At 66.2% G+C, this 111599-nt stretch carries 108 protein-coding genes (2 of these 108 only partly in view); 63 read left to right on the top strand and 45 right to left on the bottom strand.

What is annotated here, in order from left to right; all coding sequences use genetic code 11:
* From DACI_RS26805 to pbpC, 4 genes are all read left to right on the top strand, one after another.
* Positions 1-235 carry the 3' portion of a VOC family protein gene (locus DACI_RS26805; RefSeq protein ID WP_012207101.1) on the top strand. The gene continues 155 nt to the left of window position 1, outside the view, so 235 of the gene's 390 nt are visible here — the last part of the coding sequence; its start codon lies off the left edge, out of view; it ends in the stop codon at positions 233-235.
* Positions 232-1101, top strand: coding sequence for an endonuclease/exonuclease/phosphatase family protein (locus DACI_RS26800; protein WP_012207100.1), 870 nt, complete (start codon positions 232-234; stop codon positions 1099-1101). Before DACI_RS26805 ends, DACI_RS26800 begins: the two co-directional genes overlap by 4 nt.
* 94 nt (positions 1102-1195) lie before the next feature.
* Entirely contained in the window at positions 1196-1756 is a 561-nt protein-coding gene (locus DACI_RS26795) for an HdeD family acid-resistance protein (RefSeq protein WP_012207099.1), read from the top strand.
* A gap of 33 nt (positions 1757-1789) precedes the next feature.
* Positions 1790-4114, top strand: a complete 2325-nt coding sequence (gene pbpC / locus DACI_RS26790; RefSeq protein WP_012207098.1) for a penicillin-binding protein 1C — start codon at positions 1790-1792, stop codon at positions 4112-4114.
* A 17-nt stretch (positions 4115-4131) separates the two neighbouring features.
* Here pbpC and DACI_RS26785 read toward each other — a convergent pair whose 3' ends face one another.
* Positions 4132-4815: a TetR/AcrR family transcriptional regulator gene (locus tag DACI_RS26785; RefSeq protein ID WP_012207097.1), complete on the bottom strand. Its 684-nt coding sequence runs from the start codon at positions 4813-4815 to the stop codon at positions 4132-4134.
* Positions 4816-4943: 128 nt separating this feature from the next.
* Between DACI_RS26785 and DACI_RS26780 the strand changes: the two genes are divergently transcribed.
* Both DACI_RS26780 and DACI_RS26775 read left to right on the top strand, forming a co-directional pair.
* Positions 4944-5888 carry a tripartite tricarboxylate transporter substrate binding protein gene (locus DACI_RS26780; RefSeq protein ID WP_012207096.1) on the top strand — a complete coding sequence of 315 codons (945 nt, stop codon included), beginning with the start codon at positions 4944-4946 and terminating at the stop codon, positions 5886-5888.
* A 25-nt stretch (positions 5889-5913) separates the two neighbouring features.
* The gene (locus tag DACI_RS26775; protein ID WP_012207095.1) at positions 5914-6465 is read left to right on the top strand and encodes a cupin domain-containing protein; all 552 of its coding nucleotides are present in this window, start codon (positions 5914-5916) and stop codon (positions 6463-6465) included.
* A gap of 1 nt (position 6466) precedes the next feature.
* On the opposite strand, the gene DACI_RS26770 is transcribed toward DACI_RS26775, so the two are convergent.
* Entirely contained in the window at positions 6467-7480 is a 1014-nt protein-coding gene (locus DACI_RS26770; RefSeq protein ID WP_012207094.1) for a bifunctional helix-turn-helix transcriptional regulator/GNAT family N-acetyltransferase, read from the bottom strand.
* Positions 7481-7635: 155 nt separating this feature from the next.
* Positions 7636-9294: an L-lactate permease gene (locus DACI_RS26765; RefSeq protein WP_012207093.1), complete on the bottom strand. Its 1659-nt coding sequence runs from the start codon at positions 9292-9294 to the stop codon at positions 7636-7638.
* Between the two features lie 219 nt (positions 9295-9513).
* Between DACI_RS26765 and DACI_RS26760 the strand changes: the two genes are divergently transcribed.
* Positions 9514-10689 (top strand): alpha-hydroxy acid oxidase, encoded by a 1176-nt coding sequence (locus DACI_RS26760; protein WP_012207092.1) that lies wholly within the window; start codon positions 9514-9516, stop codon positions 10687-10689.
* 63 nt (positions 10690-10752) lie between these two features.
* Here the strand turns inward: DACI_RS26760 and DACI_RS26755 are convergent, their stop codons facing one another.
* Complete coding sequence (locus tag DACI_RS26755) at positions 10753-12453, bottom strand: 2-isopropylmalate synthase (RefSeq protein ID WP_012207091.1); 1701 nt, start codon at positions 12451-12453, stop codon at positions 10753-10755.
* A 296-nt stretch (positions 12454-12749) separates the two neighbouring features.
* On the opposite strand from DACI_RS26755, the gene DACI_RS26750 reads away from it, so the two are divergent.
* Positions 12750-13619, top strand: coding sequence for an AraC family transcriptional regulator (locus DACI_RS26750; RefSeq protein WP_043783679.1), 870 nt, complete (start codon positions 12750-12752; stop codon positions 13617-13619).
* Positions 13620-13634: 15 nt separating this feature from the next.
* Here DACI_RS26750 and DACI_RS26745 read toward each other — a convergent pair whose 3' ends face one another.
* Entirely contained in the window at positions 13635-14183 is a 549-nt protein-coding gene (locus DACI_RS26745) for a DUF3455 domain-containing protein (RefSeq protein WP_043782731.1), read from the bottom strand.
* A gap of 312 nt (positions 14184-14495) precedes the next feature.
* Here DACI_RS26745 and DACI_RS26740 point away from each other — a divergent pair, with 312 nt between their 5' ends.
* The 5 genes from DACI_RS26740 to DACI_RS26720 all read left to right on the top strand — a co-directional run bounded on the left by DACI_RS26740 (position 14496) and on the right by DACI_RS26720 (position 20223).
* On the top strand, positions 14496-15080 hold the full coding sequence (locus DACI_RS26740; protein ID WP_012207088.1) for an RNA polymerase sigma factor: 585 nt from the start codon (positions 14496-14498) through the stop codon (positions 15078-15080).
* Positions 15081-15117: 37 nt separating this feature from the next.
* Positions 15118-15945: an anti-sigma factor gene (locus DACI_RS26735; protein WP_012207087.1), complete on the top strand. Its 828-nt coding sequence runs from the start codon at positions 15118-15120 to the stop codon at positions 15943-15945.
* 232 nt (positions 15946-16177) lie between these two features.
* Complete coding sequence (locus tag DACI_RS26730; RefSeq protein ID WP_043782726.1) at positions 16178-17116, top strand: DMT family transporter; 939 nt, start codon at positions 16178-16180, stop codon at positions 17114-17116.
* 42 nt (positions 17117-17158) lie between these two features.
* The gene (gene dinB, locus DACI_RS26725; RefSeq protein ID WP_012207085.1) at positions 17159-18472 is read left to right on the top strand and encodes a DNA polymerase IV; all 1314 of its coding nucleotides are present in this window, start codon (positions 17159-17161) and stop codon (positions 18470-18472) included.
* Between the two features lie 191 nt (positions 18473-18663).
* Positions 18664-20223: a methyl-accepting chemotaxis protein gene (locus DACI_RS26720; protein ID WP_012207084.1), complete on the top strand. Its 1560-nt coding sequence runs from the start codon at positions 18664-18666 to the stop codon at positions 20221-20223.
* Between the two features lie 23 nt (positions 20224-20246).
* Here the strand turns inward: DACI_RS26720 and queF are convergent, their stop codons facing one another.
* The 4 genes from queF to DACI_RS26700 form a co-directional block, all read right to left on the bottom strand.
* On the bottom strand, positions 20247-21095 hold the full coding sequence (queF, locus tag DACI_RS26715) for an NADPH-dependent 7-cyano-7-deazaguanine reductase QueF (protein WP_012207083.1): 849 nt from the start codon (positions 21093-21095) through the stop codon (positions 20247-20249).
* Between the two features lie 155 nt (positions 21096-21250).
* On the bottom strand, positions 21251-22135 hold the full coding sequence (locus DACI_RS26710; protein ID WP_012207082.1) for a 2OG-Fe(II) oxygenase: 885 nt from the start codon (positions 22133-22135) through the stop codon (positions 21251-21253).
* An 80-nt stretch (positions 22136-22215) separates the two neighbouring features.
* A complete protein-coding gene (yaaA, locus tag DACI_RS26705) occupies positions 22216-23001 on the bottom strand; it encodes a peroxide stress protein YaaA (RefSeq protein ID WP_012207081.1) in 786 nt (261 codons plus the stop codon).
* Between the two features lie 118 nt (positions 23002-23119).
* Positions 23120-26254 (bottom strand): Rne/Rng family ribonuclease, encoded by a 3135-nt coding sequence (locus DACI_RS26700; protein WP_012207080.1) that lies wholly within the window; start codon positions 26252-26254, stop codon positions 23120-23122.
* Between the two features lie 535 nt (positions 26255-26789).
* On the opposite strand from DACI_RS26700, the gene DACI_RS26690 reads away from it, so the two are divergent.
* Genes DACI_RS26690 through DACI_RS26675 form a run of 4 tightly spaced genes read left to right on the top strand, consistent with a single transcriptional unit; the run spans position 26790 to position 30028 of the window.
* The gene (locus DACI_RS26690) at positions 26790-27851 is read left to right on the top strand and encodes an RluA family pseudouridine synthase (protein WP_034396692.1); all 1062 of its coding nucleotides are present in this window, start codon (positions 26790-26792) and stop codon (positions 27849-27851) included.
* A gap of 24 nt (positions 27852-27875) precedes the next feature.
* Entirely contained in the window at positions 27876-28562 is a 687-nt protein-coding gene (locus tag DACI_RS26685) for an HAD family hydrolase (protein WP_012207078.1), read from the top strand.
* 49 nt (positions 28563-28611) lie between these two features.
* Positions 28612-28980, top strand: coding sequence for a Rieske (2Fe-2S) protein (locus tag DACI_RS26680; protein WP_043782717.1), 369 nt, complete (start codon positions 28612-28614; stop codon positions 28978-28980).
* 1 nt (position 28981) lies between these two features.
* Positions 28982-30028 carry a S49 family peptidase gene (locus DACI_RS26675; RefSeq protein ID WP_012207076.1) on the top strand — a complete coding sequence of 349 codons (1047 nt, stop codon included), beginning with the start codon at positions 28982-28984 and terminating at the stop codon, positions 30026-30028.
* Positions 30029-30114: 86 nt separating this feature from the next.
* Here the strand turns inward: DACI_RS26675 and DACI_RS26670 are convergent, their stop codons facing one another.
* Together DACI_RS26670 and DACI_RS26665 are read right to left on the bottom strand one after the other, a co-directional pair.
* Positions 30115-30906 carry an SAM-dependent methyltransferase gene (locus DACI_RS26670; protein WP_012207075.1) on the bottom strand — a complete coding sequence of 264 codons (792 nt, stop codon included), beginning with the start codon at positions 30904-30906 and terminating at the stop codon, positions 30115-30117.
* On the bottom strand, positions 30903-31523 hold the full coding sequence (locus DACI_RS26665; protein WP_012207074.1) for a Maf family nucleotide pyrophosphatase: 621 nt from the start codon (positions 31521-31523) through the stop codon (positions 30903-30905). Before DACI_RS26665 ends, DACI_RS26670 begins: the two co-directional genes overlap by 4 nt.
* A gap of 25 nt (positions 31524-31548) precedes the next feature.
* Between DACI_RS26665 and DACI_RS26660 the strand changes: the two genes are divergently transcribed.
* The 24 genes from DACI_RS26660 to purT all read left to right on the top strand — a co-directional run bounded on the left by DACI_RS26660 (position 31549) and on the right by purT (position 54218).
* Positions 31549-32106: a YceD family protein gene (locus DACI_RS26660; protein ID WP_012207073.1), complete on the top strand. Its 558-nt coding sequence runs from the start codon at positions 31549-31551 to the stop codon at positions 32104-32106.
* A gap of 137 nt (positions 32107-32243) precedes the next feature.
* Positions 32244-32426 carry a 50S ribosomal protein L32 gene (rpmF, locus tag DACI_RS26655; RefSeq protein WP_012207072.1) on the top strand — a complete coding sequence of 61 codons (183 nt, stop codon included), beginning with the start codon at positions 32244-32246 and terminating at the stop codon, positions 32424-32426.
* Between the two features lie 113 nt (positions 32427-32539).
* Positions 32540-33580, top strand: a complete 1041-nt coding sequence (gene plsX / locus DACI_RS26650) for a phosphate acyltransferase PlsX (protein ID WP_012207071.1) — start codon at positions 32540-32542, stop codon at positions 33578-33580.
* Between the two features lie 5 nt (positions 33581-33585).
* The gene (locus DACI_RS26645) at positions 33586-34563 is read left to right on the top strand and encodes a beta-ketoacyl-ACP synthase III (protein WP_012207070.1); all 978 of its coding nucleotides are present in this window, start codon (positions 33586-33588) and stop codon (positions 34561-34563) included.
* A gap of 56 nt (positions 34564-34619) precedes the next feature.
* Entirely contained in the window at positions 34620-35564 is a 945-nt protein-coding gene (fabD, locus tag DACI_RS26640) for an ACP S-malonyltransferase (protein WP_043782712.1), read from the top strand.
* Entirely contained in the window at positions 35561-36307 is a 747-nt protein-coding gene (gene fabG, locus DACI_RS26635; protein WP_012207068.1) for a 3-oxoacyl-ACP reductase FabG, read from the top strand. The genes fabD and fabG overlap by 4 nt, the downstream gene beginning before the upstream one ends.
* 149 nt (positions 36308-36456) lie before the next feature.
* Entirely contained in the window at positions 36457-36696 is a 240-nt protein-coding gene (acpP, locus tag DACI_RS26630) for an acyl carrier protein (protein WP_003058049.1), read from the top strand.
* Positions 36697-36735: 39 nt separating this feature from the next.
* The gene (gene fabF / locus DACI_RS26625) at positions 36736-37980 is read left to right on the top strand and encodes a beta-ketoacyl-ACP synthase II (RefSeq protein ID WP_012207067.1); all 1245 of its coding nucleotides are present in this window, start codon (positions 36736-36738) and stop codon (positions 37978-37980) included.
* Positions 37981-38625: 645 nt separating this feature from the next.
* Entirely contained in the window at positions 38626-39255 is a 630-nt protein-coding gene (gene rpoE, locus DACI_RS26620; RefSeq protein ID WP_043783676.1) for an RNA polymerase sigma factor RpoE, read from the top strand.
* Between the two features lie 77 nt (positions 39256-39332).
* On the top strand, positions 39333-40049 hold the full coding sequence (locus tag DACI_RS26615; protein ID WP_012207065.1) for a sigma-E factor negative regulatory protein: 717 nt from the start codon (positions 39333-39335) through the stop codon (positions 40047-40049).
* Positions 40050-40353: 304 nt separating this feature from the next.
* Positions 40354-41826: a DegQ family serine endoprotease gene (locus DACI_RS26610; protein WP_043783674.1), complete on the top strand. Its 1473-nt coding sequence runs from the start codon at positions 40354-40356 to the stop codon at positions 41824-41826.
* A gap of 428 nt (positions 41827-42254) precedes the next feature.
* The gene (gene lepA / locus DACI_RS26605) at positions 42255-44063 is read left to right on the top strand and encodes a translation elongation factor 4 (protein ID WP_012207063.1); all 1809 of its coding nucleotides are present in this window, start codon (positions 42255-42257) and stop codon (positions 44061-44063) included.
* Positions 44063-45040 carry a signal peptidase I gene (lepB, locus tag DACI_RS26600; protein WP_012207062.1) on the top strand — a complete coding sequence of 326 codons (978 nt, stop codon included), beginning with the start codon at positions 44063-44065 and terminating at the stop codon, positions 45038-45040. Before lepA ends, lepB begins: the two co-directional genes overlap by 1 nt.
* Before the next feature lie 80 nt (positions 45041-45120).
* Entirely contained in the window at positions 45121-45483 is a 363-nt protein-coding gene (locus DACI_RS26595; protein ID WP_012207061.1) for a DUF4845 domain-containing protein, read from the top strand.
* Entirely contained in the window at positions 45484-46167 is a 684-nt protein-coding gene (rnc, locus tag DACI_RS26590) for a ribonuclease III (protein ID WP_012207060.1), read from the top strand.
* Positions 46164-47198, top strand: coding sequence for a GTPase Era (gene era, locus DACI_RS26585; protein WP_012207059.1), 1035 nt, complete (start codon positions 46164-46166; stop codon positions 47196-47198). The genes rnc and era overlap by 4 nt, the downstream gene beginning before the upstream one ends.
* 27 nt (positions 47199-47225) lie before the next feature.
* A complete protein-coding gene (gene recO / locus DACI_RS26580; RefSeq protein WP_012207058.1) occupies positions 47226-47996 on the top strand; it encodes a DNA repair protein RecO in 771 nt (256 codons plus the stop codon).
* A complete protein-coding gene (locus tag DACI_RS26575) occupies positions 47993-48766 on the top strand; it encodes a pyridoxine 5'-phosphate synthase (RefSeq protein ID WP_012207057.1) in 774 nt (257 codons plus the stop codon). Before recO ends, DACI_RS26575 begins: the two co-directional genes overlap by 4 nt.
* A gap of 20 nt (positions 48767-48786) precedes the next feature.
* Positions 48787-49182 carry a holo-ACP synthase gene (gene acpS / locus DACI_RS26570; RefSeq protein ID WP_012207056.1) on the top strand — a complete coding sequence of 132 codons (396 nt, stop codon included), beginning with the start codon at positions 48787-48789 and terminating at the stop codon, positions 49180-49182.
* A 59-nt stretch (positions 49183-49241) separates the two neighbouring features.
* A complete protein-coding gene (nagZ, locus tag DACI_RS26565) occupies positions 49242-50333 on the top strand; it encodes a beta-N-acetylhexosaminidase (RefSeq protein ID WP_012207055.1) in 1092 nt (363 codons plus the stop codon).
* A 111-nt stretch (positions 50334-50444) separates the two neighbouring features.
* On the top strand, positions 50445-51542 hold the full coding sequence (locus tag DACI_RS26560; protein ID WP_012207054.1) for a 6-phosphofructokinase: 1098 nt from the start codon (positions 50445-50447) through the stop codon (positions 51540-51542).
* 7 nt (positions 51543-51549) lie between these two features.
* A complete protein-coding gene (locus DACI_RS26555; RefSeq protein ID WP_012207053.1) occupies positions 51550-52209 on the top strand; it encodes a DUF1294 domain-containing protein in 660 nt (219 codons plus the stop codon).
* An 18-nt stretch (positions 52210-52227) separates the two neighbouring features.
* On the top strand, positions 52228-52890 hold the full coding sequence (locus DACI_RS26550; protein WP_012207052.1) for an HD domain-containing protein: 663 nt from the start codon (positions 52228-52230) through the stop codon (positions 52888-52890).
* A gap of 110 nt (positions 52891-53000) precedes the next feature.
* Positions 53001-54218, top strand: coding sequence for a formate-dependent phosphoribosylglycinamide formyltransferase (gene purT / locus DACI_RS26545; protein ID WP_012207051.1), 1218 nt, complete (start codon positions 53001-53003; stop codon positions 54216-54218).
* Positions 54219-54285: 67 nt separating this feature from the next.
* On the opposite strand, the gene DACI_RS26540 is transcribed toward purT, so the two are convergent.
* From DACI_RS26540 to DACI_RS26520, 5 genes are all read right to left on the bottom strand, one after another.
* On the bottom strand, positions 54286-54954 hold the full coding sequence (locus tag DACI_RS26540) for a mechanosensitive ion channel family protein (protein ID WP_013801006.1): 669 nt from the start codon (positions 54952-54954) through the stop codon (positions 54286-54288).
* Between the two features lie 108 nt (positions 54955-55062).
* Positions 55063-56145, bottom strand: coding sequence for a GGDEF domain-containing response regulator (locus tag DACI_RS26535; protein ID WP_012207049.1), 1083 nt, complete (start codon positions 56143-56145; stop codon positions 55063-55065).
* Positions 56146-56255: 110 nt separating this feature from the next.
* A complete protein-coding gene (locus DACI_RS26530) occupies positions 56256-57272 on the bottom strand; it encodes a hypothetical protein (RefSeq protein ID WP_012207048.1) in 1017 nt (338 codons plus the stop codon).
* Positions 57273-57364: 92 nt separating this feature from the next.
* Entirely contained in the window at positions 57365-58924 is a 1560-nt protein-coding gene (lysS, locus tag DACI_RS26525) for a lysine--tRNA ligase (protein ID WP_012207047.1), read from the bottom strand.
* 245 nt (positions 58925-59169) lie between these two features.
* On the bottom strand, positions 59170-59844 hold the full coding sequence (locus DACI_RS26520) for an LON peptidase substrate-binding domain-containing protein (protein ID WP_012207046.1): 675 nt from the start codon (positions 59842-59844) through the stop codon (positions 59170-59172).
* A 90-nt stretch (positions 59845-59934) separates the two neighbouring features.
* On the opposite strand from DACI_RS26520, the gene DACI_RS26515 reads away from it, so the two are divergent.
* Positions 59935-60492, top strand: coding sequence for a YggT family protein (locus DACI_RS26515; RefSeq protein WP_043782705.1), 558 nt, complete (start codon positions 59935-59937; stop codon positions 60490-60492).
* A gap of 83 nt (positions 60493-60575) precedes the next feature.
* Here the strand turns inward: DACI_RS26515 and accD are convergent, their stop codons facing one another.
* From accD to DACI_RS26450, 13 genes are all read right to left on the bottom strand, one after another.
* Positions 60576-61451, bottom strand: a complete 876-nt coding sequence (gene accD, locus DACI_RS26510; protein ID WP_012207044.1) for an acetyl-CoA carboxylase, carboxyltransferase subunit beta — start codon at positions 61449-61451, stop codon at positions 60576-60578.
* 65 nt (positions 61452-61516) lie between these two features.
* Positions 61517-62326 carry a tryptophan synthase subunit alpha gene (gene trpA / locus DACI_RS26505; RefSeq protein WP_012207043.1) on the bottom strand — a complete coding sequence of 270 codons (810 nt, stop codon included), beginning with the start codon at positions 62324-62326 and terminating at the stop codon, positions 61517-61519.
* Positions 62323-63579 carry a tryptophan synthase subunit beta gene (gene trpB / locus DACI_RS26500; RefSeq protein ID WP_012207042.1) on the bottom strand — a complete coding sequence of 419 codons (1257 nt, stop codon included), beginning with the start codon at positions 63577-63579 and terminating at the stop codon, positions 62323-62325. The genes trpA and trpB overlap by 4 nt, the downstream gene beginning before the upstream one ends.
* Positions 63557-64279, bottom strand: coding sequence for a phosphoribosylanthranilate isomerase (locus tag DACI_RS31690; RefSeq protein WP_013801014.1), 723 nt, complete (start codon positions 64277-64279; stop codon positions 63557-63559). The genes trpB and DACI_RS31690 overlap by 23 nt, the downstream gene beginning before the upstream one ends.
* A 32-nt stretch (positions 64280-64311) precedes the next feature.
* A complete protein-coding gene (gene truA / locus DACI_RS26485; protein WP_012207040.1) occupies positions 64312-65160 on the bottom strand; it encodes a tRNA pseudouridine(38-40) synthase TruA in 849 nt (282 codons plus the stop codon).
* Positions 65161-65273: 113 nt separating this feature from the next.
* Positions 65274-68168, bottom strand: a complete 2895-nt coding sequence (locus DACI_RS26480; protein ID WP_012207039.1) for a FimV/HubP family polar landmark protein — start codon at positions 68166-68168, stop codon at positions 65274-65276.
* 367 nt (positions 68169-68535) lie between these two features.
* The gene (asd, locus tag DACI_RS26475) at positions 68536-69648 is read right to left on the bottom strand and encodes an aspartate-semialdehyde dehydrogenase (protein WP_012207038.1); all 1113 of its coding nucleotides are present in this window, start codon (positions 69646-69648) and stop codon (positions 68536-68538) included.
* A gap of 99 nt (positions 69649-69747) precedes the next feature.
* Entirely contained in the window at positions 69748-70008 is a 261-nt protein-coding gene (locus DACI_RS32285; RefSeq protein ID WP_157059705.1) for a hypothetical protein, read from the bottom strand.
* A 30-nt stretch (positions 70009-70038) separates the two neighbouring features.
* Positions 70039-71109, bottom strand: a complete 1071-nt coding sequence (gene leuB, locus DACI_RS26470) for a 3-isopropylmalate dehydrogenase (protein WP_012207037.1) — start codon at positions 71107-71109, stop codon at positions 70039-70041.
* 96 nt (positions 71110-71205) lie between these two features.
* Positions 71206-71859, bottom strand: a complete 654-nt coding sequence (leuD, locus tag DACI_RS26465) for a 3-isopropylmalate dehydratase small subunit (protein ID WP_012207036.1) — start codon at positions 71857-71859, stop codon at positions 71206-71208.
* A gap of 20 nt (positions 71860-71879) precedes the next feature.
* The gene (locus DACI_RS26460; protein WP_012207035.1) at positions 71880-72005 is read right to left on the bottom strand and encodes an entericidin A/B family lipoprotein; all 126 of its coding nucleotides are present in this window, start codon (positions 72003-72005) and stop codon (positions 71880-71882) included.
* A gap of 31 nt (positions 72006-72036) precedes the next feature.
* Positions 72037-73458 carry a 3-isopropylmalate dehydratase large subunit gene (gene leuC / locus DACI_RS26455; protein ID WP_034396655.1) on the bottom strand — a complete coding sequence of 474 codons (1422 nt, stop codon included), beginning with the start codon at positions 73456-73458 and terminating at the stop codon, positions 72037-72039.
* 63 nt (positions 73459-73521) lie between these two features.
* Positions 73522-74466 carry a LysR substrate-binding domain-containing protein gene (locus DACI_RS26450; RefSeq protein ID WP_012207033.1) on the bottom strand — a complete coding sequence of 315 codons (945 nt, stop codon included), beginning with the start codon at positions 74464-74466 and terminating at the stop codon, positions 73522-73524.
* Between the two features lie 241 nt (positions 74467-74707).
* Between DACI_RS26450 and DACI_RS26445 the strand changes: the two genes are divergently transcribed.
* Positions 74708-75958 (top strand): tetratricopeptide repeat protein, encoded by a 1251-nt coding sequence (locus DACI_RS26445; RefSeq protein WP_012207032.1) that lies wholly within the window; start codon positions 74708-74710, stop codon positions 75956-75958.
* A 69-nt stretch (positions 75959-76027) separates the two neighbouring features.
* Here DACI_RS26445 and dnaJ read toward each other — a convergent pair whose 3' ends face one another.
* The 3 genes from dnaJ to grpE form a co-directional block, all read right to left on the bottom strand.
* Positions 76028-77170, bottom strand: coding sequence for a molecular chaperone DnaJ (gene dnaJ, locus DACI_RS26440; protein WP_012207031.1), 1143 nt, complete (start codon positions 77168-77170; stop codon positions 76028-76030).
* A 100-nt stretch (positions 77171-77270) separates the two neighbouring features.
* Entirely contained in the window at positions 77271-79217 is a 1947-nt protein-coding gene (gene dnaK / locus DACI_RS26435) for a molecular chaperone DnaK (RefSeq protein ID WP_012207030.1), read from the bottom strand.
* A gap of 114 nt (positions 79218-79331) precedes the next feature.
* Positions 79332-79877, bottom strand: a complete 546-nt coding sequence (gene grpE, locus DACI_RS26430) for a nucleotide exchange factor GrpE (protein WP_012207029.1) — start codon at positions 79875-79877, stop codon at positions 79332-79334.
* A gap of 307 nt (positions 79878-80184) precedes the next feature.
* On the opposite strand from grpE, the gene rpsF reads away from it, so the two are divergent.
* From rpsF to dnaB, 5 genes are all read left to right on the top strand, one after another.
* On the top strand, positions 80185-80547 hold the full coding sequence (gene rpsF, locus DACI_RS26425) for a 30S ribosomal protein S6 (RefSeq protein WP_012207028.1): 363 nt from the start codon (positions 80185-80187) through the stop codon (positions 80545-80547).
* Between the two features lie 26 nt (positions 80548-80573).
* On the top strand, positions 80574-80864 hold the full coding sequence (gene priB / locus DACI_RS26420) for a primosomal replication protein N (RefSeq protein WP_012207027.1): 291 nt from the start codon (positions 80574-80576) through the stop codon (positions 80862-80864).
* 18 nt (positions 80865-80882) lie between these two features.
* A complete protein-coding gene (gene rpsR / locus DACI_RS26415) occupies positions 80883-81164 on the top strand; it encodes a 30S ribosomal protein S18 (RefSeq protein ID WP_012207026.1) in 282 nt (93 codons plus the stop codon).
* An 11-nt stretch (positions 81165-81175) separates the two neighbouring features.
* A complete protein-coding gene (gene rplI / locus DACI_RS26410) occupies positions 81176-81628 on the top strand; it encodes a 50S ribosomal protein L9 (protein WP_012207025.1) in 453 nt (150 codons plus the stop codon).
* Between the two features lie 132 nt (positions 81629-81760).
* Positions 81761-83194, top strand: coding sequence for a replicative DNA helicase (gene dnaB, locus DACI_RS26405; RefSeq protein ID WP_012207024.1), 1434 nt, complete (start codon positions 81761-81763; stop codon positions 83192-83194).
* 73 nt (positions 83195-83267) lie between these two features.
* Here the strand turns inward: dnaB and DACI_RS26400 are convergent, their stop codons facing one another.
* From DACI_RS26400 to DACI_RS26385, 4 genes are all read right to left on the bottom strand, one after another.
* The gene (locus tag DACI_RS26400; protein ID WP_012207023.1) at positions 83268-83666 is read right to left on the bottom strand and encodes a hypothetical protein; all 399 of its coding nucleotides are present in this window, start codon (positions 83664-83666) and stop codon (positions 83268-83270) included.
* 3 nt (positions 83667-83669) lie between these two features.
* Entirely contained in the window at positions 83670-85487 is a 1818-nt protein-coding gene (locus tag DACI_RS26395; RefSeq protein ID WP_012207022.1) for a PhoH family protein, read from the bottom strand.
* Between the two features lie 176 nt (positions 85488-85663).
* The gene (locus DACI_RS26390) at positions 85664-86149 is read right to left on the bottom strand and encodes a peroxiredoxin (protein ID WP_012207021.1); all 486 of its coding nucleotides are present in this window, start codon (positions 86147-86149) and stop codon (positions 85664-85666) included.
* A gap of 138 nt (positions 86150-86287) precedes the next feature.
* Positions 86288-86656 carry an Mth938-like domain-containing protein gene (locus DACI_RS26385; RefSeq protein ID WP_012207020.1) on the bottom strand — a complete coding sequence of 123 codons (369 nt, stop codon included), beginning with the start codon at positions 86654-86656 and terminating at the stop codon, positions 86288-86290.
* A 170-nt stretch (positions 86657-86826) separates the two neighbouring features.
* Between DACI_RS26385 and DACI_RS26380 the strand changes: the two genes are divergently transcribed.
* From DACI_RS26380 to DACI_RS26350, 7 genes are all read left to right on the top strand, one after another.
* Positions 86827-88062, top strand: coding sequence for a pyridoxal phosphate-dependent aminotransferase (locus DACI_RS26380; RefSeq protein ID WP_012207019.1), 1236 nt, complete (start codon positions 86827-86829; stop codon positions 88060-88062).
* Between the two features lie 108 nt (positions 88063-88170).
* Complete coding sequence (locus DACI_RS26375) at positions 88171-89520, top strand: homoserine dehydrogenase (RefSeq protein WP_012207018.1); 1350 nt, start codon at positions 88171-88173, stop codon at positions 89518-89520.
* Positions 89521-89660: 140 nt separating this feature from the next.
* Positions 89661-91088, top strand: coding sequence for a threonine synthase (thrC, locus tag DACI_RS26370; protein ID WP_012207017.1), 1428 nt, complete (start codon positions 89661-89663; stop codon positions 91086-91088).
* Positions 91089-91134: 46 nt separating this feature from the next.
* Positions 91135-91695, top strand: coding sequence for a molybdopterin-guanine dinucleotide biosynthesis protein B (gene mobB / locus DACI_RS26365; RefSeq protein ID WP_012207016.1), 561 nt, complete (start codon positions 91135-91137; stop codon positions 91693-91695).
* Between the two features lie 9 nt (positions 91696-91704).
* The gene (locus tag DACI_RS26360) at positions 91705-92940 is read left to right on the top strand and encodes a molybdopterin molybdotransferase MoeA (protein ID WP_012207015.1); all 1236 of its coding nucleotides are present in this window, start codon (positions 91705-91707) and stop codon (positions 92938-92940) included.
* Entirely contained in the window at positions 92937-93212 is a 276-nt protein-coding gene (gene moaD, locus DACI_RS26355) for a molybdopterin converting factor subunit 1 (protein ID WP_012207014.1), read from the top strand. The genes DACI_RS26360 and moaD overlap by 4 nt, the downstream gene beginning before the upstream one ends.
* A 5-nt stretch (positions 93213-93217) precedes the next feature.
* A complete protein-coding gene (locus DACI_RS26350) occupies positions 93218-93571 on the top strand; it encodes a recombinase family protein (RefSeq protein WP_012207013.1) in 354 nt (117 codons plus the stop codon).
* Here DACI_RS26350 and dapA read toward each other — a convergent pair.
* From dapA to DACI_RS26335, 3 genes are all read right to left on the bottom strand, one after another.
* The gene (dapA, locus tag DACI_RS26345) at positions 93517-94452 is read right to left on the bottom strand and encodes a 4-hydroxy-tetrahydrodipicolinate synthase (protein WP_012207012.1); all 936 of its coding nucleotides are present in this window, start codon (positions 94450-94452) and stop codon (positions 93517-93519) included. The genes DACI_RS26350 and dapA overlap by 55 nt on opposite strands.
* A 295-nt stretch (positions 94453-94747) precedes the next feature.
* On the bottom strand, positions 94748-95092 hold the full coding sequence (locus DACI_RS26340) for a hypothetical protein (RefSeq protein WP_012207011.1): 345 nt from the start codon (positions 95090-95092) through the stop codon (positions 94748-94750).
* 8 nt (positions 95093-95100) lie between these two features.
* Positions 95101-95355, bottom strand: a complete 255-nt coding sequence (locus DACI_RS26335; protein WP_012207010.1) for a hypothetical protein — start codon at positions 95353-95355, stop codon at positions 95101-95103.
* 106 nt (positions 95356-95461) lie between these two features.
* On the opposite strand from DACI_RS26335, the gene DACI_RS26330 reads away from it, so the two are divergent.
* Positions 95462-95923, top strand: coding sequence for a molybdenum cofactor biosynthesis protein MoaE (locus tag DACI_RS26330; RefSeq protein WP_012207009.1), 462 nt, complete (start codon positions 95462-95464; stop codon positions 95921-95923).
* Positions 95924-95935: 12 nt separating this feature from the next.
* Here the strand turns inward: DACI_RS26330 and DACI_RS26325 are convergent, their stop codons facing one another.
* Entirely contained in the window at positions 95936-96826 is an 891-nt protein-coding gene (locus DACI_RS26325) for a DMT family transporter (RefSeq protein WP_043783669.1), read from the bottom strand.
* A 104-nt stretch (positions 96827-96930) separates the two neighbouring features.
* Between DACI_RS26325 and DACI_RS26320 the strand changes: the two genes are divergently transcribed.
* From DACI_RS26320 to DACI_RS26295, 6 genes are all read left to right on the top strand, one after another.
* Positions 96931-97839 carry a helix-turn-helix transcriptional regulator gene (locus DACI_RS26320; RefSeq protein WP_043782694.1) on the top strand — a complete coding sequence of 303 codons (909 nt, stop codon included), beginning with the start codon at positions 96931-96933 and terminating at the stop codon, positions 97837-97839.
* Between the two features lie 133 nt (positions 97840-97972).
* Complete coding sequence (gene clpB / locus DACI_RS26315; RefSeq protein WP_012207006.1) at positions 97973-100585, top strand: ATP-dependent chaperone ClpB; 2613 nt, start codon at positions 97973-97975, stop codon at positions 100583-100585.
* 30 nt (positions 100586-100615) lie between these two features.
* Positions 100616-100969, top strand: a complete 354-nt coding sequence (locus DACI_RS26310; protein WP_012207005.1) for a hypothetical protein — start codon at positions 100616-100618, stop codon at positions 100967-100969.
* A gap of 130 nt (positions 100970-101099) precedes the next feature.
* Entirely contained in the window at positions 101100-102596 is a 1497-nt protein-coding gene (locus tag DACI_RS26305; protein ID WP_012207004.1) for a coniferyl aldehyde dehydrogenase, read from the top strand.
* Between the two features lie 257 nt (positions 102597-102853).
* Complete coding sequence (locus tag DACI_RS26300) at positions 102854-103375, top strand: GNAT family N-acetyltransferase (RefSeq protein WP_012207003.1); 522 nt, start codon at positions 102854-102856, stop codon at positions 103373-103375.
* 45 nt (positions 103376-103420) lie between these two features.
* A complete protein-coding gene (locus tag DACI_RS26295; protein WP_012207002.1) occupies positions 103421-104632 on the top strand; it encodes a N5-glutamine methyltransferase family protein in 1212 nt (403 codons plus the stop codon).
* A 28-nt stretch (positions 104633-104660) separates the two neighbouring features.
* On the opposite strand, the gene DACI_RS26290 is transcribed toward DACI_RS26295, so the two are convergent.
* Positions 104661-105191: a hypothetical protein gene (locus tag DACI_RS26290; protein ID WP_043782680.1), complete on the bottom strand. Its 531-nt coding sequence runs from the start codon at positions 105189-105191 to the stop codon at positions 104661-104663.
* A 225-nt stretch (positions 105192-105416) separates the two neighbouring features.
* Here DACI_RS26290 and DACI_RS26285 point away from each other — a divergent pair, with 225 nt between their 5' ends.
* Positions 105417-106406, top strand: a complete 990-nt coding sequence (locus DACI_RS26285; RefSeq protein WP_012207000.1) for a tRNA dihydrouridine synthase — start codon at positions 105417-105419, stop codon at positions 106404-106406.
* Between the two features lie 13 nt (positions 106407-106419).
* On the opposite strand, the gene DACI_RS26280 is transcribed toward DACI_RS26285, so the two are convergent.
* From DACI_RS26280 to DACI_RS26265, 4 genes are all read right to left on the bottom strand, one after another.
* Positions 106420-108234 carry a phospholipase D family protein gene (locus DACI_RS26280; protein WP_012206999.1) on the bottom strand — a complete coding sequence of 605 codons (1815 nt, stop codon included), beginning with the start codon at positions 108232-108234 and terminating at the stop codon, positions 106420-106422.
* A gap of 83 nt (positions 108235-108317) precedes the next feature.
* Positions 108318-109427, bottom strand: a complete 1110-nt coding sequence (gene ribD / locus DACI_RS26275) for a bifunctional diaminohydroxyphosphoribosylaminopyrimidine deaminase/5-amino-6-(5-phosphoribosylamino)uracil reductase RibD (RefSeq protein ID WP_012206998.1) — start codon at positions 109425-109427, stop codon at positions 108318-108320.
* 64 nt (positions 109428-109491) lie between these two features.
* Positions 109492-109938, bottom strand: coding sequence for a type IV pilin protein (locus DACI_RS26270; RefSeq protein WP_012206997.1), 447 nt, complete (start codon positions 109936-109938; stop codon positions 109492-109494).
* On the bottom strand, positions 109935-111599 hold the 3' end of the coding sequence (locus tag DACI_RS26265; protein WP_012206996.1) for a pilus assembly protein. 1884 nt of this gene lie beyond the right edge of the window; the window shows 1665 of its 3549 coding nt (coding positions 1885-3549); its start codon lies beyond the right edge, outside the window — the gene reads right to left on this strand; the stop codon is at positions 109935-109937. Before DACI_RS26265 ends, DACI_RS26270 begins: the two co-directional genes overlap by 4 nt.

Below are 111599 nucleotides of genomic sequence, written 5' to 3'. Positions count from 1 at the left end.
CATTCCCGAGGCGATTGCGCGGCACATCACCATCACCGAGCCACCCCAGCCGCGCGAGAACGTGGCCCTCAAATTCTTTGCCACCGTGACCAGCTTCGCGGCCGTTCGTCCCCTGGTCATCGCCCATGGCGGCCAGCTGTGGGAGCAGTCCTGGCAGGGTCCTGGCTTTCGCGTCTGCAACGCCATGGACCCCGAAGGCAACCTGTTCCAGCTGCGCGAGCCGCTGCCCGCATGATGCAGATCCTCACCTGGAACACCCAATGGTGCCTGGGCCTGGACGGCCGCATGGACCCGGAGCGCATCGTGGCGCATGCGCTGTCCATGGCCGATATCGACGTGCTGTGCCTGCAGGAAATCGCCGTCCACTATCCGGGCCTGCAAGGCGCGCCCGGCGACCAGGTGGAGCAGGTGCGCGCGGCCCTGCCCGAAGGCTGGAAGGTCTTCTTCGGCGCGGCCGTGGACGAATTCACGGCCGTGGGCCGGCAGCGCTTTGGCAACCTGGTGGCCACGCGCCTGCCGGTGCTGCAACTGGCCCACCACCGCCTGCCGTATCCGCACGACGGCGGCGTGCGCAGCATGCCGCGCTGCTGCACGGCGGCCACGGTGATGGATGCCGCGCTGGGCCCCGTGCGGGTGATGAGCACCCACCTCGAATATTTCTCGCGCCGCCAGCGCATGGCCCAGGCGCTGGCGCTGCGTTCCCTGCAGATCGAGGCGCTGGGCCAGGCCGAGGCGCCGCCCCAGCCTGCCAGCGACGGCTCGCCCCAGCAGACCAAGCCGCACACGCCGCATGCCGTGCTCTGCGGCGACTTCAACTTCGAGCCGCACGAGGACGAATACGCCGGCCTGTCCCGGCCCTGGGCGGCCGGAGAGGAAGGCGCCCTGACCGCCGGCCAGTGGCACAACAGCTGGAGCGTGCTGCACCCGGACCAGCCCCAGCCGCCCACCTTCAGATTGTTCGACCGCCAGTGGGGCCCCGAGCCCGGCGCCTGCGATTTCGCCTGGGTCAGCGACAGCCTGCGCGGCCATGTGCGTGGCTGGGCCGTGGACAGTGACACAAGGCTCTCGGACCACCAGCCCGTGCTGCTGCAGCTGGCTTGATCCAGGTCAGGGTCCGCCGCCAAGCCGGTCTTGGCCTACAGACAGGGTGGCGGGCCTGCTCCAAGGTCATGGGGACTGTTTTGAAGGAGCATCCATGAGCCCCAATCCGCTGTCCACGATTCTTCACCGCACCTGGTGGGTGCTGCTGCTGCGCGGCCTGGTCGCCATCGCCTTCGGCGTGCTGACCTGGGCGCAGCCGGCGGTATCGCTGGCGGCGCTGGTGCTGACCTTCGGTGCCTTCACCTTTGTGGATGGCCTGCTGGGCGTGTATTCGGCCATCCAGGGGCGCGACCAGATGCGCCATTGGTGGGTGCTGCTGCTGTGGGGCCTGGCCGGCGTGGTGGTGGGCGTGCTCACCGTGGTCGCGCCCGGCGTCACGGCGCTGGTGATGACGCTGTACATCGGCGCCTGGGCCCTGGTCACGGGCCTGCTGCAGATCGTGGCCGCCGTGCGGCTGCGCAAGGAGATCACGGGCGAGTGGCTGCTGATCCTGGGCGGCGTGCTGTCCGTGCTGTTCGGCGCCTTCGTGCTGGCCCAGCCGGGCGCGGGCATGATGGCCATGCTCTGGGTGCTGGCCACGTATGCGGTGGTCTTCGGCGTGCTCATGGTGCTGCTGTCCTTCAAGCTCAAGAAGGGCATACGCCATTCTTCCTGAGCCGCTGGTGCAAAGGCGGACAATGCCGGCTCCATGATCGAATCCCGGCGACCTTCTCCCTTCATGCGTCTTCCCCGCGCGGCCCTGGCGGCCGCGCTGCTGTTCGCGGCGGCCGGTGCCGCCCAGGCGCTGCCCAGCTTTTCCGAGGTCCGCGAAGGCCACCGCTCCTCCGAGACCGAACTGCTCTCGCGCGAGGGCGAGGTGCTGCAGCGCCAGCGCACCGACGCCAGCGTGCGCCGTGGCGACTGGGTGGCCCTGGCCGACATCTCGCCCGCGCTGCGCACGGCCCTGGTGCTCAGCGAGGACAAGCGCTTCTACGAGCACAGCGGCGTGGACTGGGCCGCCGTGTCCTCCGCCGCCTGGGGCAACCTCTGGAACCAGCGCACGCGCGGCGCCAGCACCATCACCATGCAGTTGGCGGGGCTGCTCGACGGTGACTGGCGCCAGGGCCCGGGCGGGCGCAGCGTGGTGCAGAAACTGGGCCAGACCGTCTCGGCCCAGGTGCTGGACCGGCGCTGGCGCAAGGACCAGATCCTGGAGGCCTACCTGAACCTGGTGCCCTTCCGTGGCGAGATCGTGGGCATCGATGCGCTGTCGCGCACCCTGTTCGGCAAGGCCGCGCACGGGCTGGACGCGCGCGAGGCCGCCATTGCCGCCGCCCTGGTGCGCGCGCCCAACGCCTCGCCCGAGCGCGTGGGTCGGCGCGCCTGCGGCGTGCTGCAGTCGCTGGCGCCCGAGGACGCGGCGGCGCGCGACTGCACGGCCATGGAACTGCTCACCGCCAGCGTGCTGCTGCGCCGGCAATGGGCGGCCAGCGAAGGCCAGGCCCCGCATCTGGCGCGCCGCCTGCTGGCCGAGCCGCAGTCCAAAGGCCAGGCCCGCGTGCGATCCACGCTGAGCGCGCCCGTGCAGCGCTTTGCCGTGCAAAGCCTGCAGCAGCAACTGCGCGAGCTGCAGGGCCGCAACGTGGAGGACGGCGCCATCGTCGTGCTGGACAACGCCACGGGCGAGGTGCTGGCCTGGGTGGGCTCGTCGGGCGAATTGAGCCAGGCGGCCGAGGTGGACGGCGTCACGGCCATGCGCCAGCCCGGCTCCACGCTCAAGCCCTTTCTCTATGCCCAGGCCATTGCAGAGCGGCGGCTGACGGCGGCCTCGCTGATCGAGGATTCATCGGCCCACATTCCCACGCAGAACGGGCTCTACATCCCGCAGAACTACGACCGGCGCTTCAAGGGCTGGGTTTCGGCGCGCACGGCGCTGGCGTCGTCGCTCAACGTGCCGGCCGTGCGCACCTTGGTCATGGTCACGCCCGATGCCTTCTTCTCGCAACTGCAGCGCCTGGGCCTGCCGCTGCGCGAAAGCGGCGGCTACCACGGCTTCAGCCTGGCGCTGGGCAGCGCCGAGGTGCCGCTGCTGCAACTGACCAATGCCTACCGCGCCCTGGCCAACGGCGGGCAACTGACGCCCGTGCGCTGGGCGGCGCAGCCCACGGGCGCGGGGTCCGCAGCGCAAAAGCCGGCTGCGCCCGTGCAGGCCATCGACGCACGCGCGGCCTTCATCGTGGGCGACATCCTGTCCGATCCCATGGCGCGCGCGCCCACTTTCGGCACGGACAGCGTGCTGGCCACGCGCTTCTGGTCGGCCGTCAAGACCGGCACCAGCAAGGACATGCGCGACAACTGGGCCGTGGGCTGGTCGCAGCGCTACACCGTGGGCGTGTGGGTGGGCAATGCGCGCGGCGAGGCCATGCACTCGGTCAGCGGCACCAGCGGCGCGGCACCCGTCTGGGCCGCCGTGATGGGCTTCCTGCATGCCCGCACACCCAGCCGCGCGCCCAAGGCGCCGGCGGGCGTGCTGCAGCAGGCGGTGCGCTTCGGCCCCGATGCCTCGGGCCTGCCGCTGGAGAGCGCGCGCAGCGAGTGGTTCGTGGCGGGCACGCAGCAGAGCCTGTTCGCCATGGCAGGCAGCGGCCTGCCTGCCGCGTCTGCATCGACACGCGGGACTTCGGCGGCCTCGCCCGTGCGCATTGCGCGCCCGGCCAACGGCACCATCCTCGCGCTGGACCCCGACATTCCGCCGGACCGCCAGCGCGTGCAGCTGTCGGCCCGGCCCTCGGGCACGGCCGCCACGCAGGAATGGCAGGACGCCAGCCTGCGCTGGCGCATGGTCAGCGCCGCCCCGCCCGGCGCGGCCGAGCCGCCGCCCAAGGAGATCGGCCGGGGCGCTGCCACCGCCTGGATGCCCTGGCCCGGCCGCCACCGGCTGGAACTGGTCGATGCCAAGGGGCAGGTGCTGGACAGCGTGCAGGTGGAGGTGCGCGGCGCCGGCGTGGTGGCTTCGCGCGCGGGCGGGCGCTGATCAGGCGCCGGTCGTGATCACTGCGCCGCGCGGGGGGCCGCCGCACGGATGCCCGCCGCACGGAAGCCCGCCGCAGTGAAGGCCACCAGCTCGTCGATCACATGCTCCACGGGGTCGGCGCGGTGGCCGCCGCCCAGCATGCGGCTGACTCGGCCGTTGTCGGAGCGGATGTACATCATGGCGCCGTACATGCATTCCAGGCGCCACTGGAAATCGTGCTGCGACAGCTGCGGCAGAGCCTGGCGCAGCAGGGCCGCAAAGCGTTTGGCAGCCTCGTCGTAGGCGGCAAACACCACCTCCCTGACTGCCTGGTCGGGATCGACCGAGCACAGGGCCGTGACGCGGTTGAAGTCGGCCTCGCCCTCGCTGTGGGCGGCGCGCAGCGCAGGGGCGATGAAGGCCCGAAGAATGTCCTCCACGGCGGGCTGCGGCGACTGCTGCTCCAGCCTTTGCAGCAGTGCATGGCGCTGTCCGTTGACGGCCATCACGCGCTGCTCGAACAAGGCCTTTAGCAGGCCCAGCTTGTTGCGGAAGTGGTAGTGGATGGCGCCCGTGTCCACCTCGGCCAGCGCCATGACGGCGCGCAGCGACGTGCCCGCGTAGCCATGCCGCGCAAACAGCTGCTCGGCGGCTTGCAGAAGGCGTTCGCGGGCCTGGGTGCGGGGTTCCTCGGCCGCGGTGTCATCGGTGCTGGACGTCATGGCTGCGGATCATAGACAGCGCCAGGCCCTTGCCGCACCAAACCATGGCATGGTGGTGACATGGATTGATTCAGTCGACTGACTGAATTAACATGCGCAGCCATCACACAACGACAAGGAGACACAGCATGACCACCCGCAAGTGGCTCGGCGCCCTGATGGCGCTGGGCTGCACCCTGGCCACCGCGCAGGAGCCGTTCCCGTCGCGGCCGCTGACCCTCATCAACCCCTGGGCGGCGGGCAGCTCCACCGACGTGATGGCGCGTACGTTGGCCGAGGAATTCCGCAAGCAGCTGGGCCAGAGCGTGGTCGTGGTCTCGCGCGACGGGGGCTCGGGCGTGATCGGCATGAATGTGCTGGCCCAGGCGCCGGCCGACGGGCTGACGCTGGCCTTCACGCCCATGACCCCCATCACCGTGCAGCCCCACTACGTCAAGGGCCTGAAGCTGGGGCCAGACAGCGTGCAGCCGCTGTGCGGCGTGACGGAGAACATCCTGGGCGTCAGCGTGCGCGCAGACAGCCCTTTCAAGACGATAGGCGAGCTGGTGGCGGCGGCGAAGAAAGGCTCGCTGAGCTACGGATCGCCGGGACCGAACTCGGCGCCCTTTCTGGCCATGGACCAGCTGGAGCGCGACCAGGGCCTCAAGCTCGTGCATGTGCCCTACAAGGGCGATGCCGGCTCGATACAGGAATTGCTGGCCGGGCGGCTGGACTTCGTCAGCAGCATCGCGGCCTCGGCTGCGCCCCAGATACGCGCGGGCAAGCTGCGCCTGCTGGCCGTGGCCTCGGAGCGCCGCCACCCGGCCTTCCCCGAGGTGCCCACCTTCAAGGAACTGGGCATGGCGGTGCAGGAGGAATCGTTTGCGGGCCTGTTCGTGCCGCGTGGCGTGCCCGAGGCGGTGCTGGGCCGGCTGGACGCCGCCTGCGCCGCCGCAGCTCGGTCCGATGCCGTCAGGCAGGTGGCCCAGCGCGGCGACCAGGTGGTCTTCCACCAGGACCGCCGCCAGTGGGACCGGCGCATCCACGACGAATTCCGCAAACAGGGCGCAGCGGCCGAACGCCATGCGCAGTGACCTCCTTTCCGCCATCTCTTCATCCATGACCGATTCCAGCCTGCCCCCCATCCGCCGCGTGATCACGGCCAACGACGCACAGGGCCGCTCCTTCATCGCCGAGGACGGCGCCTCGCCCGCCGTGCGCCTGGTCGAGGAACGCCCCGGCTACCGCATCACCAACCTGTGGCGCACCGATGCCTCACCCGCGCAGATCAATGCGCCCGACACCATTGCCATCCACCAGGGCGTGGCACCGCCGCCCTATGGCACGGTGCTGCGCATCCTGGACATTCCGCCCGAACCTGCCGATCCGCAGGAGCTGGCGCGCGCCCTGCATGCCACCTTTACACGCATGTACGGCGACGCCCACCGCAACGTGCAGCCCGGCGAGCATCCGGGCATGCACCGCACGGATACCGTGGACTACGCGCTGATGCTGGAGGGCGAGCTGGTCGCCATCCTGGACCGCCAGGAAACCGTGCTGCGCGCCGGTGACGTGCTCATACAGCGCGGCACCAACCATGCCTGGGCCAACCGCTCGGGCCGGCCTGCGCGCATTGCCTTCGTGCTGGTGGCGGGCGAGCAGGGCTCCTGACTCAGGGTGCCTGGCCTGCCCATGCCGCCACGGCAGGGCGGGGCCGCACGAAGCGCTGCTCGATCACTGGCTCGCCCCATTGCTGGCCTGGCCATTCCTCGGCCAGGGTGAAGCCTGACGATTCGTAGAGCCGGCGTGCTGCATCCAGGCCCCGGAAGGTCCACAGCTGGGTGGCCTCGAAGGCCTGCTGGTCGCAGAACGCCAGGGCCTGCTGAAGCAGCTGGCGCCCCGTGCCGGCGCCGCGCAGGCCGTCTTCCAGGATGAACCAGCGCAGATGCGCCTGGCGGCCTTCGGGGTGCTTGCCCAGGTCCTCTCCATCGATGGCCACGGAGCCCACGATGCGGTCGCCGTCCAGCGCCGTCCACAGCTGGTTGCAGGGCTTGTCCAGCCGGCCTGCGAACTCGGCCAGGCCGCTGGCCACGCGGCTTTCGAAGAAGACGCCAAAGCCTGCGTGGCGCGCATAAAAGCGCGCATGCATGTCCACGATGCGGCCCAGGCAGCCGGGCCGGTATCCGGGCAGGACCTGTATCTGCGCGGGCACGGGTACGGGCTGGGGCTGGGGCAGGGGCTCCTCCTGCCGGTGCGCCTGCAGCGCCCGGGCGTACAGTGCCAGCCCTTGGGCGACGGCCTGCTGCTGCGGCGCCTGCATGCGGTCCAGCGCCGCCGTCACCTGCTGGCGCCCGAAGGCCTCGATGGCGGCCAGCGTGCGCCGGCCCTTGGCGGTCAGGGCCAACTGCTTGACGCGGCCATCCTCGCCATCGGCGGCCTCCTTCAGCTCGCCCGCCTCCACCAGCTTGCGCACCATGCGGCTGACGCTGGATTTCTCCAGGCCCAGCGCCTGGGCCAGCTGCGAGGCCGCCATGCGCCCCTGTGTGCCGATCTCCAGGATGGCATGCACGGCCGAGGGCGGATAGTCGGTGGCCGCCAGCGTGGCCTGCATGAAGCCCAGCTCGCGCACCATCTGGCGCGAGGCGGCGCGGATGCCATCCACCAGGGAAAGATCGTGCTGCGGCATGGGTGCTCCTTGGGGCCGTGCAGGGTTTGAATATGGTTGCATGGTACAACCATAAATGCCGCTGCGCATCTGTTGATGCAGCGATGCATGCCCCAGGCGTAAAAAAGCCGCCCGGCGCATGCGGGCGGCTGGGGCCTGGCGCAGATGCGCAAGGCTCAATTGACCATCAGGCGGAACGGCCAGACATAGGCCTGCAGCGTCACGAAGATGCCCATCAGGCAGGCCAGGGCGACGGAGTGGAAGAACACGTAGCGCAGGATGTCGCCCTCATGGTTGAACCAGCGCGTGGCCGTGGAGGCGACGACGATGGACTGCGCATCGATCATCTTGCCCATCACGCCGCCCGAGCTGTTGGCCGCGCCCATGAGGTTGGGAGACAGGCCCAGCTGCTCGGCCGCCACCTTCTGCATGCCGCCGAACAGCACGTTCGATGCCGTGTCCGAACCCGTCAGCGCCACGCCCAGCCAGCCCATCAGGGTGCCGAAGAAGGGGTAGAACACGCCCGTGTTGGCGAAGGCCAGGCCCAGCGTGGTGTCCGTGCCCGAGTAGCGCGTCAGCGTGCCCAGGGCCAGCATCAGCACGATGGTGATGAGCGAATAGCGCACCAGCCAGATGGTGCGCACGAACTGGCTGACCAACTGCACGGGGTTGTACTTCATGACCAGGCCGCCCACGATGGCCGACAGCAGGATGCCCGTGCCCGTGGCCGACAGCAGGTTCAGCGTGTAGATGGCGCCTTCCTTGGTGGGCTGGCGCACGACGGGCGGCACCTTCTCGATCAGGTTGTGCAGGCCTTCCATGGGAAAGGCCGGGGCGAACAGGCCGTTGAGCGCGGCCTTGACCGAGGGCAGGCCCCAGATGAAGACGAAGACCGTGAGGATGGCCCAGGGCGTCCAGGCGCGGATCACGTCGGCGCGCGGGTGCTGGGTCACGGCGCGGGGCGCCAGGGCCTCGCCGCCGCTGTTCTCATGGCCCTTGAGCGAGGTCGAGCGCCAGATGGTCCTGGGCTGCCATATGCGCAGGAAGCCCACGGTGCAGACCATGGAGACGATGGCCGCGATGATGTCCACCAGCTCGGGGCCGATGAAGTTGGACACCAGGTACTGCGGAATGGCGAAGGACACGCCGGTCACCAAAATGATGGGCCAGATCTCCATCATGGCCTTGCGCCCGGCAAAGGCCCAGATCAGCCAGAACGGCACCAGCACCGAGAAGAACGGCAGCTGGCGGCCGACCATGGCCGTGACCTCCATCAGGTCGTATCCATGGACCTTGGCCAGCGTGATCACCGGCGTGCCCAGCGCGCCGAAGGCCACGGGCGCGGTATTGGCGATCAGCGACAGGCCCGAGGCGGCCAGCGGCGAAAAGCCCAGGCCGATGAGGATGGCCGCCGTCACGGCCACGGGCGTGCCGAAGCCGGCCGCGCCCTCGAAGAAGGCGCCGAAGGCGAAGGCGATCAGCAGCAGCTGGATGCGCCTGTCCTCGGTGATGCCGGCAATGGAGTCCTGCAGGATCTTGAAGCTGCCGTTCTTCTCGGTCAGCTGGTGCAGGAAGATGATGTTCAGGACGATCCAGCCGATGGGCAGCAGCCCCGTGAAGCCGCCGAACAGCGCCGCGCGCCCGGCCATGCCTGCCGGCATGTTGTAGACGAAGACCGCGATCACCAGCGCCGCAATCAGCCCGGCGCCGGCCGCCAGGTGGGCCTTCATGTGCAAAAAGCCCAATCCCACCAGCATGACCACGACCGGGATGGCCGCGAGCAGTGTGGACAGCCACATGTTGGAAAGAGGGTCGTAGACCTGCTGCCAAACCATAGGAGCGTCTCCTGAAGAGTTTTTAGGATGTTGTGCGGGGCGGATCGTCGCTCTCATGGCTGGTTGGCACACTAGCGTTAGCCCTCGGTTGGGCTGCGAGAGAGAAAATTTCAATCGGCGCACAAATCACTTCAAACCCGAACGGGTGACTGGAACGCGCCCTGCGCACTACCATGCTCGGCAGTCCCGCGGCATGCGGGTTCCAGAAAGCCAGAAAACGTGTCCACCGACCTTTCCAAAATCACCTGCATCGAAGACCTGCGCGTCGTGGCCCAGCGCCGCGTGCCGCGCATGTTCTATGACTACGCCGACTCGGGCTCCTACACCCAGGGCACCTACCGCGCCAACGAGGACGACTTCCAGAAGATCAAGCTGCGCCAGCGCGTGGCCGTGAACATGGAGGGGCGCAGCACGCGCACCACCATGATCGGCCAGCAGGTGGCCATGCCCGTGGCCATTGCGCCCACGGGCCTGACCGGCATGCAGCACGCCGACGGCGAGATCCTGGGCGCGCGCGCGGCCCAGGCCTTCGGCATTCCGTTCACGCTGTCCACCATGAGCATCTGCTCCATCGAGGACATTGCCGATCACACGGCCCGCCATCCGTTCTGGTTCCAGCTCTATGTGATGCGCGACCGCCGGTTCATGGAGCGCCTGATCGAGCGCGCCCGTGCCGCCAACTGCTCGGCCCTGGTGCTGACGCTGGACCTGCAGATCCTGGGCCAGCGCCACAAGGACATCAAGAACGGCCTGTCCACGCCCCCGAAGCCCACGCTGCGCAACCTGGCCAACCTGGCGACCAAGCCGCACTGGTGCCTGGGCATGCTGGGCACCAAGCGCCGCACCTTCGGCAACATCGTCGGCCATGTGGATGGCGTGGCCGACATGAGTTCGCTGTCGTCGTGGACCGCCAGCCAGTTCGACCCCAGCCTGAACTGGGGCGATGTGGAGCGCATCAAGAAGCTCTGGGGCGGCAAGCTCATCCTCAAGGGCATCATGGACGCCGAGGACGCGCGACTGGCGGCCGACAGCGGCGCCGATGCGCTCATCGTCAGCAACCACGGCGGCCGCCAGCTCGACGGCGCACCCTCGTCCATCGAGGCGCTGCCCGGCATTGCCGAGGCGGCGGGCAAGGACATCGAGGTCTGGATGGACGGCGGTATCCGCAGCGGCCAGGACGTGCTCAAGGCGCGCGCCCTGGGCGCCCAGGGCACCATGATCGGCCGCAGCTTCCTCTATGGCCTGGGCGCCTACGGCCAGGACGGCGTGACGCGTGCACTGCAGATCATCCAGAAGGAGCTGGAGACCACGATGGCCTTCTGCGGCCATACGCAGATCGATACCGTGGACCGCAGCATCCTGCTGCCCGGAACCTATCCGGGCGCCGTGCGCTGAACCGGCAGAAGCTGCACGAGAAAAGGACCGCCTCGGCGGTCCTTTTTCCTTTCAGGCTGCGCCTCAGGCTTGGGCAGGTACGCGCCGGCTTTCCGGCTGCGCCGCCACCAGCCGGCCCGCCGCATGCAGCACGGCCAGGATGGACGCGGTCACGATGTTGGCATGGCGCCCCGCACCGAAGCGCGTGCCCGCCACGCCGGGCAGGGCGGCCTCGACGATGGCCAGCGCCATGGCCCCGGCGCCCTGGCCCAGGCTGCGCTCCTCGTAGTGGTCAATGCGCAGCGCCACGCCCAGGTGCTGGCCGAGGGCGGCGGCCACGGCATCGATGGGGCCGCTGCCTTCGCCATACAGCTGCAGTCGAAGGCCGTCTGGCCGCACCACTTCCAGCGCAATGCCCTGGCCCTGGGCGCTGTCGAACAGGTGGTGGCTGCGGTAGTGCCAGGGAAGCTGCAGGGGTGCGAGGTAGGTGGCTTCGAACAGCTTCCACAGGTCGTCGCTGGCCAGCTCGGCCTCGCAGGCATCCGCCTGTTTTTGCACCACGGCGCTGAACTCCACCTGCATGCGGCGCGGCATGGTCACGCCATGGTCGCGCTGCAGCAAAAAGGCAATGCCGCCCTTGCCCGACTGGCTGTTGACGCGAACGATGCTGTCGTAGGTGCGGCCCAGGTCCTGCGGGTCGATGGGCAGGTAGGGAACGCGCCAGGGCGCATCGGGCCGCTGAACCGCAAAGCCCTTGGCGATGGCGTCCTGGTGCGAGCCCGAGAACGCCGTGAACACCAGGTCGCCCACATAGGGGTGGCGCGGGTGGATGGGCAGGGCCGTGCATTCCTCCGCAATGCGCGCCACGGCGGCGATGTCCGAGAAGTCCAGTCCCGGCGCGATGCCCTGCGTGTAGAGGTTCAGCGCCAGCGTCACCACATCGAGGTTGCCGCTGCGCTCGCCATTGCCGAACAGGCAGCCTTCCACGCGCTGGGCTCCCGCCAGCAGCGCCTGCTCGGCGCAGGCCACGCCCGTGCCCCGGTCGTTGTGCGGGTGCACGGACAGCACAATGTGCTCGCGCCGTTCCAGGCGGCGGTGCATCCACTCGATCTGGTCGGCGAAGACATTGGCCGTGCTCACTTCCACCGTGGTCGGCAGGTTGATGATCATGGGCCGCGCGGGGCCTGCATCCCAGGCGCGGATGGCCGCGTTGCACACGGCCAGCGACACGTCGAGCTCGGCCATGCAGAAGGTCTCGGGCGAGTACTGCAGAACCCATTCGGTCTCGGGGTGGGCATCGGTCAGTTCGCGCAGCAGGGCGATGTGGTGCTCCACCATGGCGATGATCTCGGGCACCTGCATGCCGAAGACGATCTCGCGCCAGGCCGGGGCAATGGCGTTGTAGAAGTGCACGATGGCGCGCCGCGCTCCGGCCACGCTGTCCACCGTGGCGCGGATCAGGTCCTCGCGCAGCTGGGTGATGACCATGGGCGTCACGTCGCCGGGGATCAGCCCGTTGTCGATCAGGTGGCGCACGATGCCGTAGTCGGTCTGCGAGGCCGAGGGAAAGCCCACCTCGATCTCCTTGAAGCCTATGCGCACCAGTTCATGGAACAGGCGCAGCTTGCGCTCGCGGTTCATGGGCTCGAACAGGGCCTGGTTGCCATCGCGCAGGTCGGTGGACAGCCACACGGGCGCCTGGCTCAACTGGCGTGAGGGCCATTGGCGCTCGGGCAGGTCGACGGAAGGGAAGGTAAGGTATCGGGACGCGGGATTCTTCAGCATGCGGGCCTCGCAGGAAACGCTGGGGTTTGCAGCCACCGGATCGGCCGGCGGCCCCGCTCTCCTGGCTTCCCGGTGTGGGGAAGCTGCGCCAGGCCGGGATCAGGGAGAGTCGGTGCGAAATGCGGCGCCTGCGCAGGCGCCCGGACCCCGGCCATGGGCCAGGGATAGTAGGGAGGGCGAGGGCAGGCGGTGCATGGTGCGATGGCGGTGAATCACAGGGAACGGGTGCCAGTTTGCGGGCAGGGTGCTTGTCTGTCTTTATAGAATTTCTCATTTTCTATATGGATCTGGACAATATGCGCACGACCCATGCCCCGGCTTCGGCAGCCGCCGTTCCCTGCAGCCATGCCGGGCTGCCCGAGCTGCAGGCCGCCGCACCGCTGCCGGTCACGGGCGTGGCCGCCGACTATCCGGCGGGGCTGGAGGTGGAGGAACACTCCCACGAATGCTGCCAGCTGCTCTACGCCGTGCAGGGGGTGCTGGAGGTGCGTGCAGGCAGCGGGCGCTGGGTGGTGCCGCCCACGCGCGGCGTCTGGCTGCGCTCGGGCGTGCCCCACGGCCTGCGCATGCGCGGCGCGGTACAGGTGCGCAGCCTGTTCGTCGATGCGCAGGCCGCTGCAGACCTGCCGGGTACGGACTGCGTGATCGAGGTCTCTCCCCTGCTGCGCGAGCTCATCAGCGAGGTGGCGCGCTGGCCTGCATCGGCACCGCCGGGGCGGCGTGAATCCATGGTGGTCGAGCTATTGCTGCAGGAGCTGCGCCAGCCGCCCGTGGTGCCGTTTCACCTGCCCTGGCCGCAGGATGCGCGCATGGCCGCTGTCTGCCATGCGCTGGCCGAAGGAGAGGGGGCGGATGGCTTTGCCACCGCAGCCGCCGCAGCCGACATAGGGGCCGCAACTGCCACAGCCGCCGACTGGGCCGCACGGCTGGCCATGGGCGAGAAGACCTTCCATCGCCACTTTCTGCAGGCCACGGGAATGAGTTTTGGCCGCTGGCGTCAGCGCGCACGGCTGCTGTCATCCATGCAGGCGCTGCTGGCCGGACGGCCCATCGTGCAGGTGGCGCTGGAGGCCGGCTATGAAAGCCACAGCGCCTATTCGCTGGCCTTCAGGCGCCAGTTCGGCATGCCGCCCTCGGCCTTCGGGGCCAGGGGCGACAGGCCGTAGGAGGGCCGGGCCGCGTCAGGCCGCCTTCCAGATGATGTAGTCGGCCTGGTACTGCACGACCTGCTTCTGGCCCAGCGTGGAACTGTTGCAGGCCATGGCAGGGGCCACGCCGCCGCGCGTGGCCACGCGCTGGATATAGGTCACGCCCTGCATGGCGCCCATGCCGGTGGCGGGCTCGGCCTTGACCAGTTGCATGGGGATGTTGCCCGCGCCGGACGGCGCCACGGCGACCTGGGTGGCCGTGACCTTGGAGCCGTCCTGGTGCGCCCAGGTGGCGGGCGGGCCGAAGTAGCGGCCGATGACGCGGCCCTGGCGGTCGGTCAAACGCGCATCGGGGCCGACAAAGGCCCATTCCTGCTCCATCGCCTGGTCCTTCTTGGCGCGGCATTCATAGGTGATCTGGCCTATGCCCACGGTCTCCATGGCAACCTTGTGGCCTGCGGGCACCTGCACGGCGGCCGGCAGGTCGGACTGGGAATAGCTCTTGCCCATGTCCATGGAGGAGCAGGCGCCAAGGGTCAGTGCGGCCATGGTGGCCAGGCCGAGGGGGAGGATGTAGCTCATGAAGGTCTCCAGGTCGATGGGTTGAGGGATGTCGCCTTGAACCGCTGTCCGGGGCGCGACACAGGGAATACGCAGCAAGGCAGCGGCTGGATTCACCTGAATGGAAAAAAAATTTATCCGCATCCGGTTCGCAATGCGCTGCGTATTGCTCACGGAGAGCCGGTGCAAGCCGGGAGACCCCCGCCAGACCTTCTGCAACCCCCGGCTGAGCACCGATATGCCCCTTGAATCCGATCGAAAGACAGAACAAGCCCCCGGGCGGCCACGCAACAGTGCGGGCCACGGGGCCGCCCGCTCGACCACAATGCGTGCATGGGCACCACACCAACCGACCAAGAGCTGATGGACCTTCTGGACCGCATCGCAGCGCAGGACGAGCCCGCGCTCCGCAGCCTGTACGAGGCCACCTCGTCCCGGCTGTACGGGCTGGCGTTGCGCATCCTGCGGCACAAGGACTGGGCCGAAGACGTGCTGCAGGACAGCTACCTGCACATCTGGCGCAGCGCCTCGGGCTACCGGGGCACGCTCAGCCCGCCGCTGGCCTGGATGGGCCTGGTGGTGCGCAGCCGGGCCCTGGACTTTCTGCGCCGGCGCCGCGCCGAACGCCTGCACCTGAACGAAGAGTTCGACGAGGCGCAACTGGCGGCCCATGGCGGCGGGGACGATGAAAGCCAGGGCCCGCTGCAACTGGCCGAGGCCAGCGAACAGGCCGTGGCGCTGTACCAGTGCCTGGAGCGGCTGGAAGGCCGCCAGCGCGAGGTGGTCAGCCTGGCCTATCTGCGCGACCTCAGCCATGGCGAGCTGGCGGGCCAGCTGCAACTGCCGCTGGGCACGGTCAAGACCTGGATACGGCGTGGCCTGGAGCAGCTGCGCCGCTGCCTGTCACGCCATGCGTGAAGCAGTTGACATGCTCTGAGCGGCCAAAGGATTTGCCATGAATATTTCCCGACACCCCGAACTGCTGGACCGGCTGGCCGCCGCTTACGCCCTGGGCACGCTGCGGGGCGCGGCACGCCGCCGCTTCGAGCAACTGGCCCGTGACCAGGCCCCGGTGCGCGCCGCCGCCCTGCTGTGGCAGGGCCGCTGGTCGGCCCTGTCCGAAATGCAGGCGCCCGTGCGCCCTGACGATGCGGTCTGGGTCCGTATCGACAACCTGCTGCAGGCCGAAAAGGCCCGCGCCGCCCAGGCGCACCGGCGGCGCGCCGACGATGCGCCTGGCATGGCCCGGCGCACGGAAGCCGCCGTGGGCCGCGCCCTGGCCTGGTGGCGCGGCGCCGCCGTGCTGGGCGCCTGCGCCACCGTGGCGGCCGTGGCCGTGGGGCTGTGGTCGCACCAGGACCTGCGCCAAAGTGGCGAGCGCCAGCTGGCCGTGCTGAACAACCAGTTGCAGGCCACCCAGGCTGCGCTGCAGGCCGCGCCCCAGATCCAGTACGTGGCCGTGCTGGCCGACGACAAGGCCGATGCCTCCATGCTCGTGACCTTCGACCCCGGCAAGAACACCCTGGTGCTGCAGCGCGTGGGCGACTTCCATGAGGCCTCCGACAAATCACTGCAGCTGTGGGCCCTGCCGCCCCAGGGCGGCCCGCAATCGCTGGGCGTGCTGGGACGCGACAAGCTGGTCAAGCTGACCGCCGCGGCCGCCGAGGTCCAGGGCGTGCCTGCCCTGGCCATCAGCCTGGAGCCCAAGGGCGGCGTGCCCAGCCAGACCGGGCCCACGGGACCGGTGCTGTTCAAGGGCGCTCTGATCCGGCGCGACCTGTAGCGCGCCGCGCAGGCCCGCTCGCCATTGGCGACGGCCGTGCTGCTGCACAACGCAGCCTGCTTGCCCTGGCCAGAGCAGGGCGCGCGTGCAGCGCTGGCTGGCCGGCCTCTGTTTCGCTGCCGGGCGCGGCAGCCTTCTCCAAGCGCGTGCGCCTGGTGCCCGACCGGCGGCTATGCTGGCCGGCACTCAGTCGCCCGCGCCTTGCCGGCGGTGCCTTCCCTTTTTTGCCGACATGCTTTCTTCCCTCCAAGACCTGACCTGGCTGTGGGTGCCCGTGGTGCTGTTCGCCGCAGCCGCCCAGACCGTGCGCAACACGGCGCAGCGCTCGCTGACCGCCGAGCTCGGCACCCTGCCGGCCACCCTGGTGCGCTTTCTGTACGGCCTGCCGTTTGCCGGCATCTACCTGCTGGCGCTGTACCTGGGAGGCGATGGCGCCTGGTCGCTGCCCCGGTTCTCATGGGCCTACCTCGGCTGGATCGCGCTGGGGGCCTTCTTCCAGGTCGCGGCCACGGCGGCGCTGCTGCTGGCCATGAAGGAGCGCAACTTCGCCGTGGCCGTCACCCTGTCCAAGACCGAGGTGCTGCAGGTGGCCCTGTTCGCCGGCATCTTCCTGCATGAGTTGCCCACCGCAGTGGCGCTGGCGGCCATGGCGCTGGCCACCTTCGGCGTGCTCATCCTGTCGCTGCCGCCGCGCGGCCAGATGCTGTCGCTGTCGGCCTGGGCCAGCCGCTCGGCGCTCTACGGCCTGGCCTGCGGTGCCTGCTTTGCCATTGCCACCGTGGGCTACCGGGGCGGCGCCGTGGAACTGGCGCGACTGGGCGAGATATCTCCCTGGCTGTCAGGCGCCTGGGGCGTGCTGATCGCCCAGCTCATGCAAACCCTGGGCCTGGGCGCCTGGATTGCGCGCACCCACGCGCAGGGCCTGCGCCCCATCTTCCGAGCCTGGCGCGTCTCGCTGCTGGCCGGCGGCATGGGCGCGGCCGCCTCGCTGGCCTGGTTCACCGCCTACGCCATGCAGGGCGCGGCACCCGTGCGCACGCTGGGCATGGTCGAGGTGGTGTTCAGCTACATCGTCTCGCGCCGCGTGCTCAGCGAAAGCCTGAGCCGCCATGAAATGATCGGCATGGCTCTGATGGTGCTGGGACTGGTGCTGATCTGCCTGCAGGGATGAATGGTCCAGGGCCTGTGTGAACAAGCCCTGTGGGCTGTATGAATGCACAGTTGCCGCAATAATGGCGGCGTGCCTGAAACGACACCCACGACACCCGCAAGCCCTGCCGATGCTGCGCCCCCGCGCCGCATCGCCCACCTGGACATGGACGCCTTCTATGCCTCGGTGGAACTGCTGCGCTATCCGCAGCTCAAGGGGCTGCCCGTGGTCATCGGCGGCGGACGCCGCGCGCACGACGAGGCGCTGGACGCGCGCTACGCCGGGCGGCTGCACGAGATTCCGGTGGACGAGTTCTCGCGCCTCAAGGACTACGTGGGCCGGGGCGTGATCACCACGGCCACTTACCCGGCGCGCCAGTTCGGCGTGGGCTCGGCCATGGGCATGATGAAGGCTGCGCGCCTGTGTCCCCAGGCCATCCTGCTGCCCGTGGACTTTGCCGAGGTGCGGCGCTTCTCGCGCATGTTCAAGGAAATCATCGTCTCCATCGCCCCGCTGATGGAGGACCGCGGCGTGGACGAGGTCTACATCGACTTCACCGACGTGCCCGGCGGCCAGCGCGAGGGCGGGCGCGTGCTGGCCCGGCTGATCCAGAAAACCATCACCGACGCCACGGGCCTGACCTGCTCCATCGGCGTGGCGCCCAACAAGCTGCTGGCCAAGATGGCCAGCGAATTCAACAAGCCCAACGGCATCTCCATCGTCCAGCCCGACGATCTGCAGGCCGTGATCTGGCCGCTGGCCTGCCGCAAGATCAACGGCATAGGCCCCAAGGCCGACGCCAAGCTGCAATCGCTGGGCATACAGACCATTGGCGAGCTGGCCAAGCAAAGCCTGCCCCAGCTCGTGCAGTGGTTCGGCCGCGCCTACGGCAACTGGCTGCATGGCGTGTCCTGGGGGCGCGACGAGCGGCCCGTGGTCACGCACAGCGAGCCCGTCTCCATGAGCCGCGAAACCACCTTCGAGCGCGACCTGCACGCCGTGCGCGACCGGGCCGAACTGAGCGCCATCTTCACCGACCTGTGCGAACGCCTGGCCCAGGACCTGCAGCGCAAGGGCTACATGGGCCGCACCGTCGGCATCAAGCTGCGCTACGACGACTTCAAGACCGCCACGCGCGACCACACGCTGGAGCTGCCCATGGCCGATGCCGCCACCCTGCGCCGCGCCGCAGGCCAATGCCTCAAGCGCGTGCCCCTGGCCAAGCGGCTGCGCCTGCTGGGCGTGCGCGTGGGCAACCTCGTTCGCACGGCCGATTGGGAGGCCACCGCCCACGACCCGCTGGCGCGCGAGCAACTGCTCAGGGGACCGGCCCAACCCGCGCCGGACAGCGATCCCTTTACACCTCAACTGTTCTGAATCATCACCACAAATCTGGCGCACACGCTGTAAAACCATGCACCAGTTCCGAGCATGGGACTGCGGTTGCCGTGCTGTGAGATGATTTGGAAATGTGAATTTGTGTTTCCGTTTGATGGATTCCGGTGGCTTCTGAGCGTTTTGCCATGCCATTTCACAAGAACAAGAGACATCCCAAAGGAGTGGTACCCATGCGCGTGAATTTGCCCGTCAGCCAGCTCAACTACGACTTTCCGGGCGATGAGCTGCTGGTATCCGTCACCAACACCAAGGGCGAGATCACCCATTGCAACCCGGCCTTCGTGCGGGTCAGCGGCTATTCCTACGAGGAACTGATCGAGCAGCCGCACAACCTGATCCGCCACCCGGACATGCCGGCCGCCGCCTTCAAGGACATGTGGCGCACCATCGCCCACGGCTACCCGTGGACTGCCCTGGTCAAGAACCGGCGCAAGAACGGCGACCACTACTGGGTGCGCGCCAACGTCACGCCCATCATGGAAGGCGGCCGTCCGCGCGGCTACCTTTCGGTGCGCACCAAGCCCCGGCCGGACGAGATCGAAGCCGCCGAAGCCCTCTATGCCCGCATGCGCGCCGAAGCCGATGCCGGCCAGGAAACCCTGCGACTGCGCGGCGGCGAACTGCGCCGCCTGGGCCTGGCAGGCCTGTGGGACCGCCGCAGCGACCTGGGCCTGACAGCCCGCATGGCGCTGATGCTGGGCGGCGTGGGCCTGGCCGCCATGCTGCCCGACCTGCTGGGCTGGCAGGGCGCCGCAGCTTGGGGCACGCGCCTGGCCGCCTTGCTGGCGGGGGGCAGCTTTGTGCTGTGGCGCTTCCAGCAGCGCTGCGTGGCGGGCCTGGAACAGGCCAGCGGCTTTGCCGCCGACATTGCCAGCTGCCAGTTGGGCACCAACATGCAGCACGACTACAGCGGCCCCATGGGCGCCCTGATGCAGCGGCTGCAGCAAATCCAGATCAACCTGCGCGCCGTGGTCGGCGACGTGCGCACCGAAATGCGCGGCTTTGCCACCACCGCCCACGAGATCGCCCAGGGCAGCTTCGACCTCGCGCAGCGCACAGAATCCCAGGCCACCAGCCTTCAGCAGACGGCGGCCTCGATGGAAGAGATATCAGGCACCGTGGCGCAGACCGCCGACACGGCCCAGCTCATGGCCCATGAAAGCGACCAGAGCCGCCAGGTTGCCGGCAAGAGCGGCGCCGCCATCCAGGAAGTGGGCGCTGCCATGGAGCACATCCGTGGCTCCTCGCGCCGCATGGGCGAGATCATCGGCGTCATCGAAAGCATTGCCTTCCAGACCAACCTGCTGGCCCTGAATGCCGCCGTAGAAGCCGCACGCGCAGGTGAGCAGGGCCGCGGCTTTGCCGTCGTGGCCGGCGAAGTGCGCGCCCTGGCCCAGCGCAGCGCCTCGGCCGCCAAGGAAATCAGCGGCCTCATCAACCGCACCGTGGACGGCATCAACGACGGCAACGCCCGCATGGACGCCGCAGGCCGCACCATCGACGGCATGGTCGACGCCGTGGGCCGCGTCAGCGACCTGGTCCACCAGATCAGCATCGCCACGCGTGAACAATCCGTAGGCATCGCCCAGGTCAACGACGCCGTGGCCCAGCTGGACTCCGTCACCCAGCAAAACGCCGCCCTGGTCGAACAATCGGCCGGCGCAGCCGGTTCACTGCGCGCCAGCGCCCAGTCGCTGGAGCGGTCGCTGGAGGTGTTTACGTTGCGGTGAGGGGAAGGGGCCGGCCGCCTCTTTTACTGCCGCGCCGAGCGCACGTTGGCCGGCAAGGCGCCAGGATGGCTGGTGCGGAACGGGTTGATGTCCAGGCCGCCACGGCGCGTGTAGCGTGCGTAGACCGAGAGCTTGAGGGGGCGGCAGCGCGTCCAGATGTCCATGAAGATGCGTTCCACGCATTGCTCATGGAATTCGTTGTGGTTGCGGAAGCTCACCAGGTATTGCAGCAGGCCTTCCTGGTCGATCTGCGCGCCGCTGTAGCGGATCTGCACGCTGCCCCAGTCGGGCTGGCCCGTGACCAGGCAGTTGCTCTTGAGCAGGTGGCTGACGAGGGTCTCGGTGACGGGCGCTTCCTCGTGGTTGGCGTGCAGCAGCTCTGGGGCGGGCTGGTACTGCGTGCATTCCACGTCCAGGCGGTCCAGCAGCAGGCCATCCAGTTCCTGCACCATTTCCTGGTCGAAGCGGTCCAGGCCGATGATCTTCACGCCGATGCTGCCCTTTTGCTCGCTGCCTCGCCATAGCGCTTCGGCCAGGTCGGTGCGAAGGCGTGCCTGGACTTCGGCCGCGTCGGCCAGGCGGGTGTTGTTGAAGCTGTTGAGGTAGAGCTTGAACGACTTGCTTTCGATGAGATTGGGGGTCTCGCAGGGAATCGTGAAATGCACGAGCGCCACCTGCGGCTTGCCGCGCAGGTTGAGCCAGGACAGCTCGAATGCCGTCCACAGGTCGGCGCCGAAGAAGGGCATCTGGCTGCCCTGAACGCCGATTTCTTCGCGCTTGGGCGCGCGGGGCAGGGGGAACAGCAGCGAGGGGGCGTACTGGTCGATGTAGGCGGAGCTTTTGCCCAGCTGGGATTGTTCGGGAGTGTTCATGGAAAAAGGGCCGGCCGTGCCGGCGCTGGTCAAGCCTGGACGGTCCGCGCGGAGCGCGTGGACCCAGGCTTTGAAGCTAACTGAATTTCCATGCCCGCAGGCATGGGCGGCCATATAAGGTCAATAAGGGTTGGTGCGCCCGGGTCCGATGGTGCTCAGTGGAATTCGCGTTCGCGCAGCCATTTGGTGGCGATCCATTTTTCGCCGGCCAGCACGGGCGCGCCGCCGTGCAGGGTACGCGTGGAGGGGTCGGGGCGCTCATAGCTGAAGAAGACGGCGTTGCCCCGGCGCGGCACGACTTGCAGCGGCACTTCGGGAAAGATGGTGGCGCCGCCCCGTTCGGGCTCGTTCAGGTAGATGACCAGGGTGCCCACGCGCTGGCCGCCGCGCTTGAGGATGGTGGGCGTGCCGGGTTCGCCGGGCGCGAAGTAGTCGTGGTGGGGCTTGTATTCGGCGCCAGGGCCGTAGTGCAGCACCTGCAGGCCTTCGCCATGGTCCAGCGGCCAGCGCAACAGGCGGGCGATGCGTTCTTCCAGCTGGCTGACGATGCCGGTTTCCCCGCGCTGGAAGAACATGCCGTTGCTGGTTCGGTCGTCATTGATCTCTTCGCCGCCGCTTTGCGTGGCCACCGTGAGCGAGCGCGCCATGCGCGGACGCGCGGCGGCGATGATGGCGTCGCACTCCTCGTGCGAGAGCAGGTTGCCGAAGACCACGATGCGCGGGTTGCGCATGCTGACCAGCACCTGGACCTGACGGTCGCCGACATCGATGCTGCTGGGGTCCTGGGCAAGGTCCGGTTCGGGCAGGCTCGAGGCCGAGACGACGACGGCCGGTGGCGACACCTCGCCCTGTTCGGGCAGGTCCAGCGCCCGCCTTGCCAGTTCTTCGCTCCAGCCCACGTCGCGCATGGAGCGCAGCAGGGCCGCAGGCCCTATGCCGGATGCGCGCTGGTCGCGCACCCATTGCATGAGTTCAGGCGTGAGACCCACGGGCAGGTCCTGTGCGGCGGTCTGGGAATCTGGTGAGGATTTGAGGCTCATGGCGTGCAGTGCGGCCCTTGCCGCAGTGAATGGACTCCAAAGGCATCGAGGCCGGGGCCGGCCGGTGGGGCCGGCGAGGCTCAGTCAGCGGTCTTGCGACGGAACACCAGGCGCGCAGGCGTCGAGGAAGCTGGCGCCAGCGCGTAGCCCTCCAGATCGAAGGCTTCGAGTTCAGCCGCGCTGCGAGCGCGTCGTTGTATGGCAAATCGTGCCATCAGCCCGCGCGCACGTTTGGCATGGAAGCTGATGATCTTGTAGGCGCCGTTCTTGTAATCCTCGAATGCGCATTCCACCACCGGGGGCTTGAGGTGCTTCAAGTCTACCGATTTGAAGTATTCCTGCGAAGCCAGGTTGACGATGACGCGCTCGCCCGCCGGCTGCCGGGCCGCGCGCTGGTTCAGGTGCTCGGCAATGCGGCTGCCCCAGAACTGGTAGAGATTGCTGCCATGCGCGGTTTCCAGCCGCGTGCCCATTTCCAGGCGGTAGGGCTGCATGCGGTCCAGCGGGCGCAGCACGCCGTACAGGCCGCTGAGGATGGCCAGGTGCTGCTGGGCCCAGTCCAGGTCCTCGGCATCCAGGCTGCGTGCCTGCAGGCCCTCGTAGACATCGCCGTTGAAGGCCAGCAGCGCCTGCCGGGCGTTGGTGGCCGTGAAGCGCGGGCTGAAGGCCTCGTAGCGCGCCACGTTGAGCGCGGCCAGCTTGTCGCTGATGCCCATCAGTTCCGACAGTTGCTGGGGCGACTGGCGGCGCAGCACTTCGATCAGCTCCAGCGGCTGTTCGGAGAAGACGGGAAGCGTGTGCGGCAGTTTCGGGGGCAGTGGGGTGTCGTAGTCCAGCGATTTGGCGGGGGAGAGCAGCAACAGCATGGCGGGACGGAAGCTCCTGGAAAGAGGTGGACGGAAGGCGTGGGGAGACGGATGAGGTGAGGGCGGAGGCGGAAACAAACAGGGGCCGCGAGGGCCCCTGTGTTGTCACTGTCTGTGGTCAGACCTGGGCCGCGCCCTGTGGCTGCGGCTGCTGCTCGAACGGCAGTTGCAGCTCGCTGAGGTCCTTGCGTGTTTCCACGAGGATCAGCGGGCCGTCATCCAGAGCGACCACGGGCGGGCGCTCGCGCACGACGCGCTCGGGCTGCGGTTCGGCGGCGATGGCTGCCTGGGCTGCCGCCACCTTGTCGGCATCGGAGCCCACCCATTGCAGGCCCGAAGCGGCGGCCAGCGCCTGCAGCTCGGACATGGGCAACTGGTAGGCCTGGACCTTGGGCAGGCCGCGTTCGGCGGTTGCTTCAACGGCCTTGGCTGCTGCGGGCACGACTGCCACTGCGGCAGGAGCGGCCACGGGTGCAGGTGCTGCCACGGGTGCCACCACGGGGGCGGGTGCGACCGGCGCGGGGGTCACCGCAGCCACGGGCGCGGGAGCGGCAATCTGCTGCTCGGGCACGGGGGCCGCGACGGGTTGCTGCACCGCTGGGGCTGCTGCAGCTGCTGCGGGCTGCGCAGGCACTTGCGCTTCGGCCATGGCTTCAGGAGCCTGGGCTTCGGCGGCAGGGCTGGCTGCGTTGAAGTAGCTGCGGCGGGCAGGCTGGTCCTGCTCGGGAGCGGCGGCTTCGAAGGATTGGACGGCTTCGCCCTCCGCTTCGCGCGGTGCGCGCTCTGCACGGTCACCGCGATCGCCACGCTCGCGGCGGTCACGGCCATAGCGGTCGCGCGAACGGCGCTGGCGCGGCTGCTCTTCGCCGGAGGCGGGGGCAGCGTTGTCCAGGGACGGGTCCTTTTGCTGGGCCTGGTTGTCCAGGTTCTCTTCGGTCTCGGGAGCGACTTCGAACTGGCGGGGCTGGCGCTCGCTGCGTTCGGCGCGTTCACCACGCTCGCCACGTTCGCGGCGGCCTTCACCGCGCTCCTGGCGCTCGCCACGCGGGGCGCGCTCGGGACGCTGCTCGATGGTGCTGCCATCTGCAGCGACAGCGGCCACGCCGTTCACGGCTTCCAGCGGCTGGCGGCTTTCACCGTCACGGTTGCGTTCACCACGGCTACGGCGTTCGCCGCGGTCGGCGCGCTCACCACGCTCGGCGCGCTCGCCACGATCCGGGCGCTCTCCACGCTCCGGGCGTTCACCGCGTTCAGTGCGCTCGCCACGCTCGGCATTGCGGCGGTTGCGGTCACCGTTGCCGGCCTGGCGTTCGGCATTGGGGGCGCCAGCGCGCTCGCCATTGCGCTCCGAGCGCTCGCCACGCTCACCATTGCGTTCGTTGCGGCGGCCACGGTTGTCGTTGCGGCCATCACGGCGAGCTTCGCGAGCGGGGGCTTCGGCGGCCGGAGCGGGCGCTGCGACCGGCGCAGGTGCCGCGCTAAAGCCGAACAGGCTCTTGAGCCAGGCAAAGAAGCCTTGCTCGCGGACCACGACGGGGGCGACGGCCGGTGCGGGCGCTGCAGCGGTTGCCGCAGGCTTGGCATCGCGCTGCTGGCCGTTGGCCGGGCGGTTGCGGCTGCCTTCGGGACGGGGCTCGGCGATGGGGGCCGGCATGTCGGGCAGCACGCCCTTGATCATGGGCGTCTGCTTGTTGGTGGGCTCCTGCGAGCGGCGCGTCACCGTGGTTTCCGCGTCCAGCTCCTCGGCCAGCTTGTAGCTGGCTTCCATGCTTTCCAGGCGCACGTCGTCGTGCTTGAGGCGCTCGAGCTTGTAGTGCGGCGTGTCCATGGACTTGTTGGGAACCATGATCACGTTGACGCGCTGCTTGAGTTCGATCTTGGTGATCTCGCCACGCTTTTCGTTGAGCAGGAAGCTGGCCACTTCCACGGGCACCTGGCAGTGCACGGCGGCCGTGTTGTCCTTCATGGACTCTTCCTGGATGATGCGCAGGATCTGCAGCGCCGAGCTTTCCGTGTCACGCACGTGGCCGGAGCCACCGCAGCGCGGGCAGTTGATGTGCGCGCCTTCGGACAGGGCGGGCTTGAGGCGCTGGCGGCTCATCTCCATGAGGCCGAACTTGCTGATGGTGCCGAACTGCACGCGGGCACGGTCCTGGCGCAGCGCGTCGCGCAGGCGGTTCTCGACCTCGCGGCGGTTCTTGCTCTCCTCCATGTCGATGAAGTCGATGACGATCAGGCCGCCCAGGTCACGCAGGCGCATCTGGCGCGCGACTTCGTCGGCGGCTTCCAGGTTGGTGCGGGTGGCGGTTTCCTCGATGTCTCCGCCCTTGATGGCGCGGGCCGAGTTCACGTCGATGGAGACCAGCGCTTCGGTGTGGTCGATGACGATGGCGCCGCCCGAGGGCAGGGTCACGGTGCGTGCGTAGGCCGATTCGATCTGGTGCTCGATCTGGAAGCGGCTGAACAGCGGGGCGTCGTCACGGTAGCGTTTGACGCGGGCGGCATGCTCGGGCATGACGTGCTGCATGAACTGCTGCGCCTGCTCGTAGATGTCGTCGGTGTCGATGAGGATGTCGCCGATGTCGCCGTTGAAGTAGTCGCGGATGGCGCGGATCACCAGGCTCGATTCCTGGTAGATCAGGAAGGCGCCCTTGGCCGACTTGGCGGCGCCATCGATGGCGTTCCACAGCTTGAGCAGGTAGTTCAGGTCCCACTGCAGTTCGGGCGCGGTGCGGCCGATGCCGGCGGTGCGCGCAATGATGGACATGCCCTTGGGGTACTCAAGCTGGTCCATCGCCTCCTTGAGTTCGGCACGGTCCTCGCCCTCGATGCGGCGCGAGACACCACCGCCGCGCGGGTTGTTGGGCATCAGCACCACGTAGCGGCCGGCCAGCGAGATGAAGGTGGTCAGGGCCGCGCCCTTGTTGCCGCGCTCTTCCTTCTCGACCTGGACGATCAGTTCCTGGCCTTCGCGGATGACTTCGTTGATGCGGGCCTGGCTGGGGGAGACGCCTTCGGCGAAATACTGCTTGGAGATTTCCTTGAAGGGCAGGAAGCCGTGGCGGTCCTCGCCGTAATCGACGAAGCAGGCCTCGAGGCTGGGCTCCACGCGCGTGACCACGGCCTTGTAGATGTTGCCCTTGCGCTGCTCGCGCCCTTCGATTTCGATTTCGTAGTCGAGCAGCTTCTGGCCATCGACGATGGCAAGGCGACGTTCTTCCGACTGCGTGGCGTTGATGAGCATCCGTTTCATGATGCGTTTCCTTTATTCGTTTTCTCTGGGGCGCGCCGGAGTGCAGCCTCTGCTGCCAGACCGTCACGCCTTTGACTCGTAATCAAAGACAGGCTCGCGAGGGAGCCGAGATGCCGGACTGACGCGTCGAAACGAAAGGAATCGCCGGATGCCCTGATGCTTGAGACCTGGCTCAAGTCAGCAATGGGGGCAAGGGCAGGGGGACGAGAGCGATGAGAGAGGCACGCCGTCCAGCTTCAAGCGAAGCTGCTGCACGTGCGGGGCAGGCGGGAGGCTTGGGGGCGGCAATGATCCTGGGCGCAGGCGTTTTCCTGCTCCACAGCGTGACCATCCATGCCCAAAAGATCCACATGCTCGCTTTTGATCCGCTGGCAGCGGTGGACGCCGGGTCCGACCCCTTCTGCCAGCTTGAGATTCCGTATCAGTGTTTCAATTCGTCAGCCACAACCGATGCAACGACGAACTTCGCAGGCCATCTTTTCCTGCTGTTTCGCGTGCATGACACCGGATGGCATCGACCTGCCTGTGCGGGGAAATGGTTGTTTGGACTAAACTCCATGAGAATCAACCACTTATAAATAGTTCGGCACAGGTGAAACACATTATAGAGGGCAAACCGGCAGACGACCGTTCCCTGAACGCAGCCACTGCCGCAGTGCGGCTGATCGAAGTCGATGACGATTCGGCCGGACAGCGGTTGGACAACTTTCTCATACGCCATCTCAAGGGCGTTCCCAAGACCCATGTCTATCGCATCATCCGCAGTGGAGAAGTGCGCATCAACAAAGGGCGCGTCAGTGCGGAAACCCGCGTTTCTACCGGCGATATCGTCCGCATACCGCCCGTGCGCATTTCCGAAAAAGTCGCCGAAAAGGCCGAGCGGCCAGCGCCAGCCAGGGATTTCCCCAGTCTGCTGGAAGACGAGCACCTGATCGCCATCGACAAGCCCGCCGGTGTGGCCGTGCATGGCGGATCGGGTGTGAGTTTTGGTGTCATCGAGCAACTGCGCCAGGCGCGGCCGCAAAGCCGTTTTCTGGAGCTGGTGCATCGGCTCGACCGCGAGACATCCGGCATCTTGCTGGTGGCCAAGAAGCGCTCGGCGCTGACGCATCTGCAGGACCAGTTCCGCGAGCGCGAGACCGGCAAGACCTACCTGGCCCTGGTCCAGGGCACCTGGCCGGCCAACCACAAGGTGATTGATCTGCCGCTGCACAAATACCTGCAGGCCGACGGCGAACGCCGCGTGCGGGTGACCACGGCCGATGATCCTGACGGCATGCGCTCCGTCACGCTGGTGCGCGTTCGCAGCACGCTGGCGCCCCAGCCCCTGCTGGGACTGCCGGCCATGAGCCTGCTGGAGGTGACCATCAAGACCGGGCGCACGCACCAGATCCGCGTGCACCTGTCCAGCCAGGGGCACCCGATTGCGGGCGATGACAAATATGGCGACTTCGACCTGAACCGACGCCTGCAGAAACAGGGGCTCAAACGCATGTTCCTGCACGCATGGCGGCTACAGTTCACCCACCCGGCCAGTGGCGAGCGGGTGGAGCTGCGCGCCGAGCTTCCCGAAGAACTGGCCCGTTTCGCCGGCTGACGCTGGCTCTGACTCCTTGTAGATATGACAAATCCTGGTTCTTCCGAGATGCACCGTGCGCGCCGCTTCGATCTCATTGCCTTCGACTGGGATGGGACGCTGTCGGATTCCACCGCGGTGATCGTCAAGTGCATTCAGGCGGCCGTGGCCGATGTGGGGGGCACGCCTCCCAGCGATGAGGCGGCGTCCTATGTGATCGGCATGGCGCTGATGCCCGCATTGGCGCGTGCAGCGCCCGATGTGCCGCCCGAAAAATACCCCGAGCTGGGCAACCGCTATCGCCACCATTTCATCAAGCACCAGGACGACATCAGCCTGTTCGCCGGCGTGCTGCCCATGCTGGCGGCGCTGCGCGAGCGAGGGCACCTGCTGGCCGTGGCCACGGGCAAGAGCCGGCGTGGTCTGAACGATGCGCTGCAGGACCCGCAGCTGCGCGGCATGTTCGACAGCTCGCGCACGGCGGACGAGACCGCCGGCAAGCCGAATCCGCTGATGCTGCAGGAGCTGATGGCCGAATTTGGTGCGGACCCTTCGCGGGTGCTGATGATCGGCGACACCACGCACGACCTGGAACTGGCCCGCAATGCAGGCTGTGCCAGCGTGGGCGTGGGCTATGGCGCGCATCCCACCGACGGCTTTGGCGTGCTGAAGCCGTTGCATGTGGCGCAGAGTGTTGCGGATTTGCATCAGTGGCTGTTGGCCCATGGCTGAGTCGTCATGCCCGCGTCAGCGCGTGGATTCATGCTCGTGAGGTGTGCCGTTGACCGTTGAACGCATCGTTCTGTGCGCCAGCGATGCCCTGCAGGAAGGGGCGAATGCCGTGCCTTTCGACGTGGTCTACGCGGGTCATGCCTGCCGCGCATTCGCCATCCGCTTCGAGGGACAGGTGCATGCCTATCTGAATCGCTGCACCCATGTGGCCATGGAGATGGACTACCAGCCGGACCGCTTTTTCGATGACACCGGACGCTGGCTGCTGTGCGCCACCCATGGAGCGGCCTACGCGCCCGACAGCGGCGCCTGCGCTGGCGGGCCCTGCCGTGGCGGCCTTGTGAAAATCTCCCTGAGCGAAAGCGCGGGGTTGGTGCACTGGCATACTGCCGATAACCTGAAACCCGTCGAGTTCTGACATGACTTCCCCCATACCTCCGGAAAATCCTGGCTCCGCATCGCACCCATCCCCGGGTGCGGACCTGTGGGCCCGGGCCACGCCCGCCACGGCGGCTGCCGATGCGCGCACGGCGGCATCGAGCGGCTGGGAGCGGGAGGTGCTGGAAAAGCTGGTCTTCGCCACCATCAACGAGCAGCGTGCCTCGCGCCGCTGGCGCCTGTTTGGCCGCCTGCTGTGGACGGCGCTCATCCTCGTGGTGCTGTGGGTGCTGTTTGCCAAGGACACGGCGACCACGACCAGTTCCTCCCCGCACACGGCCGTGGTCGAGGTCAAGGGCGAGATCGCCGCAGGTGCCGACGCCAGCGCGGAATTCGTGGTGGCCGCCATGCGCAGTGCCTTCGAGGATTCGGGCTCGCGCGCCGTGGTGCTGCTGATCAACTCGCCGGGCGGCAGCCCTGTGCAGGCCGGCATCATCAATGACGAAATCGTGCGGCTCAAGGGCAAGTACGACAAGCCCCTGTATGCCGTGGTGGAAGAGACCTGTGCTTCGGCCGCCTACTACATTGCCGCCGCCGCCGATGAGATCTTTGTGGACAAGGCCAGCATCGTGGGCAGCATCGGCGTGCTCATGGATGGCTTTGGCTTCACCGGCGCCATGGAAAAGCTCGGCGTGGAGCGCCGCCTGCTGACGGCTGGCGAGAACAAGGGTTTCCTGGACCCGTTCAGCCCCATGTCCGAAGGGCAGCGCGAACATGCCCACAAGATGCTGGGCCAGATCCACTCGCAGTTCATCAACGTGGTCAAGGCTGGCCGTGGTGACCGCCTGCATGAGACGCCCGAGACTTTCAGCGGCCTGTTCTGGACCGGCCAGCAGGCGGTGGAGATGGGCCTGGCCGACAAGCTGGGCAGTCTTGACTATGTGGCCCGTGAAGTGGTCAAGGCGGAAGAGGTGGTGGATTACACGCGCCGCGACAACGTGGCCGAGCGCCTGGCCAAGCGTTTCGGCGCGGCTTTTGGCGGCGGTGCGGTGCAGGCACTGCGTTCCAGCCTCCCGGCTCTGCGCTGATTCTTGCGGGGTTTCCCGCTCGGGTCTGCCAAGACGAAAAAGCCCGCCTTCTTGTCGAAGGCGGGCTTTTTCGCTGGTGGGTGGCTTCAGCGGCCGATGGAGAACACCACCGGCGTGCGGTTGTCCGGCGCTTCCTTGTGCTGGCGCCACTCGCGCACCAGCCGGCTTTCGATGCGGGCGCTCTCCAGCGTCAGGCCGCAGGCCAACGCCAAACGGGTATGGGGTTGCAGCGTCTGCAGCAGGGCTTGCCAAAGCGCGGCGTTGCGGTAGGGCGTCTCGATGAACTGCTGGGTCTGGCCTTGGCGCAATGCCAGGGCTTCAAGCTCCTTGATGCGCTGTACCCGTCCGCCGGCATCCTGGGGCAGGTAGCCCACAAAGGCATAGTTCTGTCCGTTGAGCCCGCTGGCGGCCAGCGCCAGCAGCAGCGATACGGGTCCGATCAGCGGCATGACGCGTATGCCCAAATCGTGCGCGGCGCGCACGATGGAGCTGCCGGGGTCGGCCACGGCGGGCATTCCGGCCTCGCTGACCAGTCCCATGTCGTGTCCGGCCAGCAAGGGGGCGAGCAGTGGCTTGGCGTCAAAGACGGCGGCACCCTTGTCGCCATGGTCCCCCTTCTTGTGGGCCTCGCGCGGCAGCTCGGTGATCTGCTGGGTCTGCAAGGGCTGGGCCAGTGCATGCAGCGCGTCGATGCGCTTGAGATAGGCGCGTGTGCTCTTGGCGTTTTCGCAGATCCAGTGGGTCAGCCGCGCAGCGGTGCGCAGTGTCCCATCGGGCAGGACCTGCGTCAGCGGCGTTTGCTCATCGCAGCCGAAGTCCAGCGGAGCGGGCACCAGGTAGAGCGTTCCTGTCAGGGGCTTGGTGATGGCATCGCTCATGGCAGCACGGCTCCTGCGGCGCGCAGCAACTGGCATGTGCGGATCAGCGGAAGGCCGATCAGTGCCGTGGGGTCGTCGCTGACGATGGCGTCGAGCAGGGCAATGCCCAGGCCCTCGCTCTTGGCGCTGCCTGCGCAGTCATAAGGCTGCTCGGCGCGCAGGTAGCGCTCGATTTCCGCATCGTTGAGATCGCGAAAGCGCACCTGAACCGTCACCACGTCGGTCTCGGAAAAGCCGATTTCCTGGCAGACCACGCTCACGGCAGTGTGGAAGTTCATCTGGCGCCCGCTCATCTGGCGCAACTGTTCGGTGGCGCGTTCATGGTTGCCGGGCTTGGACAGCGGCAGGCCATCGAGCTCGGGCACCTGGTCGGAGCCGATGACAACGGCGCCGGGGTGCAGCGCAGCCACGGCCTGGGCCTTGGCCAGGGCCAGGCGCAGGGAAAGGGCGTGCGGTGTCTCTCCTGCCAGAGGTGTTTCATCGACTTCCGGGGAGACGGTCTGGAATGGCAGCCGCAGCCGCTCCAGGAGTTCGCGGCGGTAGCGTGAGGTGGAGCCAAGAATCAGGGGACGCGCCAGGCCGGGAGCCTGGGCTAAGGCGGGGTGGGGAGCTTGCATGCCCGGATTCTCTTACACTGCCCGCATGAGCAAGGAATTTTCTGCGGCCCGCCTCGATGTTCGCGCTTTCGCGCAATCGCAGGGCCATCTTCAGGACCAGACAACACTGTCAGTCTTCCCGCGTCTGGCCCAGGATGCGCAGCCGGATGCCGGTGACACGCATGGCCAGGTGCACTGGCAGGCGGACGGCGAGCTGGTCGAGCAGACCGGCGGCCCCGGTCAGGTGTGGCTGTATCTGCAGGCCGATGCCGTCGTGCCCATGGTGTGCCAGCGCTGCCTAGCCCTGGCGCCCATCACCCTGCAGGTTGATCGGTCTTTTCGCTTTGTTGTGGATGAAGCCACGGCCGAGTCCGAGGACGATGAAAGCGATGAGGACCTGCTGGTGCTCAGCCGCGAGTTCAATCTGCTCGAACTCATAGAGGACGAGTTGCTCATGGAACTGCCCGTGGTGCCGCGTCACGATGTCTGCCCCGAGTCTGTGAGCCTGCAGTCCAGCGACGCGGACTTCGAGCAGGCCATCGAGGACAAGCCCAATCCGTTCGCCGTCCTTCGCGGTCTGGATGTGGGCAAATCTGCAGACTGATCGAGATGCCCGGAAAAAAGGTCGAGGCCGGGAAAAGCGATTGCGCTATAATCAAGGGCTTCGCGCGAAACCCCCTCGTGTCTTTAATGGGCTGATCGCGTTTTTTACCAACCCTTTTCAGATACACAGGAGCCATCATGGCTGTTCAGCAGAACAAGAAGTCCCCCTCCAAGCGCGGTATGCACCGTTCGCACAATGCACTGAATGTGCCTGGCATCGCCGTGGAACCCACCACGGGTGAAACCCACCTGCGTCACCACATCAGCCCCAACGGCGTGTACCGCGGCCGTCAAGTGCTGAAGAACAAGTCCGAAGCCTGACCTTCGACCGTTCCCGCAGAGCCCGCGGCTACAGTTTTCGTAGCGCGGGCTTTTGTTTTTTCTGATGGCCGTTCCTATCTTTCCAGGCCTTGCAACAGGCTTGCCAGTCGCTCATGATCACTTTGGCCGTTGACTGCATGGGGGGTGATCACGGCCCCCGCGTCACGCTCGCGGCGTGCCGCCAGTTCCTCGATTCCCATTCCGACGCCCGGCTGCTGCTGGTCGGCCAGCCCGATGCGCTGGCTGGCTTTGCGCATGAGCGCGCCAGCGTGGTGCCGGCCTCGGAAGTCGTCGGCATGGATGACCCGATCGAGGTGGCGCTGCGCAGGAAGAAGGATTCCTCGATGCGCGTCGCCATCCAGCAGGTCAAGGATGGCCAGGCTGCTGCTGCCGTGTCTGCTGGGAATACGGGTGCGCTGATGGCCATCTCGCGCTACCTGCTCAAGACGCTGGATGGCATCGATCGCCCCGCCATCGCTCCCCAGTTGCCCAATGCCAAGGGTGGTGCCACCACGGTGCTGGACCTGGGTGCCAACGTGGATTGCTCGGCCGAGCATCTGCTGCAGTTCGCCGTCATGGGCTCGGCCCTGGTGTCTGCGCTGAACAACGAAGAGGCGCCTTCGGTGGGCCTGCTCAATATCGGCGAAGAGCAGATCAAGGGCAGCGAAGTCATCAAGCGTGCGGGCGAACTGTTGCGTGCGGCCGGCAAGGCCGGTCACCTGAACTTCTACGGAAACGTCGAAGGCAACGATATCTTCAAGGGCACGACCCAGGTCGTGGTCTGTGACGGCTTTGTGGGCAACGTGGCCCTCAAGTCTTCCGAGGGGGTGGCGTCCATGATCTCCAATGCCCTCAAGCAGGAGTTCAAGCGCAACATCTTCACCAAAATGGCTGCAATCGTTGCCTATCCGGTGTTAACTGCGTTGATGAAGCGCGTGGACCATCGGCGTCACAACGGTGCGGCGCTGCTGGGTCTTCGTGGGCTGGTGTTCAAAAGCCATGGGTCAGCCGATGCCTTGGCTTTCGAGCACGCGCTGAACCGCGCGTATGATGCGGCCCGCAACAACCTGCTCGACCGTGTCCGTACCCGCATCTCCGCAGCCCTGCCTCTTTTGCTGGCTGCGCAGTCGGAATCAGGACCGTCGGCGCCCTAATACAGATGAGACGCTACGCACGCATCACCGGCACGGGCAGCTACCTGCCACCCCGCCGACTCACCAATCACGATCTGGCTGCCGAACTGGCCCAGCGTGGCATCGAGACCTCGGACGAGTGGATCGTCGAGCGCACCGGCATCCATGCCCGTCACTTTGCCGCGCCCGACGTGGCCAGCAGCGATCTGGCCCTGGAGGCGTCGAAGAAGGCGCTGGAGGCCGCTGGCTGCCAGCCACAGGACATCGACCTGATCATCGTCGCCACCTCGACGCCCGACATGGTCTTCCCCTCCACGGCCTGCATCCTGCAGAACAAGCTTGGCGCCAACGGCTGCGCGGCCTTTGACGTGCAGGCTGTGTGCAGCGGCTTTGTCTACGCTCTCACGGTGGCCGATGCCATGATCCAGTCCGGCGCCGCAAGCCGCGCGCTGGTGGTGGGTTCCGAAGTCTTCAGCCGCATCCTTGATTTCAACGACCGCACGACCTGCGTGCTGTTCGGCGATGGCGCCGGCGCGGTGGTGCTGGAGGCGTCCGAGCAGCCTGGGATCCTGGCGTCCGACCTGCATGCCGATGGCAAGCATGTCGGCATCCTCTGCGTGCCGGGCAATGTATCCGGTGGACAGGTGCTCGGCGATCCGCTGCTGAAGATGGATGGACAGGCCGTGTTCAAGCTGGCGGTCGGCGTGCTGGAAAAGGCCGCCCGCGCGACGCTGGACAAGGCCGGGCTCACCGATGCCGACATCGACTGGCTGATCCCTCACCAGGCCAACATCCGCATCATGCAAAGCACGGCGCGCAAGCTCAAGCTGTCCATGGACAAGGTGGTGGTGACCGTGGACCAGCATGGCAATACCTCGGCCGCCTCGATCCCGCTGGCGCTGGACCACGGCGTGCGCAATGGCCAGGTCAAGCCTGGGCAGACCGTGCTGCTGGAAGGCGTGGGCGGTGGCTTCACCTGGGGTGCGGTGCTTCTCAAGATGTGATGCGGGATGCCTGCCTGTCGGCAGGCTCCCATGGCGCGGCTTTTATTTTTGAAAATATGAAGAAGTTTGCATTCGTCTTTCCTGGCCAGGGCTCGCAATCGGTGGGCATGCTCGACGGATGGGGTGACCATCCTGTCGTGGCGCAGACGCTGGCCGAAGCGTCCGAGGCGCTGGGTGAAAACATCGGCCAGCTGATCCAGCAAGGACCGAAGGAAGCCCTGGCGCTCACCACCAACACCCAGCCCGTGATGCTGGTGGCCGGTGTGGCCGCCTGGCGCGTGTGGCAGGCCGAAGGCGGCGCGCTGCCCGATGCCGTGGCAGGCCATTCGCTGGGCGAGTATTCCGCCCTGGTCGCCTCGGGCGTGCTGACGCTGTCCCAGGCTGCCCCGCTGGTGCGCCTGCGTGCTGCAGCCATGCAGGAGGCCGTGCCCGTGGGCACGGGCGCCATGGCGGCCATCCTGGGCCTGGACGCCGACAAGGTGCGCGCAGGCTGCGCCGAGGTCACGGCTGCCCTGGGTGGCGCTGAAGTCGTCGAAGCCGTCAATTTCAACGATCCTTCGCAGACCGTGATCGCCGGCAGCAAGGCTGCTGTCGAAAAGGCCTGCGAAGCCCTCAAGGCCGCAGGCGCCAAGCGTGCCCTGCCGTTGCCCGTGTCGGCGCCGTTCCATTCCAGCCTGATGAAGCCTGCGGCTGAAAAGCTCAAGGCGGCGCTGGCTGCCACGGCGCTGGCTGCGCCGCAGATTCCCGTGCTCAACAACATCGACGTGGCGGTTGAGCAAGACGCCGACGCCATCCGCGATGCGCTGTATCGCCAGGCCTTTGGCCCGGTGCGCTGGGTGGAGTGCGTGCAGGCCATGAAGGCGCGCGGCATCGTGCATCTCGTCGAGTGCGGTCCCGGCAAGGTGCTCATGGGCCTGACCAAGCGGATTGACGCGGACCTGACGGCCGCTGCCCTCTATGATCCGGCCACGCTGGCCGACGTGAAAGAATCCCTCGCATGACTGACAACCAGAACAAGCCCCAGGTTGCCCTGGTGACGGGTGCCTCGCGTGGCATTGGTGCTGCCATTGCCCAGGAGCTGGCATCGCGCGGCTACCGCGTGATCGGCACGGCCACCACCGACGGCGGCGCGGAAAAGATCGGCCAGGCCCTGTCGGCCCATGAGGGCTGCCGCGGCGTGAACCTCAATGTCACGGATGGGGCGGCCGTCGATGCCTTGATCGACAGCATCGTCAAGAATGACGGCGGCCTGCATGTGCTGGTCAACAACGCCGGCATCACGCGCGACACCCTGGCCATGCGCATGAAGGACGACGACTGGGATGCGGTGATCGACACCAATCTCAAGGCGGTTTTCCGAGTCAGCCGTACGGCCATTCGGCCCATGATGAAGCAGCGTTTTGGCCGCATCATCAACATCACCAGCGTCGTTGGCGCCTCCGGCAACCCCGGTCAGGCCAACTATGCAGCCGCCAAGGCCGGCGTTGCCGGCATGACGCGCGCGCTGGCCCGTGAACTGGGCAGCCGCGGCATCACGGTCAATTGCGTGGCGCCTGGCTTCATTGCCACCGACATGACGGCGGAGCTGCCCGAAGAGCAGAAGAACGCCCTCAAATCGCAGATCGCCATGGGCGATCTGGGCCAGCCCAGCGACATCGCCCATGCCGTGGCCTACCTCGCATCTGCGGGTGCGGGATACGTCACCGGCCAGGAATTGCACGTCAACGGCGGCATGTACATGTAAGTGCTGCGGCGGCTTCGGGCAGACCCCTGCCAGAAGCCGGCGTTGCTTGCAACAGAAGAGGCCGTTTCCTCGCGACGGCCGGCTGAAGAGGGCCTGAGGCCCGAAGCAGCTAGAATCGCGGGTTCATTCACAACCCCCAGAGGGAAACCATGAGCGATATCGAAGCACGTGTCAAAAAAATCATTGCCGAACAACTCGGCGTTGAAGAGTCTCAAGTCACCAACGAAAAGGCCTTCGTGGCTGATCTGGGTGCTGACTCCCTGGACACGGTGGAGCTGGTGATGGCCCTGGAAGATGAATTCGGCATCGAGATCCCCGACGAAGACGCGGAAAAGATCACGACGGTGCAAAACGCCATCGACTACGCCAACACCCACCAGAAGGCCTGATAGGGCCCTGACCCGAGCGATCAGCAGAAGGTTTTACGCATGAGCCGTCGTCGCGTTGTCGTGACCGGCCTGGGTTGCATCTCCCCCGTGGGTAACACGGTGGGCGACGCCTGGGCCAATCTTTTGGCCGGCCAGTCCGGCATTGACCTCATCACCAAGTTCGATGCCTCGAACTTTGCCTGCAAGATTGCAGGCGAGGTCAAGGGATTCGATGTGGAGTCGTACATGAGCGCCAAGGATGCGCGCTCTATGGACACCTTCATCCATTACGGCATCGCTGCTGCGGCGCAAGCCGTGCAGGACTCAGGTCTGCCCACGGGCGAGGCCTTGTCGGATGATCTGGCCACGCGCATCGGCTGTGTGATCGGTTCGGGCATCGGCGGCTTGCCGCTGATCGAGAACACCCACGCGGAACTGGCTGCGCGCGGACCGCGCCGCATCACGCCGTTCTTCGTGCCTGCCTCCATCATCAACATGGTGGCTGGCCATGTGTCCATGCGCTTCGGCTTCAAGGGGCCGAATCTTGCCGTGGTGACTGCCTGCACGACCGGGCTGCACTGCATAGGCGAGGCAGGACGCATGATCGAATACGGCGATGCCGATGTGGTGGTGGCTGGTGGCACGGAAGCCACGGTCTCCCCCCTGGGCGTCGGCGGCTTTGCCGCCATGCGCGCCCTGTCCACGCGCAATGATGATCCCAAGGCCGCTTCGCGCCCCTGGGACAAGGACCGCGACGGCTTCGTGCTGGGCGAAGGCGCGGGCGTGCTGGTGCTGGAAGAGTACGAGCATGCCAAGGCCCGCGGTGCCAAGATCTACGCTGAACTGTGCGGCTACGGCATGAGTGCCGACGCCGGCCACATGACGGCACCCAACATGGACGGCCCGCGCCGCGCCATGCTGGCAGCTTTGCGAAATGCCGGCATCAATGCCGACCAGATCGACTATTTGAACGCGCACGGCACTTCCACGCCGCTGGGTGACCTCAACGAGACCAACGCCATCAAGGCGGCTCTGGGCGATCACGCCAAGAAAATCGTTGTCAGTTCGACCAAGTCCATGACAGGTCACCTGCTGGGTGGTGCTGGTGGCATCGAGAGCGTCTTCACCGTGCTGGCACTGCACGAACAAAAGATTCCTCCGACCATCAACCTGGACAACCAGGACCCGGAGTGCGATCTCGACTACTGCGCCAATACGGCGCGGGACGCGACGATCGAGGTGGCGGTGAAGAACAACTTCGGCTTCGGAGGCACCAACGGAACGCTGGTGTTCAAGCGGGTCTGAGGCCTGCGCAACGCACATGAAAAGCCCGCCCCGCAAGGGAGCGGGCTTTTTTATTTCGCGCATGTGCCAGGTGGAAGCAGGATAAATGTCGGTCATGCTGCGGTTTTGCGACACTGCAGGCATGCCGTCTCGCCATGCGCCGCCCGCAGTTCGCCATCCGCTGAAGCCATCGCGCACTGTGGCAGCATGCCTTTGTGCGCTTTGGCTGCTGGCCGCCATGCTTTTGCTGGCATGGGCCTTGAATCTCCAGGCTGGGTGGTGGCCTGCAGCCGTGGCCGTTGCGGTTTGCCTGGTTGCTGCTGCAGGCATGCGGCATGGATGGCACAGCCTGGGTAAAGGTTTCATCGCCTGGGATGGCGTGCAGTGGTCGATCTGCGAGTCGGACCCAGGCCAGGCTGCGCAGCCGGTGCTGCTGCAGGTGCGAGCCGATGGTGGATCGTGGTTGTGGGTGCAGGTCCGTCCCCTGGGTTCCATGGGGCCGGCGGGGCCCTTGCGTTGGCGCAGCTCCCGCTGGCTGCTCCTGTTGTGCAGGCAGAGTCCGGAAACCTGGGGTGATTTGCGGCGTGCTGTATATTCCCCGGCCAGACCTACAGAACGGGCGCAATGACTGCGCCATGGCCGCCGCGGCCCGTCTTCACCGATTTCATGACGCCTCCCGAATTCCCGCCTTCTTCTGCCGATAGCGACCTGGCTCTGGTCGAGCGCACCAACGCAGGAGACATGCGGGCCTTCGAGCTGCTGGTCATCAAGTACCAGCGCCGCATCGAGCGCCTCATCGGCCGCATGGTGCGCGACGTGGATCTGGTGCCGGACATTGCGCAGGAAACCTTCATCCGCGCCTATCGGGCCCTGCACCAGTTTAGGGGTGATGCCCAGTTCTATACCTGGCTGTACCGCATTGCCGTGAATACTGCCAAGAAGGCGCTGCTGGACATGAAGCGCTCGCCGCTGATCACCGAAAGCGCGTTACACAACGGGGATGACGATGATGAAACTTCCCGGGTCAGCCAGGAACTAACCACCGAAGAAACGCCCGAAACGATCCTGGCAGCCCAGGAAATTGCCCAGGCAGTCAACGCCGCCATGGAGGCTTTGCCCGAGGATCTCCGACAGGCTGTCACGTTGCGGGAAATCGAAGGCCTGAGCTACGAGGAAATCTCGAACGCCATGGGTTGCCCCATCGGCACCGTGCGCTCACGGATTTTTCGCGCACGGGAAGCGATTTCAGCCAGGGTCAAGCCTTTGCTGGAGCGCCAGTCGGGCAAGCGTTGGTAGGCGTGACGGAGTTGTGGCCGCCGGGTGGTGCATTTTTTGGGTACAGGGTCTCAAAGCAGACAAGCAGGTGATTGATCATGAATGACGATCTGACGAAGCGCGAACAATTGTCGGCATTGGCTGATGGTGAACTCTCTGCCGCAGAGTTGCAGGCCGTGCTGGCCTATGCGGAAAGCGATGCAGGCCAGCAGGAGTGGCGCATGTACCACCTCGTGGGCGATGTGCTGCGTTCCCCGGAATTGGCGCATCACAGCCGGCATGATGTGCTCTCCGGAATCCGCGCCCAACTGGCCAACGAGCCTCGCCGTCCGCTGGTTTCCGTGGCCACTGAAGAGCTGGCGCAAATTGCGCATCCGGCGCAGGATCGGGCTGTGATCAATGGAGCGCCGCTGCGCGATGCGGCCAATGCCTCGGTATTTCGCTGGAAGATGGCGGCGGGCTTTGCCTCCGTGGCGGCCGTGGCTGCCATTGGTTGGAGCGTGATGCTGGGCGCGCCTGCCGGTCCCGGCGCGGCGCCGGGCCGCGCCCTGGCGGCCCTTGAGACGGGTGCTCCGTCGGCGCCGGTTGCGGTGGCTGGCAATGCCCAGGACTTCCCGCTTGGCGATACGGCCCAGTCTTCCTCGGTCGTGGCGGTGGCCGGATCCTACGGGCAGAGCGTGATGCTGCGTGATCCGCGCCTGGATGCGCTGCTGGCCTCCCATCCGCAATACAGTGGGCCGGCCACGTTGCAGATGCCTGCCAGCTTCTTGCGCAACGCCAACTTCGCCTCGGCACCGCGCGCCAACCAGCGCTGAATCTCACAGGAGAGCATTGCTCTCCTGCCTTCTTTTGCACCCGCGTCCAGCCTTTCGGCATTGAAATGGACGCGGGTGCAGTCATTTGTGCTCCATGCACGGCGGCTCGCGCCCCATGCATGCTGCCGATTCGGGAACTAACCGCGTCTTTCAGGCTTCTGAGCCATCGTCTGGCCGATGCTCGCCAGGACTGCGCCAGAATGTGACGTTCGTCCGAAAGCAAGTCGGCTGCCATGTGTCCGAACAAACCGCCTGGGCGCGATGGCGTCGGGGCAACGTAATGATTGAGATGGAAAGGATGACCATGACCACTGTTCGATGGAAGACGCTGCAGTCCTGCACACTGGCCGGCGTTCTGGCGCTGGCTGCAGGCAGCGCAGGAATGCTGGTGCCGGTGAGTGCCGCCCATGCGCAAAGTGGCGCCGTGGTGAGGGGGCTGCCGGACTTCACCGATCTGGTCGAGCAGGTCGGCCCTTCCGTGGTCAACATCCGCACGCTGGAGAAGGTATCCGCCAACTCCGCCGAGGCGCTGGGCATGGACGAGGACATGCTCGAATTCTTCCGCCGCTTCGGCCTGCCCGTGCCCAATGTGCCGCGCCAACGTCCCCAACCGCGGTCACAGCCTGACGAGGAGCAGCCGCGCGGCGTGGGTTCCGGCTTCATCCTGACGGCCGATGGCTTTGTGATGACCAATGCCCACGTGGTTGAAGGCGCTGACGAGGTCATCGTCACGCTGACCGACAAGCGCGAGTTCAAGGCCAAGATCGTGGGCAGCGACAAGCGCACCGACGTGGCCGTGGTCAAGATCGACGCCACAGGGCTGCCTGCCGTGAAGATCGGCGATGTGAACCGCCTCAAGGTCGGCGAGTGGGTGATGGCCATCGGCTCGCCCTTCGGCCTCGACAACTCCGTCACGGCGGGCATCGTCAGTGCCAAGCAGCGCGATACGGGCGACTATCTGCCGTTCATCCAGACCGATGTGGCCATCAACCCCGGCAACTCGGGCGGCCCGTTGCTGAACATGCGCGGCGAGGTCGTGGGCATCAACAGCCAGATCTATTCGCGCTCCGGCGGCTTCATGGGTATCAGCTTCGCGATTCCGATCGATGAGGCCGTGCGTGTCAGCGACCAGCTGCGCGCCACCGGCAAGGTCACGCGGGGCCGCATTGGCGTGCAGATCGGTCCGGTCACCAAGGACATTGCCGAATCCATTGGCCTGGGCAAGGCGCAGGGCGCACTGGTCTCGGCCGTCGAACCGGATTCGCCCGCTGCCAAGGCGGGCGTCGAGGCCGGTGACGTGATCATCAAGTTCGACGGCAAGGCCATCGACAAGGTGGCCGACCTGCCGCGCCTGGTGGGCAATACCAAGCCCGGCACACGCAGCACCATCACCGTCTTCCGTCGCGGCGCAGCCAAGGATCTGACCATGGTGATCGCCGAGGTCGAGCCCGACGGCGCGGCTCCGCAGGCCAAGGCCACCGGCAAGGGCAGCACCCTGGTTTCCCAGCCGCTGGGCCTGACGCTGGCCGAGCTCACGGATGCCCAGAAGAAGGAGCTGGGCATCAAGGGCGGCGTGCGCGTGACGGCTGCCGTCGAGGCTGCGGCACGTGCGGGCCTGCGCGAAGGCGACGTGATCCTGCAACTGGCCAATGTCGAGATCACGGGGCTCAAGAGCTTCGAGGCCACGCTGGCCAAGGTGGACAAGAGCAAGCCCGTGAACCTGCTGGTGCGCCGTGGGGAATGGGCGCAGTACGTGCTGATCCGTCCGGCGCGCTGAGGCCGCAGGGGAGGGCGGTTTTCCGGATCCTGGGGAATACCCTCGGAATCCTGACCCGGAGCCGCCCATGCCCCTTGGGGCATTGGGTAAAATGCCCCACCAAAGCGTGACGGCTCAAGGCGTCAGAAACCTGTTTTCAAAGGGGATTGTTGCGGTGCAAAAGCACCGCACTATCCGGTGATCGACGGGCGAGAAATGGCTCGGCGGTTCTGTTGATAAACTGTTGATAAATAATTGTGACAGATCAAGCCCGGACCTTTGCAGGCCTTGTCAGGGCTTGGTTTTCAGCCCGTTTTGCCTACAATAAAGTCCCAACTATCGCAGTTGCCAGAGATTGTTGGTTCGGGGCGCGTCGTTCATGGACGCGCCCTTTTTTCTTGCGCGCCGGCCCTGTCGTTTTCCACTTTCACTAGCAGTCCTTCCCGTTGATGAACCACATCAGAAATTTTTCCATCATTGCGCACATCGACCATGGCAAGTCGACGCTGGCTGACCGCCTCATCCAGCGTTGCGGAGGCTTGGCTGACCGTGACATGGAAGCCCAGGTGCTGGACTCGATGGATATCGAGAAAGAGCGCGGCATCACCATCAAGGCGCAGACCGCAGCCCTGCAGTACAAGGCCAAGGATGGCCAGGTCTACAACCTCAACCTCATCGACACACCCGGCCACGTGGACTTCTCGTATGAAGTCTCGCGTTCGCTGTCTGCCTGCGAGGGAGCGCTGCTGGTGGTGGACGCCTCGCAGGGCGTCGAGGCGCAGACCGTGGCCAACTGCTACACCGCGCTGGAACTCGGCGTGGAAGTGACGGCTGTTCTCAACAAGATGGATCTGCCCCAGGCCGATCCCGAAAATGCCAGGGCCGAGATCGAGGATGTCATCGGCATCGATGCCAGCGACGCCATTCCCTGCTCGGCCAAGACCGGCATGGGCATCGAGGAGATCCTGGAGGCGGTGGTCGCCAAAGTGCCGCCGCCAAAGGGCGATCCCAATGGCCAGCTGCGCGCCATGATCATCGACAGCTGGTTCGACACCTATGTCGGCGTCGTGATGCTGGTGCGCGTGGTCGATGGTGAACTCAAGCGTGGCGAGCGCTTCAAGATGATGGCCTCGGGCGCTGCCTATGAAGCCAACAACCTGGGCGTGTTCACCCCGGCCGACGTGCCGCGCGACGTGCTGCGCGCCGGCGAGGTGGGCTACATCATTGCCGGCATCAAGGAGCTCAAGGCAGCCAAGGTGGGCGACACCATCACGCTGGAAAAGAAGCTTCCCAACAATCTGGGTCCTGCCACCGAGGCCCTGCCCGGCTTCAAGGAAATCAAGCCCCAGGTGTTCGCGGGTCTGTACCCCACCGAAGCCAGCGAGTACGACCAGCTGCGCGATGCGCTGGAGAAGCTGCAGCTCAACGATTCGTCCCTGCAGTTTGAGCCTGAAGTCTCGCAGGCGCTGGGCTTCGGCTTTCGCTGCGGCTTCCTGGGCCTGCTGCACATGGAAATCGTGCAGGAGCGCCTGGAGCGCGAATTCGACCAGGACCTGATCACCACCGCGCCCAGCGTGGTCTACGAAGTGGTCAAGGGCGATGGCGAGGTCATCCAGGTCGAGAACCCGTCCAAGATGCCCGATGCCGGCCGTATCGAGGAGGTGCGCGAGCCCATCGTCACCGTCCACCTGTACATGCCCCAGGACTATGTGGGCCCGGTGATGACGCTGGCCAACCAGAAGCGCGGCGTGCAGATCAACATGCAATACCACGGCCGCCAGGTGATGCTCACCTATGAGATGCCGCTGGGCGAAATCGTGCTGGACTTCTTCGACAAGCTCAAGTCGGTCTCGCGCGGCTACGCCTCCATGGACTATGAGTTCAAGGAGTACCGCGCCTCCGATGTGGTGAAGGTGGACATCCTGCTCAACGGCGAGAAGGTCGATGCGCTGTCCATCATCGTGCACCGCTCCCAGGCCACGTACCGCGGCCGGGCCGTGGTGGCCAAGATGCGCGAGATCATCAGCCGCCAGATGTTCGATGTGGCCATACAGGCCGCCATCGGCGCCAACATCATTGCGCGGGAAACCGTCAAGGCCATGCGCAAGAACGTGCTGGCCAAGTGCTACGGCGGCGACATCACCCGCAAGCGCAAGCTGCTGGAAAAGCAAAAGGCCGGCAAGAAGCGCATGAAGCAGATCGGATCGGTGGAAGTGCCCCAGGAGGCCTTCCTGGCCATCCTGCAAGTGGAGGATTGATGCAAGCCATGCAATGGATTACGGCCGTCGTACTCGCGGCCTTCGTGGGCTATATCGGCGCCTGGTACACAGGCTTCATCGAGGGCAACTTCGCGCTGCTGCTGTTCCTGGCCACCGTGGTCACGGGCCTGTACTGGGTGGCCGAGCGGCTGTACTTCCTGCCGCGCCGCCGCCGCGCTGCCGTGGCCATCGAGGAGGCTGCCGTGGCACGCCGCGCAGAACTCGACCGCATGGGCATCGCCAAGACCGACATCGAGGTGTCGGAAGAGGCCAAGGGCCGCATCCTCATGCAGCCCTGGTGGCTGGACTGGACGGCAGGCCTGTTCCCGGTGATCGCGATCGTCTTCGTGCTGCGCTCGTTCCTGTTCGAGCCGTTCAAGATCCCGTCTGGCTCCATGATCCCCACGCTGCTCGTGGGCGACCTGATCCTGGTGAACAAGTTCACCTATGGCGTGCGCCTGCCGGTGATCAACACCAAGATCACGCAGGGAACGCCGCTGCAGCGTGGCGATGTGGTGGTGTTCCGCTACCCTCCCCAGCCCAGCCTGGACTACATCAAGCGGGTGGTGGGCCTGCCGGGCGACGAGATCGCCTACCTGAACAAGCGGCTGACGATCAATGGCAAGGAAGTCCCGGTCAATGCACTGCCCGACTTCTTCGACAAGGATGCGATGCGCTACTTCAAGCAGTACGAGGAGTCGCTGGGCGACAAGCCGCACCGCATGATCGTGAACCAGGACGTGCCCGCCTTCATCCAGGGCGCCAGCGGCTTCGAGTTCCGCGAGAACTGCCGCTACAGCGTCGAAGGCATCACCTGCAAGGTGCCGGAAGGCCAGTACTTCATGATGGGCGACAACCGCGACAACTCGCTGGATTCCCGCTACTGGGGCTTTGTGCCCGACAAGAACATCGTGGGCCGGGCTTTCTTTGTCTGGATGAACTTCGGGGATTTCAAGCGCATCGGCAGCTTCCATTGATCACATCACATCACATGCATGCCTGAGGACCGCAGTGGCCCGGGCATGCGCGAGGGATTCACATCGGAGGAGGAAAAAGCATGTTGACATCGAACAACCGGCGTTCGCGCCAGCGCGGCCTGTCCTTTCTGGGACTGGTGTTTGTGATTGCCCTGGGCGTGGGCGTGGTGGCCGTGGGCGCACAATCCGTGCCGGTCTTCCTGGAATACCAGGCCATCGTCAAGGCCGCCAACAAGGCGGCCCGCGAGGGCAATTCCGTGGCCGAGGTGAAAGCCAGCTTCGAGCGTTCCGCTGCCATCGATGACTTCACGTCCGTCAAGGGTGGCGATCTCGAAGTGACCAAGATCAATGACCGTGTGGTGGTGGGGTTCGAGTATTCGCGCGAGATCCATCTCGTGGGCCCCGCGTACCTGACTTACCGTTTTAAGAAGCAGACCCAATAGGTGCCTCCCTTACTGAATGCGCTGCAGCTGAGGCTGCAGCATCAATTTGCCGAGCCTGCATTGCTGCAGCGTGCCGTCACGCACCGCAGCTTCTCGGCAGACAACAACGAGCGCCTGGAATTCCTCGGTGACTCGGTGCTGAACCTTGCCATTTCCAGCCTGCTCTACCAGCGGCTCAGTTCCATGCCCGAGGGCGATCTGTCCCGCGTGCGCGCCAACCTGGTCAAGGAAGGCACGCTGCACCAGATCGCGCTGAGGCTGCAGTTGCCCGATCTGCTGCGCCTGGGCGAGGGTGAATCCAAGTCCGGCGGCAAGCAACGCCCCTCCATCCTGGCCGATGCGGTCGAGGCCCTGATCGGCGCGGTCTATCTGGATGCCGGCTACGCGGCGGGCGAGAAGGTGGTACACCATCTTTTCGAGGGCGTGGACATCAACCCCCACATGCGCGCAGCCGAAAAGGATGCGAAGACGGCCCTGCAGGAATGGCTGCAGGGACGGCGCATGAAGCTGCCGCAGTACGAGGTGGTCGCCACCACGGGAGCCGCCCACCGCCAGACCTTTGAAGTGGCCTGCGCGATTGCAGAGCTGCAATTGCAGGCCCGGGGAACGGGTGCCTCGCGCAGAGCCGCAGAGCAGACGGCTGCCACAGCCATGCTGGAACTATTGAAAGCAAGACACGCATGAACCAAGACAAACCTCCGGCGCCGGCACAGACCGCCGCCGAACTCGATGCCCTGCTGGCTGCGGCCAAGCCCGGCGCCGGCGCAGCACGCACGGCATCCGCCCCTGATGAAGCCCAGGCGCCCGAGGTGCCGACGGGCCCGCAGCGCTGCGGCCTGATCGCCATCGTCGGCAAGCCCAATGTGGGCAAGTCCACGCTGATGAATGCGCTGGTGGGCCAGAAGATCAGCATCACCTCGCGCAAGGCGCAGACCACGCGCCACCGCATCACGGGCATTCGCTCGCGTGCCGCGACGCAGTTCATCTTCGTCGATACACCGGGCTTCCAGACCAAGCACAGCACGGCGCTGAACAAGTCGCTCAACAAGACCGTGATGGGCGCCATCGGCGACGTGGACCTGATCCTGTTCGTCGTGGAAGCCGGCCAGTTCACGCTGGCCGATGCCAAGGTGCTGTCGCTGTTCAAGCCCGGCATTCCCACGCTGCTGATCGCCAACAAGCTCGATACCGTGGGCCGCCGTGCCGAGATCGCCCCCTGGCTCAAGAGCATGCAGGAGCGCCATCCGTTTGCCGAGTTCGTGCCCATGTCGGCCAAGAGCAAGGGCGACATCGAGCGCCTGTTCGGCATCTGCGAGAAGTACCTGCCCGAGCAGGACTGGATGTATGCGCCCGACGAGCTGACCGACCGCAGCGAGAAGTTCCTCGCCTCGGAAACCGTGCGCGAGAAGCTGTTCCGTTTCACGGGCGACGAGCTGCCCTACACCTCCACGGTGGTCATCGACAAGTTCGAGGAAGAGGCCAGCAAGCAGCACAAGCGCTTCATCCGCGTGGCGGCGACCATCGTGGTCGAGCGCGACGGACACAAGGCCATGATCATCGGAGAGAAGGGCGAGCGCCTCAAGCGCATCAGCACCGAGGCCCGCCAGGAGCTGGAAAAGCTCATGGATGCCAAGGTCTTCCTCGAAGTCTGGGTCAAGGTGCGCTCGGGCTGGGCCGACGACGAGGCCCGCGTGCGCTCCTTCGGCTACGAGTGAGAAACCTCCCCGCAAGGCCCTCTGTCCATGGCTAGCGCCAAGCGTGTCTCGGATGAGCCGGCCTATGTGCTGCACAGCTACGACTGGAGCGAGTCCAGCCTGATCCTCGAGGTCTTCACGCGGCACCGGGGCCGCGTGGCGCTGGCGGCCAAGGGCGTGAAGCGCCCGACCTCGAACTTTCGCCCCGTGCTGCTGCCGCTGCAGCCGCTGAGCCTGAGCTACAGCCTGGGCGGCGAGGGCAATGCCGAGATCCACACCCTCAAGGGTGCCGAGTGGGTGGGCGGGCATGTCATGCCCCAGGGCGACGCCCTGATGTCGGGCCTGTACCTCAACGAGCTGCTGATGCGCCTGCTGGCGCGCGACGATCCCTATGCGGCGCTGTTCGACATCTATGCCGGCGTGGTGCGCGTGCTGGCGGGCCAGCATGGCGATGCCATCGAGCCCGTGCTGCGCACCTTCGAGCTGCTGCTGCTGCGCGAACTGGGCCATCTGCCCGCCTTGAATGAGGAAAGCGCCACGCTGGCACCGCTGGCCGAAGGCCGCCGCTATGCGCTGGTGGCCGAAGGCGGCCTGCGCCCGGCGCTGCAGGGCGAGCGCGCCGTGCTGGGCGCTGCGCAATGGCAGGCCATTGAAAGCGCGCTGCAGGCCCGGCAGGCCTTCAACGCCACGCTGCATGTGGTGGCCCAACCCGAGCAGGCGCTGGCCCTCAAGCCCCAACTGAGGGCCCTGCTGCAATACCATTGCGGCAGTCCCATGCTGCGCACCCGCCAGCTGATGATGGATCTGCAATCGCTATGAATCTTTCCCACGCTTCGCAGCGCACGGCGCTGTCGGTCAATGTCAACAAGGTTGCGCTGCTGCGCAACACGCGCCACCTGGGCATTCCCAGCGTGACGCGCGCCGCGCGCATCTGCCTGGAGGCCGGTGCCCAGGGCATCACCATCCATCCGCGTCCCGATCAGCGCCATATCCGCAGCGAGGATGTCTATGAACTGCAGGCGCTGATGAAACAGTGGCCGCAGGCGGAGTTCAACATCGAGGGCAACCCGACGCAGAACCTCATGGACTTCATCCGCGACACGCGCCCGCACCAGGCCACCTTCGTGCCCGACAGCGAGGACCAGTTCACCAGCGACCATGGCTGGAACTTCCCGCAGGACGCCGAGCGCCTGAAGCCGCTGATTGCCGAATGCCGCCAGCTGGGCGTGCGCGTCAGCCTGTTCATGGACCCCGTGCCAGCCCAGATGGCCGCTGCGCGCGCCGTGGGCGCCGACCGGGTCGAGCTGTATACCGAACCCTACGCAGCTGCCTGGGGTACGGCAGACCAGGAAGCGCAACTGCAAGCCTATGCGGCGGCGGCCCAGGCGGCTTTGGATGCCGGGCTGGGCATCAATGCCGGCCACGACCTCAGCCGTGACAACCTGGCCGCCTTCGTGGCGCGCGTGCCGGGCCTGCTCGAAGTCTCCATCGGCCATGCGCTGATCGCCGACGCGCTGGAGCTGGGCTACGCCGAAACCGTGCGCGCCTACCAGCAGTGCATAGACCAGGGCATGGCGGCGCGCGCCTGAAGCGTTCGCGGAGCGAATCCATGATCTACGGCATCGGTACCGACATCTGCGACGTGCGCCGCATCCGCGCCAGCCTGGAGCGCCATGGCGACCGTTTCGCCGAGAAGGTGCTGGCAGAGGGCGAGCTGGCCACCTGGCGTGCCCGCCGCGCGCGCTGGCCTGAGCGCGGCATCCGCTTCGTGGCCACGCGCTTTTCCGCCAAGGAGGCCTTTTCCAAGGCCATAGGCATGGGCATGGTCATGCCCATGACCTGGCGCAGCTGCGAGGTCATCAAACTGCCCAGTGGCCAGCCTGCGATCGTGCTGCACGGCGCGCTCAAGGAATGGTTCGAGGCGCGCAACCTGCAGGTGCACCTGTCCGTGACCGACGAGAGCGACTACGCGGCCAGCTTCTGCGTGGTCGAGCGCCGCGCCTGATACCCGGCCAGCGTGACGCTGGCTTTTTTGACTCCACAGGATTCATAGGAACTCCCGGCATGACCGAGCACGCACCCCTCATCATCGACATCGCCGGCAAGGCACTCACCGATGTGGACCGCCAGCGCCTGGCGCATCCGCTGGTCGGCGGCATCATCCTCTTTGCCCGCAACTGGGAAAGCCGCGATCAGCTGGTGCAGCTGTGCGCCGATATCAAGGCGGTGAAGCCCGATTTGCTGATCTGCGTGGACCATGAGGGCGGGCGCGTGCAGCGTTTTCGCGCTGACGGCTTCACGCACCTGCCGCCCATGCGCGCCTTCGGCCAGATGTGGATGGACGACGGCCAGGGCAGCAAGCACCGTGAAGGCAGCGGCGCCCTGGCCGCCATGAATGCCGCCACGGCGGCCGGCTACGTGCTGGGCACCGAGCTGCGTGCCTGCGGCGTGGATTTCAGCTTCACCCCGGTGCTGGACCTTGACTATGGTGCCAGCAGCGTCATCGGCGACCGCAGCTTCCACCGCGACCCGCGCGTGGTGGCCGCGCTGGCCCGCAGCCTCATGCACGGCCTGCTGCAGGCCGGCATGGGCAACTGCGGCAAGCACTTTCCCGGCCACGGCTTCGTCAAGGCTGATTCGCATGTGGACATTCCGGTCGATGGCCGCAGCCTCACCGCCATCCTGGGCGAGGACGCCGCGCCCTATCCCTGGTTGTCCAGCGTGCTCACGGCCGTGATGCCGGCCCACGTGATCTACCCCAAGGTCGACAAGCGCCCGGCCGGTTTTTCTGCCAAGTGGCTCAAGGACATCCTGCGCAGCCGCCTGCGCTACGACGGCGCCATTTTCAGCGACGACCTGAGCATGGAGGGCGCGCGCCGCATCGACGGCCAGCTCATCGGCTACACCGACGCGGCCCTGGCCGCGCTGGAGGCGGGCTGCGACATGGTGCTGCTGTGCAACCAGAGCCTGGGCCTGGGCGAGCATGTGGATGAGCTGCTGGCCGGCATGGAGGCCGCGCAGCGCAGCGGCCGCTGGCAGCCCGATGCCGACAGCGAATCGCGCCGCGTGGCCCTGCTGCCGGAGACCGTGCCCCAGCCCTGGGACGACCTCATGCGCCAGCCTGCCTATCTGCAGGCGCTGGACCTGCTGCCTTGATGGATTGAAGGACGCCGCCGCTGGCCGCTCCGAGGGCCAAGGCGGGCTTTGCAAAGGCATGTGCGTGTCGTAAAGGGCGCGTCGGCCGGTGTTTCACAGGAGAGTTTTCCCATGCGCGTTGGCGTGCTGACCGGAGGTGGCGACTGCCCCGGCCTGAATGCGGTGATCCGTGCGGTCACCAAGTCCCTGATCAACCACGGCCAGTGCGAGGTGCTGGGCATTGCCGATGGCTTCGAGGGCCTGATGCTCGACCCGCCCGGCGTCAAGCCCCTGGGCTGGGACGAGGTCTCGGGCATCCTGCATGTGGGCGGCACCATCCTGGGCACCAGCAACAGCGCCAACCCCCTGCGCGATGCGGCCACGCTGGAGCATGTGGGCCGCAATGTCCGGGCGCTGGGCCTGGACGTGGTGGTGGCCATCGGCGGCGACGGCACCATGAGCCTGGCGCATGGCCTGGCCGAACAGGTGGGGCTGACCTGCGTGGGCGTGCCCAAGACCATCGACAACGACATTGCCAATTGCGAGCGCAGCTTTGGCTTCGACACCGCCGTGGCCACGGCCACCGAGGCGCTGCGCCGCATCGAGAGCACGGCCAACAGCCACCACCGCGTGATGATCGTCGAGACCATGGGGCGCCATGCCGGATGGCTGGCGCTGGAGGCCGGCATTGCCGGCGCGGCCGACGTCATCCTGCTGCCCGAGATCGATTTCGACCTGCAGGCCATCGTCGACTTCTGCCGGGGCCGCGAGCAGCGCCAGCGTTACACCATCATCTGCATCGGCGAGGGCGCCAAGGAAAGCGGCGCCAGCCTCACGGTGCGCGAGCGCATCGAGCAAAGCCCCGACCCGGTCCGCCTGGGCGGTGTCGGCCATGTGCTGCGCGAGCGCCTGCAGCCCCACCTCAGGAGCGAGGTGCGCACCACGGTCCTCGGCCATGTACAGCGCGGCGGCGACCCCACGCCCTTTGACCGCGTGCTGGCCACGCAGTACGGCCACCATGCGGCGCAACTGGTGCTGTCGGGGCGCTTCGGCCGCATGGTCACGCTGCAGGGTGGCGAGATCGGCAGCGTGGAAATCTCCCGCGTGGCCAACACCCAGCGCACCGTGCCCCTGGACCACGGCCTGCTCACCATGGCGCGCGACATAGGCATTTGCCTGGGCGAGCCATGCAAGCAGGATGCGCGGCCGGCCGCAGCCGGCAGCCACTGAGTCCGCCATGCGGCAGCAGGGACGTCTCACCGGCTGGAAGGACGAGCAGGGCTTCGGCTTCATCGAACCCGATGGAGGCGGCGCGCAGGTCTTTGTCCATATCAAGTCCTTCACCGATCGCCGCCGCAGGCCCGAGGGCGGAGAGCGTGTCAGCTACGTGGCCAGCCGCAACGCCCAGGGAAAATGGCGCGCGCAGGATGTGGCGTTCATTGGCGAACCAAGGACCGGCCGCCCGCAGCCTGCGCGGCGAAGCCGTGCCGGCATGCCTTCGCGGCCTCTGCCGCCTGTGCGAGGCCCGGTGGCGGTGGGCCTGGCCGCTGCCTTCTTCTGCGTGCTGCTGGCTGTTGCCTGGAGCGGCCGCATGCCCTGGACACTGGTCGGCCTGTATGCGGCGGCAAGCTTTGTGACCTTCATGGTCTATGGATTCGACAAGTCCGCCGCCAGGCACGACCGCTGGCGCACCAGCGAAAGCCGTCTGCACCTGCTGGCACTGCTGTGCGGCTGGCCCGGCGCGCTGCTCGCGCAAGGGCTGCTGCGGCACAAGTCCAGCAAGGCCTCTTTCCAGTTGGTGTTCTGGATCACCGTGGTGCTCAACTGCGGCCTGCTGGCCTGGCTGCTGTCATCGGCAGGTGCGCCGCTGCGGGCGCTGGCGCCCGGCATCTTCTGAAAATTGAAGGAACTGGCGATGACCCATGCCGGACCACGGGCCCAAATGCCCTCCGCAAACGATGCATCGCTGCAGACCTGGCAGGCGTCTTGGGATAGCGCCTGGTCCGCACTGGGTGCCAGCGCTCCGCAGCCTGTGCTGGCCGAGCTGCTGCAAAGCTACAGCGAGCCCCAGCGCCACTACCACACGCTGCAGCATCTGGGCGAGGCCATGGGCCTGCTGCAACCGGCGCTGGGCCTGGCCGCGCACCCCGGCGAGGTGGCTCTGGCGCTGTGGTTCCATGACGCTGTCTACCAAACACAAGCCAAGGACAACGAGGCGCGCAGCGCCGACTGGGCCGCCGCCGTGCTGCGCGGGCAGGGCCTGCCGGCGGAAGTGGCCGGGCGCGTGCACGGCCTGATCATGGCGACCTGCCACGCTGCACAGCCGTCCGGAATCGACGCCCAACTGCTGGTGGATGCCGACCTGGGCATTCTGGCGGCCGACCCCCTGCGCTTTGCCGAATACGAGCTGCAGGTGCGGGCCGAGTACGAATGGGTGCCCTTGCCGCTGTACCGCGCCAAGCGCCGCGAGGTGCTGCAGGGCTTCATGCAGCGCGAGGCCATCTACTGCACCGACTGGTTCCGGCAACGGCTGGAGGTGCGGGCGCGGCGCAACCTCGCGCAGGCGCTGGGTTTGTAGGCGGCGCCTGCGTCGGCGTCCTATGATCGGGGGCTGCTGCGGGCCGTGCAGGCCTGCCTCCCTCTCTTTCTTATCTTGCCCAGGCTCTGCCTGGCTCACAGGACGCGCAGATGACCACCCTTGGAACCCCTTACTCCCCCCATGCCACCAAAGTCATGCTGCTGGGCAGCGGCGAACTCGGCAAGGAAGTGCTGATCGCGCTGCAGCGCCTGGGCGTGGAAACCATTGCCGTGGACCGCTACGAGAACGCGCCCGGCCAGCAGGTGGCCCACCACGCGCGCACCATCACCATGAGCGATCCGGCCCAGCTCAAGGCCTTGATCGAGGCCGAGAAGCCCGACCTGGTCGTGCCCGAGATCGAGGCCATTGCCACGCCCATGCTGGAAGAGCTGGAAGCGGCCGGCGTGGTCACCGTGATCCCCACGGCCCGCGCCGCGCGCCTGACCATGGACCGCGAAGGCATCCGCCGCCTGGCCGCCGAGACGCTGGGCCTGGCCACCAGCCCTTATCGCTTCTGTGATTCGCAGCAGGAGCTGCAGGCCGCTATCGACGGCACGGATGGCCAGCCCGCCATCGGCTTCCCTTGCGTGGTCAAGCCCGTGATGAGCAGCTCGGGCAAGGGCCAGAGCAAGCTGGACGGCCCGGACGACGTGGCCAAGGCCTGGGACTACGCCATGGCCGGCGGCCGCGTGAGCCATGGCCGTGTGATCGTCGAAGGCTTCATCGACTTCGACTACGAGATCACCCAGCTCACGGTGCGCGCCAAGGGTGCGGACGGCCAGGTGCAGACGCATTTCTGCGATCCGATCGGCCACATCCAGCAGTCCGGTGACTATGTGGAAAGCTGGCAACCCCATCCCATGCACCCGGCGGCGCTGCAGAAGTCGCGCGACATCGCCAAGGCGGTGACCGATGACCTGGGCGGCCTGGGCCTGTTTGGCGTGGAGCTGTTCGTCAAGGGCGAGCAGGTCTGGTTCAGCGAAGTCTCGCCGCGCCCGCACGACACGGGGCTGGTCACGCTGGCCACGCAGTGGCAAAGCGAGTTCGAGCTGCATGCGCGCGCCATTCTGGGCCTGCCCGTGGATGCCTCGCTGCGCAACCCCGGAGCCAGCGCCGTGATCTATGGCGGGCAGGATGCCGAAGGCCTGGTGTTCGACGGCGTGGACGAGGCCCTGGCCGTGCCGGGCACGGACCTGCGCCTGTTCGGCAAGCCAGAGAGCTTCGTCAAGCGCCGCATGGGCGTGGCCCTGGCACGTGCCCAGGATGTGGAGCAGGCGCGCACCAACGCCAAGCTGGCCGCCGGCAAGGTCAAGCCGCGCAAGCCCTGAAGCGCTGCTGAACGACAAAGCCGCCGTTCCTGCACCGGGCGGCGGCTTTTTTCGTGGGAAGGTGAGCTTAGTTGGTCGTGTGCATGGGAGGCTGCGAGGGCTGGGCATCATGCGGCGTGGTCAGCCGGATGGCGCGCTCCTCCTCGCCGTGGCTGGCATGCTCGCCATCCACACCCAGGCCGCCCTTCCAGCGCCGGACCACGCGCTGGAAGATCAGCGAGTTGGGGATCTGCAGCAGGTTGGGCGAGCCATCGGGCGCATGGGCATCCTGCAAGGTGGTGTAGAGCATGTTGATGTCGATCACGCGGCCCTTGGCACCGGGCTTTTCAGCCGTGTCCAGCACCTCGATGTAGTCACCCAGGCGAAAGGGCCCGACGATGACGATGAGCAGGGCGCAGAACAGGTTGGACAGCACGCTCCAGGCCGCGAAGAAGGCCACGGCGCCCACGGTGGCAAAGCCGGTGAAGGCCGTCCACAGCACGGTGGCCGAGACGCCCAGGCGCTCCAGCACCAGGGGCACGGTGGCGGCGATGAGAATCCAGCGGAACACGCCGCGCAGCGGCACCAGCAGCTCCGGCGGCAGGCCGTAGTGCCGGCCCGCGCGTGCGATCAGCCGGCGAACCAGGCGATTGAGCAGCCAGGCCGCACCGATGATCAGCAGGATCTGGGCACCGGGGATGATGAACTCCAGCCAATCCTGCATCCAGGTGGGCAGGTGCGCTTGAAAACGACGCATAACTTCAAACATTCAGGAAACAGGAATCCGCTTTCGAGACCCGGATGCGCAGCTCGCGCGCGCCCGGCATTGAGCTGCGATCGTAAGCGCAGGCGCAAGGCCCGGCAGTCAGGTGCGGCGCTGCTCCACCGTGTCCATCTGCATCTCGAAGCTGAAGAAGCGGTCGCGCCCCTGCGCCTTGGCCGCGTACAGTGCCTGGTCGGCGCGCATGAGCATGGCTTCGGCGCTGGTGTATTCGTCGGGAATGCAGGTGGTGATGCCGCCCGACAGCGTGAGGCCCGATTCATGGGGCGAGTCGGGGTGGCGTATGCGCAGCACACGCAGCATCTGGCCCACGGCGCGCGCAAACGTCATGGCGCCCGAGCGTGGTGTGCGCGGCAGGATGAGCGCGAATTCCTCGCCGCCATAGCGCGCGGCCACGTCACGGGGGCGCACGCAGACCTCGCGCAGCAGGCGGCCGATCTGTTTCAGGCATTCATCGCCATGCACGTGGCCATAGGTGTCGTTGTAGCGCTTGAAATGGTCCAGGTCGCAGAGCATCAGCGTCAGCGGCTGGCCTTCGCGGCGGGCCGAGGCGATCTCTGCATGCAGGATGCGGTCGAAGCCTCGGCGGTTGACCAGGCCCGTGAGCTGGTCGAGCTCGACCATTTCATTGAGCTTCTGGTTGGCCTCGTGCAGCTCGGCCGACAGCGATACCAGGCGCCTGCGCATATCCAGCAGGCGGCGCATGGCGCGCAGCTTGGCCACGAGCACGATGGGCTTGACGGGCTTGACCAGGTAGTCGTCGCCTCCGGCCTCGATGCCGCGCCATACATCCAGGTCATTGTCCAGGCCGGACAGGAAGATGACGGGCGTCCACTCGCCGGGCTCGGCCTCGCGCAACTGGCGGGCGACCCAGTAGCCATCCTCGCCGGGCAGACGGATGTCCAGCAGCACCAGGTCGGGGCGCTGCTCGCGGAACAGCACCAGGGCGCTGGGGCCATCGGCGGCCTCCAGCACGCGGGTCACACCTGCGTGCAGCAGCTCGCTGACCAGGCTGGTGCGCACCGAGGCCTGGTCTTCCACGACCAGCACGCAAAAGGGCGCGGACTCGTCCGTCGGCTTGGCGAAGCGTGCTCCGCTGGGCTCGATTGCGGGGGAGTCAGCGCTGTCGGTGGGCAGGGGAGGTGGAGCGGGGGGCATGGCCTTCATGGTTGCGAAACCAGGAATGGATCAAGGGGCCGCGCAGTGCGCGGCGTGGGGATGGCGCCAGTGTAAGTCGGGTGTCGCGTCCGTGTGCGATTGTGTGCACGGGGCTTTTGCTAGGCCAGCGGCAGATCCGTGCGGGCGCGGCTGGCCTCGTCATGCCACTGCACAAAGGCGTCGGCAGCCGGGCAGATGCGCGGGTTGCCCAGTTGCTGCAGCAGCCTGCAGGCCGCAAAGCCCTGGGCTTTGCTGTCATAGGCAAGTGCCCACTGGCGGCGCTCCTCTTGCCGGTCTTCGGGAACGGGCCAGCTGCGCAGCGAGGTGGATAGGCCGGTCAGGCCCATGCGCCAGGGCTTGCCGGAGACACGTGCGCGAAAGCATTGCTGGCGCTCGCACAGCAGGGCATAGAGCGGGTCCACCTGCAGGGCGTCGAACAGCCGCCCGACGGCCGGATCGTCCGATGCGAAATCGGCATGCGTGACGATGACGCGCAGGCCCTTGGGTGTTTCGTAGACGCGCAGGCCCCAGTCGGGGTGGCTTTGGTGGAAGGTCTGGACGCGCTCCATGGCGCGCGCGGCCGGCGAGTCCGTGGCCGCACGCTGGCGCGCCTGGCGTGCTTCCCACCAGCGCTGCACGCGCCGCATGGCCAGGAACAGCAGCAGCACGACCAATGCCGTGGCCACCATCCGCGAATTGTTCTTGTGCGGTGCCAGCCGGGCCAGCCAGATGGCGACCGAAGCCAACAACAGCAGGGTCACGACGGGAAAGCGCACGGCGCTGGGCGGCTCGGGCAGGTCGATATCGGCGATGGCCACGCGCTCGGTGTTCAGGCAGTGGGCGCCGTAGCTGTTGCGCGTCATCACCGTGCCGTCGCGGCGCTGCAGGACTTCTTCGCGGATGGGGGTGGTGAAGCCGTCGAGCGCGTACTCGTTCTTCCATTCCATGCGGGGCTCGCCCTTTGGAAGCGCCGCATTGCGGGCGGCTTCCAGGGCCTGGCCAGCACGCTCCTGTGCGTGGGCCTGGGCGGCTTCCTGGCTGGTGTCGGACCATCCCCAGCGCTGGACGGTGATGCCGTGGGTGGGGCGGCTTTCATGCCGCAGGCGCGCCTGCGCCCAGTAGGTGGGGATGTGCATGGCGAGCCAGTATAGGGAAAAGCCGCCTGGCTCCCAAGGGAACGCAGGCGGCTTCAGTTGGCAACGCGCGCAGGCGCTGGATGCCGTGGGTTTTACTGTTCGCGGCGCAGGGCAGGGAACAGGATCACGTCGCGGATGCTGGCGCTGTCGGTCAGCAGCATCATCAGGCGGTCGATGCCGATGCCGCAGCCGCCTGTGGGGGGCATGCCGTACTCGAGGGCACGAACGAAGTCGTGGTCGAAGTACATGGCTTCGTCGTCGCCACCGTCCTTGGCCTGGACCTGGGCATTGAAGCGCGCGGCCTGGTCCTCGGCGTCGTTGAGCTCGGAGAAACCGTTGCCGAATTCGCGGCCCGTGATGTACAGCTCGAAGCGCTCGGTGACCTCGGGGCGCTCGTCATTGGCGCGCGCCAGCGGCGAGATCTCGGTGGGGTGCTCCATGATGAAGGTGGGCTGCCAGAGCTTTTCTTCCACCACTTCCTCGAAGTACAGCACCTGCAGGCTGGCCAGCGTGCGGGTGGACAGGCGGTCCTTTTCTTCCGTCATGCCCAGCTTGCGCAGCGCATTGGTCAGCCATTCGCGGTCGGCCACCTTGTCGCCCGCCTCGGTGAACTTGACGATGGCCTCGGGAATGGTCAGGCGCTGGAAGGGCTGGGACAGGTCCACGGGCTTGCCGCCGTAGGTCAGCTGCAGCGTGCCCACGGCCTTTTGCGCGGCGTCGCGCACCAGGGCCTCGGTGTAGTCCATCAGGTCGCGGTAGTTCCAGTAGGCCGCGTAGAACTCCATCATGGTGAACTCGGGGTTGTGGCGAACCGAGATGCCTTCGTTGCGGAAGTTGCGGTTGATCTCGAACACGCGCTCGAAGCCGCCGACCACCAGGCGCTTGAGGTACAGCTCGGGCGCGATGCGCAGGTACATCTCCTGGTCCAGCGCGTTGTGGTGGGTGACGAAGGGCTTGGCGTTGGCGCCGCCGGGAATGGGGTGCAGCATGGGCGTTTCCACTTCCAGGAAGCCGTGCTCCACCATGAATTCGCGGATGCCCGAGACGGCCTTGCTGCGTGCGATGAAGCGGCGGCGGGCCTGCTCGTCCATCATCAGGTCCACATAGCGCTGGCGCACCTTCTGCTCCAGGTCGGCCATGCCGTGGAACTTGTCGGGCATGGGACGCAGGCTCTTGGTGAGCAGGCGCAGCGTCTGCACCTTGACCGACAGCTCGCCGGTCTTGGTCTTCATCAGCGTGCCCTCGGCGCCCAGGATGTCGCCCAGGTCCCAGCGCTTGAAGGCCGCATAGACCTCCTCGCCCACGGTGTCGCGCGTGATGTACAGCTGGATGCGGCCGTGCGTGGGGCCCAGCGATCCGTCCTGGATGGTGGCAAAGCTGGCCTTGCCCATGACGCGCTTGAGCATCATGCGGCCGCCCAGGCTGACCTGCACGGCTTCGGCGTCCAACTGCTCGGCGCTCTTGTCGGCATGGGCCTGCTGCAGCGCCTCGGCGCGGTCGGCGGGCTTGAAGTCGTTGGGGAAGGCCACGCCGCCCTGTTCACGGACCTGTTCGCGCAGGGCCTTGAGTTTTTCGCGGCGCTCGGCGATGAGTTGGTTTTCGTCCTGGGGAGCGGTCTGGTCCGCTGCGGATGGGGTGTTGTGTTCGGTCATGACAATGAGCGCCAGCGCAAAACGCCGAGGGGCCGGAAAAAAGCCGGGGGAAAAAAGCGGGAAAAGCCGAAAAAAGCCAGGCGCAAAGGGCGGGAGGGTGCAGAGGCGGCAGCAAATGCCACCGGCAAGCCCCGCAGCTGGCGGGCTGAATCCGCGATTTTAAGTTTTTTGGCGCGCTTTCGGTGCGCGGTGCTGCCAATGTGCCGGAAGCCGCTGCGGTATGACGCCGCAGTCCTGCCAATTCGTCAGTGCCCGGCGGAAGGGGAGCCGGGTGCCGGGCCCTGGGCATGGCCTATGCCGCTGCGCTCCAGCACATCGGCCACAAGCTCCAGCCGCACCAGCGGGCTGTCCAGCGCCATCAGTTGCTGCTTGATGGAGACCGGCATGGGCAGCAGCTCGGTCCAGCGGTTGGCCACCCAGCCGCAGTCGCCCATCTGTTCGGCGCTGGGCAGTCGGGCATGGTCGGCGTCTGTGGAGCGCGCGTGCAGCTGCATCAGCACCTGGGCCAGGGCCTGGGCGGTGGCGAGCAGGTGGCCGGGGATGGGCACGGCGGCATCGGCAGGCAGCATCTGCACATCGGCCACCCACAGGCCGTGGGGCAGCTGGCGGTGCTCCTGCATGCGAAAGCGCTGCGTGCCTTCGCACTGCAGGTGCAGCAGGCCGGGCTGGGGCTGCTGCAACTGGACGATGCGGGCCAGCGTGCCCACGGCGTGCAATTGCTCGGCGGCCGCGCCGGCCTTGCGCACTTCGCTGCCGGCCTGCAGCGCCACCACGCCGAAGGGAGCGCCCGTGCGCTCGCACTTGCGGATCATGTCCAGGTAGCGGACTTCAAAGACGCGAAGGCTCAGCAGGCCTTGGGGAAAGAGGACGCTGCCCAGGGGGAACAGCGGCAGGGAGTGCAGTGCGGTAGGGGCGGTCATGTGATGGGCGGGATGCGGCAGCTATCATCCCATGCTGTGCCAGGGCCGGATGGCCGTGGTCCGATCTTCCTCCCGCAGTCCTACAACGCCATGCTTTTTCAGATCGTTTCCTTTTTGCTCGACGTGGTCGTTGGCCTGTTGACCGGCGTCTGCCTGCTGCGCATGTACATGCAGGCCCAGCGCGTGCCCTTCGGCAACCCCGTGGGGCAACTGGTGTTTGCGCTGTCCGACTGGATCGTGATGCCGCTGCGCCGCATCATCAAGCCGGCCGGGCGCTGGGATATGTCCAGCCTGATCGCCGCCTTCCTGCTGCAGCTGCTGCAGTTCGTGCTGCTGTGGCTGTTGATGGGTGGGCAGTCCACCGTGGTTGCCCTGCCCTGGCTGGCGCTGTGCGGCCTGGCGCGCGTGGCGCTGTCGGGCATGGTGGGCGTGCTGCTGATCTATGCCATCTTGTCGTGGGTGCAGCCGCAGTCGCCGATGTATGGCGTGCTGCAGCGCCTGTCCGAGCCGATGCTGCGGCCCATCCGCCGTGTTGTTCCGCTGATCGGCGGTATCGATCTGTCGGCACTGGTGGCTCTGGTGCTGCTGCAGATCGCGCTGATGGTGCTGGCGTATATCCAGGGATCGGGCCTGATGCTGCTGGCCTGATTTCCCTGGTTTCCTGGACGTGAAAAAGCCGCCGCAGGCATCAACCTGCGGCGGCTTTTTTGTGCCTGCGCGAGGCTTTGGCTTTACTGGACCGCGTCGGCCGGCAGGCGCTGCAGCATGGCAAGCGATGCGGCAATGCGGTCGCGCAGCTCGCGGCGGTCCACGATCATGTCCACGGCGCCCTTGTCCTGCAGGAACTCGGCGCGCTGGAAGCCTTCGGGCAGCTTCACGCGCACGGTGGTTTCGATCACGCGCGGGCCGGCGAAGCCGACCAGGGTCTTGGGCTCGGCAATGACGATATCGCCGACGAAGGCGAAGCTGGCGGAGACGCCACCGAAGGTGGGGTCGGTCAGCACCGAGACGTAGGGCAGGCCCTTCTTGGCCAGGCGCGTGAGCGCTGCATTGGCCTTGGCCATCTGCATCAGGCTCAGCAGGCCTTCCTGCATGCGCGCACCGCCCGTGGCGGTGAAGCAGATGAAGGGGACCTTCTGCTCGATGGCGGTCTCGACGCCGCGCACGAAGCGCTCGCCGACCACGGAGCCCATGGAGCCGCCCATGAACTCGAACTCGAAGCAGGCTGCGACCACGTTGACGCTCTTGATGGCGCCGCCCATGACGACCAGGGCATCGGTCTCGCCGGTGTTCTCCAGCGCTTCCTTGAGGCGCTCGGGGTACTTGCGGCTGTCCTTGAACTTCAGGGCGTCGACGGGGATGACTTCCTGGCCGATTTCATAGCGGCCTTCGGCATCCAGGAAATGGTTCAGGCGGGCGCGGGCGCCGATGCGGTGATGGTGGCTGCAGCTGGGGCAGACGTTCTGGTTTTTCTCCAGATCGGCCTTGTAGAGCACGGTCTCGCAGCTCGGGCACTTGATCCACAGACCCTCGGGGATCTGCTGGTGGCGATCCGTGGGGTTGGTTTGCTGGATTTTGGCAGGCAGGAGTTTTTCAAGCCAGGACATGGTGTTTCCTTTTCAGGCGCAGGGCATGCGGCACCGGGCCGCATGCAAGGGCTGCATTATGCGACCTACGCGTCGAGTGCCTTGCGCACGCCGCGCAGGAAGTCGATGGTCAGGGGGACGATCTTTTCGTGGGGCTGGCCGTCCAGCATCTCGATGATGCGGCTGCCGATGACCACGGCATCGGCCACGCGGGATATGGCCTGTGCCGTGGCCGCGTCGCGGATGCCGAAGCCCACGCCCACGGGAATGCTCACATGCTCGCGGATGCGCGGCAGCATGGCTTCCACGGCTGCCGTGTCGAGCGCGCCCGAGCCGGTCACGCCCTTGAGCGAGACGTAGTAGACATAGCCGCTGGCCACGCGCGCCACCTGCTGCATGCGCTCGGTGGTGGAGGTGGGCGCCAGCAGGAAGATGAGGTCCATGTCGCGCGCACGCAGTTGCGCGGCGAATGCCTCGCACTCCTCGGGCGGGTAGTCCACGATGAGCAGGCCGTCGACGCCGGCCTCGGCCGCATCGTCCACGAAGCGGTCCTTGCCGTGGATCTGGTCGTAGCGCTCCACCGGGTTGGCGTAGCCCATCAGCACCACGGGCGTGGTCTGGTTCTTCTGGCGGAACTCGCGCACATAGGCCAGCACCTGCACCAGGCCCACGCCATTGGCGATGGCGCGGTCGCCTGCCTTCTGGATGGTGGGGCCGTCGGCCATGGGGTCCGAGAAGGGCACGCCCAGCTCGATCACGTCGGCGCCAGCCTCCACCATGCCGTGCATCAGCGACGGCGTGATGGCCGCGAACGGGAAGCCTGCGGTGATGTAGGGGATCAGGGCCTTGCGGCCTTCTTCCTGGAGTTTGGCGAAAGTCGTGGTGATGCGGCTCATTGAGCTGCTCCTCCCTTGACCGTGAGCCCGCGCATGGAGGGACGGTCGTAGTAATCGGCGCCCGAGAGGTCGGCCACGGTGCCGATGTCCTTGTCGCCGCGACCGGACAGGTTCACGAGGATGGACTGGTCGGCGCGCATGGTCTTGGCCAGTTGCATGGCATAGGCCACGGCATGGCTGGACTCCAGGGCGGGAATGATGCCTTCGGTGCGGCACAGGTAGTGGAAGGCGTCCAGCGCCTCCTGGTCGGTGATGCCCACGTACTGGGCCCGGCCCAGTTCCTGCAGCCAGGCGTGCTCGGGGCCGACGCCGGGGTAGTCGAGGCCGGCGCTGATGCTGTGCGTCTCGGTGATCTGGCCGTTCTCGTCCTGCAGGATGAAGGTGCGGTTGCCGTGCAGCACGCCGCTGCTGCCGCGCTGCAGCGAGGCCGAGTGCTTGCCGCTGTCCAGGCCTTCGCCGGCAGCCTCCACGCCGATCAGGCGCGTGTTCTCGAACGGGATGTAGGGGTGGAAGATGCCCATGGCATTGCTGCCGCCGCCCACGCAGGCGACCACGGCATCAGGCTGGCGGTCGGCGCCCAGGAATTCGGGCATCTGCGTCAGGCATTCCTCGCCGATGACCTTCTGGAAGTCGCGCACCATCGCCGGGTAGGGATGGGGGCCGGCCACGGTGCCGATGATGTAGAAGGTGTTGTCCACGTTGGCCACCCAGTCGCGCATGGCCTCGTTGAGCGCGTCCTTGAGCGTGCGGCTGCCCGACTCCACCGGCACCACGGTGGCGCCCAGCAGGCGCATGCGGTAGACGTTGGGGCTTTGGCGCTTCACGTCCTCGGCGCCCATGTAGACGATGCATTCGAGGCCGTAGCGCGCGCAGATGGTGGCCGTGGCCACGCCGTGCTGGCCGGCGCCCGTCTCGGCAATGATGCGGGGCTTGCCCATGCGCCGGGCGAGCATGGCCTGGCCGATCACGTTGTTGATCTTGTGCGCGCCCGTGTGGTTGAGGTCTTCGCGCTTGAGGTAGATCTGCGCGCCGCCCATCTCGCGCGACATGCGTGCCGCGTGGTAGACGGGCGAGGGGCGGCCGACGAAGTGGGCCAGCTCGGACTGGAATTCGGCAACGAATTCCGGGTCGTTCTGGTACTTGGCGTAGGCGTCGCGCAGCTCGGTCAGAGCGTGTGTCAGGGTTTCGCTGGCAAAGCTGCCGCCGAAGCGGCCGAAGTGGCCGGATGCGTCAGGGTACTGGTATTCGAACATGGCTTGTCTGCAAAAGTTGGTCATCGGCCGCGCGCACGGCGGCGATGAATCGGTGTATCTTGCCGGCGTCCTTGATGCCCCTGAGGGGCTTGCCGTCGGGACCATCGGCCTCGACGCCGGAACTGACATCAACGGCCAGCGAGAGTCCTCGCGGGCGCACTTGCAAGATGCCATCGGTCACGTTTGCAGGCGTGAGTCCACCAGACAAAACGAGGTGAGAGGCGACGTTTGGTGGAAGGAGTGACCAATTGAATGCTTTTCCGCCACCACCATAGCCGTCGACATGGGCGTCGAGCAGTATGGCCTGGGCTTTCGAGTAACGCTGGGCATATTCTACGAGGTCGAAGCGCGCGGCGTCGGGACCAAGGGGAATGCGTGCAGCGCGCAGGAAGGCGCGGGTGCCGCCCGATGTGGCGGCAAGGCAGTCCTCGGGGGACTCGTCGCCGTGGAACTGCACGCAGGCGCCCGGGATGGCGGCGCAGGCAGCCATCACGTTGGCGGCGCTTTCATTGACGAACAGCAGCACCGGGGTCACGAAGGGCGGCAGGCGTCGCGCCAGTTCTGCAGCGCGCTGCACCGTCACGGCGCGCGGACTGGGGGCGTAGAGCACAAAACCCACGGCATCGGTGCCCGCAGCCACGGCGGCGTCCACGTCCTGTTCGCGGGTGAGTCCGCAGATCTTGATTCGAGTGCGCTGCATGGGGGCTGAAGAATGGGGGAGGGCTTGTCCGTTCAAGGGAGCCAATCATAGGCCGGGCTGCGCGAAGGAAGGCCCCATGAAGGATCGTATACGGGGCCCAGAAAGTACAGGCCGTCGGGCGAGAAGGTGGGCGCGGCGGCATCGCGGGAACGGGCGTCCAGTACCTGCTGCATCCACTGCGGCGCATACGTGCCCTGGCCGATGGCGATCAGGCAGCCCATGATGTTGCGCACCATGTGGTGGAGGAAGGCGCTGCCTTCGAACTCGAAGCGCCAGTAGCAGCATTCCATGGCCGCATCGCCGGGGCGCATGGAGCTGGCTGCGGCCATCTGGGCGCCATCGCCTGCCATGCGGCGGGTGATGGACAGACGGTGCAGTGTCTTGACGGGGGACTTGGCCTGGCAGCCCGATGCGCGGAACGAGCTGAAGTCGTGCTCGCCCAGCAGGTGCCGGGCGGCGGCCTGCATGGCGTCACCATCGAGCGCATGGAACACCCAGCCCACGCGCCCGGCCTCCACGCTGGGGCGCACGGGCGATTGCAGCAGCACATAGGCATAGCGCCTTGCCGTGGCACAGGCGCGCGAATGGAAGGCATCGGGCACGGGCTGGGCCCATTGCACGGCAATGTCCGGCGGCAGGAAGGTGTTGGTGCCACGGACCCAGGAGAACGGGGCCCTGTCCAGCGGCGTGTCGAAGTGGACGACCTGCATGAGGCCGTGCACGCCGGCATCGGTGCGGCCCGCGCAGAGGGTGTGCACCTCCTGAGCGGCAAAGCGGCCCAGGGCCGCTTCGAGATGGTCTTGAATGGTGTTGCCAGACAGCTGGCTTTGCCAGCCGCTGTAGCGCTGGCCGTTGTAGGCGACGCCGAGGGCTACGCGCATTGCGAGGCCTCCGGCATGGGTTGGGTGTGCATCAAGTTGTCAGTTTTCCATGGCGGCTTGCGCCACCCTGTCACGCGAAACCGGTGCGGCGCCTGGGCAGGCGCCGCCGGGCTTCAATCTATCTCGGCCAGCAGGCGCTGGGCCTTGGCCTTGAGATCGCCGTGGGCCTCGGCGATCACTTCCTCGATCAGTGTACGGGCTCCGTCACTGTCGCCGATGGCGTTGAATTCCTGGGCCAGAGCGAGCTTGGTGGCCAGCGGGTCTTCAGGGGCCGAGGGCGGGGTTGCCACGGCAGGGGTGTCGTTGCCCAGGTCCAGGGACAGGCTGCCCAGGTCGAATTCCAGCGACTCGGCCGGTTCGGGCTTGGCCTTGGCCGCCGTCTCCAGCACGCCGCCTGCCTGGGGCGTTGCCTGCGTTGGGGCGGGTGCCTCCGTGCTCAGGCCTTCCAGGTTGAACTCCATGGCGTCCAGCGACAGCAGCTCGGTCTTGGCATGGCTGTCGTCCGTGGTGGAGCTGGTCAGGGGCGAGGGCTCGGTGGCCGGGAAGCTGTCGGCCGCCTGCGTGCCGGGCATGTCCAGCGACAGCATCTCGGTCGGCTGCATGCCGTCCATGGCGTTGCTGTGGTTCAGGGCGTCCGTCAGCGAGGCGTGGGCCGTGGGCTGGAAGCCGGGCATGTCCAGCGATGCAACGGGTGGCTCGACGTGGGGCTCGATGCGAGGTGTGTCGTCCTTTGCGGAGGGCGTGGCTTCCAGCGGCGCGCGCAGCGTGGGTTCCAGCGCTGCGAAGTCCTGTTCGCTGGGCATGGGAGCCGGCGCGGGCAGGGGGCTGGCGTGCTGCGCGGGCAGGCTGGCATCGGCCAGGCCGCCGGGCAGGTCCATGTTGAGGTCCATGTCCAGGTCCATGGGCAGGGTGGCAGGGCCTTCGCGGTGCGCATCCATGTCCAGGGGGCGGCTGGCCAGCGAGGCGGCAGCCAGTCCGGCAGCAGCCACTGCGGCGCCACCGGCAACGGCGGCACCAGACAGGGGCGCGGCGCCTGCAGGCTGGTAGAGGGCGTTTTCCGGGTCCAGGATGCGGCCCTGGTCGGCCAGGCGCTGCCAGTCCACGCCCTTGCCCTGGGTCAGGCCATGCAGGGTCTGCGCGACGGCCTCGAAGGCCTTGCGGTCATGGCGCTTGGCGTAGATGTCGGCCAGCTTCTGGTGCAGAGCGGTGCGGTTGGGGTCGGTGCGCAGCGCTTCCTTGAGGATTTCCTCTGCCTGCAGGTCGCGGCCATAGGCCAGGTAGACGTCGGCCTCGGCCACGGGGTCCACATCGCCCGCATCAAGCTGGCTGGGCGAGTAATGCATGGAGGTGCCGGACAGCTGGCTCGATGTGCCGGTGTCCACGCGTTGGCCGCCGCTGGCGCCAAAGAAGGAGTCGGCTGCCAGCTGGCTGTCGCCAAAGGCGCTTTCGCTGGAGGCGGCAGCGGCGCGGCGGCGCTGCATGACGCGGTAGCCGCCATAGCCCAGCAGCAGGGCCAGCAGGGCAGCACCGGCCAGCGGGATGGTGGGGTCTTCCAGCAGCGTATCGATGAAGCTGGGCTCGGCGATCGATGCTGCGGGAGCGGGTGCCGGCTTGGGCTTCGGCGGCTCGGCCGGAGCGGGCGTGGCGGGCGCGGCTTCTGCTGCGGGCGCTGCGGAGCCGGCTGCATTGGCTGCGGCGTCTGGAGCAGCGGTGGGCGCAGCGGCCGCAGCAGTTGCATCGACAGGCGCTGCCGGGGCCGCGGGAGTTGTCTGGGGTGCTGCAGCTTCAGGCGCTGCAGGCACGGTCGGCGCGCCCGGCACAGCGACGCCGTTTGCCGTGCCGCTGGCTGCCGAGGCAGGTGCTGCAGCAGCACCTTCGGCGGGCTTGGTGGCGGCGGCGATCTGGCTCAGCTCGGACATGTTGCGCTGCAACTCGGCCGTGCGCGATGCCTGGTCGTCCGACTGCTTTTGCTTGGCCAGGCGCTCATCGGCTTCCACGCCCTTGACGGCGCCCTTGGACAGCGTGAGCTTGTCGGGTGCTGCGGTGGACGGCTTGCGGTCTTCGACCTGGGCCTGGACGCTGCCCGATGCTTCGCGGTTGGCGGAGGCCACGGGCGCGGCCGGCGCGGCGCTGGCCAGCTGGCGGCGGAACTGGTTGAAATCGCGGGACTGGGCGGCAACGATCTGGCGCGCTTCGCGCGGCGAGGTGGCCTGGGCCGTGGCTTCGTCCGGCACTGTGAGCACGGCACCGGAGCGCATGCGGTTCACATTGCCGTTGATGAAGACCTTGGGATTGGTGCGCAGCATGGCCACCAGCATCTGGTCCAGCGAAACGCCGGCTGGCAGGTGGGCGGCGGCGATGCGGCCTGCCGTGTCCCCGGCCTTGATGCGGACTTCGGAGGCCTCGGACGGCGCGGGAGCCGCTGCGGCGCGCTCGCGGGCTGCCGGGGCGGCACGGCGCGCGGCTGCTGGCGCGGGGCGGCTTTCCTCGGTGTTGCCTGCAGCGGCTTGCGAGGGGGCGGGGGCTGCGCGGCGCGGCGCTGCGGCAGGCTCGGGTGCCGAGGCCTGGGCTGCAGCCGTCACGGCAGGCGGGAGCTTTTGCAGGTTGGGCGGATCCAGCAGCAGGGTGTAGTTGCGCTGCAGGTTGCCCGAGGCCCAACTGGCGTCGATCACCAGATCGACAAAGGGTTCGTTGACGGGCTGTGTGCTTGTGAGGCGCAGCACGGCCGAGCCATCCGGGCGGCGCTGCACGCTGACGCGCACCTGGCTGGCGGTGGCGTTGTACTCCATGCCCAGGGTGCGGAAGACGCCGGGAGAGGCCACGCCCACGCGCAGGCCTTCGGCTTCAGCGGCGGTGATCTGGGGGATTTCGACTTCGGCACGCAGGGGCTCGCCCAGGGCCGATTGCACGTTCACCCGGCCCAGAGCCAGTGCCCAGGCCTCGGAGGCGGGCAGTGCGACCGAGACGACGGCCGCAGTGGCCAGCACAGAGAGTTTCCAACGATGCATAAAGCGTCAAACCTGTGTGGATGCAATTGGGCAGGCACTATTGTTATTGTGGGAATGCCCGCGCTTGCACATGTAATTGAAATTTACCCGGGGATAGATGGCACGCCATCTACCAGGGTGCTTGGGTCGCATTGTCGGCCACGCTATAGGATCGCAAGCGTCTGGTTGCCGGTGAACGCCAATAGTTGTTGTCGAACGGCAACGAGAAGAAACACAATGTATCTTTGGTGATTGTAGGCAACCACCTACAGCCAATGGACAAGAGACCTGGGCATTGTGCCCAATTGCCCAGGGCTTAAAGCCGAAAAAAGCGCCATGTCCCGGCCCGGGACATGGCGCTTTTTGTGTTGGCTCAAGCCGGCGATGCTCAGGCGGCGAGCAGGATGCGCAGCATGCGGCGCAGCGGCTCGGCGGCGCCCCACAGCAGTTGGTCACCGATCACGAAGGCCGACAGGTACTCGGGGCCCATGTTCAGCTTGCGCACGCGGCCCACGCCGACTTCCAGGCCACCGGTGATGGCGGCAGGGGTCAGCTCCTTGACGGTGATGGCGCGGTCGTTGGGAACCCACTTCACCCAGGGATTGCCGGACTTGATGATGGCTTCCAGCTCTTGCAGGGGCAGGTCCTTCTTGAGCTTGAGGGTCAGCGCCAGGCTGTGGCAGCGCATGGCACCGATGCGCACGCACAGGCCATCGACAGGGATGGTCTGCTCGGTGCCCAGGATCTTGTTGACCTCGGCCTGGCCCTTCCACTCTTCCTTGGACTGGCCGTTGTCCAGCTGTGCATCGATCCAGGGGATCAGGCCACCGGCCAGCGGTGCGCCGAAGAATTCGGTGGGCACGTCGGTGCGGATGGTCTGGGCCACCTTGCGGTCGATGTCCAGGATGGCGGATGCGGGCGTGGCCAGTTCGTCGGCCACGGCAGCGTGCACCACGCCCATGCCCTTGAGCAGTTCGCGCATGTGGTTGGCGCCGCCACCGGAGGCTGCCTGGTAGGTCATGGAGCTGACCCATTCCACGAGACCGGCCTTGAACAGGCCGCCCAGGCCCATCAGCAAGATGGAGTTGGTGCAGTTGCCGCCAATCCAGTTCTTGCCGCCCGCGGCGAGCTTGGACTGGATCAGGCCTTCATTGACGGGGTCGAGCACGATGACGGCATCGCCTTCCATGCGCAGCGACGACGCGGCATCGATCCAGTGGCCGTTCCAGCCCGAGGCGCGCAGCTGGGGGAAGACTTCCTTGGTGTAGTCGCCGCCCTGGCAGGTGATGATGATGTCGCACTTGGACAGCTCTGCAATGTCGTTGGCATTGCGCAGCTCGGTGTGGGTCTTCGCCATGGCCGGGGCCTTGCCGCCGGCGTTGGAAGTGGAGAAGAACACGGGCTCGATCAGGTCGAAGTCGCCCTCTGCCTGCATGCGGTCCATCAGCACGGAGCCGACCATGCCGCGCCAGCCGACGAGGCCTACCAATTGCTTGCTCATTTTTGAAACGCCCTTTCAGTGTGAAAACAGTGCTAGATCAAGACTGTTGTCGCCCGGCTCGTCTAGGCCAGGTGAGGGCGCACGACGAACCGGGCTGGGTCAGCCTTTGATTGTCGTAATGGTTGTGGAGGTGATTGCGCGCGCAGCCACACCAGCCATGGCGGCGGGTGCAATGTTCAGCAGGAGGAACGGGCGGGCGGCAAACATAAGAGACGTCATTCTATCGAATACGCCAGGAAAGAGAATGTCTGTTTTGATGAATATCTTCGTCGAATCGGCGAAAACCGAACGTCTATTTTGACGTTTTGCCATGTTGTGGCGAAGCAGGGCAGCACCTGCCCGCCACAGGGACAGCTGCAAGCCTGGAGAGGCTGGCGGCCGTCATGGACTTCAGGCCAGTGCGGCCACCACGGCATCGCCCATCTCGCGGGTGGAGACCTTGGTCGTGCCTTCGCTGTAGATGTCGGCCGTGCGCAGGCCCTGGGCCAGCACCTTTTGCACGGCGGCTTCGATGCGCTGGGCGGCGGCTTCCTGGTTCAGCGAGAAGCGCAGCATCATCGCGGCCGACAGGATGGTGGCCAGCGGATTGGCAATGCCCTTGCCGGCGATGTCGGGGGCCGAGCCGTGGCTGGGCTCGTACAGGCCCTGGCCCCTGGAGTTGAGCGATGCCGAGGGCAGCATGCCGATGGAGCCGGTCAGCATGGAGGCTTCGTCGGACAGGATGTCGCCGAACATGTTGCCCGTGACCACCACGTCAAAGCGCTTGGGTTCCTTGACCAGCTGCATGGCGGCGTTGTCCACGTACATGTGGTCCAGTTGCACATCGGGGTACTGCTGGCCCACTTCGGTGACCACGTCCTTCCAGAACTGGAATGTTTCCAGCACGTTGGCCTTGTCCACGCTGGTCACGCGCTTGCTGCGCTTTTGCGCGGCCTGGAAGGCGACATGGGCGATGCGCTCGATCTCGGGCTTGGAGTAGCGCATGGTGTCGAAGGCTTCCTCGGCACCGGGGAAGTGGCCGTCGGTGGCCACGCGGCGGCCGCGCGGCTGGCCGAAGTAGATGTCGCCGGTCAGCTCGCGGATGATGAGGATGTCCAGGCCCGCGACCAGCTCGGGCTTGAGGCTGGAGGCGTGGGTCAGTTCCGCATAGCAGATGGCCGGGCGGAAGTTGGCGAACAGGCCCATGTGCTTGCGCAGGCCCAGGATGGCCTGCTCGGGGCGCAGCGGGCGGTCCAGCGTGTCGTACTTCCAGTCGCCCACGGCGCCGAACAGCACGGCGTCGGACTCCATGGCCAGCTTCAGCGTGGATTCGGGCAACGGGTGGCCGGCAGCTTCGTAGGCAGCGCCGCCCACGGGGGCCGTCTGCATGTCGAAGTCCAGGCCCAGGGCGCCCAGCACCTTCACGGCTTCCGCAACGATTTCGGGGCCGATGCCATCACCGGGCAAGACTGCGATTTTCATGGTGTTCCTTTTGAGAGACTGTTCGGATGGTGGAAGGCCGCCGACGGCTGGTTCAGCAACGCCTGCGGCCCATTGATGCGCGCAAGTGGAGATCGATCAGCGCTGCACCAGCGTGTGGGCCAGCCAGGGCTTGGTGGCCAGGCGCTCGGCCTCGTAGGCGCGGATCTTGTCGGCGTGGCGCAGCGTCAGGCCGATATCGTCAAAGCCGTTGAGCAGGCAGAACTTGCGAAAGGCGATGACATCGAAAGGGATCTCCTCGCCCTGCGGACGCACGATCACCTGGCGATCCAGATCGATGGTCAGCTCGTAGCCGGGGAAGGCCGCGATCTCGTTGAACAGCATGTCGATCGTGGCCTCGGGCAGCACGATGGGCAGCAGGCCGTTCTTGAAGCAGTTGTTGAAGAAGATGTCGGCAAAGCTGGGCGCCAGGATGGCGCGAAAGCCGTACTGGTCCAGCGCCCAGGGCGCGTGCTCGCGGCTGGAGCCGCAGCCGAAGTTCTTGCGTGCGACCAGGATGGAGGCGCCCGCATAGCGCGGCTGATTGAGCACGAAGTCGGGGTTGGGCTTGCGCGAGGCCGGGTCCTGGCCGGGCTCGCCATGGTCCAGGTAGCGCCATTCGTCGAACAGGTTCACGCCGAAGCCGGTCTTCTTGATCGACTTGAGGAACTGCTTGGGAATGATGGCGTCGGTATCGACGTTTTCGCGGTCCATGGGGGCGACAAGGCCCTTGTGCACGGTGAATTGTTGCATGGCTGTATCGGATTCAGGGTTCAGCGGGCGGCGCGTTCGATGGCGCTGCCCGCGCTTTGCACGTCCTGGCCAATGCCCTTGACGGTATTGCAGGCGGCCAGGGTGAAGGCCAGGCCGATCAGGAGGATCGAGAAGGAGGGCTTCATGGTGTGCAGGCGGGGCAGTTGCGGGATCGGATCAGGAGAACCTGCGGATGTCCACGAAGTGGCCGTGGATGGCGGCGGCTGCAGCCATGGCGGGGCTCACCAGGTGGGTGCGTCCGCCCGCGCCCTGGCGGCCTTCGAAGTTGCGGTTGCTGGTGGAGGCGCAGCGCTCGCCGGGCTCCAGGCGGTCGGCATTCATGGCCAGGCACATGGAGCAGCCGGGCTCGCGCCATTCAAAGCCTGCCGCCTTGAAGATCTGGTCCAGGCCTTCGCGCTCGGCCTGTTCCTTGACCAGTCCGGAGCCGGGCACGACCATGGCCAGCTTGATGTTGCGCGCCACCTTCTGGCCCAGCTTCTTGACCACGGCGGCGGCCTCGCGCATGTCTTCGATGCGGCTGTTGGTGCACGAGCCGATGAAGACCTTGTCCACGAAGATGTCGTCGATCGCCTTGCCGGGCTCCAGCGCCATGTAGGTCAGCGCGCGTTCGATGGCGCCGCGCTTGCTGGCATCCTTTTCCTTGTCGGGGTCCGGCACGCGGGCATCCACGCCCAGCACCATCTCGGGCGAGGTGCCCCAGGTGACCTGCGGCACGATCTCGCTGGCCTGCAGCTCGACCACGCGGTCGAACTTCGCATCGGCATCGGAGTGCAGCGTCTTCCAGTAGGAGACGGCGGCATCCCATTCGGCGCCAGTGGGGGCCAGCGGGCGGCCCTTGACGTACTGGATGGTCTTGTCGTCCACGGCCACCAGGCCTGCGCGCGCGCCGCCTTCGATGGCCATGTTGCAGACCGTCATGCGGCCTTCCATGCTCAGGTCACGGATGGCTTCGCCGGCGAACTCGATGGTGTAGCCCGTGCCGCCGGCCGTGCCGATCTTGCCGATGATGGCCAGCACGATGTCCTTGGCCGTGATGCCGGGGGCCGCCTTGCCGCTGACGTTGATCAGCATGTTCTTGGCCTTCTTGGCCAGCAGGGTCTGGGTGGCCATCACGTGCTCGACCTCGGACGTGCCGATGCCGTGGGCCAGTGCGCCGAAGGCGCCGTGCGTGGACGTGTGGCTGTCGCCGCAGACCACGGTCATGCCGGGCAGGGTGGCGCCCTGCTCGGGGCCCATGACGTGGACGATGCCCTGACCCTTGTCCATGAAGGGGAAGAAGGCCGCAGAGCCGAACTCGCCGATGTTGGTGTTCAGCGTGGTGATCTGTTCCTTGCTGATGGGGTCGGCAATGCCGTCATAGCCGCGCTCCCAGCCGTCGGTGGGGGTGTTGTGGTCGGCCGTGGCGACCACGGAGCTGATGCGCCACAGCTTGCGGCCGGCCATGCGAAGGCCTTCGAAGGCCTGGGGGCTGGTGACTTCGTGCACCAGGTGGCGGTCGATGTAGAGGACGGCGGTGCCGTCATCCTCGGTGTGGATGACGTGCTCGTCGAAGATCTTGTCGTAGAGGGTGCGTCCCATGGCGTTCTCGAATGGTTGGTGTCGTGGGGAAATTTTTGGGGGCATCCAGCGGCCAAGTGGCCTTCAGGATGCGCTGGCCGGCGGGCTCAGGTGCTCGACCAGCAGGCGGGCCGTGACGGGTAGCGCGTCGAAGTCACGCGCCACGATGCTCAGCTCGCGCCGAGCCCAGTCGTCGCTGAGCTCCAGTGCGCGCAGGTGGCCCACGCCGTGCATGAGCTCGAAGGCGCGGTCGGGGATCAGTCCCACGCCCAGGCCGTTGTCGATCATGCGGCACATGGCATCCAGGCTGGTGACCTGGATGCGCTGGTGCAGCGCATGCCCCGCCTGTGCGGCGGCCGCACGCATGGCCAGGCTGATGGAGGAGCCGGCCTGCAGGCTGACGATGTCCCATTCGAGCACATCGGCAAAGGCCACGCTGTCGCTGTGCGCCAGCGCGTGCTGCTCGGGCACCACGACGACCAGGCGATCCTCGCGGTAGGGGCGGTGCTGCAGTACGGGAGTGGCCTGGCCATTGCCCAGTGGCATGTACGCCATGGAGCAGATGCCGATGTCGGCCGTGCCTTCCTGTACGGCAGCCAGTACGGCGGGGCTGAGCTGCTCCTGCAGGTCGATCTTGACCTGGCCGTGCTTGCGCGCGAACACGCCCAGGTCTTCCGGCAGGAACTGCACGATGGCAGACATGTTGGCGTGGATGCGCACATGGCCGCGCACGCCATCGGCGTACTCGGACAGCTCGCCCTGCATGCGCTCCAGGCCGTACAGCACGTTGCGGGCATGGTGCAGCAGGCTTTCGCCGGCCGGCGTCAAGGTCACGCCACGGCTGTGTCGGTACAGCAGGGCTGTGTCCACCGTGGCTTCGAGATCGGACAGGCGCTTGCTCACCGCCGAGGCTGCAATGAACTCACGCTCGGCCGCGCGGCCAATGCTGCCAAGTTCGCAGACAGCCACGAACAGCTGCAGGGAGGTAAGGTCTATGCGCCGTGCAAAACTGCGCTCTGAATTCTTCATGTGGTGGGGTTCAGGCTTCTCATTAGGAGAAGCTGGATGGATTTTCTCGCACAAGTCATCGATCTGTCATCTTCAAACGCGATGTCTTTGGTGATGTCGCGCGATTTCATGGAGATGGGGGTCATGTCCCCTGGCGATGGCTGCGGTCGACCTCTCCTGTCGGAACGCCGGTTGCATACTGAAAGAATTTGTCAATCTTTGCGCCAGTCGCCTGCATGGATTGCTGCAAAAATAAGAGCATATGAACGATCGATACCCGACGGGCCTGCGAGCCCTGCCTGCAGGCCTGTCATTGCTGCTGGCCGCAGCCCTGTCCTGCATGGCCGTCCCGGCGTCTGCCAAGCCGCAGCCACCAGCGAAGAACACGGCCAAGAGCGGTGCGAAGGCACCGGCCAAACCTGCAGCCAGACCTGCAGCCAAGCCAGCGGGCAAGGCCGCCGTCAAGACCGGGGGCAAGTCGGCGCCCTCTCCCACCCGCAATGCGCCGGCCAAGGCCGCCGCCGCTGGCGTGGCGGCAGGGGCTGTTGCGGCCGGAACTGCCGCAGCCGCAGTGGGCCATGCACCCAAGGGTGAGCCCGGCCTGAGCGCGGCCGAGGTTGCAGCGCTGCACCAGCATGCCGAGCAGGGCGAGGCCAGCGCCCAGTACGCGCTGGGTTCGCTGTACAAGCGCGGCCAGGGCGTTGCCCCGAGTGCCGAGACGGCGGCCCAGTGGTATGAGAAGTCTGCGCAGCAGGGCTATGCGCCAGCCCAGTCCGAGCTGGGGTTGATGTATGCGAATGGCCGGGGCGTGGCGCGTGACGATGCCCAGGCCGTGCAGTGGTATCGCAAGGCTGCCGAGCAGGGCGATGCCGTGGCCCAGAACAACCTGGGCCTGATGCTGGCCGAGGGGCGCGGAGCCGCCAAGGACCCCGCGCAGGCCGTGCAGTGGTTCCAGCGCTCGGCCGAGCAAGGCGAAGCGGCCGGTCAGTACAGCCTGGGCGTGATGTATGCCACGGGCCGGGGCGTGGCCGAGGACGTGGGGCAGGCGCTGCGCTGGTTTGTGGCGGCGGCAGGCCAGGGCCATGCCGATGCGCAATTCAATGCCGGCATGCTCTATGCCGAGGGTGGCGTGGTCGATCGCGACATGGCGCAGGCCGCCCACTGGCTGGAGAAGGCGGCCGAGCAGGGCAATGCCGCAGCCCAGTCCAACCTGGGCGTGCTGTATGCCAATGGCCAGGGCGTGCCCGCCAGCGACGAGAAGGCCGCGCGCTGGCTGGAGCGTGCAGCCCAGCAGGGCGACGCGCTGGCGCAGTCCAATCTCGCCAGTCTTTATGCGTCGGGCAAGGGCGTGGAGCGCAGCCTGTCCCAGGCCTATTTCTGGATGCTGCTGGCGGCGGGCAGGGACAGCTCGCTGACCGCCAAGCGTGACAGCATGGCCCAGCCGCTGAGCGCGGCCGAGCGTGCACGCACCGAGCGCCAGGCGGCGGCCTGGAAGGCCAAACCCGCTCCCTGAGTCCTGTTGAGCAGGCACCAATGAAAAACGCCTCGGAAGAGGCGTTTTTGTTGGGGGCTCAGTGCTGCATCAGCTGAAGAAGCTCTTGAGCCTGTCGGTCCAGCTCTCGCCGCTGGGCGAATGCTTGGCGCCGCCCTTCTTGAGCGATTCCTCCAGCTCGCGCAGCAACTTGCGCTGGTACTCGGTCAGCTTGACGGGCGTCTCGACCACGATGTGGCAGTACAGGTCGCCGGGATAGCTGGAGCGCACGCCCTTGATGCCCTTGCCGCGCAGGCGGAACTGCTTGCCGGCCTGGGTGCCTTCGGGGATGTCGATGGCCGCCTTGCCCGACAGGGTGGGGACCTCGATCTCGCCGCCGAGCGCCGCCGTGATGAAGCTCACGGGCACGTTGCAGTGCAGGTCGTCGCCGTCGCGCTCGAAGATGTCGTGGTCCTTGATGCGGATCTCGATGTAGAGATCGCCCGCAGGCCCGCCATTCGTGCCGGGTTCGCCATTGCCGGAGGAGCGGATGCGCATGCCGTCGTCGATGCCGGCAGGAATCTTCACTTCCAGTGTCTTCTGGCGCTTGACCTTGCCCTGGCCGCCGCAGCTGGTGCAGGGCTCGGGAATGATCTTGCCCGTACCCCGGCAGTGCGGGCAGGTCTGCTGCACGCTGAAGAAGCCCTGGCGCATCTGCACGCTGCCCATGCCGTTGCAGGTGGTGCAGGTCTTGGCACTGGTGCCGGGCTTGGCGCCGCTGCCGTGGCAGGTGTCGCAGCCATCCCAGCTGGGGATGCGGATCTGTGCATCCTTGCCGTGGGCGGCTTCCTCCAGCGTGATCTCCATGGCATAGCTGAGATCGTTGCCGCGGTAGACCTGGCGGCCGCCACCGGCGCCGCCGCGTCTTCCGCCACCCTGGTTGAACATGTCGCCAAAGATGTCGCCAAAGGCTTCGGCAAAGCCACCAAAGCCTTCGGCGCCGCCGCCCATGCCGCGGTTGGGGTCCACGCCTGCATGGCCGTACTGGTCGTAGGCCGCGCGCTTGTTGCTGTCGGAGAGCATCTCGTAGGCCTCCTTGGCCTCCTTGAATTTCTCTTCCGCCTCGCGTGCGGCATCCCCCTGGTTGCGGTCAGGGTGGTACTTCATCGCCAGCTTGCGATAAGCCTTCTTGATGTCGTCGTCCGAGGCGTTCTTGGCAACGCCGAGGACCTCGTAAAAATCGCGTTTGGACATGGTGTTTGCTAGCCAGTCAGTGAGAACAGGAACGCCGCGTCAGCCCCTTGGCAGGGCCGAGCGCGGCGGCAAGCGGTCGTCAAGGGACCACGCGCTGGGTTCAGTCCTTCTTGACTTCCTTGACTTCGGCGTCAACGACGTTGTCGTCAGCGGCTGCTGCACCGGCCGAGGCGCCTGCTGCACCGGCCGCGGCGGCGGCTGCTGCCTCGGGGCCGCCGGCTGCCTGCGCATCGGCGTACATCTTCTCGCCGAGCTTCTGGCTGGCCGTCATCAGCGCCGTGGTCTTGGCGTCGATGGCGTCCTTGTCCTCGCCCTTGAGAGCCTCTTCCAGGTCCTTGACGGCGCTCTCGATGGCGGTCTTCTCGCCAGCGTCGAGCTTGTCGCCATGCTCGCCCAGGCTCTTCTTGACGCTGTGCACGGCAGCTTCGCCCTGGTTGCGGGCCTGGACCAGTTCCAGCTTCTTCTTGTCGTCGGCTGCGTTCAGCTCGGCGTCCTTCACCATCTTCTGGATCTCGTCCTCGGACAGGCCCGAGTTCGCCTTGATGGTGATCTTGTTTTCCTTGCCCGAAGCCTTGTCCTTGGCGGACACGTTCAGGATGCCGTTGGCGTCGATGTCAAAGGCCACTTCGATCTGCGGCACGCCACGCGCTGCGGGCGGAATGCCTTCGAGGTTGAACTCGCCCAGCATCTTGTTGCCCGAAGCCATTTCGCGCTCGCCCTGGAACACCTTGATGGTCACGGCCGGCTGGTTGTCGTCGGCCGTCGAGAAGGTCTGTGCGAACTTCGTCGGGATGGTCGTGTTCTTGGTGATCATCTTGGTCATCACGCCACCCAGCGTCTCGATGCCCAGCGACAGCGGCGTCACGTCCAGCAGCAGCACGTCCTTGCGGTCGCCCGACAGAACCTGGCCCTGCACGGCGGCGCCCACGGCCACGGCTTCGTCGGGGTTCACGTCCTTGCGGGGGTCCTTGCCGAAGAATTCCTTGACCTTCTCCTGCACCTTGGGCATGCGGGTCATGCCGCCGACCAGGATGACGTCATCGATGTCGGACACGGACACGCCTGCGTCCTTGATGGCCGTGCGGCAGGGCGCAATGGTGCGCTCGATCAGGTCCTCGACCAGGCTTTCCAGCTTGGAGCGGGTCAGCTTGATGTTCAGGTGCTTGGGACCCGAGGCATCGGCCGTGATGTAGGGCAGGTTGATGTCGGTCTGGGCCGAGTTCGACAGCTCGATCTTGGCCTTCTCGGCGGCTTCCTTCAGGCGCTGCAGGGCCAGCACATCCTTGGCCAGATCAACGCCCTGTTCCTTCTTGAACTCGGTGATGATGTAGTCGATGATGCGCTGGTCGAAGTCTTCGCCGCCCAGGAATGTGTCGCCGTTGGTGGACAGCACTTCGAACTGCTTTTCGCCGTCCACATCGGCGATTTCGATGATGGACACGTCGAAGGTGCCGCCGCCCAGGTCATACACGGCGATCTTGCGGTCACCCTTGTCGGTCTTGTCCAGGCCGAAGGCCAGGGCCGCCGCCGTGGGTTCGTTGATGATGCGCTTGACTTCCAGGCCGGCGATGCGGCCGGCGTCCTTGGTGGCTTGGCGCTGGGCGTCGTTGAAGTACGCGGGCACGGTGATCACGGCCTCGGTCACGGGCTCGCCCAGGTAGTCCTCGGCGGTCTTCTTCATCTTGCGCAGCACTTCGGCGGAAATCTGCGGCGGGGCCAGCTTCTGGCCGCGCACTTCCACCCAGGCGTCGCCGTTGTCGGCACGCGAGATGGTGTAGGGCATCAGGTCGATGTCCTTTTGCACTTCCTTCTCGTCGAACTTGCGGCCGATCAGGCGCTTGGCGGCGTAGATGGTGTTGCGGGGGTTGGTGACGGCCTGGCGCTTGGCCGAGGCGCCGACGAGGATCTCGCCGTCTTCCTGGTAGGCAATGATCGACGGCGTGGTGCGTGCACCTTCGCTGTTCTCGATCACGCGCGTGGTGTTGCCGTCCATGATGGCCACGCAGCTGTTGGTGGTGCCCAGGTCAATACCGATGATTTTTCCCATTTTGAGTTCTCTCCGCGTTCTGTGAAATGTTTGAATGACTGCTAACTTGTGGCCGGCAGGCGCTGCTTCAAGGGGCTTTGCATCTTTTTTGTCAACGCTGCCGTGAGTGCCCGCTTACTGGGGCTGGGCCACGGTCACGAGGGCCGGGCGCAGGATGCGGTCGGCGATCAGGTAGCCCTTTTGCAGGACCGACACCACGGTGTTGGCTTCCTGCTGTGCAGGCACCATGCTGATGGCCTGGTGCAGGTTGGGGTCGAATTTCTCGCCGGCAGCCGGATTGATGGTCACGACCTTGTTGCGCTCAAGGGCCGAGGTCAGCTGGCGCAGCGTGGCGTCGGCGCCTTCGCGCAGCTGTTCCGGCGTGGCCTGTTGAATGGCCAGGGCGGCATCCAGGCTGTCGCAGACAGGCAGCAGGCTTTCGGCAAAGCTCTCGATGCCGAATTTGCGCGCCTTGGAGACTTCGTCTTCCGCGCGGCGGCGCACATTCTCGGCCTCGGCCTTGGCGCGCAGGAACTGGTCGGCCAGCTCGGCGCTCTTGGCCTTGAGTTCGGCCAGCTCGGTCTGCAGGCGCTGCAGCTCGTCGGCTGCATTGGCCGCCATGGCGGCTTCGATTTCTTCCGGGGCTGCGTCTTGCAAGGGGTTGGAGTTTTGTTCGGACATGGATGGAGACTTCAGCTACAAAACAAAAAGATCGCCGCGCTGGAGGCCAGACTTGGCGATTGCACGATCTTGAATCGAGATGTGAGCGGATCGGTGTATTTTCAAGGGCTTTGTGCATGTGCATGCGCACTGCAGATGCACACGGTGGGGGCAAAAGCCGGGCGAAGGGGCAAAAGCCCCACACGAATCCGGGGTCTCGGTCAGTGCGGAGTGTACAGATGGAAGAGGGCTGCGCTAGAATCCAATGCTTTGCCTTGCCGCACCGCTACAAGACGCAGTGGGCGGCGTTTTCCCAAAAGGAGTCGATATGCGTCATTACGAAATCGTTTTGTTGATCCACCCGGATCAGAGCGAGCAGGTTCCCGCCATGCTGGAACGCTACAAGGGCATGATCACCGCTGGCGGTGGCAAGGTCCATCGCGAAGAAGACTGGGGCCGTCGCCAACTGGCTTACATGATCAACAAGCTCGCCAAGGCCCACTACCTGTGCCTGAACATCGAAGCCGACCAGGCTGTGATGGCTGAGCTGGAGCATGCCTTCAAGTTCAACGATGCCGTGCTGCGTCACCTGACGGTTCAGAAGAAGAAGGCCGACACTGCGCCTTCCTCGATGATGAAGACCGTCGAGCGTGAAGAAGCCCGCAAGGCCAGCCAGACCGAACAGGCCTGAGCCCAGCCCTTTCAGAACCTGAAGGAGTGGAGAACCACGTTGCACTGACGGCCGCCATCGCAGAGCTTCAAGCACTGCGCTACACGCCGGCAGGGCTGCCCGCCCTTGAACTGCGACTCGAACACGCGTCGCGGCAAAAAGAAGCAGGAAGCGAACGCAGCGTGACGGCATCTGTCAAGGCGGTGGCCTTTGGCGCGCTGGCTGAAAAGCTCGCCCGCCAGGCGCTCGGCAGCCAGTGGAAGTTCCAAGGCTTCCTGGCAACGCCCCGCAACGGCAAATTGCTGGTTTTCCACATCCAGGACATTCAACAAAACTAATTTTCAAGAGGTCCAGAAATGGCCACGTTCAAGAAATTCAACAAGGACAAGCGCCCCAAGCGCAACACGCAGTCGCTGCTGTTCAAGCGCAAGCGCTTCTGCCGCTTCACCGTCGCCGGCGTCGAAGAAATCGACTACAAGGATGTGGACACCCTGCGTGACTTCATCGGTGAAAACGGCAAGATCGTGCCCGCTCGCCTGACCGGCACGCGCGCCATCTACCAGCGTCAGCTGAACACGGCCATCAAGCGCGCCCGCTTCCTGGCTCTGGTTCCTTACTCTGACCAGCACAAGATCTAAGGAATACAACCATGCAAGTCATTCTGCTCGACAAGGTTGTGAACCTCGGTGGCCTCGGCGACATCGTCAAGGTCAAAGACGGCTACGCCCGCAACTTCCTGATCCCCACGGGCGCTGCCCGTCGTGCCACGGCTTCCGCCAAGGCCGAGTTCGAAGCCAAGCGCGTCGAACTGGAAAAGCAAGCGGCTGAAAAGCTGGCTGCTGCTCAGCAGCTGGGCGAAAAGCTCAACGGTGTAAACGTCAAGCTGACCCAGAAGGCTGGCGTTGACGGCCGCCTGTTCGGCTCGGTGACCAACGCCGACATCGCCGAAGAACTGACCAAGGCCGGCTTTGCCGTCGCCAAGTCGCAAGTTCGCCTGGTCAACGGTCCCATCAAGACCGTGGGCGACGCCACCGTGGTCGTGGCACTGCACACCGACGTCAGCGTCGAAGTGACGGTGTCGGTCTACGGCGACCACTCCTGATCCGGGGCTTGTCCCGTATCACCAAAAAGCCGCCTTAGGGCGGCTTTTTGCTTTGCCGTGCCAGGGTGATGACGCCGGGTGGCGCGGCCTTTTGCCAGCCGCTACGATGGCGGGCTCATCTCCAGGAATTCCATGTCGTCCGTAATGCCCCCGCTCGATCTCGATGATGCGTTCGCACCGCTGCCTGCTGGCGACCAGCAGGTGGCCCAGTTGCGCGTGCCGCCGCATTCGATGGAGTCCGAGTCCAGCGTTCTAGGGGGGCTGCTGCTGGACAACAACGCCTGGGAGCGTGTTGGTGATCTGCTGGTGGATGGTGATTTCTACCGCCATGAGCACAAGCTGATCTACGAGGCCATCGGCAAGCTGATCAACGGCAGCAAGCCGGCCGATGTGATCACGGTCTACGAGCATTTGCAGAGCATGGGCAAGGCCGAGGAAATCGGCGGCCTGCTGTACCTGAACCAGCTGGCGCAGTACGTGCCCAGCGCCACTAATATCCGGCGCTATGCGGAGATCGTGCGGGAGCGCTCCATCCTGCGCAAACTGGTGACCGCCAGCGACGACATCGCCACCAATGCCTTCAATCCGCAGGGCAAGACGGTCGATCGCATTCTGGACGAGGCCGAGCAGAAGATCCTGGCCATCGGCGAGGAGGGTGCGCGCAACAAGCAGGGCTTTCAGTCGCTCGACACGCTGGTGGTTGACTTGCTGGACCGTGTCCAGGAGATGGCCGACAACCCCATGGACGTGACCGGCGTGCCCACGGGTTTCGTCGATCTGGACCGCATGACCAGCGGCCTGCAGGCTGGTGACCTGGTGGTGCTGGCTGCCCGTCCCTCGATGGGCAAGACCTCGTTTGCGGTGAATATCGCCGAGCATGTGGCGCTCAACGAGGGCCTGCCGGTCGCCATTTTCTCCATGGAAATGGGCGCGGCCCAGCTGGCGGTTCGTATCGTCGGCTCCATCGGCCGCGTCAACCAGGGCAATCTGCGCACGGGCAAGCTCAACGACGACGAGTGGCCGCGCCTGACGGAAGCCATCGAGCGGCTGCGCACGGTATCCCTGCACATCGATGAGACACCGGGCCTGTCCCCCACGGAGCTGCGCGCCAATGCGCGGCGCCTGGCGCGCACCTGCGGCAAGCTGGGCCTGATCGTGGTGGACTATTTGCAGCTGATGAGCGGCTCGGGCTCGGCTGCCAGTTCCGACAACCGTGCGACCGAGCTGGGCGAGATTTCGCGGGGCCTGAAAATGCTGGCGAAGGAGCTGCAGTGCCCGGTGATTGCCCTGTCCCAGCTCAACCGCTCGGTGGAGCAGCGCACCGACAAGCGTCCCATGATGTCCGACCTGCGCGAATCGGGCGCCATCGAGCAGGATGCCGACATCATCATGTTCATCTACCGTGATGACTACTACAACAAGGACAGCAAGGAGCCGAACATTGCCGAAGTCATCATCGGCAAGCAGCGTAACGGTCCCACGGGAACGGTGAAGGTGTTCTTCCAGAAGAACCAGACGCGCTTCGAGAACCTGGCTGTGGGCTACGGTGGCGGCGACGAGTACTGATCGGGATATCCGGGCTTTGTGCCCGCAATGAAAAACGGCCCCGAGGGGCCGTTTGCTTTGGGTGGTTGGCGATCTACATGCGCCAGACCTGGATCAGCAGGCCCGCCACGCAGACGCCAAGGATGGCGCATGCCCAGGCCAGCCGCTGGGCGCCCGTGCGCAGCGCGCCCACGGTGGCCACGATCTGGGCATTCTGCTCGGCCAGCTTTTCGATCAACTCCAGCGACTGGCGCTGGGATTGCTCCAGTTGCACGATGCGTGCGTCCTGGGCCTGGATCAGCTGCAGCGCCTGTTCGCCAGCCGAGCGCGGCGGTGCCAGCGGCTCGACGGCCGCAGGCTGCTGTGCATCGAGCTCCTGCGCAGCGTCCTTCTTGCGCAGCAGGTTCTTGGCGGCCTTGACGACCTGGGGCGTGGCCTCGATGACATCGCCCCAGGGCACCAGCTTCAACGCGGTGATCCAGCTGATCGCCATGGCTTAGAGCACCTCGCTGGCGAAGTCTGCCAGGCGCGAGCGCTCGCCGCGCGCCAGCGTGATGTGGCCGCTGTGCGGCCAGCCCTTGAAGCGGTCCACGGCGTAGGTCAGGCCCGAGGAGCCTTCGGTCAGGTAGGGTGTGTCGATCTGCGCCAGATTGCCCATGCAGATGATCTTGGTGCCGGGGCCGGCGCGCGTGATCAGGGTCTTCATCTGCTTGGGCGTCAGGTTCTGGGCCTCGTCGATGATGACGTACTTGTTCAGGAAGGTGCGGCCGCGCATGAAGTTCATGCTCTTGATCTTGATGCGGCTGCGGATCAATTCATTGGTGGCCGCGCGGCCCCATTCGCCGGCATTGCCGCCATCGCCCTTGGCCAGGAATTCGAGGTTGTCGTCGAGGGCGCCCATCCAGGGACCCATCTTCTCTTCCTCGGTGCCGGGCAGGAAGCCGATGTCCTCGCCCACGCTCACCGTGGCGCGCGTCATGATGATCTCGGTGTAGCGGCGGTCGTCCAGCACCTGGGACAGGCCGGCGGCCAGGGCCAGCAGGGTCTTGCCCGTGCCGGCCGTGCCGGTCAGCGTGACCAGGTCGATGTCCGGGTTCATCAGCAGGTTCATCGCGAAGTTCTGTTCGCGGTTGCGTGCCGTGACGCCCCAGACGGCGTACTTGGGGTTGCCGAAGTCCTTTAGCGTCTTGAGCACGGCCGTCTTGTCGCGGATCTCGGTCACGCGCATGAACAGGCTGGGCTCGCCCGGAGCCTCGTGGTAGACGAACTGGTTGATCATCAGCTGGTCGACGATGGCGCCGCTGATGCGGTAGTAGGTGATGGCACCTTCCTGCCAGCTTTCGACGTTCTTGCCCGCCTTGGCCCAGAAGTCCTGGGGCAGGGCCAGGGCGCCTGCGTAAAGCAGGTCGCCGTCGTCCAGAACCTTGTCGTTCTGGTAGTCCTCGGCTGCCAGGCCCAGCGCGCGTGCCTTGACGCGCATGTTGATGTCCTTGGACACCAGCACGACTTCGCGCTCGCTGAACTTCTTGCGCAGTGCTGCGACCACGCCCAGGATCTGGTTGTCCGCCTTGCCCTGGGGCAGGCTGTCGGGCAGCGAGGTCTCCAGCGGTTCCGTCTGGAAATACAGCATGCCCGTGGCGCTGCGCTGGCCCGTGGCATTCAGCGGCAGGCCCTTGTCCAGCGTTTCGGAGGGCTGGGAGGCGACCAGCGAATCCAGCGTGCGGCTGACCTGGCGGCCGTTGCGCGCCACTTCGGTCATGCCCTTCTTGTGGCCATCGAGTTCTTCCAGCACCACCATGGGCAGGAAGATGTCGTGTTCCTCGAAGCGGAACAGGCTGGTAGGGTCGTGCAGCAGCACGTTGGTGTCGAGCACGAACAGCGTCTTCGGTCCTGTGCGCGTGCGGCGCGGGCGAACCGGCGCTGCCAGCAATGCTGCCGGCTTGGCTTCTGTGGAGGGCCTTTTGGCCGAGCGGGTGCTGGACGGCGCTGCGGTTGCGTTGGAATTGTCGGTTGAGCGGCGCTGCCGATTGGCAGGGGCTGCAGTCGCGGACGCAGGAGCCGGTGCCGGTGCCGGTGATGCTGGCTTGGTGTTGCGGCCGCGCGCCGGTGCGGGCTTTGCGGCTGTGGCGGTGTTGTTGGAGGCGGGGGCCGTGGCCTGCTTGCGCTTGCGTGGCGCGGCGGCAGCTACGGCCTCGGCTGCATCGGGAAGATCGTCAGCGGGCAGGGGGTCTGCGTGCTGGGCACCGCGCACGGGAAGAAAGGCTTCGGGGGAGAGCTTGGCGGCACGGCGGCCGGGTGCGGGGGGCAGGGGCATAGTGGACGAACCGTTCCTCAACAGGGATCAAAAAGCACAAAGCCGCCTGGAAACCGAGGCGGCTTTGGTGGGGTGACGGGGAAAAGCGTCTTTGCTAAGAGGCATCGTCCCATTATGCATAGGCTGATGGCCTGAATATGTCGGCCGGCGCTTTGTCGCCTGTCAGATTGTCGCTATCAGGCGGCCTGCTTCAGTGCCTTCAGGGTCTTGACAGCCTTGAGCACCTCGTCAACGTGGCCGGGGACCTTCAGGCCGCGCCATTCCTGCACCAGCAGGCCATCGGCGCCCACCAGGAAAGTGGAGCGCTCGATGCCCTTCACCTTCTTGCCGTACATGATCTTGTTCTTGACCACGCCGAACATGTGGCACATCTTCTCTTCCGTATCGGCGATGAGCTCGAACGGCAGTTCCAGCTTTTCCTTGAAGTCGTCGTGCGACTTCATGTTGTCGCGCGAGACGCCAAACACGGTGGCACCAGCTTTCACGAAGTCCTTGTACTTGTCGCGGAACTGCATGGCTTCAGTGGTGCAGCCAGGCGTATTGTCCTTTGGGTAGAAATACAGGATCAGAATCTGGCCCGTGTGGGAGGTGTTGGTCACCTTGATCCCGCCGGTAGCGTTGGCTTCAAATTCGGGAAGGGGTTTGTTGACAACGATCGCCATGCGCTTATATCTCTCGGGTGTAGTCGTTGAAATGCCGAGGGCCGTGTTTGTGTTTTTGCTTTTATCGGAAATGCCCCCAACCGCAACCTGCAATTTTACCCTGAAAACGGAATTTCACCCAATCAGGGGGGCAGGAGTCTACTCCAAGAGTAGGGCTGCGACGACGTTACGGCCTTCGCTGGCAAGGATGTTGTAGGTGCGACACGCGGCCTGCGTGTCCATGCTTTCCAGGCCTATGCGCCGGGCCATGAGGGGGCGCAGCCAGGCCGCCGGCGGGAAGCGGTTGCGCTGGCCGCTGCCCAGGATGATGACCTCGGCATCCAGTTGGGACAGCGCCTCGAAGTGCTCGGGCGTCAGGTCCTCGAAGCGGACGCAGTCCCAGGCCTGGCGCAGGCCCTTGGCGCCTACCAGCAGGCTGTGCTCGAATTTTTCCCTGTCCACGGCGACCCAGCCGGGGCCATAGCCCGTGATGCTCTGTGCTTCGGATTTGTCGGCGTGGAATTTCATGGATGAGGGTGGCGCGGTCTGCGCGATGGGGGTGGGCGCCACATGGCCGGGGCCAGGGCGATGCTGCATTGCGGAACTGTGGTCAAATTATAGGTTTCACCAGGGTGCATGGGGCACTTTGGCGTGCATGAAGGCCGCAAGCCCGCGCCGGCCACTTTCATATTCTCAGCATGAAAACCGTTCTCAAATCCGCAAAACTAGCCAACGTCTGTTATGACATCCGCGGGCCCATCATGGACGCGGCGAAGAAGATGGAAGAGGACGGGCAGAAGATCATCAAGCTCAATATCGGCAACCTGGCCGTGTTCGGCTTCGATGCCCCCGAGGAAGTGCAGCAGGACATGATCCGCAACCTGCCCAATTCGGCAGGCTACTCGGACAGCAAGGGTATCTTCGCGGCGCGCAAGGCCGTGATGCATGAGACCCAGCGCCAGGGCATCCTGGGCGTGACGCTGGACGATATCTACCTGGGCAATGGCGCATCCGAGCTGATCAGCCTGGCCACGAACGCGCTGCTGGACGACGGCGACGAGATGCTGCTGCCAGCGCCCGACTATCCGCTGTGGACCGCCGTCACCAGCTTGTCGGGCGGCACGCCCGTGCACTACATGTGCGACGAGTCCAACGGCTGGATGCCCGACCTGGAAGATATCCGCGCCAAGATCACGCCGCGCACCAAGGGCATCGTCGTCATCAATCCCAACAACCCCACGGGCGCCCTGTACAGCAAGCAGCTGCTGCAAAGCATCGTGGCGCTGGCTCGCGAGCATGGCCTGGTGATCTTTGCCGACGAGGTCTATGACAAGGTGCTGTACGACGACGTGGTGCACACGCCGCTCGCCAGCCTGTCCACCGATGTGCTGACGCTGACCTTCAACTCGCTGTCCAAGGCCTATCGCAGCTGCGGCTACCGCGCCGGCTGGATGGTGGTCTCGGGCGACAAGAAGGCGGCCCGGGACTATATCGAGGGCCTGAACATGCTCTCCAACATGCGCCTGTGCGCCAATGTGCCTGGCCAATGGGCCGTGCAGACGGCGCTGGGCGGCCACCAGAGCATCGACGAGCTGGTGCAGGAGGGCGGCCGGCTGCGCGTGCAGCGCGATCTGGCCCACAAGCTGATCACCGAAATCCCCGGCGTGAGCTGCGTCAAGCCGCAAGCCGCGCTGTACATGTTCCCGCGCCTGGACCCCGAGATCTACCCGATCAAGGATGACCAGGCGTTCTTCCTGGAAGTGCTGCAAGAGACCAAGGTCATGCTGGTGCAGGGAACAGGCTTCAACTGGCCGCACCCCGACCATTTCCGCATCGTCTTCCTGCCGCACGACACCGACCTGCGCGAGGCCATCCGCCGTCTCGCAGTGTTCCTCGAGAAATACCGCAAGCGCCACGGCACGGACCGCGGCTGAGCTGTGCGGGCCGGTGGAGGAGAGGGCCTTCCGCCGGCCATTGCTTTTTACCGGCTGCCGGCGCGCACCCTCTGGGCGCCGCAGCGTTTTTTGACTGGCAAGTAGTTTATGAAACCGATCCAAGTAGGCCTTCTGGGCATTGGCACCGTGGGCAGCGGCACCTTCAACGTGCTGCAGCGCAATCAGGAAGAGATCCGCCGCCGTGCGGGCCGCGGTATTGAGATTGCCATGGTGGCCGACCTGGATACGGAACGCGCCCGCTCCGTCGTGGGCGACACGGCCAAGGTGGTCGGCGATGCGCGCGAGATCATCGCCAACCCCGAGATCGACGTGGTGATCGAGCTGATCGGCGGCTACGGCATTGCCAAGGCCCTGGTGCTGGAAGCCATTGCCGCCGGCAAGCATGTAGTCACGGCCAACAAGGCCCTGCTGGCCGTGCATGGCAGCGAAATCTTCAAGGCCGCCGCCGAGAAGGGCGTGATGGTGGCCTACGAAGCGGCCGTGGCCGGTGGCATCCCCATCATCAAGGCGCTGCGCGAAGGCCTGACGGCCAACCAGATCCAGTGGGTGGCCGGCATCATCAACGGCACGACCAACTTCATCCTGTCCGAAATGCGCGACAAGGGCCTGGACTTCGACGTGGTGCTCAAGGAAGCCCAGCGCCTGGGCTATGCCGAAGCCGACCCGACCTTCGACATCGAAGGCGTGGACGCCGCCCACAAGGTCACGCTGATGAGCGCCATCGCCTTCGGCATTCCCGTGCAGTTCGACAAGGCGCATGTGGAAGGCATCACCAAGCTGTCTGCGGCCGACATCAAGTACGCCGAGCAACTGGGCTACCGCATCAAGCTGCTGGGCATCACCAAGCGCACGGACAAGGGCATCGAGCTGCGCGTGCACCCCAGCCTGGTGCCGACCAAGCGCCTGATCGCGAACGTGGAAGGCGCGATGAACGCCGTCGTCGTGCATGGCGACGCCGTGGGCACGACGCTGTACTACGGCAAGGGCGCGGGCTCCGAGCCCACGGCCAGCGCCGTGATCGCCGATCTGGTGGACATCGCCCGCCTGCACACGGCCGATCCCGAGCACCGCGTGCCCCCGCTGGCCTTCCAGTCGAACACGCTGGTCGCCGCAGGTGGCGAGCTGCCCGTGCTGCCCATGAGCGAGGTGGTCACCAGCTACTACCTGCGCATCCGCGTGGCCGACGAAGCCGGTGTGCTGGCCAAGATCACCAGCATCCTCGCGGGCATGGGCATCAGCATCGACGCCCTGCTGCAGCGGGAGGCCGGCGAAGTGAGCGGCGACAGCGAAGGCAGCCAGGGCGTGCCGCAGACCGACCTGATCATCCTGACCCATGCCACGCGCGAAGGCGATATGGACACGGCCCTGGCCCAGATCCAGCAACTGCCCACGGTGCTGGCCCCTATCAACCGCATCCGCAAGGAAGAGTTGAACTAAGACACCCCCTGAGCGGCTGCGCCGCTTCCCCCTCCCTCGCACGCGGGAGGGGGACGACGCCCTCGCTGCGGGGCGGCCCTTGCTCGGCATCCCTGGCATCGGCCGCGCCCCGTCTCACAGAATACTGACGAGGAAGCGACATGCTTTATCTTTCCACGCGCGGCCACGCGGACCGCAAGCGCTTTTGCGACATCCTGCTCGAGGGCCTGGCGCCCGATGGCGGGCTGTACCTGCCCGAGCACTATCCGCAGATCGATGCCGCCCGCCTGGGCGAGCTGCGCAGCATCTACAAGGAGCAGGGCTACGCTGCCCTGGCCTTCGAGATCCTGAGCCTGTACATCGACGACATCCCGGCCGAGGATCTGCGTGCCCTGTGCGCCAAGACCTATACGCAGCAGGTGTTCGGCACGGCCGAGATCACGCCGCTGCGCCCGCTGGAAGACGGCCTTTGGCTCGAAGCCCTGTCCAACGGCCCCACGCTGGCCTTCAAGGACATGGCCATGCAGCTGCTGGGCAACCTGTTCGAGTACGAGCTGGGCCGCCGTGGCGAGGAACTGAACATCCTGGGTGCCACCAGCGGTGACACTGGCAGCGCGGCCGAGTACGCCATGCGCGGCAAAAAGGGCGTGCGCGTGTTCATGACCAGCCCGCGCGGCCGCATGAGCCCCTTCCAGCAGGCCCAGATGTTCAGCCTGCAGGACGCCAACATCCACAACATCGCCATCGAGGGCGTGTTCGACGACTGCCAGGACATCGTCAAGGCCGTCTCCAACGACCACGCCTTCAAGGCGAAGTACAAGATCGGCACGGTCAACTCGATCAACTGGGCCCGCCTGCTGGCCCAGGTCGTCTACTACTTTGCCGGCTACCTGCAGGCCACGCAGGGCAATGACCAGAAGGTCAGCTTCACGGTGCCCAGCGGCAACTTCGGCAACATCTGCGCCGGCCATGTGGCGCGCCAGATGGGCCTGCCGATAGCGCGCCTGGTGGTGGCAACCAACGAGAACGATGTGCTCGACGAGTTCTTCCGCACGGGCGCCTACGTGGTGCGCGGCAGCGAACATACCTACGAGACTTCGAGCCCCTCGATGGACATCTCCAAGGCCAGCAACTTCGAACGCTTCGTGTTCGACCTGCTGGGCCGTGATGGCCAGGCCACGCGCGAATTGTTCGCCGAGGGCGTGGCGCGCCAGGGCCGCTTCGACCTGGGCGGCAACCCGCTGTTCCAGGAAGCTGCTGCCCGCTACGGCTTCGTCAGCGGCAAGAGCACGCATGCCGACCGACTGGCCACCATCCGCGATACCTTCGAGCGCTTCGGCACCATGATCGACACGCACACGGCCGACGGCGTCAAGGTGGCGCGCGAGCAGCTGCAGTCCGGCGTGCCCATGATCGTGCTGGAGACGGCACTGCCCATCAAGTTTGCCGCCACCATCGAGGAGGCCCTGGGCCGCCTGCCCGATCGCCCGGCCAAGTTCGAAGGCATCGAGGACCTGCCCAAGCGCGTGACCGACTTGCCGGCCGACGCCGAGCAGGTCAAGGCCTATATCGCCCGGCATTGCGACTGATGCGGCAGCCGGGCTGTCCAAAGGTCCGCAGCAGGAGTGCATGGCGATGAAGGTCATCGGCTTCGCCGGCTACTCCGGCTCGGGCAAGACCAGCCTGGTGGAGCCCCTGATCACGCTGATGCGTGCGCAGGGGCTCAGCGTTTCGGTGGTCAAGCATGCCCACCACCATTTCGATGTCGATCACGAGGGCAAGGACAGCTGGCGCCACCGCAAGGCGGGCGCCTATGAAGTGGTGCTGGCCTCGGATCGCCGTCTGGCGCTGATGCGCGAATTCCCCCGTCCCACGGAGCTGTCGGTGCACGACATGCTGGCCGAACTCGATCCGCGCGTGGACTGGGTGCTGGTCGAAGGCTTCAAGCACGCCGACCTGCCCAAGATAGAGATCTGGCGCGATCAGCCCGAGCGCGCCAGCGCCGGCAAGACCCAGGCGCCCCTGTATCCGCACGACCCCCATGTGCTGGCCATTGCCACCGACGCACCGCAGCGCCTGCCAGAGCCGCCGCGCCAGCCCGTGCTCGATCTCAATGCGCCAGGGCAGATACTGCAATGGCTGCTGGAGCATGCGCAGCAACTGAGCTACCGTGCCCCAGGCCTCCCTCGAAATTAGGAAAACACCATGCGAGCCCCGCTCAAGCCCCTTGACGAAGCGCTGGCCGAATTGCTGGCCCAGGCCCTGCCGCTGGCCGGCGATGACACCGTGGACAGCTTCGATGCCGATGGCCGTGTGCTGCTGGCCGATGCCGTCTCTCCGCTGCAAGTGCCGCCCCAGGACAACAGTGCCATGGACGGCTACGCCGTGCGCAGCGCCGAATGCACGCAGGGCAATGCCGAGCTGCCCGTCTCGCAGCGCATCCCCGCAGGCGCCGTGGGCCAGCCGCTGGCTGCCGGCACGGTGGCGCGCATCTTCACGGGCGCTCCGGTGCCTGAAGGTGCCGATGCCATCGTCATGCAGGAAGACTGCGAAGTCCTGGAAGACGGTCGCGTGCGCATCAAGGCGCGGCCCGAGGCCGGGCAATGGATACGCCGCTCTGGCGAAGACATCCGGCGCGGCGCCACCGTCATCGCGGCCGGCACGCGCCTGTCGCCGGCCGAGCTGGGCCTGGCGGCCAGCATCGGCCTGGCCTCTTTGCGCGTGGCACGCAAGCCGCGCGTGGCCCTGTTCTCCACAGGCGACGAGCTGGTCATGCCGGGCACCGTGGCGCCCGAGCAGATGCCGCCAGGCAGCATCTACAACAGCAACCGATTCTTCCTTCGCGCCCTGCTGCAGCGCATGGGCTGCGAGGTCACCGACTTCGGCATCGTCCCCGACCGGCGCGAAGCCACTGTGGATGCTTTGCGCGAAGCAGCCCGCGCGCATGACCTGATCCTGACCAGCGGCGGGGTGTCTGTCGGCGAAGAAGACCATGTCAAGCCCGCCGTGCAGGCGCTGGGCCAGCTCGACCTCTGGCAGATCGCCGTCAAGCCCGGCAAGCCCTTCGCCTATGGCCGCGTGAACCGCGAGGGCGAAGGCTTTGCCCACTTCATCGGCCTGCCCGGCAATCCGGTCTCCAGCTTCGTCACCTTCCTTTTGCTGGTGCGCCCCTTCGTGCTGCGCCTGCAGGGCGTGCAGCAGGCGCTGCCGCGCTCGGTCGAGGTGCGCGCCGACTTCCATTGGCCGCGCGGGGACAAGCGCCGCGAATTCCTGCGCGTGCGCTACAACGACAGCGGCGGGCTGGAGCTGTTCCGCAACCAGAGTTCGGGCGTGCTGACCTCGGCGGCCTGGGGCGATGGCGTGGTGGACAACCCGCCGGGCCAGGCCATTGCGCCGGGCGACCGGGTGCGCTTCATCGCCTTTTCGGAGCTGCTGTCATGAGCCAGGCCGTCCCCATCGCCATCACCATCACCGTGCGCTATTTCGCCTCCATCCGCGAAGCCCTGGGCACGGGCAGCGAAACCCTGTCCACCGAGGCCGACACCGTGGGCGCGCTGCGCGAGGAACTGATTGCGCGTGGCGGTGCAGCCGCCGAAGCGCTGGCCCCTGGCAAGGCCGTGCGCATGGCGCTGAACCAGGTCCTGTGCGATGCCGGGGCCGCCATTCGCCAGGGGGACGAGGTGGCCTTCTTTCCTCCCGTGACCGGAGGTTGATCCAAATGACCACCGACAAGCCCGTGGACCAGGCCATCAGCGCACGCACGCGCAAGGCCCTGTCCGAGGCCAAGGCGCGCGGCGTGCAACTGGGCCGCGCAGGCGCAGACAACCTGCGCGCAACCGTGGAAAAGCGCAAATCCACGGCCGATGCCTTCGCCCAGCAGCATGAGGCGCTGTTCGCCGAACTGCAGGCGCGCGGCCTGACGCACCGCGCCATGGCCGCCGAACTCAATGCCCGCGGCATTGCCGCGGCCCGGGGCGGCGAGTGGACGCACGGTCAGGTGCAACGCATCCTGAACCGCTATGCCGACCTGCGCTCGGCAACACCGTCTGCAGACGGCAGCTGCGGCAGCTGAATCCCGGCCAGCCGCTGCGCCAGCGCGGCCGATGCCGGCTGCATGGGCGCCCGCAGCGTTGCCCGCATTCGGCCCTGCTGCGCCAGCAAGGCCTTGATGGGTGCGGGATTGGGCTCGGCAAAGCAGGCGGCGATGTGCGGCTGCAGCGGCTGCCACAGCGCACGGGCAGCGGGCAGGTCGCCACGCTCCAGGCATTGCATCAACTCGACGAAGTGCCGTGTATGCGCGTGCGCGCTGGCAGCAATCGCTCCCGCACCGCCCAGGGCCAGCGTGGAAAAGATCTGCGCGTCTTCGCCAGCCAGCACCTGCAGCTGCCCATCGGCGATCAGTGCCTGGGTCTTGGCGGCATCGCCCCCGCAATCCTTGATGGCCACGATGCGCTCATGGGCGGCCAGCGCACGCAGCGTGGCCAGCTCCAGCACCACGCCGGTGCGGTAGGGAATGTCGTAGATGATGACCGGATGGGCGCTGCGCTCGGCAATCGTCGTGAACCACTGCAGCAGCCCCGCCTGCGACGGGCGTATGTAATGTGGCGCGGGCACCAGAATGCCGGCCAGCGGCAGGGCGTTCAGTGTCTGGACACGGGCCAGCGCATGCCCCAGGTGGCAGTCAGAAACTCCCATGACCACGGGCATGCCCTGGGCCGCTGAGAGGATGGTGGACAGGGCGGCATCGTGCTCCGCTTCGCTCAGCGCGGCGGCCTCGGCGGTCGAGCCGCAGGCCACGTAGCCGGCGATGCCGGTGGCGTTGTAGTGCTGCACCAGGGCGCGCAGAGCCTCGTGGTCCACTGCCGTCTCATCTCCAGGAAGAAAGGGCGTGACCAGCGGAAGCCACAGCCCCTTGAATCGGGCTTGCGGCGAGGTGGTGGAAGGCAAAGACATGGAAGATCCCTTCGGGTGATTCAAACAATGAACGACCGGACGCAGCCACCGGCCAGACCGAGGGCGGAAAGGCAGGCGCCTGAAGGGATGCGGGAAAGGGAGATGGAGGCTGCCGGGCCGGTTCCGTCGCTCATCTGGACGGAACCTCAGCTCCGGTCAGACGAGCTGGGGTTTGCAGGCTTTGCCCAGGCACAGGCGCACGGCATCACCGTGGCATGTGGGGAAGGCAAAGATTGCAGGCATGGCGCGCAGTGTAGCGCGCCTGAGCGCCTGAGTGAGGGGTGGTGGGTGACCTTCAGGCTGCGCCGTCGGCGCCGGGAGGGGGTGATGCATCGGGCAGCAGCGGTGCCTGCCACTCCAGCAGCTCGGCCAGGCGCTGCACGATCCAGCGCGCCTCGCCAGGGCTGACGATGGAGCCCTCGGCAGCCAGGCCCGCGTGCATGCCCAGCAGCACGCCTTGCTCCGAGGAATTGCCGGAGTGATAGAGCGTCTGCGCCTGCTCGACCAGGTGGCTGGCCAGGTCCTCGCACAGTTCATAGCGCCCGACCACGTCTGCAATCGATGCCTTGAGTCGGCCGTGCCGGTCGGCATACAGGGCGGCAAAGCTCGGCGGCGGCTGTATCTGGCTGGTCTCGTCCATGGCGCGCCTCAATCGGGTTCGAACAGGCGCTCGAAGCGTGCAAGGTCCTCGGCCAGCTCGCAGCTCACGAGCTGGCCCATCTTGCCGTCGGCCAGGCGGTGGGCTGCGAACAGCGTGGCCTTGCCGCGAAAGTTGTAGTCGGGCAGATGGATGATGGTGTAGGGATGGGACACGAACAGCTGATGCTCGTAGACCACGCGCTGCTCGTTGCGCGGCGACGGGTAGAGCGTGTATTCGGGGGTGGTGATCGTGAGTGTGGCCATGCATGGCCCGCTGCAGCAAAAGGCCGGCGGCGGGGGAGGGCAATGCTACCGCGTTCGCCAGTCCCTGGTGCGCCCTGGTGCGCCGCCGCCCTGCGACAATGCGGGCATGCAAGCAGCCCGTGTATCCATCCAGACCGAGGATTTCGACGTATCGGCCGAACTCGCCGCCCTGCGCGGCGGCGACGCGCGCGTGGGCGCGGTCTGCAGCTTCATCGGCACGGTGCGTGACCGCAACGAGGGCGCCGCCGTGGCCAGCATGGAGCTGGAGCACTACCCGGGCATGACCGAGAAATCCATCGAGGCCATCATCGACGAGGCCGTGCACCGCTTCGGCATCCATGGCGCGCGCGTCATCCACCGCATCGGTCCGCTGCAGCCCATGGACCAGATCGTGCTCGTGGCCGTCACCGCATCGCACCGGGGCATGGCCTTCCAGGCCTGCGAATACATCATGGACTACCTCAAGTCGCTGGCGCCTTTCTGGAAGAAGGAACAGACGCCCGAGGGCGCGCGCTGGGTGGATGCGCGCGTCAGCGACGAAGAGGCGCTGGCGCGCTGGCGCCAGTGAGGCGGCGAGCCTTCAGGCCTTGAGCGCAGCACCCCGCAACCATTGCGGCGGGCGGAACACCAGCAGGTTTCCGAACATCACCAGCAGCAGCCCGCCCACGGCCAGCGGCGTCCACACATAGCCCTCGAACAGGGCCGAGATGCTGAGCGCAACAATGGGGAACAGCACCGTCGCATAGGCCGCCTTCTCCGGGCCCAGCCGACCCACCAGGGTCAGGTAGGCCGTGAACGCAATCACCGAGCCTGGAATGGCCAGGTACAGCCAGGCGCCCACATAGGTCCAGCCTGTATCGAAGCGCCAGGGCAGGCCCGCCACCAGCGCATAGCCGGTCAGCAGCAGCGTGCCGGCCAGCATGCCCCAGGCATTGGTCTGTGCGGGCCGCCAGCCCATGGACTGCAGCGAGGCAGACAGCATGTTCCCGCAGGAAAAGCACAGCGTGCCCAGCACCGCCCAGCCCAGGCCAGGCAGGCTGGCATGCCGGCCTGCGCGCAGCTCGGGCCAGAAGAGTGCCACCAGGCCTGCAAGGCCGAAGAGGCTGCCGACCAGCACATGGGGCGCCAGCCGGCGGCCGTGGATGATGCGCGCCAGCAGCGCGTTCCAGAGATTGGCGCTGGAGAACACCACGGCGGCCAGGCCGCTGGCCAGCGTCTCGCTGGCATGCATGAAGCACACGAAATTGAAGCTGAACAGGCACAGGCCCTGCGCCAGCACGCGCGGCAGCGCCGGGCCGCGAGGCACGCGCAGCTGCCGCGACCAGGCCAGCCAGGCGAACATCAGCACGGCGGCCAGCGCAAAGCGGTAGGCAATGGACAGCTCCACGGGCACGGCGCCCAGCTGCAGCTTCAGGGCGATCCAGGTCGAACCCCAGATCAGCACGACCAGGGCATAGAGGGTGGCAGTCATGGCTGGTGATGATGGCGCCGCAGGCTGGGCGGGCATGGCAGATTCCTGCGGTTTGATGGCCTGGCGCCATGCGTCGGTATGGCTGCGGGACCACAATCGCTGCCATGACGCCCACGCCGCTGCCCGAGCTGCCCTCCAGCCACCTGTGCCAGGTGCTGTCACGCTCCAAGGCCCGACTGCAGCGGCGCGTGCGCCTGAGCGAAGGGGTGGAGCTGGCCGTCTGGGCCAATGTGGACGACGAGGTGCGCTACTGCCAGCCCGGTCACCACACGCTGTCGGTCTACCTGGCCGGGGGCGAGGGCTCGCAGCTCAAGGCGCGCCCCGAGGCCATGGGGGCGCCCGGGCGCATCTGCATCTTCACGCCAGAGGACGAATCGCACTGGCTGGTGCGCTCGCCCGTGCAGTTCCTGCACCTGTATGTGTCCGACCTGGCCTGGGCGGGGCGCGTGGTCCGCATGCTGGATGCCGAGCCCCGCTCGCGCACCTTGCGTGCGCAGATCTACGGGGATGATCAGGCCTTCCACGCCGGTGCCCGTGCGCTGATGCAGCTGGACTGGCAGGACCCGCAGCAGCAACTGGCGGCCGATGCCATTGGCCAGCAGCTGGTGGACCGGCTGGTGCTGCAGTCCGCCACGCCGCGCCAGCTGCAGGCGCTGCAGCGGCCGCTGGGCGGGCTTTCTGCGGCCATGCGGCGCAGGGTGCTGGCCCATGTCGAGGCGCATCTGCATGACTCCAAGGCCGTGTCGCTGCCGGCACTGGCGAAACAGGCCTGCCTCTCCGAATTCCATTTCGCACGCATGTTCCGCCAGAGCATGGGCTGCACGGTGCACGAATGGGTGCTGCAGCAGCGCCTGGCCCGGGCACGGCGTGCCCTGTCTGCGCGCAACGTGCCGCCGCTGGCCGAGCTGGCGCTGGATTGCGGCTTTTCCAGCGCCAGCCACCTGGTGCGCAGCTTCCGGGCGCATTTGGGCGTTACGCCTACGCAGTTCTCGATCTTTCAGCGCAATGCTTGAGAAGGATGGCCGGCCTCGCCGGCCTTGATCTGGCGCAAGCGTCTGTCCTTGCAGACCGGGCATGGCTTGAAATTTGCCCTGTCGGTATCAGATAAATCGCAATGACCCTGTTTCAGGAGCGAAAAGAAACACCATGCGAATCGACAAACTGACAACCAAGTTCCAGGAAGCCCTGGCCGACGCGCAAACGCTGGCCCTGGGCGGTGACCAATCCAATATCGAACCCCTGCACCTGCTCGTGGCGCTGCTGCGCCAGGACGATGGTCCGCGCTCGCTCTTGCAGCGCGCCGGCGCCAACGTGGGCCAGCTGCAGGCCGCGGCCGAGAAGGCCCTGGCAGATCTGCCGCGCGTGCAGCACCAGGACCAGGTGCAGGTCGGCTCCGAGCTGGGCCGGCTGCTGCAGGCGACCGAGAAGGAAGCCCTCAAGCGCGGCGACCAGTTCATTGCCAGCGAGCTGTTCCTGCTGGCGCTGACCGACAGCAGCGGCTCCTCCACGCGCGCAGGCCAACTGCTCAAGGAAAGCGGCGTGACGCGCTCCAGCCTGGAGTCGGCCATCAACGCCGTGCGCGGCGGCCAGACCATGGACAGCGCCGAAGGCGAAGGCCAGCGCGAGGCCCTCAAGAAATACACCATGGACCTGACCGAGCGCGCGCGCATCGGCAAGCTCGATCCGGTGATCGGGCGTGACGACGAAATCCGCCGCTCCATCCAGGTGCTGCAGCGCCGCAGCAAGAACAACCCCGTGCTCATCGGCGAGCCCGGCGTGGGCAAGACAGCCATTGTCGAGGGCCTGGCCCAGCGCATCGTGGCCGGCGAGGTGCCCGAAAGCCTCAAGAACAAGCGCGTGCTGTCGCTGGACATGGCAGGCCTGCTGGCCGGCGCCAAATACCGTGGCGACTTCGAGGAACGCCTGAAGTCCGTGCTCAAGGAAGTGGCCCAGGAAGAGGGCCGCATCATCCTGTTCATCGACGAGATCCACACCATGGTCGGTGCCGGCAAGGCCGACGGCGCCATGGATGCGGGCAACATGCTCAAGCCGGCCCTGGCGCGCGGCGAGCTGCACTGCATCGGCGCGACCACGCTCGATGAATACCGCAAGTACATCGAAAAGGATGCGGCGCTGGAGCGGCGCTTCCAGAAGGTGCTGGTCGAAGAGCCTTCCGTGGAGGACACCATCGCCATCCTGCGCGGACTGCAGGTGCGCTACGAGGCCCACCACGGCGTGGACATCACCGACCCGGCCATCGTGGCTGCGGCCGAGCTGAGCCACCGCTACATCACCGACCGCTTCCTGCCCGACAAGGCCATCGACCTGATCGACGAGGCGGCGGCCAAGATCAAGATCGAGATCGACTCCAAGCCCGAGGTCATGGACAAGCTCGAGCGCCGCATGATCCAGCTCAAGATCGAGCGCGAGGCCATGAAGAAGGAAAAGGACGAGGCCTCGCAAAAGCGCCTGCAACTGATCGAGGAAGAACTCGGCAGCCTGGAGCGCGAGTACGCCGACCTGGAAGAGGTCTGGAAGAGCGAGAAGGCCAGCGCCCAGGGCTCCGAGCAGATCCGCAAGGAGATCGACCAGATCCGCATCCAGATCGAGGAGCTCAAGCGCAAGGGCGACTTCAACAAGGTGGCCGAGCTGCAGTACGGCAAGCTGCCCTCGCTGGAAAAGCAGCTCAACGAAGCCCAGGCCAACGAGCAGGGGCAGGGCGGTGCACCCGCCCACAGGCTGCTGCGCACCCATGTCGGCGCCGAGGAAATTGCCGAAGTGGTCAGCCGTGCCACGGGCATTCCCGTGGCCAAGATGATGCAGGGCGAGAAGGACAAGCTGCTGCGCATGGAAGACCGGCTGCATGACCGCGTCGTCGGCCAGGACGAGGCCATCTCGGCCGTGGCCAATGCCATTCGCCGCTCGCGCTCGGGTCTGTCCGATCCCAACCGGCCCACGGGCTCCTTCCTGTTCCTGGGCCCCACGGGCGTGGGCAAGACCGAGCTGTGCAAGGCTCTGGCCGGCTTCCTGTTCGACAGCGAGGACCATCTGGTGCGCATCGACATGAGCGAGTTCATGGAAAAGCATTCCGTGGCCCGCTTGATCGGCGCGCCGCCCGGCTACGTGGGCTACGAGGAAGGCGGTTACCTGACCGAGGCCGTGCGCCGCAAGCCCTACAGCGTGCTGCTGCTCGATGAGGTCGAAAAGGCCCATCCCGACGTGTTCAACGTGCTGCTGCAGGTGCTGGACGATGGTCGCCTGACCGATGGCCAGGGCCGCACCGTGGACTTCAAGAACACGGTCATCGTGATGACGAGCAACATAGGCTCTTTGCTGATCCAGGCCATGGTCGGCGAGGATTACGATGATGTGAAAGATGCGGTCTGGGGGGAACTCAAGAACCATTTCCGACCCGAATTCCTCAACCGCATCGACGAGACCGTGGTCTTCCACGCGCTCGACGCGAAGAATATCGAGTCGATCGCAAGGATTCAGCTCAAGCTGCTGGAGCGTCGTTTGGAGAAAATGGACCTTGCGCTGCAGGTGTCCGACCAGGCGCTGGCCGAACTGGCCAAGGTGGGCTTCGATCCCGTTTTCGGGGCCCGGCCGCTCAAGCGCGCGATACAGCAGCGGATCGAGAATCCGCTGTCGAAACTGCTGCTCGAAGGGCGCTTCCCGCCCAAGAGCACGATTGCGGTACATGTGGACCCGGTACTGGAGCCGGGCGTATTCCGGTTCGATGCGGCAGACCCCGCCTGACGCACCGGGCCAGCCAAGAAAGGCTTTGCTTTGAACGATTTTGTCGCCACCCTGACCCGCTGGGCCGTTCGCATCCTGCTGATGCTTGTGGGCCTGGTCTTCTTTGTCAGCCTGCTGACCGCCGCGGCGCTGCTGGCCCTGGTCTGGGCCGTGAGAGCGCTGTGGGCCAGGCTCACCGGCCAGCCGGTGATGCCCTGGGCCATGCGCATGAGCCCGCGGGCGGGCTGGCAGACCGTGTACCGCTCCGGCTCCGAGTGGATGGCACAGCGTCCGCAGCGCGCCTATGGCGCTGCCGAGGGCGGTGGCCGCCGCGCCGGTGCCGGCGTACTGCCGGGTGCGGGCGAGGTGACCGACGTTCAGCCCCGTGAAGTGCGCGAGCCCTGAAGCGTCTTGCTGCAGCCTTTACGCGGCCTGTGCATCTTCGTGCCCAGGCCGCGCGTGGCGGCCCGTATAGTCTGAAACCCTCGGGAGCCCGTGCAAGGCTCCCTTTTTTTTCCTGCCGCTGCATGCCAACATGTGCCGCGACGCATCCTTGGAATGCGGCGCATGCAAGTGTCTTCTTACCATTGAGCCTATGACCCAGCTGGATCTCCACCGCGTCTTCGACCTTCAGTACCAGGCCAGCAGGGCGCAGGTGGACGTGCCCCTGCTGGTACGCCGCGAACGCCTGCTGCGCATGCAAAAGCTGCTGGACGAGCACGGCCCCGTGCTGGCCGCCGCCGTGCAGGCCGACTTCGGCATGCGTTCGCCACGGCTGACCGAGATGGTGGAACTGTTCGTGCTGCGCAACCTGCTCAAGCACACGCTGCGCCATCTGGCGCGCTGGTCGGGGCGCCAGCGGGTGCGAACGCCGCTGATGCTCATGCCCGGCCGGGGCTGGATAGAGCGCCAGCCGCTGGGCGTGGTGGGGGTGATTTCCCCGTGGAACTATCCGGTGCAGCTGGCGCTGGGGCCGGCCATCACGGCCCTGGCGGCGGGCAACCGCGTCATGCTCAAGCCCAGCGAACTCACGCCGCACACCTCTGCTCAGCTGGCAGCGCTGGTGGGGCAGTTTTTCGCGCCCGAGGAATTCGCCGTCATCGAAGGCGATGTGAGCATTGCCACGCAGTTCTCGGGCCTGCACTTCGACCATCTGCTGTTCACCGGCTCGACTGCCGTGGGCCGTCGCGTGGCGCAGGCGGCGGCGGCACACCTGACGCCGACGACGCTGGAGCTCGGTGGCAAGTCGCCCTGCATCATCTCCACCGACTGCGACCTGAAGGAGGCCGCGCTCAAGATCGCGCATGGCAAGCTCGTCAACGCGGGCCAGACCTGCATCGCCCCCGACTACGTGCTGCTGCCGCGCGGGCAGGAGGCGGAGTTTGCCGAGGCCTTCCGCACCGCGGCGCGGCGGCTGTTCCCGCGCTTTGCCGGCAATCCGGACTATGCGGCCATCCTCACCAAGCGCCACCTGGCGCGCCTGCGGCAGATGCTGCGCCAGGCCCAGGGCATGGGGGCGCATGTCGAATGGATGGAGGATGGCGGAGCCGGCCAGGAGAGCGCCGACACGGCCTGGGGCGATGCCGTGGAGCGCCAGATGGCGCCGGCCCTGGTCTTCAATGCCACCAGCCAGATGCAGCTCATGCAGGAGGAGATCTTCGGCCCCATCCTGCCCGTGATCAGCTACGACAGGCTGGATGACGTGGTCTCGGCCATCAATGCAGGGCCCAGACCGCTGGCGCTGTACTGGTTCGGCCGCGATGAGAAAGTGCGTGATGCCGTGCTGTCACGCACCATCAGCGGCGGGGTGACGGTCAACGACACCCTGCTGCACTTCGCCCACGAGAACCTGCCCTTCGGCGGCGTGGGCGACAGCGGCTGGGGTGCCTACCATTCGGAGCAGGGCTTTGCACGGCTGAGCCATCAGAAGGCGGTGTTCGTGCAGTCGCGCTGGTCGGGGGCTTCGATGCTGTATCCGCCCTATGGCGCAAGGTTCGACCGCATCATGGAGTTGATGCGCCGCTGGCTGTGAGCGAGGGGGTGATTTCTCGCCGTTGCCGGGCTTGCCTGCATCGTGAGAAATTGTCAACTGATTCCTTGCCAAGCCTTGTGTCGCGTGCGCCAGCTGCTCTTTTTTGGAGAGCACATAGCACATCCCAATGCCGAGGGCAAGAAAACGAGCACAGCCGTACTTGCGTGCATGGCTAAGAGCCGCAACGCACGCAAAAAGCGCGATTCCTGTGAAAATCACGCCCTTCTATTTTCACCTGTTTTCGTTTCGGTTTTTCCATGTCTAGTATCCAGGTTCGTCCAGCCACTCTCCGCGATGCAAAAGCGATTGCCCAGATCCATACTGCTTCCGCCATGGAGGCTTATCGCGGTCTGGTTCCCGATGACCAGCTCAAGAGCATGTCGTCGGTAGAAAAACGCCAGGCCTATTGGCGCGAAGCCATCGAATTTTGCGAACCCCAGGTTCAGGTCGCCATCGACGGCGACAAGATCGTCGGCTTCGTCGGTTTCGACCGCTCGCGCGATGAAAAGTCGCGCCAGACCACCGGTGAAATTTGGGCCATCTATGCCGCTCCCACGCACTGGAATCAGGGTGTGGGCGTGGCCCTGTGGGACGCCGCACGCGACGGCCTGCTCGAAGAAGGCTGCACCAATGTCACCTCGTGGGTGCCGCTGCGCAATGAACGTGCGCTGCGCTTCCATGAGCTCGCCGGCTTCAAGCGCGAAATGTCCACCGCCAAGACGGCCCAGGTTGGCGCTCTCAAGATCGAGGAAGTGCGGCTCAAGCGCGCACTGAACTGATCGATTCGCCCAACCATCCACCCATCACTCACGGAGCAGCAGGCCTTGTCCTCTTCCCAGAACTGGTCCCTGCTGCAGTGGCAGGAGCACGAGGCCACCCAGGTTGCCCTGTGGCGCGCGGACAGCACCATGACCGCACCGCGCCGCATCGTCATCGCTGATGACAGCCTGGCCGCCGACAGCGCCTACCGCCTGGCCTGCGAAGGCCAGGCCATGCTGTGGCGCGGCGATTTCCAGAATGCCCGGCAGTTGCTGTCGGCCCTGGGCCGCCGCCTCGACAAGCCCGCACGTGAGACTTCCGCCAAGGCGCGCCAGCGCCGCGCCGGCAAGGAAGACGCCAAGCCGGTCTTTCCCCACGCCTTCCACCTGCACCGCCAGGCACTGGCGCAGCGTGCGCGCATCCTGTCCAGCGTGATGATCGAGCTCGATACCCGCTGGCACTGCGCCCTGCGCCGCGCACCGGACTGGAGCGAAGCCTGTCGCGAAGCCTGGGGCGAGATTCCCGCCGACCAGGGTGCGCACAGCGTGATCGTTCCCCTGCGTGAACTGCTGGGTGCCCTGGGCGCACATGAGTGGCGCAAGAAGGGCGTGGCCCTGGCCGTGCCGGGCATGCCGGAGTTCAGCATTCACCCGCACTACGGCGTGTTCTCCCCGGTGCGCGGCGAGTACCTGGATCTGGTGGCGCAGGCGCCCCTGCCGGCCGCAGCCCAGCAGGCTGATGCCGCCGTCTGGGATATCGGCACGGGCACGGGTGTGCTTTCCGCTCTCTTGCTGCACCGTGGCGTGCGGCAGGTGGTGGCCACCGACCTGAGCGACCGGGCACTGGCCTGCGCGCAGGACAACCTTCAGCGGCTGGGTCTGGCGCAGCGCGTGAGCCTGCGCAAGGCGGACCTGTTCCCTGAAGGCCGGGCCGCCTTGGTGGTCTGCAATCCACCGTGGCTGCCGGGCAAGGCCAGCTCCTTGCTGGAGCAGGCCGTCTATGACGAAGGCAGCCGCATGCTGCGCGGTTTTGTCGAGGGCCTTGCTGCACATCTGCTGCCGGGCGGCGAAGGCTGGCTGATTCTGTCGGATCTGGCCGAGCACCTGCAGTTGCGCTCGCGCGAGGAACTGCTGGGCTGGATCAATGCCGCAGGCCTGCAGGTCCTGGGCCGCGAGGACATCCGCCCGCGCCATGGAAAGGCTGCGGACTCCACCGATCCGCTGCACGCGGCACGCGCCGCCGAGCTCACCTCGCTGTGGCGGCTGGCGCCGCGCTGATCGCGCGCGCGTCCACCCTTCGATTCGTCTAGGCGCCCTGTGCCGTCGCTGCCTCCTGGGGCAGCAGATGCCGCAGGCGCTCGCGCAGGGCATCGGCGCGCTCGTCGCCCGCATGTTCCTGCACGGTCTGCAGCAGCTGCAGGGCGGCGGCCTGCAGTGCCTCAAGATCGCGCGCCTCGCGCAGCAGATGGCGCAGCACCTGTGCCTTGTCCTCATGGCGGTTGGCGAACATGCGCTCGCACATATCGAACAGGTACATGCGTGTGCCGGCAAGATTCAGCGTGGCAGCGGGGCCGGGCGGGCTGGATTCCTTCGCAGCGGCCGGTGCCATGGAGGGGGCCTGGGGCGATGACGCGGCGGCTTGGCCAGCCAGGCGCTGCAGGTGGCCGCTGGCGATCAGTTGCTCGATCAGTTCGCCGGTCTGTGCGCCCAGGACCTGCTGCAACTGCTCCTCGGTGCGGCCATCGGCCATCAGCAGCACCGAGCGCTCGCGCAGCGGCAGGCTGCGGCGGCCGGGCTGCAGCTCTTCAAGGGCCTTGGCGGTTTTTTGCAGCAGCATGGTGGGGGCAGGGAGTCCGACAAGCCCCGATTGCACGTTACATGAATGACCGTGGCGTGAAGAAGCCATGACAACTGGTCCACCCAGTGTTCTGCGGCAAGCGCACAATCGCCTGCCATCGCATGGGCGGGCTCTGATTTGCAGGGGCTGGCGGCCGATGCCGGTCGCAGAAATATTGTTTGATCTGTAACAGGAAGACGGGGCGCAGGCCTCGCGACATAGGTGATGAGACTGTTGCTGGCGCCCATGGAGGGCTTGCTTGATTTCGTGCTGCGCGATGTGCTCACGCGAGTGGGTGGCGCAGACCGCTGTGTCTCGGAGTTCATCCGCGTCACGGGGACCGTGCTGCCCGACAAGGTGTTCCTGCGCACCATGCCGGAGCTCAACAACGGCAGCCGGACGCTGGCAGGTGTCCCTGTGCGTGCGCAGCTGCTGGGCTCGGACCCGGACAGCATGGCGGCCAATGCGGCCAATCTGGCGCGCCTGGGTCCGGAGGGAATCGATCTGAACTTCGGCTGCCCCGCCAAGGTGGTCAACCGCCATGGCGGCGGTGCTGCGCTGCTGCAGGACCCTGAGCAGATCGCGCGCGTGGTGGGGGCCGTGCGTGCTGCCGTGCCGGCGGCCATGCCTGTGTCGGCCAAGATGCGCCTGGGTTTCAACGACACGACCCTGATGACCGAATGCGCCCAGGCCATGCAGGCCGGTGGCGCCTGCGAGATCGTCGTCCACGCCCGCACCAAGCTCGACGGCTACCGTCCGCCTGCCTACTGGGACATGATCCCGCGCATCCGCGAGTCCGTGACCGTGCCCGTGGTGGCCAATGGCGAGATCTGGACGGTGGAGGATGCGCTGCGCTGCCGTGAGCAATCGGGCTGCGGCGATCTGATGCTGGGCCGGGGGATCGTTGCCGACCCAGGCCTGGCGCTGGCCATTCGCGCTGCCGTGGAAGGCGGGCAGATGCCAGCAGAACATGTTGCAGCACAGGTGTCCTGGAGCGATCTGGTGCCGCAGGTCCAGCGTTTCTGGGACATGGTCTGCGAGGATCTGGAGCCGCGCCAGCGCGCAGGCCGCCTCAAGCAATGGCTGAACCTGCTGCGCCGCCGCTTTCCCGAAGCCGAGCAGGCCTACCAGGAAGTGCGCACGCAGACTGACCAGCGCGAGATCACGCTGTGGGTGCAAGCGCTGGCGCGGCGCCAGGAGTGGGTCGGGCTCTAGCGCGATCAGCCGGTCACAGCAGATGGTCGGGCGCCAGCGGACCAATGAGCTTGAGCATCAGGCGCAGGCCCCAGCTGGCATCGGGCTCGCTGTGCTCGTCACTGCGCTCGCTGTCTTCCGAGGCCCGCCACACCAGCTCGCCATCCTTGTCGATCTCGACGCGCCAGCTGCCATCCTGCAGGCCCTCGTCGATGCTTTGCGTGGCCAGGCGGCCGAACTCGCGGCTGGCGATGAGCAGGGCAATCTCGGTGTTCTGCAACTGCGAGCGCAGATCCAGGTTCATCGAGCCGACTGCCACCAGATGCCCGTCCACCACCAACAGCTTGGAGTGCAGCATTGCACGCGATGCGCCTGTGGAACCCGAAGGACCGCCGCCACCCGTGCTGCCCGAGCCGAATGCAGAGCGGACGCTGGCCGCCGTGCTGCGCATTTCGTAGAGTTCAACGCCCATCTCCAGCAGCGCCTTGCGGTGGCGCGCATAGCCGGCATGGGCCAAAGGTGCATCGTTGGAGGCCAGCGAATTGGTCAGGATGCGCACGCGCACTCCGCGTTGCCGTGCGCCACGAAACGCCTCCATCATGTCCGGGCCCGGCACGAAATAGGGCGAGACCACCAGCAGATCGCGCCGGGTCTTGCGCACCAGGGCCAGCAGGCCATCGACCACCGAATCGGCCTCCAGCACCGGACGCGCCGCCTGGCGCAGGGCGCCAGCCGGCTGGCCCATGGGCAGCGTGCCGGCAGGCCTGGCCTGCGGGCCGTTCGACGCGGGGCTGGCCTGTGCAGACGCATCCGTGCCAGCGCTTGTGATGGGGCCTGGGCCGTCATCCCTGTCCAGCGGAATCTTGGCGGGTTCATCCACCAGCACGGCGGCCGATGCCCAGGTCCAGCGAGCCTTTCGCAAATCCATGGGCTGCTGGTCCCAGATGATCCGGCGCTGTTCAGCCGTCTGGTCATCTGCCTTTGTCTCCTTTGCGGGAACGGCAGGTGTGGGGTCGTCCTCCTGCGTCTGGTCATCATCGCCCGCAAAGCGCTCGCGCAACTGCTTGAGTTCCTTGAGGCTGATCAGCGACTGGACGGGATAGGCGCGCTGGTTGTTCCAGTAGCTGTCGAAGCTGCGCGACAGGTCGTTGACCACCGGTCCCGCCGCCAGCACGTCGAGGTCCACGAAATTGCTGGCGCTGTCCGCATCGAAATACGCATCGCCCAGATTGCGCCCTCCGATCACGCCCATGGCGTTGTCGGCGATGAACAGCTTGTTGTGCATGCGCTGCTGGGCCCGCTGGAAATCCGTCAGCAGCGTATAGGCCCGGCCCAGCGCCGAGCTGCGCGCGCCCGCCAGGGGATTGAACATGCGCATCTCGATACCCGGCACAAAGGCCAGGCGCATGACCTGCGCATTCGCGCCCGTGCTGTGGAAATCGTCCAGCAGCACGCGCACGCGCACGCCACGCCGTGCTGCCTCGACCACGCCGCGCAGCAGGCGCTGCGTGCTCTCGTCGGCATGGATGGCGTAGTACTGCAGGTCCAGCGTCTGCTGCGCTCCCTCGACCAGGGCCAGCCGGGCGCCATAGGCGGCCTGGGCGCCGGACAGGAGGGTGAAGGCGGAGGTTTGAGGCTTGACGCTGGCAGGCCGCAATTGCTGAACCAAAGACCCCAATGGCGTGCTTTGCGGGGCTTCCAAGGCTGCAGTGACGGGGCGATCGACCTGGGAGGGCAAGCTGCTTGCGCAGCCGCAGACCACGGCGGACACCAGCAGGACAAGCGTGGTCCGCAGGCCTCGAAACAGGCTGGTGAATGGAAGGGGCTGTAAGTTGCGAGCGCCGGACATGATTCGAAGATTTGGCCCAAGGATCGGTCAATCGGGTGTCGGACGGCTGCGCCAGCCGGTGGTCCAGGAAGCCACTGTTCGCGTCAGAAGCTGGCGCGGTCCACAACGCGGGCCACAACGCGCAGATCTGGCCCGATGCGTTGCACATCATGCAGTGCCAATGCAAGGGCCTCGGACAGCGCGTCCAGCGGCCCGAAACTGGCGATGCCCATGCCACCCGTCCCCAGCAGCTTGGGGGCCAGGTACAGCAGCAGCTCATCGACCAGCCCCTCGCGTACCAGCGAGCCATTGAGCTTGAAGCCGGCTTCCACATGCAGCTCGTTCGTGCCGCGCGCCGCCAGGTCACGCAGCATGGCGCACAGGTCCACCTTGCCGTGCGCGTTGGGCATGGGAATGACGGTCGCGCCCAGATCCTGCAGTGCACTGGTTTTCGATGCATCCCGGCTGCTGGTGTAGATCAGGCATTCGGCCGGGCCCTGGAGTGCCCGGGCGGTGAGCGGCATGTCCAGCCGGCTGTCCACAACAGCGATGCGCGGCTGGCGCGGCGTAGCCACATCCCGCACGTTCAGGCGCGGATCATCTTCCAGCACCGTGCCTATGCCCGTCAGTAGGGTGCATGCCCTCGCACGCCAGGCATGGCCATCGGCGCGTGCCTCGGGGGATGTGATCCATTGGCTGGTGCCGTTGTGCAACGCGGTTGCCCCGTCAAGTGAACTGGCCGCCTTCATGCGCACCCACGGTATGCCGCGCAGCATGCGGCTGAAGAAGCCGATGTTCAGCTCCCGGGACTCGTCTGCACCCGGCCCCACCACCACATCCACGCCTGCCGCGCGCAGGCGCGCGAAGCCTTGGCCGGCGACCTGGGGATTGGGGTCCGTCAGTGCGCCTACCACCTTGGCAACGCCAGCGGCGATCAGGGCATCGCAGCAGGGACCCGTACGGCCCTGGTGCGAGCAAGGCTCCAGCGTCACATAGGCGGTGGCTCCGCGCACATCCTCGCCTCGGGCCACGGCATCGCGCAGCGCCATCACTTCGGCATGTGGGCCACCAGCCTGCTGAGTGAACCCTTGGCCGACGACTCTGCCGTCAGGTGCCACCAGTACGCAGCCCACGCGCGGATTGGGAGAGGAAAGAAAAAGCGCCTGGGCGGCGAGCCCAAGCGCTTGGTGCATGTGTGGCACGGTGTTTGTCATGGTGCCAGGATGGTAGCAAGCCTGGGCTCGGTCAGCGCCTGGCGGATTGGCATCTACCCGGTGCTCACTTGCCCCAGCAGTCAGTAACGATGGTGCCTGTCGTGGCTCCGTTGGCCCCACGCAAGCCGCTTTGCGTCAAGGTGTAGTTGCCGCACTTGTCGCCTGTCTGGGCGCCCTTGGGGGTTGCCGTCAACGTGAAAGTTCTTCCATCGGTCGAGTTCAGTGAGATGTCGTATCGATTGGAAGGCACCGTGGCAAGCGCGCTGGGAAATGCTGCGGTCAGGGGGTAGGTCCCCGTGGCCGTGGAAGCCCTTTCAAGCCATTGCGCCGCCTGCAGAAGGCCTGCCCTGGCCTCCGCGCGGTGCCCGCGACGTATGTACTCGGAGTAGCTCGGTATGGCAATGGCTCCAAGAATTCCGACAACCGCCACGACGATCATCAATTCGATGAGAGTGAAACCCTGATTTTTTCTTTTCATGATGATCGTGTTAGTAGAACGAGGCATGGTCATTTGACTTGGCGCCAGCTGGGGCGCAAGGACTCTTCTGGCATTGGAGCCAGAGGTTCTTTGTTGTTCTTGGCGTCGATATCCAGAATATTCTTTTTCTGTGTGATCAGGTTGTGCGATCCCTTGCTGACCCGGGCTCGCGATACACCTGAATCATCGCTGTTGTATTTTCCATCCTTGTTCATGTCCACCAACTGTACCGTGGGGCGAAGGCCATCCATGATATTGATCATGGTGCGGTATTGACGCTCTTCATCTACGGACGTGGATTCGCAGCTTTCCACGCTGACATCCACATTCGATCCCTTGGCGGGTACTTGGGAATACATGACCAGAATATTGCTGCCATCGTAGAACTCCATGGGCTTGAGGAGCCGCTCTCCGATGGCAGGCATATCCATATACCAGCCATTGAAGTCGCCCCATGTGGTAACGCCCAGCTTGTCAACAGAATCGACGGTGGCGAAATCACCATTGCCGAGTTCGGTGATGGTCTGCTTGGCCAGCTTGGCGGCTGTCACCCCGACGCCCCATGCCTTTGGCGTGGGTATGCAATCTCCGCCCCGGCTGCAGGAAGCATCGCCTGGGTGGACTTCGATCAGCGTCCTGGTGTCGTCTGTGAACCGGTAGCGGGTTTCGTCAAGCACAGAATACAGGGTTTGTACCTGGACATTGTTGGGATCGTCCTTCGTGACGTTACGCCCCGTTCCGAAAGCTACCATCATTCCTCCTACGCGAACGATTTTTACGTCCTTGCCTGAACCCTTCATGGTGCGATCATTGGCCTGCACAGTTGGTGCAACCGTGATGGGCTGAACATTCGTGCGCAGAGAGGAATTCAGTGCGGTCGGTCCTCTTGCCGTGAAAAGAGGCTGACCACCCAGCGCCACCTGCCACTTGCTTGGGCGAGCGCTCGTGATATCGAACTTCCAGAGATTGCCGAGGTTGTCTCCTGCATAGGCCACGTCTGGGCGGCCATCTCCATTGATGTCGACCAAGCGGGGGGCGGAAAGCCCATTGTCTGCAGCCAATCCCGTTCCGGGGACATCGGCCGTGACCGGGATGCGCAGCAGTTCCTGGTTACCGTCCAGGTACTGGATCAACAGCACCGGCCGCTGGCTGGCGCTGTTGTATCCGTTGCCCATCACCACGGCCCAGCGCCCATCGTTCATGGTGGTGATCTGCGTGGTGCGCATGGGGTCATTCTCATCCAGCACGGGGCGTGCGGTGATATGCCCGATGTCCCTGTCTTCAGCCACTTCCTGGGTGCATGCCGCAAGCTCGGCCGCACTGATGCCTGTCAAGGGGCATGTCGGCGTTTCCGACGCATCCCGGGTCCGGTCCAGCTTGACGAGCGCCTGGGCATTCGCCTCGGAAAATCCGGGTGTTCCTCCACTGAGATTTGCGCTGTCTGGATTGGTCACGTCCAGTACAAAATAGCCTTTGCCGCCGGCTCCCAGAGTACCTACCAGCAAGGTTCGCCAGAAGGAGTTCGATCCGGAGCTCAAATAGACATCCCCGGTCATCGGGGAACCATCGACAAAATATCGATGGCTGGTGTTGAAGGTGGGGTCGGCGAGAGACTTCAACGAGGGAATGACGCCTCTGGGGACATAGGCAATCTTCTCGCTGCCATCCACGGCAGAGAATCCATGCAGCATGCC

Source organism: Delftia acidovorans SPH-1 (assembly GCF_000018665.1).
GTDB lineage: Bacteria > Pseudomonadota > Gammaproteobacteria > Burkholderiales > Burkholderiaceae_C > Comamonas > Comamonas acidovorans.
Note: the sequence above shows the minus strand (reverse complement) of the source record. Positions and strands in the feature narration are given on the sequence as shown.

Coding starts and splice junctions, on each gene's coding strand:
- DACI_RS26735 (WP_012207087.1), top strand. CDS start 15,118: ATGAATATTTCCCGACACCCCGAACTGCTGGACCGGCTGGCCGCCGCT.
- accD (WP_012207044.1), bottom strand. CDS start 61,451: ATGTCCTGGCTTGAAAAACTCCTGCCTGCCAAAATCCAGCAAACCAAC.
- DACI_RS26270 (WP_012206997.1), bottom strand. CDS start 109,938: ATGACCATGCCTCGTTCTACTAACACGATCATCATGAAAAGAAAAAAT.
- rpsR (WP_012207026.1), top strand. CDS start 80,883: ATGGCCACGTTCAAGAAATTCAACAAGGACAAGCGCCCCAAGCGCAAC.
- DACI_RS26445 (WP_012207032.1), top strand. CDS start 74,708: ATGAACGATCGATACCCGACGGGCCTGCGAGCCCTGCCTGCAGGCCTG.
- DACI_RS26330 (WP_012207009.1), top strand. CDS start 95,462: ATGCAAGCAGCCCGTGTATCCATCCAGACCGAGGATTTCGACGTATCG.
- plsX (WP_012207071.1), top strand. CDS start 32,540: ATGATCACTTTGGCCGTTGACTGCATGGGGGGTGATCACGGCCCCCGC.
- DACI_RS31690 (WP_013801014.1), bottom strand. CDS start 64,279: ATGCAGCGCACTCGAATCAAGATCTGCGGACTCACCCGCGAACAGGAC.
- DACI_RS26665 (WP_012207074.1), bottom strand. CDS start 31,523: ATGCAAGCTCCCCACCCCGCCTTAGCCCAGGCTCCCGGCCTGGCGCGT.
- purT (WP_012207051.1), top strand. CDS start 53,001: ATGACCACCCTTGGAACCCCTTACTCCCCCCATGCCACCAAAGTCATG.
- DACI_RS26710 (WP_012207082.1), bottom strand. CDS start 22,135: ATGAGCCTCAAATCCTCACCAGATTCCCAGACCGCCGCACAGGACCTG.
- DACI_RS26780 (WP_012207096.1), top strand. CDS start 4,944: ATGACCACCCGCAAGTGGCTCGGCGCCCTGATGGCGCTGGGCTGCACC.
- asd (WP_012207038.1), bottom strand. CDS start 69,648: ATGAGCAAGCAATTGGTAGGCCTCGTCGGCTGGCGCGGCATGGTCGGC.
- DACI_RS26610 (WP_043783674.1), top strand. CDS start 40,354: ATGACCACTGTTCGATGGAAGACGCTGCAGTCCTGCACACTGGCCGGC.
- DACI_RS26375 (WP_012207018.1), top strand. CDS start 88,171: ATGAAACCGATCCAAGTAGGCCTTCTGGGCATTGGCACCGTGGGCAGC.
- DACI_RS26285 (WP_012207000.1), top strand. CDS start 105,417: ATGAGACTGTTGCTGGCGCCCATGGAGGGCTTGCTTGATTTCGTGCTG.
- DACI_RS26540 (WP_013801006.1), bottom strand. CDS start 54,954: ATGCGTCGTTTTCAAGCGCACCTGCCCACCTGGATGCAGGATTGGCTG.
- acpP (WP_003058049.1), top strand. CDS start 36,457: ATGAGCGATATCGAAGCACGTGTCAAAAAAATCATTGCCGAACAACTC.
- queF (WP_012207083.1), bottom strand. CDS start 21,095: ATGAACACTCCCGAACAATCCCAGCTGGGCAAAAGCTCCGCCTACATC.
- DACI_RS26335 (WP_012207010.1), bottom strand. CDS start 95,355: ATGGCCACACTCACGATCACCACCCCCGAATACACGCTCTACCCGTCG.
- DACI_RS26795 (WP_012207099.1), top strand. CDS start 1,196: ATGAGCCCCAATCCGCTGTCCACGATTCTTCACCGCACCTGGTGGGTG.
- DACI_RS26720 (WP_012207084.1), top strand. CDS start 18,664: ATGCGCGTGAATTTGCCCGTCAGCCAGCTCAACTACGACTTTCCGGGC.
- DACI_RS26765 (WP_012207093.1), bottom strand. CDS start 9,294: ATGGTTTGGCAGCAGGTCTACGACCCTCTTTCCAACATGTGGCTGTCC.
- DACI_RS26730 (WP_043782726.1), top strand. CDS start 16,178: ATGCTTTCTTCCCTCCAAGACCTGACCTGGCTGTGGGTGCCCGTGGTG.
- DACI_RS26350 (WP_012207013.1), top strand. CDS start 93,218: ATGACCACCGACAAGCCCGTGGACCAGGCCATCAGCGCACGCACGCGC.
- DACI_RS26800 (WP_012207100.1), top strand. CDS start 232: ATGATGCAGATCCTCACCTGGAACACCCAATGGTGCCTGGGCCTGGAC.
- DACI_RS26400 (WP_012207023.1), bottom strand. CDS start 83,666: ATGGCGATCAGCTGGATCACCGCGTTGAAGCTGGTGCCCTGGGGCGAT.
- DACI_RS26280 (WP_012206999.1), bottom strand. CDS start 108,234: ATGTCCGGCGCTCGCAACTTACAGCCCCTTCCATTCACCAGCCTGTTT.
- DACI_RS26340 (WP_012207011.1), bottom strand. CDS start 95,092: ATGGACGAGACCAGCCAGATACAGCCGCCGCCGAGCTTTGCCGCCCTG.
- mobB (WP_012207016.1), top strand. CDS start 91,135: ATGAAGGTCATCGGCTTCGCCGGCTACTCCGGCTCGGGCAAGACCAGC.
- rpmF (WP_012207072.1), top strand. CDS start 32,244: ATGGCTGTTCAGCAGAACAAGAAGTCCCCCTCCAAGCGCGGTATGCAC.
- yaaA (WP_012207081.1), bottom strand. CDS start 23,001: ATGCTGTTGCTGCTCTCCCCCGCCAAATCGCTGGACTACGACACCCCA.
- DACI_RS26380 (WP_012207019.1), top strand. CDS start 86,827: ATGAAAACCGTTCTCAAATCCGCAAAACTAGCCAACGTCTGTTATGAC.
- DACI_RS26395 (WP_012207022.1), bottom strand. CDS start 85,487: ATGCCCCTGCCCCCCGCACCCGGCCGCCGTGCCGCCAAGCTCTCCCCC.
- acpS (WP_012207056.1), top strand. CDS start 48,787: ATGATCTACGGCATCGGTACCGACATCTGCGACGTGCGCCGCATCCGC.
- DACI_RS26615 (WP_012207065.1), top strand. CDS start 39,333: ATGAATGACGATCTGACGAAGCGCGAACAATTGTCGGCATTGGCTGAT.
- trpB (WP_012207042.1), bottom strand. CDS start 63,579: ATGTTCGAATACCAGTACCCTGACGCATCCGGCCACTTCGGCCGCTTC.
- DACI_RS26785 (WP_012207097.1), bottom strand. CDS start 4,815: ATGACGTCCAGCACCGATGACACCGCGGCCGAGGAACCCCGCACCCAG.
- DACI_RS26740 (WP_012207088.1), top strand. CDS start 14,496: ATGGGCACCACACCAACCGACCAAGAGCTGATGGACCTTCTGGACCGC.
- DACI_RS26530 (WP_012207048.1), bottom strand. CDS start 57,272: ATGCACATCCCCACCTACTGGGCGCAGGCGCGCCTGCGGCATGAAAGC.
- DACI_RS26520 (WP_012207046.1), bottom strand. CDS start 59,844: ATGACCGCCCCTACCGCACTGCACTCCCTGCCGCTGTTCCCCCTGGGC.
- DACI_RS26675 (WP_012207076.1), top strand. CDS start 28,982: ATGACTTCCCCCATACCTCCGGAAAATCCTGGCTCCGCATCGCACCCA.
- DACI_RS26515 (WP_043782705.1), top strand. CDS start 59,935: ATGCTTTTTCAGATCGTTTCCTTTTTGCTCGACGTGGTCGTTGGCCTG.
- moaD (WP_012207014.1), top strand. CDS start 92,937: ATGAGCCAGGCCGTCCCCATCGCCATCACCATCACCGTGCGCTATTTC.
- DACI_RS26550 (WP_012207052.1), top strand. CDS start 52,228: ATGACCCATGCCGGACCACGGGCCCAAATGCCCTCCGCAAACGATGCA.
- DACI_RS26685 (WP_012207078.1), top strand. CDS start 27,876: ATGACAAATCCTGGTTCTTCCGAGATGCACCGTGCGCGCCGCTTCGAT.
- lepA (WP_012207063.1), top strand. CDS start 42,255: ATGAACCACATCAGAAATTTTTCCATCATTGCGCACATCGACCATGGC.
- DACI_RS26460 (WP_012207035.1), bottom strand. CDS start 72,005: ATGAAGCCCTCCTTCTCGATCCTCCTGATCGGCCTGGCCTTCACCCTG.
- DACI_RS26775 (WP_012207095.1), top strand. CDS start 5,914: ATGACCGATTCCAGCCTGCCCCCCATCCGCCGCGTGATCACGGCCAAC.
- DACI_RS26700 (WP_012207080.1), bottom strand. CDS start 26,254: ATGAAACGGATGCTCATCAACGCCACGCAGTCGGAAGAACGTCGCCTT.
- DACI_RS26750 (WP_043783679.1), top strand. CDS start 12,750: ATGCGCACGACCCATGCCCCGGCTTCGGCAGCCGCCGTTCCCTGCAGC.
- pbpC (WP_012207098.1), top strand. CDS start 1,790: ATGATCGAATCCCGGCGACCTTCTCCCTTCATGCGTCTTCCCCGCGCG.
- DACI_RS26670 (WP_012207075.1), bottom strand. CDS start 30,906: ATGAGCGATGCCATCACCAAGCCCCTGACAGGAACGCTCTACCTGGTG.
- clpB (WP_012207006.1), top strand. CDS start 97,973: ATGCGAATCGACAAACTGACAACCAAGTTCCAGGAAGCCCTGGCCGAC.
- truA (WP_012207040.1), bottom strand. CDS start 65,160: ATGCGCGTAGCCCTCGGCGTCGCCTACAACGGCCAGCGCTACAGCGGC.
- DACI_RS26755 (WP_012207091.1), bottom strand. CDS start 12,453: ATGCTGAAGAATCCCGCGTCCCGATACCTTACCTTCCCTTCCGTCGAC.
- dnaB (WP_012207024.1), top strand. CDS start 81,761: ATGTCGTCCGTAATGCCCCCGCTCGATCTCGATGATGCGTTCGCACCG.
- leuB (WP_012207037.1), bottom strand. CDS start 71,109: ATGAAAATCGCAGTCTTGCCCGGTGATGGCATCGGCCCCGAAATCGTT.
- recO (WP_012207058.1), top strand. CDS start 47,226: ATGGCTAGCGCCAAGCGTGTCTCGGATGAGCCGGCCTATGTGCTGCAC.
- fabG (WP_012207068.1), top strand. CDS start 35,561: ATGACTGACAACCAGAACAAGCCCCAGGTTGCCCTGGTGACGGGTGCC.
- rplI (WP_012207025.1), top strand. CDS start 81,176: ATGCAAGTCATTCTGCTCGACAAGGTTGTGAACCTCGGTGGCCTCGGC.
- DACI_RS26560 (WP_012207054.1), top strand. CDS start 50,445: ATGCGCGTTGGCGTGCTGACCGGAGGTGGCGACTGCCCCGGCCTGAAT.
- DACI_RS26300 (WP_012207003.1), top strand. CDS start 102,854: ATGTCTAGTATCCAGGTTCGTCCAGCCACTCTCCGCGATGCAAAAGCG.
- rpoE (WP_043783676.1), top strand. CDS start 38,626: ATGACGCCTCCCGAATTCCCGCCTTCTTCTGCCGATAGCGACCTGGCT.
- DACI_RS26575 (WP_012207057.1), top strand. CDS start 47,993: ATGAATCTTTCCCACGCTTCGCAGCGCACGGCGCTGTCGGTCAATGTC.
- DACI_RS26290 (WP_043782680.1), bottom strand. CDS start 105,191: ATGCTGCTGCAAAAAACCGCCAAGGCCCTTGAAGAGCTGCAGCCCGGC.
- DACI_RS26660 (WP_012207073.1), top strand. CDS start 31,549: ATGAGCAAGGAATTTTCTGCGGCCCGCCTCGATGTTCGCGCTTTCGCG.
- DACI_RS26555 (WP_012207053.1), top strand. CDS start 51,550: ATGCGGCAGCAGGGACGTCTCACCGGCTGGAAGGACGAGCAGGGCTTC.
- trpA (WP_012207043.1), bottom strand. CDS start 62,326: ATGAGCCGCATCACCACGACTTTCGCCAAACTCCAGGAAGAAGGCCGC.
- leuD (WP_012207036.1), bottom strand. CDS start 71,859: ATGCAACAATTCACCGTGCACAAGGGCCTTGTCGCCCCCATGGACCGC.
- leuC (WP_034396655.1), bottom strand. CDS start 73,458: ATGGGACGCACCCTCTACGACAAGATCTTCGACGAGCACGTCATCCAC.
- DACI_RS26745 (WP_043782731.1), bottom strand. CDS start 14,183: ATGAGCTACATCCTCCCCCTCGGCCTGGCCACCATGGCCGCACTGACC.
- DACI_RS26360 (WP_012207015.1), top strand. CDS start 91,705: ATGCGAGCCCCGCTCAAGCCCCTTGACGAAGCGCTGGCCGAATTGCTG.
- dinB (WP_012207085.1), top strand. CDS start 17,159: ATGCACAGTTGCCGCAATAATGGCGGCGTGCCTGAAACGACACCCACG.
- lepB (WP_012207062.1), top strand. CDS start 44,063: ATGCAAGCCATGCAATGGATTACGGCCGTCGTACTCGCGGCCTTCGTG.
- dapA (WP_012207012.1), bottom strand. CDS start 94,452: ATGTCTTTGCCTTCCACCACCTCGCCGCAAGCCCGATTCAAGGGGCTG.
- DACI_RS26325 (WP_043783669.1), bottom strand. CDS start 96,826: ATGACTGCCACCCTCTATGCCCTGGTCGTGCTGATCTGGGGTTCGACC.
- fabF (WP_012207067.1), top strand. CDS start 36,736: ATGAGCCGTCGTCGCGTTGTCGTGACCGGCCTGGGTTGCATCTCCCCC.
- DACI_RS26535 (WP_012207049.1), bottom strand. CDS start 56,145: ATGAAGGCCATGCCCCCCGCTCCACCTCCCCTGCCCACCGACAGCGCT.
- DACI_RS26770 (WP_012207094.1), bottom strand. CDS start 7,480: ATGCCGCAGCACGATCTTTCCCTGGTGGATGGCATCCGCGCCGCCTCG.
- rpsF (WP_012207028.1), top strand. CDS start 80,185: ATGCGTCATTACGAAATCGTTTTGTTGATCCACCCGGATCAGAGCGAG.
- grpE (WP_012207029.1), bottom strand. CDS start 79,877: ATGTCCGAACAAAACTCCAACCCCTTGCAAGACGCAGCCCCGGAAGAA.
- era (WP_012207059.1), top strand. CDS start 46,164: ATGAACCAAGACAAACCTCCGGCGCCGGCACAGACCGCCGCCGAACTC.
- DACI_RS26390 (WP_012207021.1), bottom strand. CDS start 86,149: ATGGCGATCGTTGTCAACAAACCCCTTCCCGAATTTGAAGCCAACGCT.
- DACI_RS26595 (WP_012207061.1), top strand. CDS start 45,121: ATGTTGACATCGAACAACCGGCGTTCGCGCCAGCGCGGCCTGTCCTTT.
- DACI_RS26385 (WP_012207020.1), bottom strand. CDS start 86,656: ATGAAATTCCACGCCGACAAATCCGAAGCACAGAGCATCACGGGCTAT.
- thrC (WP_012207017.1), top strand. CDS start 89,661: ATGCTTTATCTTTCCACGCGCGGCCACGCGGACCGCAAGCGCTTTTGC.
- DACI_RS26305 (WP_012207004.1), top strand. CDS start 101,100: ATGTGCCGCGACGCATCCTTGGAATGCGGCGCATGCAAGTGTCTTCTT.
- DACI_RS26690 (WP_034396692.1), top strand. CDS start 26,790: ATGGTTGTTTGGACTAAACTCCATGAGAATCAACCACTTATAAATAGT.
- fabD (WP_043782712.1), top strand. CDS start 34,620: ATGAAGAAGTTTGCATTCGTCTTTCCTGGCCAGGGCTCGCAATCGGTG.
- DACI_RS26480 (WP_012207039.1), bottom strand. CDS start 68,168: ATGCATCGTTGGAAACTCTCTGTGCTGGCCACTGCGGCCGTCGTCTCG.
- ribD (WP_012206998.1), bottom strand. CDS start 109,427: ATGACAAACACCGTGCCACACATGCACCAAGCGCTTGGGCTCGCCGCC.
- dnaJ (WP_012207031.1), bottom strand. CDS start 77,170: ATGTCCAAACGCGATTTTTACGAGGTCCTCGGCGTTGCCAAGAACGCC.
- DACI_RS26320 (WP_043782694.1), top strand. CDS start 96,931: ATGACGCCCACGCCGCTGCCCGAGCTGCCCTCCAGCCACCTGTGCCAG.
- dnaK (WP_012207030.1), bottom strand. CDS start 79,217: ATGGGAAAAATCATCGGTATTGACCTGGGCACCACCAACAGCTGCGTG.
- nagZ (WP_012207055.1), top strand. CDS start 49,242: ATGACCGAGCACGCACCCCTCATCATCGACATCGCCGGCAAGGCACTC.
- DACI_RS26450 (WP_012207033.1), bottom strand. CDS start 74,466: ATGAAGAATTCAGAGCGCAGTTTTGCACGGCGCATAGACCTTACCTCC.
- DACI_RS26645 (WP_012207070.1), top strand. CDS start 33,586: ATGAGACGCTACGCACGCATCACCGGCACGGGCAGCTACCTGCCACCC.
- lysS (WP_012207047.1), bottom strand. CDS start 58,924: ATGACCGAACACAACACCCCATCCGCAGCGGACCAGACCGCTCCCCAG.